The organism is Streptomyces abyssomicinicus (assembly GCF_008974245.1).
Classification (GTDB): Bacteria; Actinomycetota; Actinomycetes; order Streptomycetales; family Streptomycetaceae; genus Streptomyces; species Streptomyces abyssomicinicus.
On record NZ_BBZI01000012.1, the window covers coordinates 114545 to 227204 of the forward strand.

The 112660-nt window shown below is 73.2% G+C and carries 109 protein-coding genes and 2 pseudogenes (2 of these 111 cut by a window edge); 68 read left to right on the top strand and 43 right to left on the bottom strand.

What is annotated here, in order from left to right; all coding sequences use genetic code 11:
- Positions 1–1486 carry the 3' portion of an ABC transporter substrate-binding protein gene (locus GBN72_RS27795; protein ID WP_151774700.1) on the top strand. It extends 101 nt beyond the left edge of the window, so the window shows 1486 of its 1587 coding nt (coding positions 102–1587); its start codon lies off the left edge, out of view; the stop codon is at positions 1484–1486.
- 96 nt (positions 1487–1582) lie between these two features.
- On the opposite strand, the gene GBN72_RS27800 is transcribed toward GBN72_RS27795, so the two are convergent.
- Both GBN72_RS27800 and GBN72_RS27805 read right to left on the bottom strand, forming a co-directional pair.
- Positions 1583–2254 (bottom strand): response regulator, encoded by a 672-nt coding sequence (locus tag GBN72_RS27800; protein WP_151774701.1) that lies wholly within the window; start codon positions 2252–2254, stop codon positions 1583–1585.
- 55 nt (positions 2255–2309) lie between these two features.
- On the bottom strand, positions 2310–3275 hold the full coding sequence (locus GBN72_RS27805; RefSeq protein WP_151774702.1) for a RecB family exonuclease: 966 nt from the start codon (positions 3273–3275) through the stop codon (positions 2310–2312).
- A 1008-nt stretch (positions 3276–4283) separates the two neighbouring features.
- Here GBN72_RS27805 and GBN72_RS36215 point away from each other — a divergent pair.
- From GBN72_RS36215 to prcA, 8 genes and pseudogenes are all read left to right on the top strand, one after another.
- Positions 4284–5438 (top strand): annotated as a pseudogene (locus GBN72_RS36215) (site-2 protease family protein); the annotation flags it as partial.
- A 57-nt stretch (positions 5439–5495) separates the two neighbouring features.
- Complete coding sequence (locus tag GBN72_RS27815) at positions 5496–6395, top strand: tRNA (adenine-N1)-methyltransferase (protein WP_151774704.1); 900 nt, start codon at positions 5496–5498, stop codon at positions 6393–6395.
- Between the two features lie 306 nt (positions 6396–6701).
- Positions 6702–7292, top strand: a complete 591-nt coding sequence (locus GBN72_RS27820) for a hypothetical protein (protein WP_151774705.1) — start codon at positions 6702–6704, stop codon at positions 7290–7292.
- A 205-nt stretch (positions 7293–7497) separates the two neighbouring features.
- Positions 7498–9264: a proteasome ATPase gene (arc, locus tag GBN72_RS27825; protein WP_151774706.1), complete on the top strand. Its 1767-nt coding sequence runs from the start codon at positions 7498–7500 to the stop codon at positions 9262–9264.
- Between the two features lie 259 nt (positions 9265–9523).
- The gene (gene dop, locus GBN72_RS27830; protein ID WP_369695908.1) at positions 9524–11038 is read left to right on the top strand and encodes a depupylase/deamidase Dop; all 1515 of its coding nucleotides are present in this window, start codon (positions 9524–9526) and stop codon (positions 11036–11038) included.
- Between the two features lie 147 nt (positions 11039–11185).
- Positions 11186–11404, top strand: coding sequence for a ubiquitin-like protein Pup (locus tag GBN72_RS27835; protein ID WP_151774707.1), 219 nt, complete (start codon positions 11186–11188; stop codon positions 11402–11404).
- Between the two features lie 199 nt (positions 11405–11603).
- Positions 11604–12452, top strand: coding sequence for a proteasome subunit beta (gene prcB, locus GBN72_RS27840; protein ID WP_151774708.1), 849 nt, complete (start codon positions 11604–11606; stop codon positions 12450–12452).
- 91 nt (positions 12453–12543) lie between these two features.
- Positions 12544–13323 (top strand): proteasome subunit alpha, encoded by a 780-nt coding sequence (gene prcA / locus GBN72_RS27845; RefSeq protein ID WP_151774709.1) that lies wholly within the window; start codon positions 12544–12546, stop codon positions 13321–13323.
- A 152-nt stretch (positions 13324–13475) separates the two neighbouring features.
- Here prcA and GBN72_RS27850 read toward each other — a convergent pair whose 3' ends face one another.
- A complete protein-coding gene (locus tag GBN72_RS27850; protein ID WP_151774710.1) occupies positions 13476–14498 on the bottom strand; it encodes a LacI family DNA-binding transcriptional regulator in 1023 nt (340 codons plus the stop codon).
- An 85-nt stretch (positions 14499–14583) separates the two neighbouring features.
- On the opposite strand from GBN72_RS27850, the gene GBN72_RS27855 reads away from it, so the two are divergent.
- The 11 genes from GBN72_RS27855 (at position 14584) to GBN72_RS27905 (ending at position 26607) form a co-directional block, all read left to right on the top strand.
- Positions 14584–15846: an MFS transporter gene (locus GBN72_RS27855; protein ID WP_151774711.1), complete on the top strand. Its 1263-nt coding sequence runs from the start codon at positions 14584–14586 to the stop codon at positions 15844–15846.
- Between the two features lie 9 nt (positions 15847–15855).
- The gene (pafA, locus tag GBN72_RS27860; protein WP_151774712.1) at positions 15856–17217 is read left to right on the top strand and encodes a Pup--protein ligase; all 1362 of its coding nucleotides are present in this window, start codon (positions 15856–15858) and stop codon (positions 17215–17217) included.
- Between the two features lie 149 nt (positions 17218–17366).
- On the top strand, positions 17367–18362 hold the full coding sequence (locus tag GBN72_RS27865; protein WP_151774713.1) for an FKBP-type peptidyl-prolyl cis-trans isomerase: 996 nt from the start codon (positions 17367–17369) through the stop codon (positions 18360–18362).
- A gap of 60 nt (positions 18363–18422) precedes the next feature.
- Positions 18423–18794, top strand: coding sequence for an FKBP-type peptidyl-prolyl cis-trans isomerase (locus tag GBN72_RS27870; protein ID WP_151774714.1), 372 nt, complete (start codon positions 18423–18425; stop codon positions 18792–18794).
- Between the two features lie 162 nt (positions 18795–18956).
- Positions 18957–19910 carry a helix-turn-helix transcriptional regulator gene (locus GBN72_RS27875; RefSeq protein WP_151774715.1) on the top strand — a complete coding sequence of 318 codons (954 nt, stop codon included), beginning with the start codon at positions 18957–18959 and terminating at the stop codon, positions 19908–19910.
- A 47-nt stretch (positions 19911–19957) separates the two neighbouring features.
- The gene (locus GBN72_RS27880; protein WP_151774716.1) at positions 19958–21031 is read left to right on the top strand and encodes a helix-turn-helix transcriptional regulator; all 1074 of its coding nucleotides are present in this window, start codon (positions 19958–19960) and stop codon (positions 21029–21031) included.
- A gap of 21 nt (positions 21032–21052) precedes the next feature.
- Positions 21053–21247, top strand: coding sequence for a hypothetical protein (locus GBN72_RS27885; protein ID WP_151774958.1), 195 nt, complete (start codon positions 21053–21055; stop codon positions 21245–21247).
- A gap of 275 nt (positions 21248–21522) precedes the next feature.
- A complete protein-coding gene (gene tatA / locus GBN72_RS27890; RefSeq protein ID WP_151774717.1) occupies positions 21523–21804 on the top strand; it encodes a Sec-independent protein translocase subunit TatA in 282 nt (93 codons plus the stop codon).
- A 96-nt stretch (positions 21805–21900) separates the two neighbouring features.
- Positions 21901–22803, top strand: a complete 903-nt coding sequence (gene tatC, locus GBN72_RS27895; protein WP_151774718.1) for a twin-arginine translocase subunit TatC — start codon at positions 21901–21903, stop codon at positions 22801–22803.
- 41 nt (positions 22804–22844) lie between these two features.
- Entirely contained in the window at positions 22845–23738 is an 894-nt protein-coding gene (locus GBN72_RS27900; RefSeq protein WP_151774719.1) for a diacylglycerol kinase, read from the top strand.
- A gap of 61 nt (positions 23739–23799) precedes the next feature.
- Positions 23800–26607 carry a DEAD/DEAH box helicase gene (locus GBN72_RS27905; protein ID WP_151774720.1) on the top strand — a complete coding sequence of 936 codons (2808 nt, stop codon included), beginning with the start codon at positions 23800–23802 and terminating at the stop codon, positions 26605–26607.
- A gap of 27 nt (positions 26608–26634) precedes the next feature.
- Here GBN72_RS27905 and GBN72_RS27910 read toward each other — a convergent pair whose 3' ends face one another.
- The 4 genes from GBN72_RS27910 to GBN72_RS27920 form a co-directional block, all read right to left on the bottom strand.
- Positions 26635–27558: an RluA family pseudouridine synthase gene (locus GBN72_RS27910; RefSeq protein ID WP_151774721.1), complete on the bottom strand. Its 924-nt coding sequence runs from the start codon at positions 27556–27558 to the stop codon at positions 26635–26637.
- Entirely contained in the window at positions 27555–27719 is a 165-nt protein-coding gene (locus GBN72_RS34335; RefSeq protein WP_164540916.1) for a hypothetical protein, read from the bottom strand. The genes GBN72_RS27910 and GBN72_RS34335 overlap by 4 nt, the downstream gene beginning before the upstream one ends.
- 13 nt (positions 27720–27732) lie before the next feature.
- Entirely contained in the window at positions 27733–28629 is an 897-nt protein-coding gene (locus GBN72_RS27915) for a siderophore-interacting protein (RefSeq protein ID WP_151774722.1), read from the bottom strand.
- 139 nt (positions 28630–28768) lie between these two features.
- Entirely contained in the window at positions 28769–29674 is a 906-nt protein-coding gene (locus GBN72_RS27920; protein WP_151774959.1) for a 5'-3' exonuclease, read from the bottom strand.
- Positions 29675–29873: 199 nt separating this feature from the next.
- On the opposite strand from GBN72_RS27920, the gene GBN72_RS27925 reads away from it, so the two are divergent.
- From GBN72_RS27925 to GBN72_RS27935, 3 genes are all read left to right on the top strand, one after another.
- Complete coding sequence (locus GBN72_RS27925) at positions 29874–31052, top strand: quaternary amine ABC transporter ATP-binding protein (protein ID WP_151774723.1); 1179 nt, start codon at positions 29874–29876, stop codon at positions 31050–31052.
- A complete protein-coding gene (locus GBN72_RS27930) occupies positions 31052–33682 on the top strand; it encodes an ABC transporter permease/substrate binding protein (protein ID WP_151774724.1) in 2631 nt (876 codons plus the stop codon). Before GBN72_RS27925 ends, GBN72_RS27930 begins: the two co-directional genes overlap by 1 nt.
- 313 nt (positions 33683–33995) lie before the next feature.
- Positions 33996–34673: a helix-turn-helix domain-containing protein gene (locus GBN72_RS27935; protein ID WP_151774725.1), complete on the top strand. Its 678-nt coding sequence runs from the start codon at positions 33996–33998 to the stop codon at positions 34671–34673.
- A 16-nt stretch (positions 34674–34689) separates the two neighbouring features.
- Here GBN72_RS27935 and GBN72_RS27940 read toward each other — a convergent pair whose 3' ends face one another.
- Entirely contained in the window at positions 34690–35838 is a 1149-nt protein-coding gene (locus tag GBN72_RS27940; protein WP_151774726.1) for a TDT family transporter, read from the bottom strand.
- Between the two features lie 71 nt (positions 35839–35909).
- On the opposite strand from GBN72_RS27940, the gene GBN72_RS27945 reads away from it, so the two are divergent.
- Complete coding sequence (locus GBN72_RS27945; RefSeq protein ID WP_151774727.1) at positions 35910–36854, top strand: LysR family transcriptional regulator; 945 nt, start codon at positions 35910–35912, stop codon at positions 36852–36854.
- A 289-nt stretch (positions 36855–37143) separates the two neighbouring features.
- Here GBN72_RS27945 and GBN72_RS27950 read toward each other — a convergent pair whose 3' ends face one another.
- On the bottom strand, positions 37144–37842 hold the full coding sequence (locus GBN72_RS27950) for a gamma-glutamyl-gamma-aminobutyrate hydrolase family protein (protein WP_151774728.1): 699 nt from the start codon (positions 37840–37842) through the stop codon (positions 37144–37146).
- Positions 37843–38044: 202 nt separating this feature from the next.
- Here GBN72_RS27950 and GBN72_RS27955 point away from each other — a divergent pair, with 202 nt between their 5' ends.
- From GBN72_RS27955 to GBN72_RS27970, 4 genes are read left to right on the top strand one after another with little or no spacing between them, the layout of a single operon-like run.
- A complete protein-coding gene (locus GBN72_RS27955) occupies positions 38045–39409 on the top strand; it encodes a glutamine synthetase family protein (protein ID WP_151774729.1) in 1365 nt (454 codons plus the stop codon).
- A gap of 8 nt (positions 39410–39417) precedes the next feature.
- Positions 39418–40797: an aldehyde dehydrogenase family protein gene (locus tag GBN72_RS27960; protein WP_151774730.1), complete on the top strand. Its 1380-nt coding sequence runs from the start codon at positions 39418–39420 to the stop codon at positions 40795–40797.
- Positions 40794–41585 (top strand): 3-oxoacyl-ACP reductase, encoded by a 792-nt coding sequence (locus tag GBN72_RS27965; protein ID WP_151774731.1) that lies wholly within the window; start codon positions 40794–40796, stop codon positions 41583–41585. The genes GBN72_RS27960 and GBN72_RS27965 overlap by 4 nt, the downstream gene beginning before the upstream one ends.
- Positions 41586–41612: 27 nt before the next feature.
- Positions 41613–42968, top strand: coding sequence for an HAD family hydrolase (locus tag GBN72_RS27970; RefSeq protein ID WP_151774732.1), 1356 nt, complete (start codon positions 41613–41615; stop codon positions 42966–42968).
- A 235-nt stretch (positions 42969–43203) separates the two neighbouring features.
- On the opposite strand, the gene GBN72_RS27980 is transcribed toward GBN72_RS27970, so the two are convergent.
- A complete protein-coding gene (locus GBN72_RS27980) occupies positions 43204–44406 on the bottom strand; it encodes an amino acid deaminase/aldolase (RefSeq protein WP_151774733.1) in 1203 nt (400 codons plus the stop codon).
- A 140-nt stretch (positions 44407–44546) separates the two neighbouring features.
- On the opposite strand from GBN72_RS27980, the gene GBN72_RS27985 reads away from it, so the two are divergent.
- The 3 genes from GBN72_RS27985 (at position 44547) to GBN72_RS27995 (ending at position 47836) form a co-directional block, all read left to right on the top strand.
- Complete coding sequence (locus GBN72_RS27985; protein ID WP_151774734.1) at positions 44547–45623, top strand: hypothetical protein; 1077 nt, start codon at positions 44547–44549, stop codon at positions 45621–45623.
- A gap of 131 nt (positions 45624–45754) precedes the next feature.
- Complete coding sequence (gene mycP, locus GBN72_RS27990) at positions 45755–46912, top strand: type VII secretion-associated serine protease mycosin (protein WP_439959825.1); 1158 nt, start codon at positions 45755–45757, stop codon at positions 46910–46912.
- Positions 46913–47101: 189 nt separating this feature from the next.
- Entirely contained in the window at positions 47102–47836 is a 735-nt protein-coding gene (locus tag GBN72_RS27995) for an SseB family protein (RefSeq protein ID WP_151774735.1), read from the top strand.
- Positions 47837–47938: 102 nt separating this feature from the next.
- On the opposite strand, the gene GBN72_RS28000 is transcribed toward GBN72_RS27995, so the two are convergent.
- Positions 47939–48301 (bottom strand): DUF1844 domain-containing protein, encoded by a 363-nt coding sequence (locus GBN72_RS28000; RefSeq protein ID WP_151774736.1) that lies wholly within the window; start codon positions 48299–48301, stop codon positions 47939–47941.
- A 420-nt stretch (positions 48302–48721) separates the two neighbouring features.
- On the opposite strand from GBN72_RS28000, the gene infC reads away from it, so the two are divergent.
- The 9 genes from infC to GBN72_RS28045 all read left to right on the top strand — a co-directional run bounded on the left by infC (position 48722) and on the right by GBN72_RS28045 (position 58528).
- Positions 48722–49372: a translation initiation factor IF-3 gene (infC, locus tag GBN72_RS28005; RefSeq protein ID WP_151774737.1), complete on the top strand. Its 651-nt coding sequence runs from the start codon at positions 48722–48724 to the stop codon at positions 49370–49372.
- A 130-nt stretch (positions 49373–49502) separates the two neighbouring features.
- Positions 49503–49697, top strand: coding sequence for a 50S ribosomal protein L35 (gene rpmI / locus GBN72_RS28010; protein WP_007829094.1), 195 nt, complete (start codon positions 49503–49505; stop codon positions 49695–49697).
- A gap of 101 nt (positions 49698–49798) precedes the next feature.
- Positions 49799–50182, top strand: coding sequence for a 50S ribosomal protein L20 (rplT, locus tag GBN72_RS28015; RefSeq protein WP_151774738.1), 384 nt, complete (start codon positions 49799–49801; stop codon positions 50180–50182).
- 196 nt (positions 50183–50378) lie between these two features.
- Positions 50379–51242: a TrmH family RNA methyltransferase gene (locus GBN72_RS28020; RefSeq protein WP_151774739.1), complete on the top strand. Its 864-nt coding sequence runs from the start codon at positions 50379–50381 to the stop codon at positions 51240–51242.
- A gap of 144 nt (positions 51243–51386) precedes the next feature.
- Positions 51387–52436, top strand: coding sequence for a sensor histidine kinase (locus GBN72_RS28025; protein WP_246212962.1), 1050 nt, complete (start codon positions 51387–51389; stop codon positions 52434–52436).
- A 186-nt stretch (positions 52437–52622) separates the two neighbouring features.
- On the top strand, positions 52623–53747 hold the full coding sequence (pheS, locus tag GBN72_RS28030) for a phenylalanine--tRNA ligase subunit alpha (protein ID WP_151774741.1): 1125 nt from the start codon (positions 52623–52625) through the stop codon (positions 53745–53747).
- On the top strand, positions 53747–56257 hold the full coding sequence (gene pheT / locus GBN72_RS28035) for a phenylalanine--tRNA ligase subunit beta (RefSeq protein ID WP_151774742.1): 2511 nt from the start codon (positions 53747–53749) through the stop codon (positions 56255–56257). The genes pheS and pheT overlap by 1 nt, the downstream gene beginning before the upstream one ends.
- Before the next feature lie 256 nt (positions 56258–56513).
- Entirely contained in the window at positions 56514–57866 is a 1353-nt protein-coding gene (locus tag GBN72_RS28040; RefSeq protein ID WP_151774743.1) for an NsdA family TPR-like regulatory protein, read from the top strand.
- Between the two features lie 116 nt (positions 57867–57982).
- A complete protein-coding gene (locus GBN72_RS28045; RefSeq protein ID WP_151774744.1) occupies positions 57983–58528 on the top strand; it encodes an NUDIX hydrolase in 546 nt (181 codons plus the stop codon).
- A gap of 115 nt (positions 58529–58643) precedes the next feature.
- Here the strand turns inward: GBN72_RS28045 and GBN72_RS28050 are convergent, their stop codons facing one another.
- From GBN72_RS28050 to GBN72_RS28065, 4 genes are all read right to left on the bottom strand, one after another.
- Positions 58644–59531: a DMT family transporter gene (locus GBN72_RS28050; protein ID WP_174887220.1), complete on the bottom strand. Its 888-nt coding sequence runs from the start codon at positions 59529–59531 to the stop codon at positions 58644–58646.
- A 60-nt stretch (positions 59532–59591) separates the two neighbouring features.
- Complete coding sequence (locus GBN72_RS28055) at positions 59592–59849, bottom strand: hypothetical protein (RefSeq protein ID WP_151774746.1); 258 nt, start codon at positions 59847–59849, stop codon at positions 59592–59594.
- Positions 59850–59989: 140 nt separating this feature from the next.
- A complete protein-coding gene (locus GBN72_RS28060; RefSeq protein ID WP_151774747.1) occupies positions 59990–60451 on the bottom strand; it encodes a universal stress protein in 462 nt (153 codons plus the stop codon).
- An 86-nt stretch (positions 60452–60537) separates the two neighbouring features.
- Positions 60538–61587, bottom strand: coding sequence for a lactonase family protein (locus tag GBN72_RS28065; protein WP_151774748.1), 1050 nt, complete (start codon positions 61585–61587; stop codon positions 60538–60540).
- Between the two features lie 170 nt (positions 61588–61757).
- Here GBN72_RS28065 and GBN72_RS34345 point away from each other — a divergent pair, with 170 nt between their 5' ends.
- The 4 genes from GBN72_RS34345 to GBN72_RS28080 all read left to right on the top strand — a co-directional run bounded on the left by GBN72_RS34345 (position 61758) and on the right by GBN72_RS28080 (position 64396).
- A complete protein-coding gene (locus GBN72_RS34345) occupies positions 61758–61898 on the top strand; it encodes a hypothetical protein (protein ID WP_164540918.1) in 141 nt (46 codons plus the stop codon).
- Entirely contained in the window at positions 61895–63313 is a 1419-nt protein-coding gene (locus GBN72_RS28070) for a glucose-6-phosphate dehydrogenase (RefSeq protein ID WP_151774749.1), read from the top strand. The genes GBN72_RS34345 and GBN72_RS28070 overlap by 4 nt, the downstream gene beginning before the upstream one ends.
- A gap of 44 nt (positions 63314–63357) precedes the next feature.
- Positions 63358–63846 (top strand): gluconokinase, encoded by a 489-nt coding sequence (locus GBN72_RS28075; RefSeq protein WP_246212963.1) that lies wholly within the window; start codon positions 63358–63360, stop codon positions 63844–63846.
- A 133-nt stretch (positions 63847–63979) separates the two neighbouring features.
- On the top strand, positions 63980–64396 hold the full coding sequence (locus GBN72_RS28080) for a DUF7144 family membrane protein (RefSeq protein WP_246212964.1): 417 nt from the start codon (positions 63980–63982) through the stop codon (positions 64394–64396).
- A gap of 120 nt (positions 64397–64516) precedes the next feature.
- Here GBN72_RS28080 and GBN72_RS28085 read toward each other — a convergent pair whose 3' ends face one another.
- Entirely contained in the window at positions 64517–65956 is a 1440-nt protein-coding gene (locus GBN72_RS28085) for a DHA2 family efflux MFS transporter permease subunit (RefSeq protein ID WP_151774751.1), read from the bottom strand.
- Between the two features lie 150 nt (positions 65957–66106).
- Here GBN72_RS28085 and GBN72_RS28090 point away from each other — a divergent pair, with 150 nt between their 5' ends.
- Complete coding sequence (locus tag GBN72_RS28090; protein ID WP_246212965.1) at positions 66107–66571, top strand: MarR family winged helix-turn-helix transcriptional regulator; 465 nt, start codon at positions 66107–66109, stop codon at positions 66569–66571.
- A 139-nt stretch (positions 66572–66710) separates the two neighbouring features.
- Here GBN72_RS28090 and GBN72_RS28095 read toward each other — a convergent pair whose 3' ends face one another.
- The 5 genes from GBN72_RS28095 to GBN72_RS28115 form a co-directional block, all read right to left on the bottom strand.
- Positions 66711–67478, bottom strand: coding sequence for a hypothetical protein (locus GBN72_RS28095; RefSeq protein WP_151774753.1), 768 nt, complete (start codon positions 67476–67478; stop codon positions 66711–66713).
- A 176-nt stretch (positions 67479–67654) separates the two neighbouring features.
- Positions 67655–69007: an MFS transporter gene (locus GBN72_RS28100; RefSeq protein WP_151774754.1), complete on the bottom strand. Its 1353-nt coding sequence runs from the start codon at positions 69005–69007 to the stop codon at positions 67655–67657.
- 129 nt (positions 69008–69136) lie between these two features.
- The gene (locus GBN72_RS28105; protein WP_151774755.1) at positions 69137–71467 is read right to left on the bottom strand and encodes a cytochrome P450/oxidoreductase; all 2331 of its coding nucleotides are present in this window, start codon (positions 71465–71467) and stop codon (positions 69137–69139) included.
- Between the two features lie 1112 nt (positions 71468–72579).
- Positions 72580–73257: an IclR family transcriptional regulator gene (locus GBN72_RS28110; protein WP_151774756.1), complete on the bottom strand. Its 678-nt coding sequence runs from the start codon at positions 73255–73257 to the stop codon at positions 72580–72582.
- A gap of 87 nt (positions 73258–73344) precedes the next feature.
- On the bottom strand, positions 73345–74037 hold the full coding sequence (locus tag GBN72_RS28115; RefSeq protein ID WP_246212966.1) for an IclR family transcriptional regulator: 693 nt from the start codon (positions 74035–74037) through the stop codon (positions 73345–73347).
- Positions 74038–74311: 274 nt separating this feature from the next.
- Here GBN72_RS28115 and GBN72_RS28120 point away from each other — a divergent pair, with 274 nt between their 5' ends.
- The 5 genes from GBN72_RS28120 to GBN72_RS28140 are packed head-to-tail and all read left to right on the top strand — an operon-like array spanning position 74312 to position 79051.
- Positions 74312–75511 (top strand): homogentisate 1,2-dioxygenase, encoded by a 1200-nt coding sequence (locus tag GBN72_RS28120; RefSeq protein WP_151774757.1) that lies wholly within the window; start codon positions 74312–74314, stop codon positions 75509–75511.
- Entirely contained in the window at positions 75508–76380 is an 873-nt protein-coding gene (locus GBN72_RS28125; protein WP_151774758.1) for a hypothetical protein, read from the top strand. The genes GBN72_RS28120 and GBN72_RS28125 overlap by 4 nt, the downstream gene beginning before the upstream one ends.
- 30 nt (positions 76381–76410) lie before the next feature.
- On the top strand, positions 76411–77616 hold the full coding sequence (gene fahA / locus GBN72_RS28130) for a fumarylacetoacetase (protein ID WP_151774759.1): 1206 nt from the start codon (positions 76411–76413) through the stop codon (positions 77614–77616).
- A gap of 2 nt (positions 77617–77618) precedes the next feature.
- Positions 77619–78401 carry a CoA transferase subunit A gene (locus GBN72_RS28135; protein ID WP_151774760.1) on the top strand — a complete coding sequence of 261 codons (783 nt, stop codon included), beginning with the start codon at positions 77619–77621 and terminating at the stop codon, positions 78399–78401.
- Positions 78398–79051: a 3-oxoacid CoA-transferase subunit B gene (locus GBN72_RS28140; RefSeq protein ID WP_151774761.1), complete on the top strand. Its 654-nt coding sequence runs from the start codon at positions 78398–78400 to the stop codon at positions 79049–79051. Before GBN72_RS28135 ends, GBN72_RS28140 begins: the two co-directional genes overlap by 4 nt.
- Positions 79052–79100: 49 nt before the next feature.
- Here GBN72_RS28140 and GBN72_RS28145 read toward each other — a convergent pair whose 3' ends face one another.
- Positions 79101–79676 (bottom strand): dihydrofolate reductase family protein, encoded by a 576-nt coding sequence (locus GBN72_RS28145; RefSeq protein WP_151774762.1) that lies wholly within the window; start codon positions 79674–79676, stop codon positions 79101–79103.
- 487 nt (positions 79677–80163) lie between these two features.
- Here GBN72_RS28145 and gad point away from each other — a divergent pair, with 487 nt between their 5' ends.
- Positions 80164–81585, top strand: a complete 1422-nt coding sequence (gene gad, locus GBN72_RS28150; protein WP_151774763.1) for a glutamate decarboxylase — start codon at positions 80164–80166, stop codon at positions 81583–81585.
- A gap of 215 nt (positions 81586–81800) precedes the next feature.
- On the top strand, positions 81801–82670 hold the full coding sequence (locus GBN72_RS28155) for a class II glutamine amidotransferase (protein WP_151774764.1): 870 nt from the start codon (positions 81801–81803) through the stop codon (positions 82668–82670).
- A gap of 40 nt (positions 82671–82710) precedes the next feature.
- Here the strand turns inward: GBN72_RS28155 and GBN72_RS28160 are convergent, their stop codons facing one another.
- The 4 genes from GBN72_RS28160 to GBN72_RS28175 all read right to left on the bottom strand — a co-directional run bounded on the left by GBN72_RS28160 (position 82711) and on the right by GBN72_RS28175 (position 85787).
- Positions 82711–84207 carry a DUF4246 domain-containing protein gene (locus GBN72_RS28160; RefSeq protein ID WP_151774765.1) on the bottom strand — a complete coding sequence of 499 codons (1497 nt, stop codon included), beginning with the start codon at positions 84205–84207 and terminating at the stop codon, positions 82711–82713.
- Between the two features lie 41 nt (positions 84208–84248).
- Positions 84249–84557, bottom strand: coding sequence for a hypothetical protein (locus GBN72_RS28165; protein WP_151774766.1), 309 nt, complete (start codon positions 84555–84557; stop codon positions 84249–84251).
- Positions 84558–84596: 39 nt separating this feature from the next.
- Positions 84597–84866, bottom strand: coding sequence for a hypothetical protein (locus GBN72_RS36220; protein ID WP_439959826.1), 270 nt, complete (start codon positions 84864–84866; stop codon positions 84597–84599).
- 231 nt (positions 84867–85097) lie between these two features.
- Positions 85098–85787: a TetR/AcrR family transcriptional regulator gene (locus GBN72_RS28175; RefSeq protein ID WP_151774767.1), complete on the bottom strand. Its 690-nt coding sequence runs from the start codon at positions 85785–85787 to the stop codon at positions 85098–85100.
- A 100-nt stretch (positions 85788–85887) separates the two neighbouring features.
- Here GBN72_RS28175 and GBN72_RS34880 point away from each other — a divergent pair, with 100 nt between their 5' ends.
- The gene (locus GBN72_RS34880; RefSeq protein WP_218042093.1) at positions 85888–86466 is read left to right on the top strand and encodes an alcohol dehydrogenase catalytic domain-containing protein; all 579 of its coding nucleotides are present in this window, start codon (positions 85888–85890) and stop codon (positions 86464–86466) included.
- A 31-nt stretch (positions 86467–86497) separates the two neighbouring features.
- On the top strand, positions 86498–87352 hold the full coding sequence (locus GBN72_RS28185; protein ID WP_151774768.1) for an SDR family oxidoreductase: 855 nt from the start codon (positions 86498–86500) through the stop codon (positions 87350–87352).
- Between the two features lie 197 nt (positions 87353–87549).
- On the opposite strand, the gene GBN72_RS28190 is transcribed toward GBN72_RS28185, so the two are convergent.
- Positions 87550–88080, bottom strand: a complete 531-nt coding sequence (locus tag GBN72_RS28190) for a MarR family winged helix-turn-helix transcriptional regulator (RefSeq protein ID WP_151774769.1) — start codon at positions 88078–88080, stop codon at positions 87550–87552.
- A 141-nt stretch (positions 88081–88221) separates the two neighbouring features.
- On the opposite strand from GBN72_RS28190, the gene GBN72_RS28195 reads away from it, so the two are divergent.
- Positions 88222–88572, top strand: a complete 351-nt coding sequence (locus GBN72_RS28195) for a DoxX family protein (protein ID WP_151774770.1) — start codon at positions 88222–88224, stop codon at positions 88570–88572.
- Between the two features lie 174 nt (positions 88573–88746).
- On the opposite strand, the gene GBN72_RS28200 is transcribed toward GBN72_RS28195, so the two are convergent.
- From GBN72_RS28200 to GBN72_RS28215, 4 genes are all read right to left on the bottom strand, one after another.
- Positions 88747–89634 (bottom strand): bile acid:sodium symporter family protein, encoded by an 888-nt coding sequence (locus GBN72_RS28200; protein WP_151774771.1) that lies wholly within the window; start codon positions 89632–89634, stop codon positions 88747–88749.
- A 201-nt stretch (positions 89635–89835) separates the two neighbouring features.
- A complete protein-coding gene (locus GBN72_RS28205) occupies positions 89836–90339 on the bottom strand; it encodes a GDSL-type esterase/lipase family protein (protein WP_218042094.1) in 504 nt (167 codons plus the stop codon).
- A 537-nt stretch (positions 90340–90876) separates the two neighbouring features.
- Positions 90877–91119, bottom strand: a complete 243-nt coding sequence (locus tag GBN72_RS36225) for an MFS transporter (RefSeq protein ID WP_164540920.1) — start codon at positions 91117–91119, stop codon at positions 90877–90879.
- Positions 91119–91793 (bottom strand): MFS transporter, encoded by a 675-nt coding sequence (locus tag GBN72_RS28215; RefSeq protein WP_151774773.1) that lies wholly within the window; start codon positions 91791–91793, stop codon positions 91119–91121. The genes GBN72_RS36225 and GBN72_RS28215 overlap by 1 nt, the downstream gene beginning before the upstream one ends.
- A gap of 283 nt (positions 91794–92076) precedes the next feature.
- Between GBN72_RS28215 and GBN72_RS28220 the strand changes: the two genes are divergently transcribed.
- A complete protein-coding gene (locus GBN72_RS28220) occupies positions 92077–92568 on the top strand; it encodes a hypothetical protein (protein WP_246212967.1) in 492 nt (163 codons plus the stop codon).
- On the opposite strand, the gene GBN72_RS28225 is transcribed toward GBN72_RS28220, so the two are convergent.
- The 4 genes and pseudogenes from GBN72_RS28225 to GBN72_RS28240 all read right to left on the bottom strand — a co-directional run bounded on the left by GBN72_RS28225 (position 92534) and on the right by GBN72_RS28240 (position 96354).
- The gene (locus tag GBN72_RS28225; protein ID WP_246212968.1) at positions 92534–93841 is read right to left on the bottom strand and encodes an erythromycin esterase family protein; all 1308 of its coding nucleotides are present in this window, start codon (positions 93839–93841) and stop codon (positions 92534–92536) included. The genes GBN72_RS28220 and GBN72_RS28225 overlap by 35 nt on opposite strands.
- A 59-nt stretch (positions 93842–93900) precedes the next feature.
- Complete coding sequence (locus GBN72_RS28230) at positions 93901–94224, bottom strand: hypothetical protein (RefSeq protein WP_246212969.1); 324 nt, start codon at positions 94222–94224, stop codon at positions 93901–93903.
- A 110-nt stretch (positions 94225–94334) separates the two neighbouring features.
- Positions 94335–95497: pseudogene (locus GBN72_RS28235) on the bottom strand (lantibiotic dehydratase family protein).
- Positions 95494–96354 (bottom strand): 3-hydroxybutyryl-CoA dehydrogenase, encoded by an 861-nt coding sequence (locus tag GBN72_RS28240; protein ID WP_164540922.1) that lies wholly within the window; start codon positions 96352–96354, stop codon positions 95494–95496. The pseudogene GBN72_RS28235 and the gene GBN72_RS28240 overlap by 4 nt, the downstream one beginning before the upstream one ends.
- 225 nt (positions 96355–96579) lie before the next feature.
- Between GBN72_RS28240 and GBN72_RS28245 the strand changes: the two genes are divergently transcribed.
- Complete coding sequence (locus GBN72_RS28245; protein WP_151774776.1) at positions 96580–97920, top strand: glycoside hydrolase family 10-like protein; 1341 nt, start codon at positions 96580–96582, stop codon at positions 97918–97920.
- Between the two features lie 145 nt (positions 97921–98065).
- Here GBN72_RS28245 and GBN72_RS28250 read toward each other — a convergent pair whose 3' ends face one another.
- Complete coding sequence (locus tag GBN72_RS28250) at positions 98066–98290, bottom strand: DUF1918 domain-containing protein (RefSeq protein ID WP_151774777.1); 225 nt, start codon at positions 98288–98290, stop codon at positions 98066–98068.
- Between the two features lie 184 nt (positions 98291–98474).
- Between GBN72_RS28250 and GBN72_RS28255 the strand changes: the two genes are divergently transcribed.
- A complete protein-coding gene (locus GBN72_RS28255; protein WP_151774778.1) occupies positions 98475–98912 on the top strand; it encodes a GNAT family N-acetyltransferase in 438 nt (145 codons plus the stop codon).
- 70 nt (positions 98913–98982) lie between these two features.
- A complete protein-coding gene (locus GBN72_RS28260) occupies positions 98983–99576 on the top strand; it encodes a histidine phosphatase family protein (protein WP_151774779.1) in 594 nt (197 codons plus the stop codon).
- Here GBN72_RS28260 and GBN72_RS28265 read toward each other — a convergent pair.
- The gene (locus GBN72_RS28265) at positions 99552–100010 is read right to left on the bottom strand and encodes a DUF6314 family protein (protein WP_151774965.1); all 459 of its coding nucleotides are present in this window, start codon (positions 100008–100010) and stop codon (positions 99552–99554) included. The genes GBN72_RS28260 and GBN72_RS28265 overlap by 25 nt on opposite strands.
- Positions 100011–100160: 150 nt before the next feature.
- Between GBN72_RS28265 and GBN72_RS28270 the strand changes: the two genes are divergently transcribed.
- The 5 genes from GBN72_RS28270 to GBN72_RS28290 all read left to right on the top strand — a co-directional run bounded on the left by GBN72_RS28270 (position 100161) and on the right by GBN72_RS28290 (position 103780).
- Positions 100161–101183, top strand: coding sequence for an LLM class flavin-dependent oxidoreductase (locus tag GBN72_RS28270; RefSeq protein WP_151774780.1), 1023 nt, complete (start codon positions 100161–100163; stop codon positions 101181–101183).
- 124 nt (positions 101184–101307) lie between these two features.
- Positions 101308–102306: a GlxA family transcriptional regulator gene (locus GBN72_RS28275; RefSeq protein WP_151774781.1), complete on the top strand. Its 999-nt coding sequence runs from the start codon at positions 101308–101310 to the stop codon at positions 102304–102306.
- The gene (locus GBN72_RS28280; RefSeq protein WP_151774782.1) at positions 102303–102974 is read left to right on the top strand and encodes a DJ-1/PfpI family protein; all 672 of its coding nucleotides are present in this window, start codon (positions 102303–102305) and stop codon (positions 102972–102974) included. Before GBN72_RS28275 ends, GBN72_RS28280 begins: the two co-directional genes overlap by 4 nt.
- A 27-nt stretch (positions 102975–103001) precedes the next feature.
- A complete protein-coding gene (locus GBN72_RS28285; protein WP_151774783.1) occupies positions 103002–103460 on the top strand; it encodes a TIGR03618 family F420-dependent PPOX class oxidoreductase in 459 nt (152 codons plus the stop codon).
- Positions 103461–103591: 131 nt separating this feature from the next.
- On the top strand, positions 103592–103780 hold the full coding sequence (locus GBN72_RS28290; protein ID WP_151774784.1) for a hypothetical protein: 189 nt from the start codon (positions 103592–103594) through the stop codon (positions 103778–103780).
- Between the two features lie 28 nt (positions 103781–103808).
- Here the strand turns inward: GBN72_RS28290 and GBN72_RS28295 are convergent, their stop codons facing one another.
- Positions 103809–105755 carry a glycoside hydrolase family 15 protein gene (locus GBN72_RS28295; protein ID WP_218042095.1) on the bottom strand — a complete coding sequence of 649 codons (1947 nt, stop codon included), beginning with the start codon at positions 105753–105755 and terminating at the stop codon, positions 103809–103811.
- Entirely contained in the window at positions 105752–106693 is a 942-nt protein-coding gene (locus tag GBN72_RS28300) for a TIGR03885 family FMN-dependent LLM class oxidoreductase (RefSeq protein WP_246212970.1), read from the bottom strand. The genes GBN72_RS28295 and GBN72_RS28300 overlap by 4 nt, the downstream gene beginning before the upstream one ends.
- A 267-nt stretch (positions 106694–106960) precedes the next feature.
- Between GBN72_RS28300 and GBN72_RS28305 the strand changes: the two genes are divergently transcribed.
- Positions 106961–107512, top strand: coding sequence for an MOSC domain-containing protein (locus GBN72_RS28305; RefSeq protein ID WP_151774787.1), 552 nt, complete (start codon positions 106961–106963; stop codon positions 107510–107512).
- A 65-nt stretch (positions 107513–107577) separates the two neighbouring features.
- Complete coding sequence (locus tag GBN72_RS28310; protein ID WP_151774788.1) at positions 107578–108165, top strand: YdeI/OmpD-associated family protein; 588 nt, start codon at positions 107578–107580, stop codon at positions 108163–108165.
- A 98-nt stretch (positions 108166–108263) separates the two neighbouring features.
- Here GBN72_RS28310 and GBN72_RS28315 read toward each other — a convergent pair whose 3' ends face one another.
- The 3 genes from GBN72_RS28315 to GBN72_RS28325 all read right to left on the bottom strand — a co-directional run bounded on the left by GBN72_RS28315 (position 108264) and on the right by GBN72_RS28325 (position 110112).
- A complete protein-coding gene (locus GBN72_RS28315; protein WP_151774789.1) occupies positions 108264–109073 on the bottom strand; it encodes an 8-oxoguanine DNA glycosylase OGG fold protein in 810 nt (269 codons plus the stop codon).
- 36 nt (positions 109074–109109) lie between these two features.
- Positions 109110–109526: a hypothetical protein gene (locus GBN72_RS28320; protein ID WP_151774790.1), complete on the bottom strand. Its 417-nt coding sequence runs from the start codon at positions 109524–109526 to the stop codon at positions 109110–109112.
- Positions 109527–109812: 286 nt separating this feature from the next.
- Positions 109813–110112 (bottom strand): DUF8847 domain-containing protein, encoded by a 300-nt coding sequence (locus GBN72_RS28325; RefSeq protein WP_151774791.1) that lies wholly within the window; start codon positions 110110–110112, stop codon positions 109813–109815.
- Positions 110113–110516: 404 nt separating this feature from the next.
- Here GBN72_RS28325 and GBN72_RS35610 point away from each other — a divergent pair, with 404 nt between their 5' ends.
- Complete coding sequence (locus tag GBN72_RS35610; RefSeq protein ID WP_151774792.1) at positions 110517–111029, top strand: hypothetical protein; 513 nt, start codon at positions 110517–110519, stop codon at positions 111027–111029.
- A gap of 173 nt (positions 111030–111202) precedes the next feature.
- Positions 111203–112180: a phosphotriesterase family protein gene (locus tag GBN72_RS28340; RefSeq protein WP_151774793.1), complete on the top strand. Its 978-nt coding sequence runs from the start codon at positions 111203–111205 to the stop codon at positions 112178–112180.
- A 27-nt stretch (positions 112181–112207) separates the two neighbouring features.
- On the opposite strand, the gene GBN72_RS28345 is transcribed toward GBN72_RS28340, so the two are convergent.
- On the bottom strand, positions 112208–112660 hold the 3' portion of the coding sequence (locus GBN72_RS28345) for a TetR/AcrR family transcriptional regulator (RefSeq protein WP_151774794.1). It continues 117 nt past the right edge of the window; only the last 453 of its 570 coding nucleotides appear in the window; the start codon falls outside the window, past its right edge; the stop codon is at positions 112208–112210.

Consider the following 112660-nt stretch of genomic DNA (forward strand, 5'->3'; position numbering starts at 1 on the left):
CGACTCCACGGTCGTCGTCGGCATGACCGACGACGTGCTCGCCACCGACCCGGCCTCCGGCTACGACCCGGGTTCCTGGCTGCTGTTCAACAACGTCTTCCAGTCGCTGCTCTCCTTCCCCCGGGGCGGGATCGAGCCGAAGCCGGAGGCCGCGGAGGAGTGTCACTTCACCGACGGGCAGACCCAGGTCTTCGAGTGCACGCTCCGCGACGGCCTGGAGTTCAGCAACGGCGACCCGTTCACGTCCGAGGACGTGAAGTTCACCTTCGACCGGATGCTCAAGATCAACGACCCGTCCGGCCCGGCCGTCATGTTCGCCTCGCTCGACAAGATCGAGACGCCGGACGAGAAGACCGTCGTCTTCAAGCTGAAGTTCCCGGACGCGACCTTCCCCAGCAAGATCGCCTCGGGCGCCGGCTCGATCGTCCCGCGGGGCGAGTACCCGGCCGACAAGCTGCGTGAGGACGGCGAGGCCGTCGGCTCCGGTCCCTACCAGCTCGACTCGTTCGACGAGGAGAAGGCCGTCTTCTCCCTCAACACCGGCTACAAGGGCACCGCCGAGACGCGCAACGCGGGCGTCACCCTCCAGCTCTTCCGCGGCGACCGCGCCGCCCTCAAGACCGCGCTGACCGAGGGCGAGGTGGACGTGGCCTACCGAGGCCTGGCCGCCAGCGACATCGCCGACATCGAGGAGAACAGCACCGGCGACGAGGAGATATCGGTCCTCGAAGGCAACAGCGCCGAGGTCCAGCACCTGGTCTTCAACGTCAAGGACCCGGTCGTCGGCAACCCCGGCGTCCGCAAGGCCATCGCGTACCTGCTGGACCGCGAGGCCCTGATCGACAAGGTCTACGAGCAGACCGCCACGCCGCTGTACTCGATCGTCCCCGCGGGCATCACCGGCCACAACACGGCCTTCTTCGACACCTACGGCGGCAAGCCGTCCAAGACCGCCGCGGCGCAGGCGCTGACCGAGGCGGGCGTCACCGACAAGGTGAAGCTGACCCTGTGGTCCACCCCGGACCGCTACGGCCCGTCCACGGACGACGAGTTCGAGGCGATCGCCGAGCAGCTCAACTCCAGCGGGCTGTTCGACGCCCAGGTGAAGTCGGTGAAGTTCGACCAGTACGAGAAGGACATCGCCGACGGCAAGTACGGCGTCTACGTCAAGGGCTGGGTGCCGGACTACCCGGACCCGGAGAACTTCACCGGTCCGTTCTTCGGCGAGGGCAACGTCCTCGGCAACAACTACGAGAACGAGACCATCACCGAGGACCTCGTCCCCGCCACCGCCGCTCAGCGGGAACGTTCCGCCACGGCCAACGACTACGGCCAGCTCCAGGACATCGTGGCCGAGGAGCTGCCGATCCTGCCGGTCTGGCAGGCCAAGCAGTACGCGGTCGTCCGTGACGGCGTGTACGGCCTCGAGAAGTGCCTGGACGCCTCGACGGTGTTCCGCTTCTGGGAGATCAGCAAGAGCGGCTGACCCGGTTCGTGACGGCGGCGCCCCCACCCGGGATCCCGGGTGGGGGCGCCGCCGTCACGCGTGGCGCGCGGGCCCACCGGCCGCGCCCGCCCGGGATCACTGGCCGCCGGGACGCACCAGACCGCTCTCGTACGCGTACACCGCCGCCTGCACCCGGTCGCGCAGCCCCAGCTTGGTCAGCACGTGCCCGACGTGGGTCTTCACCGTCGTCTCGCCCACGAACAGGTCCGCCGCGATCTCCGCGTTGGACAGGCCGCGCGCGACCAGCTTCAGCACCTCGACCTCACGCTCGGTCAGCGTGCGCAGCGCGTCCGGCACCGTCTCCTCGCCCGACGGCAGGTGGGTGGCGTACTTGTCCAGCAGCCGCCGGGTGATGCTCGGCGCCAGCATCGCCTCACCGGCGCCCACCACGCGGATCGCCTGCACCAGCTCGTGCGCCGGGGCGTCCTTCAGCAGGAAGCCGCTGGCACCCGCGCGCAGCGCCTCCACGACGTACTCGTCCAGGTCGAAGGTGGTCAGCACCAGCACCTTGGCCGGGCCGTCGCGCTCCGGACCGGTGATGCGGCGGGTCGCCTCCACCCCGTCCATCCGCGGCATCCGGATGTCCATCAGGACCACGTCCGGCTGCATCGTCCGGACCTGGTCCACGGCCTGGCGGCCGTCGCCGGCCTCGCCGACGACGGCGATGTCCTGCTCGGCCTCCAGGATCATCCGGAAGCCGGTGCGCAGCAGAGGCTGGTCGTCCACCAGCAGGACGCGGATCGCCACGTGACATCTCCCTCGGTCTCCGGCCGGCGACGCAACCCCCGGCGGCCGGCCCGGTTCATTCTGCCGTGCGCGGCGCCGGCGTGGGCAGGGTGACCGGCAGCGGGTACGGCGGGGGTGTGCCGCCGAACTCCGGGCAGCGGTCCTGATGATCGCACCAGTCGCAGAGCCGGCCGCGGCGGGGACGCCACTCGCCGGTCGCCGTGGCCAGGGTGATCGCCTCCCACAGGGCGAGCAGTCTGCGCTCCACCCGCTGGAGGTCGGCGGGGACCGGGTCGTACGTCACCACGTCGCCGCTGCCCAGGTACACCAGCTGGAGGCGGCGCGGCAGCACCCGCTTCAGCCGCCACACCACCAGGGCGTAGAACTTCATCTGGAACAGGGCCTCCTCCGCGTACTGCGGGCGGGGGGCCTTGCCGGTTTTGTAGTCCACGATCCGGACCTCGCCGGTGGGAGCCACGTCGACCCGGTCGATGATCCCGCGCAGCCGCAGGCCCGACTCCAGCTCCGTCTCCACCGTGAACTCCCGCTCCACGGGCTCCAGGCGGGTCGGGTCCTCCAGCGTGAACCAGCGCTCCACCAGCCCCTCGGCCTCCTCCAGCCAGCGGGCCAGACGGGTGCCGTCGGGGTCGTCGGCGAACAGCTCCATCACCTCGGGACGGCTCTCGCGCAGGCGCTCCCACTGGCCGGGCAGCAGGTCACGGGCGCGGGGCGCGGTCCGCTCGGCGGCGGGGACGTCGAAGAGGCGCTCCAGCACCGCGTGCACCAGCGTGCCGCGGGTGGCGGCCGCGCTGGGCTTCTCGGGCAGGCGGTCGATCACCCGGAAGCGGTAGAGCAGCGGGCACCGCATGAAGTCCGCGGCACGCGAGGGAGACAGCGACCTCGGCGGAGCGGCGGCGGGCGCGACCGGGGACGGGGCGTCCGCCGGGTTCGCGGCGTCCGCCGGGGTCGCCGCCTCCGCCGGGGGCGGCGCGGCCGTCGCGGCTTGCGGTGCCGCGGTCGGGGCGGCGGGGCTGGTCTCCATGCCATCAGACCTTACGGCCCGGCGCCGACAGCCGGGGACCGTACCGGACATGGGCACGGTCACAGCGGGAAAGGCTCAGGGGGGTGCCAAGGCGTGCGATGCGGGTTCCGCCGCATAACATCGGACTCGAGCCGAATCCACCGCACGCGGGCGCGTGGAGGGCGAACGCATTCGGACGAGGGGACAACCGGCGTGGAGCAGAGCGGCGCGAGCGAGGACCCGCGACCCGAGGACGACGTCCCGCCGCCCGCCTCCTCCGACGACCCCGCCGCCCAGGACGGGACCCGGTCCCCTGAGCCGCCGGAACGATCCGACACCGCCGCGGACGGGGCCGGTGCCGCGCCCGGCGCCGGAGCCACGCCGCCCGGCGACCCGGGACGGCCCGCCGCGGGGGGCGGGGCTTCCGGCGAGGACGCGCAGCCCGATCCGCCGGAGCCGGAGCCGGAGCCGGCTCCGGATGCCGATCGGCCCGGTGGCGCCGGGGCCGGTCCGGAGGGCGCTGCCGCCGCGGACGACGATTCTGCCGCGCGGGGCGGGGAGGACGCTCCGCGTGCGGGGTCGGCCCCCGGTGCCGGCGAGGCCGGGACGGATCCGGCCGCGTCGGACCGGCCAGGGACGGACCCGGCCGGGTCCGGCGGTGGCGCGTCGGCGGAGGGTCCGAAGGCGGAGGGTCCGAAGGAGGAAGTTCCTCAGCCAGAGGGTCCCGAGGCGCAGGGTCCGAAGCCGGAAGGTCCGAAGCTGGAAGGTCCGAAGCCGCAGGGTCCGAAGCCGGAAGGACTCGAGCCGGAGGGCCCGAAGAGGGAAGGCCCCGAGGCGGCGGGTCCCGAGGCGGCAGGCCCCGCGGCGCAGGGCCCCGGATCGGGGCATGCCGAGGGGCGCGGCGAGGCCGGGGAACGCGCCGGTGGTGCGGGGGAGGAGCCGGTGCGGGGGCCCGGGGAGACCCCGTCGGGGCGCGCGCTCGCCGGCGGGCACGGGCCCGTCAGGACACGGGACACGCAGGACGAGGACCGGGAGAAGGAACCCCGCAGCGGGCTCCTGATGGGACGCCCCTTCGGGGTCCCCGTCTACGTCTCGCCCAGCTTCTTCCTGGTCGCCGCCCTGATCACCTGGGTCTTCGGCGACCGGCTCGAGCCGATCCTCCCCGACCTCGGCGCCGCCCGCTACCTGGTCTCCCTCTCCTTCGCCCTGGCCCTCTACGCCTCCGTGCTGGTCCACGAACTGGCCCACACCGTCGCCGCCCTCCGCTTCAAGCTGCCGGTGCGCCGCATCCAGCTCCAGTTCTTCGGCGGCTTCTCGGACATCGGCAAGGAGTCCGAGACCCCCGGCCGCGAGTTCGTGCTGGCCTTCGTGGGCCCGCTCCTCTCCCTCGTCCTGGCCGGCGTCTTCTACCTGACCCTCTTCGCCGTGGAGCCCGGCACCGTGCCGGGCGTGCTGCTGGGCGGCCTGATGATCTCCAACCTGATCGTCGCCGCCTTCAACCTGCTCCCCGGCCTCCCCCTGGACGGCGGCCGGATGCTCCGCGCCGTGGTCTGGAAGATCACCGGCAGGCCCATGAGCGGCACCGTCGCGGCCGCCTGGGCCGGACGGGCGCTGGCCGTCGCCGTCCTGATCGGCTTCCCGCTGCTCACCCGCTCCGGCGCCGTCGGCGAGGCCCAGACCGACGGCATGGACACGGTCCTGGACGCGCTGCTCGCCGCCATCGTCGCCGCGATCATGTGGACCGGCGCGGGCAACAGCCTCCGCATGGCCCGGCTGCGCGAGCACCTGCCCGACCTGCGCGCCCGCACCCTCACCCGTCGTGCCGTCCCCGTGCAGCCGGACACCCCCGTCTCCGAGGCGCTGCGCCGCGCCAACGCGGCCGGCGCCCGCGCCCTCGTCGTGGTGGACGCCTCGGGCCTGCCGATCTCCCTGGTCCGCGAGACCGGCATCGCCGGCGTGCCCGAGCACCGCCGTCCCTGGGTCGCGGTGAGCACCCTGGCGACCGGCCTCACCGAGGGCATGCGGGTCTCCGCCGAGCTGGAGGGCGAGGACCTGCTGGAGGCCCTGCGGGCCACCCCCGCCACGGAGTACCTGGTGGTCGAGGAGACCGGCGCGATCTACGGCGTCCTCTCCGCCGCCGACGTCGAGCACGCCTTCGTCAAGGCCATGACCCGTTCCCACTGAGCATCCCACCGGGCCCGCCAGGTCGGGACACCCCCCGCGGACCGGTAGGCTGGTCACATGTCCGAACCGACCGGTGCCGCCCGCAGGCGCGGGCCCTTCAAGGTCGGGGACCAGGTTCAGCTGACCGACCCCAAGGGCCGCCACTACACGTTCACGCTGGAAGCGGGAAAGAACTTCCACACCCACAAGGGTTCCTTCCCGCACGACGAGCTGATCGGCGCCCCCGAGGGCAGCGTTGTCCGCACCACGGGGAACGTCGCCTATCTGGCGCTGCGCCCCCTGCTCCCCGACTACGTCCTGTCCATGCCCCGCGGCGCCGCCGTGGTCTACCCCAAGGACGCGGGGCAGATCCTCGCCTTCGCCGACATCTTCCCCGGCGCGCGCGTCGTGGAGGCCGGCGTCGGCTCCGGATCGCTCAGCTCCTTCCTGCTGCGCGCCATCGGCGACCAGGGCATGCTGCACTCCTACGAGCGCCGCGAGGACTTCGCCGAGATCGCGAAGCAGAACGTGGAGCGCTACTTCGGCGGTGAGCACCCCGCCTGGCAGCTCACCGTGGGCGACCTCCAGGACAACCTGAGCGACACCGAGGTCGACCGGGTCATCCTCGACATGCTCGCTCCCTGGGAGTGCCTGGAGGCGGTCTCCAAGGCCCTCGTGCCCGGCGGCATCCTCTGCTGCTACGTGGCCACCACCACGCAGCTCGCCCGCACCGTCGAGTCCATCCGCGAGATGGGCTGCTTCAACGAGCCGACGGCCTGGGAGTCGATGATCCGCAACTGGCACATCGAGGGCCTCGCGGTCCGTCCGGACCACCGGATGATCGGCCACACCGGCTTCCTGCTCACCGCCCGCCGCCTCGCGGACGGCGTCGAGCCGCCCATGCGCCGCCGCCGCCCCGCCAAGGGCGCCTACGGCGAGGACTACGCCGGCCCCAACGCCGACGGCGGTTCCCGCTAGCCCCGGCAGCACCACACAGCCCCGCCCGGCGTGCGCACCCCGTGCGCACGCCCCGCAACTCCCCGGCGCACCGGCCGGGTTGCCGCGCACCGCACGGCAACCAGGCCGGTGCGCCTCGCTGTTGGCGGGCCTCCTCCTCGCCGTGGCCCGCGTCCTCCCCGCCGTGGACGCAGGGCTGTCGGCGTGCCGTGTCCGCCCCGTGGACGGCCTGCGCACACCGCCACCCCGCGGTTCCCGGGCACTGTGACGTGTGGCACGATGCTGAGCATCCCACCGGCACCGTCCCTCCACGGGAGACACCCACTCGTGCAGCACTCCGACGTCCCGGAACTGGCACTCCCGCACGCCTTCCCCCGCCCCGTCCACTGGCTCGCGACGGCCACCGCGATCGCCTGTGTGGTGGCCCTCTCCTCCCTGGTGCAGCCCGGCCACGCCACGGCGGTGCAGCCGAAGGACGGCAAGGCCGCGACGGCCGCCCCCGCCGAACGCCCGGCGCCGGACCCGGCCGCCGTGAGCTTCCCCCTCGACTGCGGCGACATCGCCGAGCCGGTGGTCGCCCGGCAGGCCGCGGGCGACCTCGACGGGGACGGCAGCCCCGAGACGGTCGCCGCCGTGCACTGCGACAGCGCCATGGGAACGCCCCCCGACGCCGTGTACGTCCTCACCCGTGCGGGGGACACCGGCACGGCGCGTCTGGTCGCCACCCTGGTGGAACCGGAGGAACGCCACACCGTCACCGGCCTGGCGGTGCGCGACGGGCAGGTCGAGGCCACGGTGCTCGGTTACTCCTCGGCGAAGGTGCCCAGTTGCTGCCCGGACGTGGAGGAGGACGTCAACTGGCGCTGGGCCGACGGCGCGTTCCACCGCGGCTCGCCGGACGACACCGAACAGGTCTGAGGGCCGCACCGCCTGCCGCCCGGTCACGGCCGTTGATGTTCACTGCTTTCGATCCACGATCCTTGGGTATCTCCCTGGCAGTGAGGGAGAGCGCAAGGGTGAAGATCGGACACCTTCCGACGGTCTTTGTGATCTAGGGTTTCAATCGACACCCGCCCAGGTAGGGTCTGGAAGCGTCCAGCTCCCCTTGGAGGAGGTGAGGACCGTGGCAGCCCACGACGACGACATGAACCGCGGCATCCGCCCGGGTCGAGGGTCCGAGGACCCGGCCGGGCAGATCGCCTACCTTGAGCAGGAGATCGCCGTCCTGCGACGCAAGCTCGCCGACTCTCCGCGGCACACGAGGCTTCTCGAAGAGCGGATCGTCGAGCTGCAGACCAATCTGGCCGGCGTGTCCGCGCAGAACGAGCGGCTCGCCGGCACGCTCCGGGAGGCCCGCGACCAGATCGTGGCCCTCAAGGAGGAGGTCGACCGGCTCGCCCAGCCGCCGGCCGGTTTCGGCGTGTTCCTCGCGGCGAACGAGGACGCGACGGCCGACATCTTCACCGGCGGCCGCAAGCTCCGGGTGAACGTCAGCCCCAGCATCGACCTCGACGAGCTCCGGCGCGGCCAGGAGGTGATGCTCAACGAGGCGCTCAACGTGGTCGCCGCCATGGAGTTCGAGCGCGTCGGCGAGATCGTCACCCTCAAGGAGATCCTGGAGGACGGCGAGCGCGCCCTGGTGGTCGGGCACACCGACGAGGAGAAGGTGGTCCGGCTCGCCGAACCGCTGCTCGACGTCGTCATCCGGGCCGGCGACGCCCTGCTGCTCGAACCCCGCTCCGGGTACGTCTACGAGGTCGTGCCCAAGAGCGAGGTCGAGGAGCTGGTCCTCGAAGAGGTCCCCGACATCGGGTACGACCAGATCGGCGGTCTCGGCGGCCAGATCGAGGCCATCCGGGACGCGGTCGAGCTCCCCTATCTCTACCCCGACCTCTTCAAGGAGCACGAGCTGCGCCCGCCCAAGGGCGTCCTGCTCTACGGCCCGCCCGGATGCGGCAAGACGCTCATCGCCAAGGCCGTGGCGAACTCGCTGGCCAAGAAGGTCGCCGAGGTCACCGGTCAGGCCGCGGGGAAGAGCTTCTTCCTCAACATCAAGGGCCCCGAGCTCCTGAACAAGTACGTCGGCGAGACCGAGCGGCAGATCCGCCTGGTCTTCCAGCGGGCCCGTGAGAAGGCCAGCGAGGGCACGCCCGTCATCGTCTTCTTCGACGAGATGGAGTCCCTCTTCCGCACCCGCGGCTCGGGCGTCAGCTCGGACGTCGAGAACACCATCGTCCCCCAGCTCCTCGCCGAGATCGACGGCGTCGAGGGGCTGCAGAACGTGGTCGTGATCGGCGCCTCCAACCGCGAGGACATGATCGACCCGGCGATCCTGCGGCCGGGCCGGCTCGATGTGAAGATCAAGATCGAGCGTCCGGACGCCGAGGCGGCCAAGGACATCTTCGGGAAGTACCTCACCGAGCGCCTGCCGCTCCACGGGGACGACACGGCCGAGCACGGCGGCGACAAGTCCGCCACCGTCCAGGCCATGATCCAGTCCGCGGTGGAGCACATGTACGCGGAGTCCGAGGAGAACCGCTTCCTGGAGGTCACCTACGCCAACGGCGACAAGGAGGTCCTGTACTTCAAGGACTTCAACTCCGGTGCCATGATCGAGAACATCGTGGGCCGCGCCAAGAAGATGGCGATCAAGGACTTCCTCGACCACGAGCAGAAGGGTCTGCGGGTCTCCCACCTCCTCCAGGCGTGTGTGGACGAGTTCAAGGAGAACGAGGACCTGCCCAACACGACCAACCCGGACGACTGGGCCCGGATCTCCGGCAAGAAGGGCGAGCGGATCGTGTACATCCGGACCCTGATCACCGGGAAGCAGGGCTCGGACACCGGACGGTCCATCGACACGGTGGCCAACACCGGTCAGTACCTGTAACGAGAAGGGGGCGGCCGCGGATGCCCTTCGGGGCGACCGCGGCCGCCTTCTCCCGCTCCGCCCGGCAGGAACGACCGGGTGCCGCGGGAGGGGCAAAGAGACTAATGATCTCCCCGTCGGCGCAAAGGCGTTCTAGGCTCGTCGGTACCGCCGCTCCGTCGCCGCGGGCAGACCGAAGGGGCACCGCACCCGCGCCGGAGCACGGGTGGTACTTGAGGGCCGCCCCCGACCGAGGGCGCCGCCGGGCAAGGAGGGCCGCATGACCGTACGGCGAGTGATGGGGATCGAGACGGAGTACGGGATCTCCGTCCCCGGCCACCCCAACGCCAATGCCATGCTCACCTCGTCCCAGATCGTCAACGCCTACGCGGCGGCGATGCACCGGGCCCGCCGGGCCCGCTGGGACTTCGAGGAGGAGAACCCGCTGCGGGACGCGCGCGGTTTCGACCTGGCGCGGGAGGTCGCCGACTCCAGCCAGCTCACGGACGAGGACATCGGCCTCGCCAACGTGATCCTGACCAACGGCGCGCGTCTCTACGTGGACCACGCCCATCCCGAGTACAGCGCCCCCGAGGTCACCAATCCGCGGGACGCGGTGCTGTGGGACAAGGCGGGCGAGCGGATCATGGCCGAGGCCGCCGAGCGGGCGGCCCAGCTGCCCGGCGCGCAGCCCATCCACCTCTACAAGAACAACACCGACAACAAGGGCGCCTCCTACGGGACGCACGAGAACTACCTGATGAAGCGGGAGACCGCCTTCTCGGACATCGTGCGCCACCTGACGCCCTTCTTCGTCTCCCGCCAGGTCTTCGCGGGCGCCGGCCGGGTCGGCATCGGCCAGGACGGCAACGAGCACGGCTTCCAGCTGAGCCAGCGGGCGGACTACTTCGAGGTCGAGGTGGGCCTCGAGACGACTCTGAAGCGGCCCATCATCAACACCCGCGACGAGCCCCACGCGGACGCGGAGAAGTACCGCCGCCTGCACGTGATCATCGGCGACGCGAACCTCTCCGAGATCTCGACCTATCTCAAGCTCGGCACCACCTCCCTGGTGCTCTCCATGATCGAGGACGGTTTCATCGCCGTCGACCTGGCCGTCGACCAGCCGGTGCGCACCCTGCACCAGGTCTCGCACGACCCGACGCTCAAGCGTCTGGTCGTGCTGCGCAGCGGCCGCAAGCTCACCGCGGTGCAGCTCCAGATGGAGTACTACGAGCTGGCCCGCAAGTACGTCGAGGAGCGCTTCGGGGCCGACGCCGACGACCAGACCAAGGACGTCCTGTCCCGCTGGGAGGATGTTCTCGGCCGGCTGGAGAGCGACCCGATGAGCCTGGCCGGCGAGCTGGACTGGGTGGCCAAGCGGGAGCTCATGGAGGGCTACCGCCGCCGGGACACCCTGGACTGGGACGCCCCCCGGCTCCACCTGGTCGACCTGCAGTACGCCGACGTGCGGCCCGACAAGGGCCTCTACAACCGTCTGGCGGCCCGCGGGCGGATGAAGCGGCTGCTCGACGAGCAGGACGTCCTCAAGGCCGTCACGCAGCCCCCTGAGGACACCCGGGCCTACTTCCGGGGCAGGTGCCTGGAGCAGTACGCGGACGACGTGGCCGCGGCGTCCTGGGACTCGGTGATCTTCGACCTGCCCGGCCGTGACTCTCTGCAACGTGTGCCCACCCTGGAGCCGCTGCGCGGCACCCGGGCGCACGTCAAGGAGCTCCTCGACCGGTGCCGGACGGCGGAGGAGCTGGTCAAGGTGCTGAGCGGGAACCGCTGAGCGATCTTCCACCCCGGGATCGGGGTGGGATTGGTCCCGAAGGGGAATCATCGGGATGGTTTCTCCGTGTGAGGGAACTGTGGGGTCGATGTCGGACCCTGCTAGTAGGGTCTGATCAAGAACGTCGAACCGAGCGGGGTGAGGGTTATGGCGACCAAGGACACCGACGGCGGACAGCAGAAGGCCACGCGGTCGACCGAGGAGGTCGACGAGCAGGCGCAGGACGCGCAGGCGAGCGAGGACCTGAAGGAACGGCAGGAGGCGCTCAGCGACGACGTCGACTCCGTCCTGGACGAGATCGACGACGTGCTCGAATCCAACGCCGAGGAATTCGTGCGGTCATTCGTTCAGAAGGGCGGCCAGTAGGCCCTGCGGGCCTTCGAAGCGAAGGCACAGAGCCGAGCACGGGGGCTGCCCTCGGGCAGCCCCCGTGCTTCGGCATATGAAGGTGGATCATGGCCGAGGTGCGGGTAGGGTCCGTGACATAACTGTGCTTCAGCTTGCTTCAGCCGCGCGGCGTCGACGCGGACGCAGCGCGGAAGCCGTGTTCTTCGGAAGGAAATGCGTGGAAGCCAACACTCGTGACACCGGGCGACTGCCGGCCGCCTTCCTGACCCCGGGATCCTCCTCGTTCATGGACTTCCTGGCCGGACACCAGCCGGACATGCTGCCCGGCAACCGGCAGCTGCCGCCCACGCAGGGCGTCGTCGAGGCCCCGCACGGCACCACCATCGTGGCGGTGACGTTCCCGGGCGGCGTGGTCCTGGCCGGTGACCGGCGGGCCACCATGGGCAACGTGATCGCCCAGCGCGACATCGAGAAGGTGTTCCCGGCCGACGACTACTCCGCGGTGGGCATCGCGGGCACCGCCGGTCTGGCCGTGGAGATGGTGAAGCTGTTCCAGCTGGAGCTGGAGCACTTCGAGAAGGTCGAGGGCGCCCAGCTGTCCCTCGAGGGCAAGGCCAACCGGCTGTCGACGATGATCCGCTCCAACCTCGGCATGGCCATGCAGGGCCTGGCCGTGGTGCCGCTGTTCGCGGGGTACGACCTCGACCGCCGCAAGGGCCGCATCTTCTCCTACGACGTCACGGGCGGCCGCTCCGACGAGCAGGCGGGCTTCGCGGCCACGGGCTCCGGCTCGCTGTTCGCGCGCGGCTCGATGAAGAAGCTCTACCGCGAGGACCTGACGGAGGAGCAGGCCACCACCCTGGTCGTCCAGGCCCTGTACGACGCGGCCGACGACGACTCGGCGACGGGCGGCCCGGACATGGCCCGCCGGATCTTCCCGATCGTCACCGTGATCACCGAGGACGGGTTCCGCCGGCTGACGGAGGAGGAGTCGTCGGGGATCGCCCGCGCGGTCCTCGACCGCCGGCTCCAGGAGCCCGACGGTCCGCGTGCGGCGCTCCTCTGACGGCGCGTCGCGACCTCGTGGACCCGCGAGGACGATCCCTGTGACCTCTTCAGACCCTTCGACGGAATCGACGGAAAGGGACGGATAACCGGTGTCGACGCCGTTCTATGTCTCACCCCAGCAGGCGATGGCGGACCGGGCGGAATACGCCCGCAAGGGCATCGCGCGCGGCCGCAGTCTGGTCGTGCTGCAGTACGCCGACGGCATCGTCTTCGTCGGTGAGAACCCGTCCCGCGCGCTGCACAAGTTCAGCGAGATCTACGACCGCATCGGCTTCGCCGCGGCGGGCAAGTACAACGAGTACGAGAACCTGCGCATCGGCGGCGTCCGCTACGCGGACCTGCGCGGCTACACCTACGACCGGGGCGACGTGACCGCGCGCGGCCTGGCCAACGTGTACGCGCAGACGCTGGGCACCATCTTCTCCAGCGCGGGGGAGAAGCCCTACGAGGTCGAGCTGGTGGTCGCCGAGGTCGGGGAGACCCCCGAGGGCGACCAGATCTACCGGCTGCCGCACGACGGCTCCATCGTCGACGAGCACGGCTCGGTCGCGGTCGGCGGCAACGCCGAGCAGATCAGCTCCTACCTGGACCAGCGCCACCGGGAGGGCATGACCCTCGCCGAGGCGCTCAAGCTGGCCGTGCAGGCGCTCTCCCGGGACACCAGTGGCAGCGAGCGGGAGATCCCCGCGGAGCGCCTGGAGGTGGCCGTGCTGGACCGCACCCGGCCGCAGCGGCGGAAGTTCCGCCGGATCACCGGGCCGCGCCTGGAGCGTCTCCTCACCGCGGCCGGCGAGGGCGGCGTGACGGCCTCCGACGCCAAGAAGCCGGACGACGGGCCGGACGCGGAACCGGACTCCTCCGACAGCTGACAAGCCCCGGGGCCGCGGGGCGCGGCGGGTTCCCGCCCCGCCCCGCGCCTGTGCCGCGTGCGTACGGTTCGCCGTGCTCACGCGGCACAGTCGTGTCCGGGCACGGCCGTCCGGGCCCCGGCCGGGAAGGGCGGGCCGGCAGCGGTGGTGGGTCAGGCCCGGGGCGGGGGAGCGGTGGAGCCCCGGACCACCAGCTCGACCGGGATGTCACGGGTGACCGGGGCGCGGCCGTCGATCACCGCCAGCAGCGCCTCCATGCCGCGCTCGCCGGTCAGCTCCGCGTCCAGGCGGACGGTGGTGAGCTCCGGCTCCAGCGCCTTCGCGAGGACCTGGTCGTCGACGCCGGTGACCGAGATGTCCCGAGGGACCCGCAGCCCCAGCCGGCGGGCCGCCTTGTAGGCGCCCACGGCCAGCATGTCGTCGTCGCAGACCACCGCGGTCGGCCGGGGGCCCGGCACGGACAGGGCCGCCTCCACGGCGGCGCGTCCGCCGTCCGCCGTCACCGGCGAGGCGGCCGTGACCAGCGTGCCGTCCGGCACCCGCGCCAGCCGGGCCTCCAGCGCCCGGGCCCGCTGCTCGAAGGTCCACGAGGGCACGTCGGCCCGCAGGTGGAGGAACCGGCGGTGGCCCAGGCCCAGCAGGTGGCCGACGGCCTGGCGGACGCCGTCGGCGATGTCCAGGTTGACGGTGGCGGCGGCGCCCGGCGAGGCGTTGGGCTCGCTGTCCAGCATCACCAGCGGCAGACGGTCGCCGCGCAGCACGGTCAGCGCCCGGGCCGCCATCGACGACGCCAGCACGCCGTCCAGCGCGGCCGGGGCCGAGGCGAACGGGTCGCGCGCCGGGCCGACACCGGCGGGGGAGGGGTAGAGCACGATCGAGAAGCCGTGGGCCGCGGCCACCCGCGCCGCGCCGGTGTGCACCCCGGCGAAGAAGTGCGTGGTCAGTGAGGGGACCACCAGCAGCACCGTCCGGGTGCGGCCGGTGCGCAGGTTCCGGGCCGCGAGGTTGGGCCGGTAGCCCAGGCTGCGCGCGGCCTCCCTGACCCGTTCCGCGGTGGGGGCCGAGATGCGGCCCTGCCATTTGCCGCCCATGACGAGGGAGACGGAGGCCTGCGAGACACCGGCCTCGCGGGCCACGTCCCGGCTGGTGGGGCGGGTCTTGCCTGATGAGGGCATCGTCGGCGCGCTCTCCGTCTGGACTGAGGGTCAGCGAACATGCTACGTATGACGTTCACGTTATACGTAAAACGGAGGGCGCTGCATGTTCTCGCGGTACCTGGAGATCCTCAAGGCCCGGCATGCCGCTCGTCTTCTGACGGGGACGCTCGTGGGCCGGCTGCCCAACGCCACCTCGGCCATCGCCATCGTGCTGTTCGTCAGAGCCGAGGGCGGCTCCTACAGCCTGGCCGGTGTGCTGGCCGCGGTGTACGGCGTCGCCAACGCCGTCGGCCAGCCCGTGCTGGGCCGGCTGGTCGACCTGCACGGCCAGCCGCGCGTGCAGCTGCCCGCCGCCGTGCTGGCCGCGGCCGCCATGGCCGTCTTCGCCCTCACCGGCATCGACCCGCTGCCCGTCGCCTGCCTGGCCACCGCGGCCGCCGGCCTGTTCACCCCGCCGCTGGAGGGCGGCCTGCGCGCGCTGTGGCCGTCGGTGCTGCGGCGCGAGGACCAGATTCACACCGCCTACGCCATGGACGCGGTGGCCCAGGAGGTCATGTTCACCGTCGGCCCGCTGCTGGTGTCGCTCTTCGTCGCCGTCTGGTCGCCGACGGCGGCCCTGCTGGCGCTCAACGCGATCGGGGTCCTCGGCGCCCTCTCGGTGGCCGTCTCGCCGCCGGCGAAGGCCTGGCGGTCCGCGCCCCGCGAGGCGCACTGGCTGGGCGCGCTGCGCTCCGGCGGCCTGCTGGTCCTGCTGGGCGCGCTGTTCTTCGTCGGCATAGCCCTCGGCTCCATCACCGTCGCGGCGACCGCCTACGCCGACGGCACCGGCGGCGGCGACTCCGTGTACGCCGCCCTGCTCGCCGCCCTGGGGTTCGGCGCCCTGATCGGCGGCGGGGTGTACGGGGCCCGCGAATGGGCCGGGCCGCCCGAGCGGCGCCTGAAGGCGCTGGTCGCCCTGCTGGCGCTCGGCTACGCCCCGCTGGTCACCATGCCCGGTCCCGCGCCGATGACCCTGCTGGCCGCGCTGGCGGGCGTCTTCCTGGCACCCACCATCGCCTGCGCCTTCGTCCTGGTGGACCGCCACGCCCCGCGCGGCACGGTCACCGAGGCGTTCTCCTGGCTGGTGACCACCTTCACCGTCGGCTCCTCGGTGGGCACCGGCGTCACCGGGCCGGTCCTCGAACTGCTCGGGCCCCGCGCCGGTTTCGCCGTCCCGGCCGCCGCCGGGACGGTGTCGCTGCTCGTGCTGCTCGCCTCCGGGGGAGTCCTGGCCGCCCCCCGAAATCTCGGCAGAGTCGCCGCCGGATCGGAAAATGATCCGAATCGGGCCGTCGAACCCCGTTTCAGCTCGGGTGATCGGGCGTAATGTTCAGACATGGACCGCCGCATTTTCGGGCTGGAGAACGAGTACGGCGTCACGTGCACGTTCAGGGGACAGCGCCGTCTGTCGCCTGACGAGGTGGCGCGGTACCTCTTCCGGCGTGTCGTGTCATGGGGCCGCAGCAGCAACGTGTTTCTGCGAAACGGCGCCCGCCTCTATCTCGACGTGGGTTCGCATCCGGAATACGCCACACCCGAATGCGACAACGTGACGGAGCTCGTCACCCACGACAAGGCCGGCGAGCGCATTCTCGAAGGACTTCTCGTCGACGCGGAACGCCGCCTGCACGAGGAGGGAATCGCGGGCGACGTCTATCTCTTCAAGAACAACACCGACTCGGCGGGGAACTCGTACGGCTGCCACGAGAACTACCTGGTGGCCCGGCACGGCGAGTTCTCCCGGCTGGCCGACATCCTCATCCCGTTCCTCGTCACCCGGCAGCTGCTGTGCGGGGCGGGCAAGGTCCTCCAGACCCCGCGCGGCGCGGTGTACTGCGTCAGCCAGCGGGCCGAGCACATCTGGGAGGGCGTCTCCTCGGCGACCACCCGCTCGAGACCCATCATCAACACCCGCGACGAGCCGCACGCGGACGCCGAGCGCTACCGCCGGCTCCACGTGATCGTCGGCGACTCCAACATGTCGGAGACGACCATGCTGCTCAAGGTCGGGGCCACCGACCTGGTGCTGCGCATGATCGAGGCCGGCACGGTGATGCGCGACCTCACCCTGGAGAACCCCATCCGGGCCATCCGCGAGGTCAGCCACGACATCACCGGGCGCCGCAAGGTACGCCTGGCCAGCGGCCGGGAGGCGTCGGCGCTGGAGGTCCAGCGCGAGTACTACGAGAAGGCCTGCGAGTTCGTCGACCGGCGCGGCATCCGCACCGGCGTCGTCGAGCAGGTCCTGGAGCTGTGGGGCCGCACCCTGGACGCGATCGAGGAGGAGGACCTGGACCGGGTCGCCACCGAGATCGACTGGGTGATCAAGTACAAGCTGCTGGAGCGCTACCGCGCCAAGCACAACATGACCATGTCGAACCCGCGGGTCGCCCAGATAGACCTCGCCTACCACGACATCCACCGCCGCCGCGGCCTCTACTACCTGCTGGAGCGCAGCGGCCAGGCCAAGCGGATCTGCAACGACGTCAAGATCTTCGAGGGCAAGTCGGTGCCGCCGCAGACCACGCGGGCCCGGCTGCGCGGAGACTTCATCAAGCGGGCGCAGGAGCAGCGCCGCGACTTCACGGTCGACTGGGTCCACCTGAAGCTCAACGACCAGGCCCAGCGCACGGTCCTGTGCAAGGACCCGTTCCGTTCGGTCGACGACCGGGTGGAGAAGCTCATCGCCGGCATGTAGCCGGCGCGGGGCGGCGCGCCGACGGCGCCGCGCGCGGGGGTCCGGAGCCGATCCGGGCCCCCGTCGCGCTTGTCGGGGGCGGCGGGGCGGGAAAGCCGTAGAGTGACGCGGGACGCCCACTCGAAGATCGACCGATAGAGGCCCCCATCGTGCGCCGACGCTCACTCCTTCTGGCCGTTCCCGCCGGACTGGCCACCCTCTCCGCCTGTGGATCCGACTCGCCGGACAAGGAGGCCGAGGCCACGGGCAGCCCGTCCCCCCAGTCGCCCAGCGCGCCCCCGCCGCCGAAGATCGTGGACGGACCGCTCCCCGAGATCACCGCCGGCAAGGAGTTCGGGCAGAAGCCGACGGTGGCCAAGGGCACCGGCACCCCCTCGAAGGATCTCGCGGTGCGCACGGTCATCGCCGGGAACGGCCGCACGGTCGCCGAGAACGACTTCATCCAGGCGCAGTACCTCGGCCAGAACTGGGCGAACGCCAAGGTCTTCGACAACTCCTACGACCGCAAGACCCCGATCGTCATCCAGCTCGCCCAGGGCAGCATCATCGACGGCTGGCGCTACGGCCTGTCCGGCAAGAAGGCCGGCAGCCGCGTGATGATGGCGGTCCCGCCCACCTGGGGCTACGGCGAGCAGGGCAACGCGCAGGCCGGCATCAAGGGCGACGACACCCTGGTGTTCGTGATCGACATCGAGAACACCTTCAACGCCCGCAGCTCCGCCGACGGCAAGGCGGTCGCCCAGGACTCCGCGCTGCCGAAGGTCGGCACCAACACCGACGGCAAGGCGCCTTCGCTGGAGATCCCCGAGACCGCGCCCCCGAAGGACCTCGTCTCCGAGTACGTCCTCGAGGGCGACGGCCCCACGGTCGAGCAGGACAGCACCGTGCTGGTGCAGTACAAGGGCGTGCTGTGGGCGGACGGCAAGGAGTTCGACTCCACCTACAGCCGCGGCCAGTTGACCTCGTTCTCGCTGCAGCAGGTCGTCCCGGGCTGGTCGCAGGGCCTGGCGGGCAAGAAGGTCGGCAGCCGCGTCCTGATCGTCATCCCGCCGAAGCTCGGCTACGGGGACAACCCGCCGCAGGGCAGCCCGATCAAGAAGGACTCGACGCTCGTCTTCACGGTGGACCTGCTGGCGAAGATGTGACCCCCGGGATGGGAGACTGACCCGGTTGCATCTTTTCGTCCATCAGCAGGAGACAGATTCGTGAGCAACGACAAGCCCGAGGTCGACTTCCCGGGCGGCGAGCCGCCGGCGGGCCTCGAGATCAAGGACATCTGGGAGGGCGACGGCGAGGTGGCCAAGGCCGGCGACATCGTCTCCGTCCACTACGTCGGCGTGGCCTTCTCCACCGGCGAGGAGTTCGACTCGTCGTTCAACCGCGGCACCCCCCTGCGCTTCCAGCTGGGCATCGGCCAGGTCATCAGCGGCTGGGACCAGGGCGTGCAGGGCATGAAGGTCGGCGGCCGCCGCCAGCTGATCATCCCGCCGCACCTGGCGTACGGCGACCGCGGCGCAGGCCGCGACATCGGCCCCGGCGAGACGCTGATCTTCGTCTGCGACCTGGTCTCGGTCTGACCCCGGGCCGGCCCCCGACGGCCGGCACACGGTCGGAAACGATCACCGCGGGCTCCCAGGGGTCCGTGCCCGCCCGGGCACGGACCCTCGGCTTTCCCCCCGGGCCCCCGGAGCGGTACGGTCGTCCGTCGGAAGTGACGAGGGAGAGGGCGTAGGGCGTCGATGGCGATTGCCAAGGCAGAGCGGCTGATGAACCTGGCACTGTGCCTGCTGGGCACCCGGCGGCCGCTCAGCAAGCGCGAGCTGCGCGCATCCCTGGAGGCCTACATGGAGGCCACCACCGACGAGTCGTTCAACCGCATGTTCGAGCGGGACAAGGACGACCTGCGGGAGCTCGGACTGGTCATCGAGACGGTCGAGAACCTCGACGGCGAGGTCGGCTACCTGGCCCGCCACGACTCCAACCAGCTGCCGCCCATCACCCTGGACGCCGAGGAGGCCGCCGCCCTGGGCCTGGCCGCCAGCGTCTGGCAGCAGGCCCGGCTCGCCGGGGCGGCCAGCGGCGCCCTGCAGAAGCTGCGCGCGGCCGGGCTGCCCGAGGACGTCGACCCGTACGCCACCCACGGCGCCCTCGAACCGCGCATCCCCGTCCACGAGGCCGCCTTCGAGCCGCTGATGCTCGCCTGCCGCGACCGCCGCCCGGTCGTCTTCGACTACCGCAAGGCCACCGCCGCCGCCCCCGAACCGCGCCAGGTCGAGCCCTGGGCGCTGGAGTGCTGGCGCGGCCACTGGTACCTGGCCGGCTGGGACCGCGACCGCGGCGCCGAGCGGGTCTTCCGGCTCTCCCGGATCACCGGCAAGGTCCGCACCCGCACCGGCGCCTTCACCGCCGAGGTCCCCGACGTGGTCCGGGTCCGTGAGACGGTCGCCCGCTGGGCCGGCGAGAGCGCCGAGCGCTCCGCCCTGATCCGGCTGCGCACCGGCTGCGGCTACCCGCTGCGCGCCCGCGCCACCGCCGTCCGGCCGCTCGGCGACGGCTGGGACGAGGTGGAGATCCCGTACGGCCACGGCCTCGACGCCCTGCTCGTCGAGTTCGGGCCCGACGTGGTGGCCGTGGAACCGGCCGAACTGCGGGCCGACGTGATCGACCGGCTGCGCGCCGTGGCCAAGGGCTGAGGGCTCCGGATGAGGGAAACGCCGGCAGCAGTGAGGGGAACGCCAGCATGACGACCAGCCGGGGCAACCGCCCCGCCAACGCCATCGACCAGACCCGGCGGATGCTCTCCCTGGTCACCTACCTCCGCGAGCGCCCCGGCGCCCGCGTCGCCGACGTGGCCCGGGCCTTCGGCATCACCGGGGACGAGCTGATCGCCGACCTGGAGCTGCTGCCCATGTGCGGCACCAGCTTCCGCGGCGGTGACCTGCTGGACATCGACACCGACGGCGAGCACATCTGGTGGCACAACCCCGCCGCGCTCTCCTCCGAGGCCGCCCAGCCGCTGCGCCTCGCCGCCGACGAGGCCACCGCGCTGCTGGTCGCCGCGCGTGCCGTGGCCACCCTGCCCGGCCTGCGCGAGGGCGACCGGCAGGCGCTGCTGCGCGCCACCGCCAAGGTGGAGACCGCGGCCGGTGAGACCGCCGAGGCCAGCTCCCGCCTGTCGGTGACCTTCGAGTCCGAGGGCGGCGTCTTCGCCGACGTCGACCGGGCCATCTCCGAGGGCCGCCGGCTGTGGATCCGCTACTGGTCGCCCGCCCGCGACGAGGTCAGCGAGCGGGAGATCGACCCGATCCGCCTGGTCAGCGTCGGCCACACCTACGTCGAGGCCTGGTGCCGCCGCTCCGAGGCGCGCCGCACCTTCCGCCTGGACCGGGTCGCCGAGATCCGCATCCTCGACGAGCCCTCCGAGCCGCCCCGGATCGAGCCGCGCGACCTGTCCGCCGGACTGGTGCAGCCCTCCGCCGACGACCCGGAGGTCGTGGTCGAGGTCGGCCCGGCCGGCCGCTGGGTGGCCGAGTACTACCCGCACGACGCCGCCGAGGAGCTCCCCGACGGCGGGCTGCGGATCACCATCCGCACCCCCGCCCCGGAGTCGCTGCGCCGCCTGGCGCTGCGGCTCGGCCCCGACGGGCGGATCGTCGCCCCCGCGGAACTCGCCGACAGCGCCCGCGGCGCCGCCCGCGAGGCGCTGGCCGCCTACGGGGAGGACGGTGACGGCCTGTTCGACGCCGCGGCCACCACCGGTCCCGCCGCCCCCGCGGACCCCGCCGGTGCGGGCGCCGCTCCCGCGGGCGCGTAGGCTCGCCCCATGTCCGGTGCCATGTTCTGGGCGATGCTCGCCGTCGCCCTCGGTTTCCTGGGGCTCGCCGTGCTCGGCGTGCTCGCCGTGCGGGTGTTCGTCGAGGCGCGGCGGCTGGGGATCCAGGTGGAGCGGTCGGCCCGGCGGATCGGCACCGCCGCCGCCGACCTCGAACAGGCCGCGGAGCGGACGGTTCGGGCCGCCGGGAGCCTGTGAAGCTCTCACCTGCGCGAAGTCCCCATCCGGTGAGCGCGGCAAGGCCTCGGAAGCAGGCGGAGCAAGGGTCCGGACCCTGTTCGAGCGGGCCCGGCGGCAGGTACGCTGCATCTTCGCGGGCCGGATATCGAGGCATCGGCTCGTGTGACCGGGAGTACGTCCGGGGGATGCCCATCGTTCATTCCCGGACGTTACGATCGCTGACGGAGGCCGGACCCATGTCCGCCCCGGAAGCACAACACCCCCCAGTGGCCTCGGTGAGAAGGTAAAGACTTATGGGACGGCTCGGACCTACCGAGATCATTCTGATCCTCGTCGTCATCCTGCTGCTGTTCGGCGCCAAGAAGCTTCCGGACATGGCTCGGTCCCTCGGCAAGTCCGCCCGCATCCTCAAGAGCGAGGCCAAGGCGATGAAGGAGGAGGGCAAGAAGGACGAGGCGGCTCCCGCCGGTCCGCCCGCCTCCGACGAGCCCGCGCCGCGTGTCATCCAGGCCGCCCCCGGTGACGTGACGAGCTCGCGCCCGGTCAACGAGCCGACCGACACGACCAAGCGCTGACCTCCAGGCCGGACTCCCCTCCGGCCTGCCCGCACGAGATGAGGATGTGGGTTGCTCACGTCTGCCCGCAAACAGGAGAAGGACCCTGAGGGGCGGATGCCCCTCATGGAGCACCTCCGGGAACTCCGCCGCCGGGTTTCCAAGGCGGTCGTCGCGATCGTCGTCGTGACCATCGGCGCGGTGTTCTTCAGCGAACAGCTGATGGACTTCCTCGCGGCTCCTGTGCCCATCTGCGAGGGCGGATTCGCGCAGAGCAAGGGCGGCAACTGCGCGGTGCTGTCCTTCAATACGCTCACGTCGCCCTTCACCGTGACGGTCAAGGTCAGCCTCATGGCCGGCCTGATCATCGCCAGCCCGGTCTGGCTGTACCAGTTGTGGGCCTTCGTCGCCCCGGGCCTGCACCAGCACGAGCGGAAGTACACCTACGCCTTCGTGGCCGCGGCCGTGCCGCTGTTCGTCGGCGGGGCCGCCCTCGCGTACGTGGTGCTCCCGGTGAGCGTCCAGGTGCTGCTGAGCCTCACGCCCGACGTGGCGTCCAACATGCTCACCCTGGACGACGTCCTGGACTTCACCGTCCGCATGGTGCTGATCTTCGGTCTGGCCTTCGAGCTCCCGCTGCTGCTGATCATGCTCAACATGGTGGGCGTGGTGACAGGCAAGCGGATGGCGAGCTGGTGGCGCGGCGTGGTCATGGGTGTCTTCGTCTTCGGCGCCGTCGCCACCCCCACCACCGACCCGGTCGGCATGATCGCGCTGTCCGGTCCGATCGTGGTGCTGTTCTTCCTCGCCGTGGGCTTCTCGATCCTCAACGACAAGCGGCGCGCCCGGAAGAACAAGGACACCGCCCTGTCCGACGACGAGGCGTCCGAGGTGGATCTGACGCCGGAGTCGATCGAGGAGGTCGAGCCGGTCGCCACCGCGCCGATGCTCCCCGAGCAGGCCGACGGCGGGCGCACCGACCGGCAGGGCCGGATCAACGGTTACGACGACGTGACCTGACCGGGCTCCCCTCCGGCGCGCGGACCTCGTAAGGTGCGGCCGTGACCAGCGAAATCGCGCTTTTCGTCAACCCCACCGCGGGACGCGGCCGGGGCGCCCACGCGGCGCAGCCGGCCGCGTCGGCGTTGCGGGCCGCGGGCTTCTCCGTGCGGACCGTCCTCGGCCTGGACGCCGACGACGCGCTGGCCCGGGCCCGCCAGGCCGTCGCGGACGGCACCGGGGCGCTGGTCGCGGTCGGCGGCGACGGCCTGGTGCACCTGGCGCTCCAGGCGGTGGCGGGCACCGACACCCCCCTCGGGGTGGTCGCCGTCGGCACCGGAAACGACTTCGCGGGCACGCTCGGCCTCCCGGTGCGCGACCCGGCCGCCGCGGCCGGGCGGATCGCCGCCGCGCTGAAGGAGGCGCGGCCGGCCGCGATCGACCTGGGCCGGGTGAACGGGCGCTGGTTCGGCACCGTGATCGCCACCGGGTTCGACTCCCGGGTCAACGACCGGGGCAACCGCATGAGACTGCCGGTCGGCCGGTTCCGGTACGACCTGGCGATCGTGGCGGAACTGGCGGCGTTCCGGCCCCTGAGCTACCGGCTCACCCTGGACGGTGGCGAGACCCGCGAGGTCGAGGCGACCCTGATCGCCGTCGGCAACGGGTCCTCCTACGGCGGCGGCATGCGCATCTGCCCCGGCGCGGACCTGCGGGACGGCCTGTTCGACGTGACCGTCGTCGGTGGGTGCAGCCGGGCCACGCTGCTCAAGGTCTTCCCGCGCGTCTACAAGGGCACGCACGTCGACCACCCGGTGGTGACCACCTACCGGGCGTCGCGGGTGGAGCTGGTGGCGGAGGACCTGACCGCCTACGTCGACGGGGAGCGGCTGGGCCCGCTGCCGATCACCGCGGAGTGCGTCCGCGGCGCGGTGCGGGTGGCGGGAGCCGGCTGACGGCGGGCGCCCGCAAAAGATCGTTCGGTTGTCGGCGGCGACGGGTACGCTCGAACGTACGATGACAGAGGATCTCTCTCCCGCCGAGCGGTACGCGGCAGCCCGCAGGCGCGCCGCGGAGCAGGCCACCGCGCTCGGCCCGTTCCGCGAGATGTACGACTTCGGCCTCGATCCGTTCCAGATAGAGGCGTGCAAGGCCCTGGAGGCCGGCAAGGGCGTGCTCGTGGCCGCCCCCACCGGCTCCGGCAAGACGATCGTCGGTGAGTTCGCCGTCCACCTGGCCCTGAACCAGGGCAAGAAGTGCTTCTACACCACGCCCATCAAGGCGCTCTCCAACCAGAAGTACGCCGACCTGTGCCGCCGGTACGGCGCCGACAAGGTCGGCCTGCTCACCGGTGACAACAGCGTGAACTCCGACGCCCCCGTGGTCGTGATGACCACCGAGGTGCTGCGGAACATGCTGTACGCCGGCTCGCAGACGCTGCTGGGCCTCGGCTACGTGGTGATGGACGAGGTGCACTACCTCTCCGACCGCTTCCGCGGCGCCGTCTGGGAGGAAGTGATCATCCACCTCCCGGAGTCCGTCACCCTGGTCTCCCTCTCCGCGACCGTCTCCAACGCCGAGGAGTTCGGCGACTGGCTCGACACCGTCCGCGGCGACACCGAGGTGATCGTCTCCGAGCACCGCCCGGTGCCGCTCTTCCAGCACGTGCTGGCCGGACGCCGGATGTACGACCTGTTCGAGGAGGCCGAGGGGCAGCGGAAGGCCGTCAACCCGGACCTCACCCGGATGGCCCGGCTGGAGGCCAGCCGCCCCTCCTACCAGGAGCGCCGCCGCGGCAAGATGATGCGCGAGGCCGACCGGGAGCGGGAGCGCCGCCAGCGTTCGCGGGTCTGGACGCCCAGCCGCGCCGAGGTGATCGAGCGGCTCGACGCCGAGGGCCTGCTGCCCGCGATCACCTTCATCTTCAGCAGGGCCGGCTGCGAGGCCGCCGTCCAGCAGTGCCTCTACGCCGGCCTGCGGCTCAACGACGACGCGGCCCGCCAGAGGGTGCGCGACCTCGTCGAGGAGCGCACCGCCTCCATCCCCGCGGAGGACCTGCACGTCCTCGGCTACTACGAGTGGCTGGAAGGCCTCGAGCGGGGCATCGCCGCCCACCACGCGGGCATGCTGCCGACCTTCAAGGAGGTCGTCGAGGAGCTCTTCGTCCGCGGCCTGGTCAAGGCGGTCTTCGCCACCGAGACGCTGGCGCTGGGCATCAACATGCCCGCCCGCTCCGTGGTGCTGGAGAAGCTCGTCAAGTGGAACGGCGAGACCCACGCCGACATCACCCCCGGCGAGTACACCCAGCTCACCGGCCGGGCCGGCCGCCGCGGCATCGACGTCGAGGGCCACGCGGTGGTGCTGTGGCAGCGGGCGATGAACCCCGAGCACCTGGCCGGTCTCGCGGGCACCCGCACCTATCCGCTGCGGTCCAGCTTCAAGCCGTCGTACAACATGGCGGTCAATCTGGTCGAGCAGTTCGGGCGGCACCGCTCGCGCGAGCTGCTGGAGACCTCGTTCGCCCAGTTCCAGGCCGACAAGTCGGTGGTCGGGATCTCCCGGCAGGTGCAGAAGAACGAGGAGGGTCTGGCCGGCTACAAGGAGGCCATGACCTGCCACCTGGGCGACTTCGACGAGTACGCCCGGCTGCGCCGCGAACTCAAGGACCGGGAGAACGAGCTGGCCCGGCAGGGCGCCCACGTGCGCCGCGCCGAGGCCGCCGCCTCCCTGGAGCGGCTGAAGCCCGGCGACATCATCCACGTGCCGACCGGCAAGTACGCCGGGCTCGCGCTGGTCCTCGACCCGGGCCTGTCCGCCGGGCGGACCGACGGCCACCGCGGCTTCGACCGCCACGACGGGCCCCGGCCCCTGGTGCTCACCGCCGAGCGCCAGGTGAAGCGCCTCGCCGAGATGGACTTCCCGGTGCCGGTGGAGCCGCTGGACCGCATGCGGATCCCCCGGTCGTTCAACGCGCGCTCCCCGCAGTCCCGCCGCGACCTGGCCTCCGCGCTGCGCACCAAGGCCGGCCACATCGCGCCCGAGCGGCACCGCAAGCGCCGCGCCGAGGCCGCCGACGACCGGGAGATCAAGCGGCTGCGCACCGCCCTGCGGGCCCACCCCTGCCACGGCTGCGACGACCGCGAGGACCACGCCCGGTGGGCCGAGCGGTACCACCGGCTGATGCGCGACACCTCGCAGCTGGAGCGGCGCATCGACGGGCGGACCAACACCATCGCCCGGACCTTCGACCGCATCGTGGCCCTGCTGACCGAGCTGGACTACCTGCGCGGCAACGAGGTCACCGAGCACGGCAAGCGGCTGGCCCGCCTCTACGGCGAACTGGACCTGCTGTCCAGCGAGTGCCTGCGGGCCGGCGTCTGGGAGGGGCTGAACCCCGCCGAGCTGGCGGCCTGCGTCTCGGCGCTGGTCTTCGAGTCCCGCGCCGGGGACGACGCCCTCGCGCCCAAGGTGCCCTCCGGCAAGGCCAAGGCCGCGCTGGACGAGACGGTCCGCATCTGGGGCCGGCTGGACGCGATGGAGGAGGAGTTCCGCATCCGGCAGACCGAGGGCGTGGGCCAGCGGCAGCCGGACCTCGGCTTCGCCTGGGCGGCCTACATGTGGGCCTCCGACAAGGGGCTGGACGAGGTGCTGCGGGAGGCCGAGATGCCGGCCGGTGACTTCGTCCGCTGGTGCAAGCAGGTCATCGACGTACTCGGCCAGATCGCCGCGGCGGCACCCTCCGAGGGGTCCACCGTGCCGAGGACGGCGCGCAAGGCCGTCGACGCGCTGCTGCGGGGCGTGGTCGCCTACTCCTCGGTGGGGTAGCGGCGGCGCGGTCGCGAGGGCGCGGGCCTAGGAGGGGAAGGCCTCCAGCCCGCGCCCGCTGCGGAACTCGTGCCGCCTGCCGGTCACCGGGTCGGCGAAGCGCAGGAGGCGGGCCAGCAGCTGGAGCGGCCGGGAGAAGTCGCCCGGGGCGGCGGGCGGGGCCACCTCGGGGTAGAGCGGGTCACCGAGGATCGGCACGCCCAGCGAGCACAGGTGGACGCGCAGCTGGTGCGTCTGCCCCGTCTCCGGCAGCAGCCGGTAGTGGCCCAGACCGCCGCGCCACCGGATCAGCTCGATCCGGCTCACGGCGTTGGGTTCGCCCTCGGCCTCGCGGGCGGTCAGCGACCCGCGCTCCTTCACCAGGCGGCTGCGCACCACCCGGGGCAGCTCCAGCGCGGGGTCGTGCGGGGCGACCGCCTCGTACTCCTTGGTGATGCGCCGGTCCCGGAAGAGCGTCTGGTACGCGCCGCGCTCCTCGGGACGCACCGTGAAGAGGACCAGGCCCGCGGTCAGCCGGTCGAGCCGGTGCGCCGCGGTCAGGGCGGGGATGCCGAGGTCCCGCCGCAGCCGGGCCAGCGCCGTCTCGGCGACATGGCGGCCGCGGGGGGTGGTCGCCAGGAAGTGCGGCTTGTCGGCGACCACGATGTGCTCGTCCTGGTACACGACCTCCACCGGGAACGGCACCGGCTCCTCGGCGGGCAGCTCACGGTGGAACCAGACGTGCAGTCCGGCCCGGTAGGGGGTCCGAGGGTCGACGGGGCGGCCGTCCGCGCCGACGATCGCCCCGGCGGCGAACATCGCGTCGATCACCCCGGGCCCGGCCGCCAAGCGCGCCCTCAGGTGCTCGCCCACCGTCGCCCCGGGGCCGCCGGCGGGCAGACGGACGCGCACCGGATCGACCCCGTCGCGCTGCGGCAGCGGGGAGGGCGGGGCGGAGCTTCTGCGGGTCATCGGCGCTGCGGGTGCTCGGCGCCGGTGCCGGCGTTGACGTCGGCACCGGCGGTGCGGGTGGTGCGGTCGGGGCGGACGGTGCCGGCGGCGCGGACGCCTGCGGTGCGGATGCGGCGTGCGCCGCCGGCGGTGCGCAGGGCGGGGACGGTGCGGGCGGTCACCCGGTCGGGTCCGTCACGCGGCGGCCGGGGAGAGGGCGCGCGCGGCGGGCGCCGGCGAGCCGGGGGCCGCGGGGGCCGCGCCCTCCTGCTCGGCCTCGACGGCGGCGTTCCACTCCGGCTTGGCCGCCTGCCAGCGGTCCTCGGTGTGGCCCAGACGCCAGTAGCCGGAGACCGACAGGTCCTCGCGGGGGACCTGCCGCTCCAGCCGGAGCATCCGGCGCAGCTCCCGCACGAAGGCCGCCTCGCCGTGCACGAACGCGTGCACCCGGCCCTCGGGCCACTCCAGCGACGCGACGGCCTCCACCAGCAGGGAGCCCACCGGGGCGTCACCACGGTGCAGCCAGACGATCTCCGCGTCGGTGTCGATCTTCACCTCGTCCTCGGGCCCGGAGACCTCGACGAAGGCCCGCACCTCGGCGCCCGCGGGCAGCGCCTCCAGGGCCGCCGAGATCGCCGGCAGGGCGCTCTCGTCACCGACCAGCAGGTGCCAGTCCGCCGACGGATCCGGGGCGTAGGCGCCGCCCGGGCCCAGCATCCTCAGCGTGTCGCCGGGCTGCGCGCGCAGCGCCCAGGGGCCGGCCAGGCCCTCGTCGCCGTGGACCACGAAGTCGACGGTCAGCTCGCGCAGCTCCGGGTCCCAGGTACGGACCGTGTAGGTGCGGGTGACCGGCCACTGCTCGCGGGGGAACTCCTCGCGGACGCGGGCCATGCTGAACGGCTCGGGGTACTCGACGCCCTCGGCGGGGAACACCAGCTTGACGTAGTGGTCCGTGCGGGTCCCCGCCTCGAAGCCGGCCAGACCCTCACCGCCGAAGACCACCCGCTGCATGTGCGGCGTGAGCCGCTGGGTGCGGATCACCCGTCCGAGGTGCGGCTGCGGCGGGCTCTTGCGGACCGGGCGCGCTGTCATGAGGCCTCCCTGCTAGTTAGCTTAGGCTCCCCTAAGCTAACACCGAATCGGCGGCCGTGACTTTGCTCGGGTGGCATGTCCGGTGGCATTTTGTGGCCGAGGGTCCTTGTGGCCACGGGGCCGCGCCGGCCCTCGTCCGTCAGCCCTCCAGGGTGGTCAGGAGACGCTGGAGCGAACCGCCCAGGTTCCAGCGCGCGGCCAGGGCCCGGACCGTCTCCGGGTCGCGCGGCGCCTTCGGCAGCGTGGTGCCGACCTCGGGGAGCGGCACGTCCGAGGCGACCCGCACCACCTTCGGGGCGACCGCCAGGTACGGCCGGGACTCGTCCAGCCGGCGGCGCTGCGCCGGGGTGAGGCCGGAGGCGGGGTCGTCCACCGCGGCCATGATCCCAGCCAGGTCCCCGAACCTCTCCAGCAGCTTGGCGGCCGTCTTCTCGCCGACGCCCGGCACGCCGGGCAGGCCGTCGCTCGGGTCGCCGCGCAGCAGCGCCAGGTCGGCGTACCCGCTGCCGTCCACCCCGTACTTCTCGCGCAGGGCCGCCTCGTCCATGATCTGCGGGTTGCCGACGCCCTTCACCGGATAGAGCACCCGCACCCCGCGGGCGTCGTCGACCAGCTGGAAGAGGTCGCGGTCCCCGGTCACGATGTCCACCGCGCCGGTCGCGCGGGCCGTGAAGGTGCCGATCACGTCGTCCGCCTCGTAGCCGGCCACGCCCACCCGGGCGATGCCCAGCGCGTCCAGCACGGCCTCGATCACCGGGACCTGCGGCGAGAGGGTGTCCGGGACCTCCTCGGCGTCCGGGCCCCCGGTCCGCTCCTCGGCCACCCGGTGGGCCTTGTAGGAGGGGATCAGCTCCACCCGCCAGGCCGGCCGCCAGTCCGCGTCCATGCACGCCACCAGCGCGTCGGGGCGGTGGTCCTTGACCAGGCGGTCGATGAAGTCGAGGAGGCCGCGCACGGCGTTCACCGGCATGCCGTCCGGCGCCTTCACCGATTCGGGCATGCCGAAGTAGGCACGGAAATAGAGGGAAGCGGTGTCGAGAAGCATCAGTCGTCCGGTCACGCCTCGCCATCTTGCCGTACCCGTGGTTCGGGCATGTCTCGGGCGGGACACGAATGTGAGCGTGCCGTGAAGCCGTCCCGGGCGGGCGTTTGCCCCGTGGAGGCCGGGGCAGGTGCGGCTCCTGTCCGCTTCTGTTGCATATGCCAACGGCGCGGATGTCGAACGGTAGGACGAGAGGCTGAACGTGTCATCCAGATTGCAGGCCGAGAAGGTCTACAAGGTGTTCGGTGGCAGACCCGAGCAAACGGTGGAACGACTGCGCAAAGGCGCCGATCGCGAAGAGCTGAGGGCCGACGGCGTCACCGCCGCGGTCATCGACGCCTCCTTCACGGTGGAGCCGGGCGAGATCTTCGTGGTCATGGGCCTGTCCGGCTCGGGCAAGTCCACGCTCCTGCGCATGCTCAACGGGCTGCTGGAGCCGACCGCGGGCACCGTCAGCTTCGACGGCCAGGACCTGGCCTCGCTCACCGCCGCCGAGCTGCGCACCCTGCGCTCGCGGCGCATCAGCATGGTCTTCCAGCACTTCGCGCTCTTCCCCCACCGCACCGTGCTGCAGAACGCCGCCTACGGCCTGGAGGTCCAGGGCGTGCCGCGTGCCGAGCGGGAGGAGCGGGCCGCCGAGGCGCTCGCCCTGTGCGGGCTGGAGGGCTGGGAGAAGTCCTGGCCCGACGAGCTCTCCGGCGGTATGCGCCAGCGCGTCGGACTGGCGCGCGCGCTGGCCACCGACGCCGACCTGCTGCTGATGGACGAGTCCTTCAGCGCCCTCGACCCGCTGATCCGCCGCGAGATGCAGGACCAGCTGCTGGAGCTGCAGAAGACGCTGCACAAGACCATCGTCTTCATCACCCACGACCTCAACGAGGCGATGCGCCTCGGCGACCGCATCGCCGTGATGCGGGACGGCGAGATCGTGCAGATCGGCACCGCGGAGGACATCCTGGTCCGGCCCTCGGACGAGTACGTCGCCTCCTTCACCCGGGACGTCGACCGCTCGAAGGTGCTGACCGCGGCTGCCGTGATGGACCGCTCCACCGGTGGCGGCGAGGCCGGCTGCGACTGCCCGACCGCCACCCCGGACATGCCGTTCGACGAGCTGTGCGCCCTGTGCGCCCGCACGCCGCACGCCGTGGAGGTGGTGGACGCCGAGGGCGCCAGGGTCGGCACGGTCTCCCAGGAGCGGCTGGTCGCCGTGATCGGCGACGTGGACGCCGACGACGCCGTCGCCGACACGGACGCCGTCGCCGACACGGACGCCGTCGCCGACACGGACGCCGTCGCCGACACGGACGCCGCCGACGGCGCGGCCAAGGCGCCCGCCGCCTGCGAACGGCATACCACCGGCCCCGAGGGGGTGGCCGCCTGATGCCCCGCATCACCTTCGGCGAGTGGGTCAACACCGGGGTCGAATGGCTCCGCGCACACCTGGCCTGGCTCTTCGACTTCTTCAAGACGGTCTTCGCGGGCGCCTACGACGGCCTGGACGCCGTGCTCCAGGCCCCGGAGCCGCTGCTGCTGATCGGCATCCTCTCGGTGGTCGCCTGGCGGCTGCGCGGCCTGTCGGCCGGCGTGCTGTCCTTCCTCGGCTTCGTCTTCGTCGACGCGCTCGGCCTGTGGTCCGACTCCATGTCCACGCTGGCGCTGCTGCTGGTGGCCACCGTGATCGCCCTGGCGGTGGGCGTGCCCGTCGGCATCTGGGCCGCGCGCTCCGACCGGGTGAGCGCCGCGGTGCGCCCGGTGCTGGACTTCATGCAGACGCTGCCGGCCATGGTCTACCTGATCCCGGCCATCATCTTCTTCGGCACCGGCGCCCCCGCGGGCATCGTCGCCACCCTGATCTTCGCCGTCGCGCCCGCCGTCCGGATGACCGAGCTGGGCATCCGCCAGGTCGACCCCGAGCTGGTCGAGGCGGCCGAGGCCTTCGGCACCACCCGGCGCAACACGCTGCTGCGGGTCCAGCTGCCGCTGGCGCTGCCCACCGTGATGGCCGGCGTCAACCAGGTCATCATGCTGGGCCTGTCGATGGCGGCCATCGCCGGCATGGTCGGCACCGGCGGCCTGGGCGGCGCGGTCAACGAGGCCATCGGCCAGCTCGACGTCGGCCTCGGCGCGGAGGCGGGCCTGTCCATCGTGATCCTCGCGGTCTACCTGGACCGGATGACCAACGCGCTGGGCCGCGAGCTGTCCCCGCTGGGCCGCCGCGCCGCCGCGGCCGTGCGCACCACGGGCCTCGCCCGGGTCCTGTCCTACCGGCCGCGACCGGTCGTCGCGGGCGTCGGCGTGATCGCCCTGGCGCTCACCGCCGGACTGCTGGGAGCCGTGGGCGGCGCGGGCAACGCCCCCGCCACGGCCGTCGGCGACGCGGCGGACGTCGGCAAGGGCAAGAAGGTCACCATCGGTTACGTGGCCTGGGAGGAGGCCGTCGCCTCCACCTACGTCTGGAAGAACGTCCTGGAGCAGCGCGGCTTCGACGTCGAGGTCCAGCAGTACGACGTGGCACCGCTCTACACCGCGCTGGCAGGCGGCGACATCGACTTCCAGACCGACGCCTGGCTGCCCACCACCTCCGGCCCGTTCCTGAAGAAGCACGGCGGCAAGGTGGAGAACCTGGGCGCCTGGTACGGCCCCACCTCCCTGGAGCTGGCCGTCCCGGCCTACATGGACGGCATCGACTCCATGGAGGACCTCAAGGGCCGCGCCGACGAGTTCGGCGGGAAGATCACCGGCATCGAGCCCAGCGCGGGCGAGATGGACCTGCTGAAGAACAAGGTGCTCGGGGCGTACGGCCTGGAGGACGAGTACGAGGTGGTCGACAGCTCGACCCCCGCCATGCTCGCCGAACTCAAGCGCGCCTACGCGGCCGAGGAGCCGATCGTGACGACCCTGTGGTCGCCGCACTGGGCGTACAACGACTTCGAGCTGAAGAAGCTGAAGGACCCCAAGGACGCCTGGGGCGCCGGCGACAAGATCCACACGCTGGCCCGCGACGGGTACTCCGAGGAGAACCCGGTCGTCGCCGGCTGGCTGCGCGACTTCACGATGACCGAGAAGCAGCTCACCGGCCTCGAGGCGGACATCAACGCGGCCGGCAAGGGCAACCAGGACAAGGCCGTCAAGGCCTGGCTGAAGAAGCACCCCGGACTGGTGGACGAGTGGGCCCCGCTGCCCGAGGGCGCCAAGGGCACCGAGGGCGGCGAGGAGACCGCGCGCCCGCTGGAGGTCGCCTGGTTCCCGTGGGAGGAGGACATCGCCGTCACCCACCTCTGGAAGCACGTCCTGGAGGACCGCGGCTACACGATGAACCTCAAGCAGATGGACGTCGGCCCCGTCTACACCGGCCTCGCGAGCGGTGACGTCGACCTCAACTTCGACGCCTGGCTGCCGCACGCCCAGAGCAACTTCTGGGAGAAGACCAAGGATGACCTCGTCGACCTCGGCAGCTGGTACGAACCCACCTCGCTGGAGATCGCGGTGCCCTCGTACGTCAAGGGCATCGACTCCATGGAGGACCTGAAGGGCCGCGCCGACGAGTTCGACGGCAGGATCATCGGCATCGAGCCGGGCACCGGCGAGATGAACCTGTTGAAGAAGGACGTCCTGCCGGCGTACGGGCTGCAGGACGAGTACGAGGTCGTCGACGGCTCCACACCGGCGATGCTGGCCGAACTCAAGCGTGCCTACGCGGAGAAGAAGCCGGTGGCGGTCACCCTCTGGTCCCCGCACTGGTCCTACGACCAGTACGAGCTGACCAAGCTGGCGGACCCGAAGAAGGCCTGGGGCGAGGGCAACAGGATCCACACCATCGCCTCGGAGGACTTCCCCGAGCAGTACCCGACGCTCGCCGGATGGATCAAGGGCTTCCGGATGAGCGAGGAGGAACTGGCCTCCCTGGAGGCGGAGATCGTCCGCCGCGGGCAGGGCAAGGAGTCCGAGGCCGTCGAAGCGTGGCTGAAGGAGCACCCGGACGTTCCCGGCCGGATGACTCCCGACGCGTGACGGCCGCCCGCCCGTCGCTCCGCCCCGGTCGCCGTCGCGGCCGGGGCGGAGCGCGTGCACGGCCCGGGGGGTTCCGCGTGACGCCCGCCGGGGTTCCCGGGCCCGTGTCGCGGGCCCGGGAGGGGATGCGGCCGTCCCGGACGCCGGGCTATGACGTAGGGTGACGGCTCGATGCGCGCAGTCACGCACCGCCGGAATTTGTTTGGCCGTGGGGGCCGGGGGTCAAGCAGGTTTGGGAAGGACTTCCGGCACCATGGGAGCGTGCGGCGGGTCTTCAGCGGCGCGCACACGAGTGAGGGAGGGAGCCGGAGCGATGGGTGACCACAAGGAACAGCCCCTGCGGGTGGGGGCGGCCGTCCGGCGGCGCCGTCGTGCGCTGGAGCTCACCCTCGCCGCGGTGGCCGAGCGGAGCGGCCTGTCGGTGCCTTTCCTCAGCCAGATCGAGAACGAGCGTGCGCGCCCCAGCCACCGGTCGCTGGAGAAGGTCGCGGACGCCCTGCGGACCACGGCGGTGGAACTGCTGGCGGCGGCGGACCCGGCGTGCAGCGTGGACGTGGTGCGCGGCGAGGGGTTCGGGGGCGAGGAGCCCCTCGGGGAAGCCCTCGCCCCCGAACCTCTCGCCCCCGAACTCCTCGCCGAGGGGGCCGAGGTGGCCGGGCGGGCAACCGGCTCGTCCGACGCGCCGGAGACCGCGGGACCGGCGCGGACGCGCACGCTGGTGCGCGGTCACCACCAGATGCACGCCACGGAGTTCAGCGGGGAGTACGACGCGGGGCGCGAGTTCCAGCACCGCAACGACGAGCTGATGTACGTCGCCGACGGCGCGGTGGAGGTCGAGGCCGAGGGCCGCGCCTACCGGCTGGGGCGCGGGGACACGCTGTACCTCACCGGAGGCGTCCGTCACCGGTGGCGGGCCACCGAGCCGGGGACGCGGGTGGTGGTGGTCGCGGTGGCCGAGCACATCGAGGCGACGCAGGACCGGGCACGATGACGGCCCTGCCCGCGGGTCACGCGGGCGCGGGGGTGTAGGCGGGCGCCTGCGCCTGTCCGTGCGCCCGTGCCGCGGCGGGGCCGGCGTCGGGGGCCGCCGCGGCGGGCCCGGCGAGCAGGTGGCCGCGGAGCAGGCCGCGCGCGGTGGGCAGCGCGGCGGCTGCCCAGGCGACGAGCAGCAGGGCGAACAGGGCCACCGCGAGGGCGTCGAACACGGCCAGGCCGGTGCGCCCGCCCAGGGCGCTCGCGCCGGTCACACAGGTGCCCACCGGGAAGGTGAACGCCCACCAGGTCATCGCGAAGCCCATGCCCCGGCGGGCCGCGCGCACCACCAGGGCGGCGGCCAGGGCCAGCCAGAGCAGCGCGAAGCCCGTCACCGGCACCCCGTACAGCACCGAGACCACCTCCAGCGCCCGCGCGTACGGGTCGGGGACGGTGCCCGGAGCCACCGCCGCGAAGTTGCCGGCGGCGGTCGTCGACTGGCCCAGCGGACCGAGGACCAGGAACAGCGTCGGGGTGAGGGCGAGCGGCGGCGGCCCGCCGGTGAGCAGCCGGGCGAACACCGTCGGCAGGGTCACCAGCACCGCCAGCAGGCTCAGCCCGAACAGCGCCAGGCAGAGCGCCAGCATGGTCTGCCGGGCGGCGCCCGCGGGCAGGTGGGGGATCAGCTGCGGGCCCAGCGCCGCCGAGACCATCGGCGCCACCAGCGGCAGCAGCCAGGCCGGGGCGGCGTCGCCGGGGGAGAGGCGGTGGCGCACCACCATCAGGTACGGGACGACGACGGCCACGACCAGGCCGGTCGCGGTGCCGGCGGTGAACAGCACGGCGTCCAGGGCGACGGCGGCGGGCAGACCGATCCAGTCCCGGCCGACCGCGAGCGCGCCGCCGCCGACCGCCAGCAGCGCCATCGACAGGCAGCCGTAGAACGGGGCCACCGCCGGGTCCAGCAGATGCCGCCGGGCCTGGTCGCCGTGGTGGCGCCAGTGCAGGGCGCGGGCGGCCAGCAGGGACACCAGCATCAGCAGGGAGAGCGCCCACAGGCCGGCCCAGAGCCCGCGCAGCCCCGGGAGGGGGAGCGGGAGCCCGGCGCCGGCGGTCCCGACGACGGCCGTCCCCATGACGGACGCGTACCAGTTGGGACCGAGATGACGTACTGCGCGGATCATGTCCCCCATCGTCCCGAGGGGTCCAGGGAGGCGGCAGAGGGGCCGATCCTATGAGGGCATAAGCTGAGGTTATGAGCAGCTCCTCCTCCGGTGACCAGCACGACACCGCCTCCCCCGCGGCCGGGACCCTCGCGCACCGGGTTCCGGACCTCGGAGCACTCGAGCTGCTGCTCGCGGTGGCCCGCCTGGGAAGCCTGGGCCGGGCCGCCCGCGAGCTGGGCGTCTCGCAGCCGGCCGCGAGCAGCCGGGTGCGGTCCATGGAACGGCACCTCGGGCTGGCCCTGGTGGACCGTTCACCGCGCGGGTCCCGGCTCACCGACACGGGGCAGCTCGTCGCGGACTGGGCGCGCAAGGTGGTGGAGGCCGCGGCGGCCTTCGACGCGGGGACCCAGGCGCTCAAGGACCGGCGGGACTCCCGGCTGCGGGTCGCGGCCAGCATGACGATTGCGGAGTACCTGCTGCCGGGGTGGCTGATCGCGCTGAGCGAGCGGCGGCCGGGCACGGCGGTGTCGCTGCACGCGGGGAACTCGGCGGAGGTGGCGCGGCGGGTGCGGTCCGGTGAGGCGGACCTCGGCTTCGTGGAAGGGCTGTCCGTGCCGGAGGGGCTGGACTCGGCGGTGGTCGCGCACGACCTGCTGCTCGTGGTGGTCGCGCCCGGGCACCCGTGGGCGCGCCGCCGGCGGCCGGTGGCGGGCGAGGAACTCGCGGGCACGCCGCTGATCCTCCGGGAGGAGGGTTCGGGCACCCGGCAGGTGCTGGAGGTGGCGCTGGGCGGGGTGGCCCGGCCGCTGATCGAGCTGTCCTCGACCACGGCGGTCAAGTCGGCGGCGGTCGGCGGGGCGGGGCCGGCGGTGGTCAGCGAGCTGGCGGTGGCGGAGGAGGTCGCGGCGCGGCGGCTGGTCCCGGTGGAGCTGGACGCGGGGGTGCGGCTGGGCCGCGACCTCCGGGCGGTGTGGCCCACGGGCCACCGCCCGGTGGGCCCGGCGCGGGAACTGCTCTCGCTGACCCGGGTCTGAGGGACCCCGGCCGCGCGCGGCCCGCGCGGGTGTCCTGGCCGCCCGCGGACCGCACCGGCGTCCCCGGCGCCCTGCGTGGTCGGCGTACCCGTCCGTGCCGCCGGCCGGGCCGGACGGCGTCCCGCCGGAGCGGACGCGCGGCCGCTCGGCGGCCGAGGGCCGGCGCACGCCGGGGGCCGGCGCACGCCGGGATCGCGACCCGGTCGCCGAGGGCGTCGGCGGCGATGGCCGCGTACTCGGCGAACCGCTCTGCGGTGGCGCGCTCGGGCCGGCCGCCGGCCGGGAGCGCTCAGGTGCGGACGCGGGAGGCGGAGTCGATCAGGGCGCGGACGACGCGGAGGTCGGCGCCCATCTCCGGGTGCCACTGGACGCCCAGGACCCAGTCGGGCCCGGGCCGCTCGACCGCCTCGACCGTGCCGTCGGACACCGCCCGCGCCGCGACCACCAGCCCCGCCCCCAGCCGCTCCACCGCCTGGTGGTGGAAGGTCGGCACCGACGTCACCTCCGGCACCAGCTCGGCGTACCGGGTCCCCGGAACCGGTGCCACCGGGTGCCGCCCGAACATCCCCGGCACCCCCGCGTGCCCGTCGACGTGCTGCCGCAGCGTGCCGCCCAGCGCCACGTTGAGCAGCTGCATCCCCCGGCACACCCCCAGCAGCGGCAGCCGGGCCTCCAGCGCCGCGTCGATCAGCGCCAGCTCCCACGCGTCCCGCTCGACCGCCGGCGGCCCCGTGCGCGGGTCGCGCCCGGCACCGTAGCGGGAGGGGTCCACATCGGGGCCGCCCGCGATCACGAGTCCGTCCAGCCGGGCCACCGCCCCCGCGGCACGCTCCGGCACGTCCGGCGGCAGCAGCGCCGCGAGGCCCCCCGCCCGCTGGACCAGGCGGTGGTACCCGGACGGCAGCAGCGCGGCGTCCAGCTCCCACGAGCCCCACCGCACCCCCGCCTCCAGGTAGGTGCTGACCCCGATCAGCGGTCGTCCGGACATGCGGCGCTCCTCCCACGGTCCTGCCGCACACCCTTGTGGGTCCCGTTCACGTTTTCAACCGGAGGGAACCGGAGCCCCAGTGGGCCCGGGGCGCCCCGGGAACCCCCGTCGTGCCCTCTTCCCCGGAAAACCTGCGAGCCCCTACGTTAAGGATCCCGGCAGGCCCCAGGGCCTGTGCGAGAGCCTGAAGGAGGATCATCCCGTGGCCGACCGCACACCCCCGCTCGGCGTGGACGAACTCAAGGGCCTGGTGACCGCCGGCGAGATCGACACCGTGGTCCTCGCCTTCACCGACATGCAAGGACGCCTCCAGGGAAAGCGGTTCGCCGCCCGCTTCTTCCTCGACGAGGTGCTCGACCACGGCACCGAGGGCTGCAACTACCTGCTCGCCGTCGACACCGAGATGAACACGGTCGACGGCTACGCCATGTCCTCCTGGGACCGCGGCTACGGCGACTTCGCCATGTACCCCGACGTCAGCACGCTGCGCCGGATCCCCTGGCACCCCGGAACCGCCCTGCTCACGGCCGACCTGGCATGGGCCGACGGCACCCCGGTCGCCGCCGCGCCCCGGCAGATCCTGCGCCGGCAGCTCGACCGCCTGGCGGCCCACGGGCTCACCGCAAGGGCGGGCACCGAGCTGGAGTTCATCGTCTTCAAGGACACCTACGAGCAGGCCTGGGACGCCGGATACCGCGGCCTCACACCCGCCAACCAGTACAACGTCGACTACTCCGTCCTCGGCACCGGCCGGATGGAGCCCCTGCTGCGCCGCATCCGCAACGAGATGGCCGGCGCCGGGATGGTCGTGGAGTCCGCCAAGGGCGAGTGCAACCCCGGCCAGCACGAGATCGCGTTCCGCTACGACGAGGCGCTGACCACCTGCGACCAGCACGCGCTCTACAAGACCGGCGCCAAGGAGATCGCCGCCCAGGAGGGCGTCGCGCTGACCTTCATGGCCAAGTACAACGAACGCGAGGGCAACTCCTGCCACGTCCACCTCTCGCTCTGGGACACCGACGGCCGCAGCGTCATGTCCGGCGACGGCGAGGACGGCATGTCGGACACCATGCGGCACTTCCTCGCCGGACAGCTCGCCGCCCTGCGGGAGTTCACGCTGCTGTACGCGCCCAACATCAACTCCTACAAGCGCTTCCAGCCGGGCTCGTTCGCGCCGACCGCCGTCGCCTGGGGCCGCGACAACCGCACCTGCGCGCTGCGGGTCGTCGGCCACGGGCAGTCGCTGCGGTTCGAGAACCGGCTGCCCGGCGGAGACGTCAACCCCTACCTCGCGCTGGCCGGGATGATCGCGGCCGGACTGCACGGCATCGACCGCGAGCTCGAACTCCCCGACGCCTGCCCGGGCAACGCCTACGCGGCCGGGTACGAGCGGGTGCCGGCCACCCTCCGGGACGCCGCCGACCTGTGGGAGCACAGCGACGCCGCCCGGGCCGCCTTCGGCGACGAGGTGGTCGCCCACTACCTGAACATGGCCCGCGTCGAGGTCGCCGCCTACGACGCCGCGGTCACCGACTGGGAGCTGCGCCGCTCCTTCGAACGACTCTGAGGAACGGTATGAGCGGGCACCACGACCTGGAAGTGCTGAACCCGGCCACCGAGGAGGTCGTCGCCACCGTCCCCGGGGCCGGGGAGCGGGACGTCGACGCCGCCGTGCGACGGGCCGCGGCCGCGCAGACCGGATGGGCCGCCGCGGCGCCCGGTGAACGGGCCCGGCTGCTGCGCCGGTTCGCCGCCGTCGTCGACCGGCACAACGAGGAACTCGCGCGGCTGGAGGTCCGCGAGGCCGGACACACGGTGGGCAACGCCCGCTGGGAGGCCGGCAACGTCCGCGACCTGCTCGACTACGCGGCCGGCGGCGTGGAGCGGCTGAACGGCCGGCAGATCCCGGTGCCCGGCGGCATCGACGTCACCTTCCTCGAACCGCTCGGCGTGGTCGGTGTGATCGTGCCGTGGAACTTCCCGATGCCCGTCGCCGCCTGGGGGTTCGCCCCCGCGCTCGCCGCGGGCAACGCGGTGGTCGTCAAGCCGGCCGAGACCACCCCGCTCACCGCGCTGCGGCTCGCCGAGCTGGCGCTGGAGGCGGGACTGCCCGAGCACCTGCTCCAGGTGCTCCCCGGGCGGGGGGACGTCGCGGGTGAGGCGCTGGTCCGCCACCCCGGCGTGGCCAAGATCGTCTTCACCGGCTCGACCCGGGTCGGCAAACGCGTCATGGCCCTCTGCTCCGACCAGGTGAAGCGCGTCACCCTGGAACTCGGCGGCAAGAGCCCCAACATCGTCTTCGCCGACGCCGACCTGGAGGCCGCGGCGGCGGCCGCGCCGATGGCGTTCCTCGACAACGCGGGCCAGGACTGCTGCGCCCGCACCCGCGTCCTGGTCCAGCGCCCGGTGTACGACCGGTTCCTGGAGCTGCTGGAACCGGCGGTGCGGTCCGTCCGGGTGGGCGACCCCGCCGACGAGCGGACGCAGATGGGCCCGTTGATCTCCCGCGCCCAGCTGGAGCGGGTGCGCTCCTACGCGGACGGCGCCGGTGCGGCGATCCGCGGCAAGGCGCCCGAGGGGCCCGGGTTCTGGTTCCCGCCGACCGTGCTCACCGACGTGGCACCGGACGCCCCGGCGGCCCGCGAGGAGATCTTCGGGCCGGTGGCGGTGGTACTGCCCTTCGAGGACGAGGAGGACGCCGTCCGGCTCGCCAACGACACCGAGTACGGGCTCTCCGGCTCCCTGTGGACCCGTGACGTGGGCCGCGCCCTGCGGGTCTCGCGGGCCGTACGGGCGGGCAACCTGTCGGTCAACTCGCACTCCAGCGTCCGCTACTGGACCCCGTTCGGCGGCTTCGCCGGCTCCGGCATCGGCCGGGAACTCGGCCCCGACGCGCTCACCGCCTTCACCGAGACCAAGAACGTCTTCATCAGCACGGAGGACTCCGCCCCATGAGCGACACCAGTCAGCAGCCCGTCTGCCGCCGCCTCGTCGGCCGCACCGCCGTCGTCACCGGCGCGGGCAGCGGCATCGGCCTGGCCTCCGTGCGGCGGCTCGCCGCCGAGGGCGCCCACGTGGTCTGCGGCGACATCGACGCGACCACCGGCAAGGCCGCCGCCGAGGAGGTGGGCGGGACCTTCGTCATGGTCGACGTCACCGACCCCGAGCAGGTCGAGGCGCTGTTCCGCACCGCCCACGAGACCTACGGATCGGTCGACGTCGCCTTCAACAACGCCGGCATCTCCCCGCCCGACGACGACTCCATCCTGGACACCGGCCTGGAGGCGTGGAAGCGGGTCCAGGAGGTCAACCTGACCTCCGTGTACCTCTGCTGCAAGGCCGCCATCCCCTACATGCGGCGCCAACGCAGGGGCTCCATCATCAACACCGCCTCCTTCGTCGCCCGGATGGGCGCGGCCACCTCGCAGATCTCCTACACCGCCTCCAAGGGCGGCGTGCTCGCCATGTCCAGGGAGCTCGGCGTGCAGTTCGCCCGGGAGGGCATCCGGGTCAACGCGCTGTGCCCCGGGCCGGTCAACACCCCGCTGCTGCGGGAGCTGTTCGCCAAGGACCCGGAACGCGCCGCGCGCCGTCTGGTGCACATCCCGGCGGGCCGGTTCGCCGAGGCCGAGGAGATCGCCGCCGCCGTCGCCTTCCTCGCCAGTGACGACTCCTCCTTCGTCAACGCCTCCGACTTCCTGGTGGACGGCGGCATCTCGGGCGCGTACGTCACGCCCCTGTAGCGGACGGAGGTGTACGGTCCCGGGCATATGGGACACGTGAAGTGCCGACGCCTGTTCGTCCGGGCCGCCCGGACCCTCGCCGTGGCCACCACCCTGGTGGCCACGGCGGTTCCGTCCTCCGCGGCGCCCGCGGACGGCCCGACGGACGGCTCCGCGGGGCGGCCCGCGGCCCCCGCCGCCGGGCCGCCCCCGCCCGCCGACTGCCCCCGCCTGTCCGGCAGGTGGAGCGGCGACAACCGGGAGCGGCTGCAGCGGCTGATCGACACCGTGGGGCCGTGCGCCACCGGACCCGGCCACCGCGGCGCGCGCCCGGTGGCGGTCTTCGACTGGGACAACACGGTCGTCAAGAACGACGTCACCGACGCCACCCTCTCCTGGGCCCTGCGCCACGACCGGCTGCGGCGGCCCGCCGACTGGTCCGCGACGAGCCCCTGGCTCACCCCCGCCGCCGGGGCCGCCCTGCGGACGGCGTGCGGGCGCAAGCCGGCGGGCGGGGCGATGCCGACCTCCGCGATGCCGGCCTGCGCCGACGAGATCTCGCTGATCCGCGAGACCGGACGGACGGCCGCCGGTGAGCCCGCCTTCGCCGGCGGGTGGAACCACCGCCGCACCGTCCCCCAGTACGCCTGGGTGCCCCGGCTCTTCGCCGGCCTCACCCCGCAGGAGGTCCGGCAGATCGCCGGGGCCGCCCGCGAGGAGGCGCTGGCCGCGCCCGTCGGGTCGACGGTGCGGCTGGGCACCCGGTCCGTCCCGGCGTACGTCCGCTACTACGACCAGCAGCGGGAACTCGTCGGGGCGCTGCGGCGGGCGGGATTCACGGTGTACGTGGTCTCCGCCGGGTTCGAGCCGGTCACCGAGGTCTGGTCACGGCCGGTCGGGGTGGACGCCGGCCACACCGTCGCCATCCGGGCGGTGACGGACGCCCGGGGGCGGATCACCATGGACGCCGAGGGGTGCGGGGGCACGGGCGTCAACCGGGGCGAGGTCATCCCGTACGTCGAGGGCAAGCGCTGCTGGGTCAACGAGGAGATCTACGGGGTACGCGGCGCCGCCGCCTGGGAGCGGCAGGGGCCCGCCAGGCGGCCGGCGCTCGGAGCGGGCGACGCGGACACCGACGTCACCTTCGTGGGCGACGCCACCGGGCTGCGGGTGGTGCTCGACCGGCACAAGCCGGAGATCATGTGCCGGGCGCTCGACGACGCGGACGGCAGGTGGCTGGTCCAGCCCATGTTCATCGCGCCGCTGCCCGCGCCGGAGAGCGGCTACCCGTGCTCCACGACGGCGTTCGTCCGCCCCGACGGGAGCGGGGCGCCGGTGCGGCGGGACGACGGCACGGTCGTCCCCGACCAGCCGCGGGCGCCGGGCGGTCCCGTGCGACCGTGACCGGGGTGACCGGGGTGACCGGGGTGACCGGGGTGACCGGGGTGACCGAGGCGACCGGGTCGGCCGAGGCGACCGTGGCGGCCGTGGCGGCCGAGGCGACCGTGGCGGCCGTGGCGGCCGGGCGACCCTTACGGCCGGGGCCGCAGGCCGCCCCGCCTCAGGGCCGTCACGGCGGGGCGGTCCTCACGGCAGGGGCCGCAGGCCGCCCCGCCGTCCGCGCGGGTGCCCGCACGGCTCACAGGAACGTCATGCCCTCGCCGCGGTAGGTCGGCACCGTGCCGGTGACCCGGTCGCCCTCCACCAGATGCAGGGCGGCGAAGCGCTCGCACAGCTCGCCCGCCTTCGCGTGGCGGAACCACACCCGGTCACCGACCAGCAGGTCGTCCGCCGCCGACCCCAGCAGCGGCGTCTGCACCTCGCCGGCCCCCTCCATCGGGTCGTAGCGCAGCCCCTCCGGCAGATACGGCTGCGGGAGCCGGTCCCGCCCGGGGGCGCCGGAGGCCGGGTAACCGCCGCCCAGCACCGTCACCACGCCCACACCGGGACGCCGCACCACCGGCTGGGCGAACAGGGCGGCCGGGCGGGCCCGGAAGGACGTGTAGTCGTCGAAGAGCCGCGGCGCGAACAGGCCCGAACCGGCGGCCACCTCGGTGACCGCCTCCTCCGCGGCCGTGTGCTGCACGCTGCCGGTTCCGCCGCCGTTGACGAACTCCAGGTGCGGCGCCACCTCCCGCACCGCGCGGACCGCCGCCGCCCGGCGCGTCGCCAGCTCGCGGCGGGCGGCGGCCTGCATCAGCCGCACCGCCCGGGACTTCAGCGGCTTCCCGGCCACCGCGTCGCCCACCCCGGCGACGTGGCCCTCGTACGCCATCACGCCGACCAGGCGGAACCCGGGCCGCTCCGCCACCGCGCGGGCCAGTTCGGCCATCCGCTCGGGGGAGTGCAGCGGGGAGCGGCGGGCGCCCACCCGGACCCGTCCGCCCAGCAGCCGCAGGGAGGTGTCCAGCTCGACGCAGACGCGGACCGTCTCCCGGCCGCCGCCGCGCGCATCCTCGATCAGCCGCAGCTGCGCCGGGTCGTCCACCATCACCGTCACCGCGGCGGCCCGCTTCGGATCGGCGCACAGCTCGGCGAAGGCGGCCCGGTCCGCGGACGGGTAGGCGCACAGCACGTCCTCGAAGCCGGCCCGGGCCAGCCACAGCGACTCGGCCAGCGTGTACGACATGATCCCGGCGAACCCCGGCCGGGCCAGCACCCTCTCCAGCAGGGCCCGGCAGCGCACCGACTTGCTGGCCACCCGGACGGGCTTGCCGCCGGCCCGGCGGACCAGGTCGTCGGCGTTGGCGTCGAAGGCGTCCAGGTCGACGACGGCGAGGGGTGCTTCGAGATGTGCGGTGGCCCCGTCGAGACGGGCGCGATCGGCGGCTCGGGCTGTCATGGACGCAGACTGCCAGGCATGGCCACGCCAGGGTAGGGGGACGATCCGGGCAGATGCCGCGACCGTGAGAACCGGTTCCCGTGCCGGCGGCGTCTGGCCGTAGAGTGACGCGCACACCAGGCACGGAGGCGGGGGTGGAGATGAGCACGGAAGCGCGCCGTCCGGTTCCGCCGGTCAGGCCGCCGCACGACCCCTCGGCCTCGTCCATGCCCGCCGCTGCGCACCGCCGTGACGCCGGGGACCGGGCCGACGGCGCACCGCCCCCGCCCGCCGCGTCCGCCCGCTTCCCCGACGCGCCCCCGGCCGTCGGGTCCGGACCGACGGCGCAGGAGACCACCGTCCGGCTGCGGCGCGTGCCCCCCGGCCCCCCGACGCGCGCCGGCGCCACCGCCCGGCCCCCGTGGGGCCCGCCCGGCGCCCGGACCGCCGCGATCCCGCCCGTTCCGCTCCAGGCCCCCGGCGAGGCCCCCGGCCGGGTGCGCGGGCGGCTGGGCGCGGCGCTGGCCTGCGGCCTGCTGGGCACGGGCCTGCTGGCCGCCGGAGTCACCGCGGGTGTCACCGGCGGCGCGGACGGCCAGGAGGACACCTACGCCGAGGCCCGCGACCTGTGGCGCACCACCCCCGTCGACGAGCTGTTCCCGCCCTCGGTCAAGGGCGACGGCCTCGGCCCCGGCGGCGCCGACCGCACCTGGAACCGGATCGCCGTCGCCCCCGAGAGCGGCTGCTCCGACGCCTTCGACCCCGGGCTGCGCAAGACCCTCTCCCCGGTCGGCTGCGAGCGGCTGCTGCGCGCCACCTACACCGACGCCACCGGCAGTCACGTCGTCACCGTCGGCCTGCTGTTCACCGAGGCGGACGCGGAGGAGATGCGCGCCCTGCGGTCCCGGATCTCGGAGGACGGGCTGGACCGGCGGGCCGACCAGCTGCCCCGCCCCTACGCGGCCGAGGGGACCGCGGCCGAGGCGTTCGGGGAGGAGCAACGCGCCTCCTGGGCGGTGGACGTGCTCACCGAGGCGCCCGTCGTCGTCTACGCCGTCTCCGGCTGGGTGGACGCGCGGACGGTGGAGGAGCCGGTGCCCGCGCGGGAGGCACTGGAGGGCGACACGAAGACCGCCGCCGCCCAGGCCGGACTCGGCCACGACGCTGGCCGGCTGGCCGGCCTGTTCGCCCAGGACCTGCGCAAGACCGTCGCCCCGGCCCGGGAGACCCCCTCGTGACCGACGTGACCGACGCCTGCGGACCGACGTCCGCCGCATCCGCCGCCTCCGGCGAGGTCCGCGTGTCGCGCGCCTCCGGCGGGCCCGCTTCCGGCAGGCCCGCGCGCCGGGGCGGTCGCAGGAGCGCTGCCGTGGCCGCCGTCCTGGGGGCGGTGCTGGTGCTGCAGCCCGTCGCGGTGGCCCACGCCGACCTGATCCGGGACGGGCAGTGGGCGCTGCGCGAGCTGGGCGCGGAGCAGGCCTGGCAGACCACGCGCGGCGGGGGCGTCACCGTCGCCGTGCTGGACACCGGGGTGGACCCCGACCACCCCGACCTCGAGGGCAACGTCCTGGAGGGCAAGGACCTGGTCGGCTTCGGCGCCGGCCCGGGCGACGACTCCTGGGCGGGTCACGGCACCGCGATGGCGGGCATCATCGCCGGTCACGGCCACGGCTGGGGCAACGGCGACGGGGTGATGGGGCTGGCCCCCGACGCCCGGATCCTCCCGGTCCGGGTGATCCTGGAGGAGCGCGACCCACAGCTCGCCAAGGCCCGCCGCACGCGGGCCGACGCGCTGGCCGAAGGCATCCGGTGGGCCGTCGACCACGGCGCCGACGTCATCAACCTCTCCCTCGGGGACGACTCCAAGTCCGCGCACCCCGAGCCGGAGCAGGACGAGGCGGTCCAGTACGCGCTGGCCAAGGGGGTCGTGGTGGTGGCCTCCGCCGGCAACGGCGGCGAGTCCGGCAACCGGGTGTCCTACCCGGCCGCCTATCCGGGCGTCATCGCCGTGACGGCGGTCGACCGCGACGGCGAGCGGGCCGACTTCTCCACCAGCCGGTGGTACGCGACGGTGAGCGCGCCGGGCGTGGACGTGGTGACGGCCGACCCGGACGGGCAGTACTACGAGGGGTGGGGCACCAGCGCGGCGGCCGCCTGGGTGTCGGGGGCGGCGGCGCTGCTGAAGTCGGCGTACCCGGAGCTGTCGCCCGCCCAGGTGAAGCGGCTGCTGGAGGACACGGCGCGGGACGCGCCGGACGGCGGGCGGGACGACGCCCGGGGACACGGGCTGCTGGACCCCGTCGCGGCGCTGAAGGCGGCGGCGGAGACCGGGCCGGAGGAGCGGCGGGTGGCCGCGCAGCACGCCGACCGGTACTTCGGCGGCGGTCCCGATCAGGCGCCCGGCGCGTCGGCAGGCCCCGGGTGGGCCTTCCCGGCGGCGGGGGCGGGGGTGGTGCTGCTGGTCGGCGCGGTCGCCCTCGGCCGCGGTGGACGGCGGCCGGAGGACCACCCCCGAAGCCACCCCTGAGCGGCCGCGCACGGGCCCCGGTTCCCCGCCGCGCCGGCCGCGCACGGCTCCGGCCGCGCGGGAGCGGGAACACCCGCGGCCCGAACGCCCGCGGCCCGAACGCCCGCGGCCCGAACACCCGCGGGGCGGGCGGTGCGGAGCACGGCGGCCGCCGACCGGGCGCGGGCGGGGCGGGGATAGGGTCGGAGCGTGAACAAGAACATCCCGGACCCCGGCTTCGCGGACGACGACGGCTCCGCGGACCCGCGGCTCGCCGCCGCCCTGCAGGCATGGTCGAAGGACCGGACCGCACACGGCCCGGTGCTGGAGGCGCTGAGGAACGCCCGGCTCCTGGTTCCCGTGGTCGCCGTGCTCGGCGAGGTCGAGGAGGACGAGAACGGGCTGCGCCGCGAGAAGACCAGCGACATGGCCGTGCCCACCCTGAAGGCCGGCTCGCGCACCGCGCTCCCCGCCTTCACCTCCACCGAGGCGCTGGCCCTGTGGGACCCGGCCGCCCGCCCCGTCGCCGTCCCGCTGCACCAGGCGCTCCAGGCCGCCGCGCACGAGAAGGCGGACACCGTCGTCCTGGACATGGCCGGGCCGGTGGCCTACGAGCTGAACCGCCCGGCGCTGCTCGCGCTGGCCGAGGGCCGTACCTCACCCGACCCGCTGTCCGACCCCGCGGTCGCCGCGGCGGTCCGTGAGGTGGTCGCCGCCGAGTCCGGCGTGGAGCGGGCGTACCTGGTGCCGGGGGAGCGGGACGCGATGGTGGCGCTGGTGCTGGACGACCCGCAGGCCGCGCCCGTGGTGGTCCGCTCGGTCGCGGGCCGGCTCGCGACCGACGAGACGCTGAGGGCCCGCCTGCTGCGGGGCCTGGACCTGGCGGTGGTGCCGGCCGGGACCCCGCTGCCGGGCGAGCCCCTCTACGTGCGTCGGACGGGTTGACCGCGTCCGGCGGTCGGCCCCGGCGGCGGACCGCCGGACCACTCGATCGCCGGTCCGCCCGGCCGCCGGTCCGCCCGACGGCAGGACCGGCCGGATCGTGGGTCAGCCCCAGACGGGGCCCGTGTACTTCTCGCCCGGGCCCTGACCCGGCTCGTCCGGGACGACCGAGGCCTCGCGGAAGGCGAGCTGCAGCGACTTCAGGCCGTCCTTCAGCGGGGCGGCGTGGAAGGAGCTGATCTCGGTCGCGCTCGCGTCCAGCAGGCCGGCCAGGGCGGAGATCAGCTTGCGGGCCTCGTCCAGGTCCTTGTACTTGTCGCCTTCCTCGGTGAGGCCGAGGTGGACCGCGGCGGCGCTCATCAGGTTGACGGCGACCGTCACGATGACCTCGACGGCCGGAACCTCCGCGATGTCGCGGGTCATGGCGTCGAAGTCGGGCGTCTCGGCGTGCTCAGCGTGCTCACTCATGGGTCACACGATAGGCGCAGGTCCGCCGCCGCCCGCGCGGGGGAGTCCCGCGACGCCGGTGCCGCGGGACACCGGGTTAGCGCACCGTCCCGCCAGCTGCTAATCTTGTGTCCACGACCGGCCGGACACGTGCGTCGCGAGACCGCGGACCCGGCCCACAAGTGGAGTCCTTCGAACTCCCACCTGGCTGCCCTCCGGGCGGCGGGTCACCGGTCAGGCGACGACCGCCCGCCCAGGGCGTTGGTCGCCGATGCGCGCCCCGTGACGTTTCGCGGTGGTGCTCCGGTAGCAGTTCGAGGAGCCCCGCCTGTGAAACCGTGCGGGGCATTTTTCTTGCCCCGGCGCGGTTAGGTCCCACGAACACATAGACGTCCGCGGCTGTCACACCAGGCCGCCGCGTGGTGCTACCGAGGAGGATCCATCAGCGCCGAGCCCCGCATCAACGACCGGATTCGCGTTCCCGAGGTGCGACTTGTCGGTCCCAGCGGCGAGCAGGTCGGGATTGTCCCGCTTGCCAAGGCCCTGGAGCTTGCGCAGGAGTACGACCTGGACCTGGTCGAGGTCGCGGCGAACGCCCGTCCGCCCGTGTGCAAGCTCATGGACTACGGGAAGTTCAAGTACGAGTCGGCCATGAAGGCCCGTGAGGCGCGCAAGAACCAGGCGCACACGGTCATCAAGGAGATGAAGCTCCGGCCGAAGATCGACCCGCACGACTACGACACCAAGAAGGGTCACGTCGTCCGGTTCCTCAAGCAGGGCGACAAGGTCAAGATCACGATCATGTTCCGCGGTCGTGAGCAGTCCCGCCCCGAGCTGGGCTACCGACTGCTGCAGCGTCTCGCGGAGGATGTGGCTGACCTCGGGTTCGTGGAGTCGAACCCGAAGCAGGACGGCCGCAACATGATCATGGTTCTCGGTCCGCACAAGAAGAAGACCGAGGCGATGGCCGAGGCCCGTGAGGCCCAGGCGGCCCGCAAGGCGGAAGCGAAGGCCAACCCCGGCAAGTCGCAGAACGCCGCCGAGGCCGAGGCCCCCGCCGACGGCCAGGCCGAGGCTTCGTCCGACGCCTGATCTTCCCGGATTCACGTCCGGGGGTTTGTCCACCGAAAAACAGAGCGACGCTCCACCCGTGCCCGGCCTGGCAGCCGCGAGGCAGCCGCACCGGGCACCGGAGCGCCACCGACGAGGAGAGAACGGCGCTATGCCGAAGAACAAGTCGCACAGCGGTGCCAGCAAGCGCTTCAAGGTCACCGGCTCCGGCAAGGTGCTCCGTGAGCGCGCCGGCAAGCGCCACCTGCTCGAGCACAAGTCGTCCCGTCTGACGCGTCGCCTCACCGGCAACGCCGAGATGGCCCCGGGCGACGCCAAGAAGATCAAGAAGCTTCTCGGCAAGTGACGTCCCGGCGGCCCGCGCCGCCGAACGTCAGCCAGACCGGGACCCAGTCGTTTCCGGGCCGTGTGAGCATCGACCACGGCCCCGCTACAAGGAGTTAAAAAGTGGCACGCGTCAAGCGGGCAGTCAACGCCCACAAGAAGCGCCGGGCGATCCTCGAGCAGGCCTCCGGCTACCGCGGTCAGCGTTCGCGCCTGTACCGCAAGGCCAAGGAGCAGGTCACCCACTCGCTGGTCTACAACTACAACGACCGCAAGAAGCGCAAGGGCGACTTCCGTCAGCTGTGGATCCAGCGCATCAACGCCGCTGCCCGCGCCAACGGCATGACCTACAACCGCTTCATCCAGGGTCTGAAGGCCGCCAACGTCGAGGTGGACCGCAAGATCCTCGCCGAGCTCGCCGTCAACGACGCCACCGCGTTCGCGGCGCTGATCGAGGTCGCGCAGAAGGCGCTGCCCGCGGACGTGAACGCGCCGAAGGCCGCGTGACGTCTGCCGGTGACCACCGGCTGTGACACCCCGGACCCGCAGGCCTGACGGCCTGCGGGTCCGGACGTGTGTGGGGCCCGGCCCGGCGCCGCCGGGCGCCCGCCGCCCCCGCCGACCGCGCAGCTCCCTCACTCCTGTCCCGACGCCCGCGTCGCGACGCCCGTGTCCCGACGCCACGCACCCCGAAAGTGAGTCCATGCCCTCCGCAGCCCCCGAGCTGATCTCCCCCCGTTCCCCGCGCGTGAGCGCCGCCCGACGGCTGGCGAAGCGGAACTTCCGGGGCAAGGAGCGGCTGTTCCTGGCCGAGGGCCCGCAGGCGGTCCGGGAGGCCGCGGCGCACCGCGGCGACGACGGCACGCCCACCCTCACCGAGCTGTTCACCACCCCCGAGGCCGCCGACCGCTACCCCGACATCGTCGGCGACGCCCGCGCGGCCGGCGCCCGGGTGCACCTGGCGGACGAGCAGGTGATCGCCGACATCTCCACCACGGTCACCCCGCAGGGCCTGGTCGGCGTCTGCCGCTTCCTGGACACCCCGTTCGAGGAGATCCTCCGCGCCCGCCCCCGGCTGGTCGCCGTGCTCGCCAACGTCCGCGACCCCGGCAACGCCGGCACCGTGCTGCGCTGCGCCGACGCGGCCGGCGCCGAGGCCGTGGTGCTCACCGACGCCTCCGTGGACCTCTACAACCCCAAGGCCGTCCGCGCCTCCGTCGGCTCCCACTTCCACCTGCCGGTGGCGGTGGGGGTGCCCGTGGAGGTCGCCGTCGCCGGGCTCAAGGAAGCCGGCGTGAGCGTCCTGGCCGCCGACGGCGCGGGCACCCACGACCTGGACCACGAGCTGGACACCGGCTCCATGGGCGGCCCCACCGCCTGGGTCTTCGGCAACGAGGCGTGGGGCCTGCCGGAGGAGACCCGCGCGCTCGCCGACGCCGTGGTCCGCGTCCCGATCCACGGCAAGGCGGAGAGCCTCAACCTCGCCACGGCCGCCGCCGTGTGCCTCTACGCCTCCGCCCGTGCACAGCGCGCCGCCGGAGGGTGCCGCTCCGTCACCGACAGCTAGTAGGGTGACTGCCTCGGGGGCCCTGACCAACAGGCAGAGGTGGGTACGGGGATGAGCGTCGGCACCAGTACACCAGCGGGGAAGCCGTCCGGCACCGCGCCGGGCGCGTCGCCTCCGCGCGAGAACGCGCCCGCCCCTTGCCCGATGGCCCCCGACGACCTGCCCGACGGCATGGTCGTCGCCGACGAGCGCGGCCGGGTGGTCTGCTTCAACGCCGCCGCCGAGCGGATCACCGCCACCCCGGCCGACGAGGCCCTCGGCCTCTCCCTGGAGCGCGCCCTGCCGCTGGAGGACCTGGAGGGCCGCCGCTGGTGGCGGCTGACCGACCCCTACGACGGCCTCGCCACCCGCACCCGCCAGCCCGAGCGCAACCTGCTCCTGCCCGGCGGCCGTGAGGTGCTGGTCTCCGCCCGCTACGTCCGCGAGCGGCCCACCGGCCCCGTGCGCCGGGTGGTGGTGTGCCTGCGCGACACCGAGGCCCGCCGCCGCACCGAACGCAGCCACGCCGAGCTGATCGCCACCGTCGCCCACGAACTGCGCTCGCCGCTGACCTCCGTCAAGGGGTTCACCGCCACCCTGCTCGCCAAGTGGGAGCGCTTCACCGACGACCAGAAGCGGCTGATGCTGGAGACCGTCGACGCCGACGCCGACCGGGTCACCCGCCTGATCGCCGAACTCCTCGACATCTCCCGCATCGACTCCGGCCGCCTGGAGCTGCGCCGCCAGCCCGTCGACATCGCCGCCGCCGTCGACCGCCACATCCAGGCGTACGTCGCCGCGGGCCAGAGCCCGGACCGGTTCCGGCTGCACGTGGAGCGGCCGCTGCCGGGCCTGTGGGCCGACCCCGACAAGGTCGACCAGGTCCTCGGCAACCTGCTGGAAAACGCCGTGCGCCACGGCGAGGGGACTGTCACCATCGAGATCACGGCCCAGGCACCGACCCGCGAGGGGGAGGAAGCCACCACGTCGGTCACCGTGAGCGACGAGGGCCACGGCATCCCGGAGGAGTCCATGAACCGCGTCTTCACCCGCTTCTGGCGGGGCAGCAAGCGCGGCGGCACCGGCCTCGGGCTCTACATCGTCAAGGGCATCGTCGAGGCCCACTCCGGTGTCATCACGGTCGGGCGGGCCGCCTCCGGCGGCGCCCAGTTCCGATTTACCCTGCCCGTGGGCACCCCGGCGTACCTTCTCTGAGAGGTCACCGACGCCGGACCGCGGCCCACGGGCGCGATCGCACATACCCGCCCCGTTAGACTCGGCCCTTGGCACCTTTGTGTCCCCGTTTCCGGGACACGCCGTCCCGCCACCGGGACGTCGGACCGGGACAGGCCGTCCCAGCGGGGCCACTCCAGCCAGCCAATCGGAAGAGCACGGGAAGAGATGTCGGCACCGAATAAGTCGTACGACCCGGTCGAGGTCGAGGCGTTGAAACCGGAAAACATCGAGCGCATGCGGGACGAGGCGCTCGCCGCCTTCGCCGCCGCCGACTCGCTCGAGGCCCTCCAGGAGGCGAAGACCGCCCACGCCGGCGGCACCTCGCCGCTGGCTCTCGCCAACCGCGAGATCGGCGCCCTGCCGCCGCAGGCCAAGGCCGAGGCGGGCAAGCGCGTGGGCCAGGCCCGCGGCGCGGTCAACAAGGCCCTCGCCGCCCGTCAGGCGGAGCTGGAGGCCGAGCGCGACGCCCGTGTCCTGGTCGAGGAGTCGGTGGACGTCACCCTCCCCCACGACCGCGTCCCGGCCGGCGCCCGCCACCCGCTGACCACCATGATGGAGCGCGTCGCCGACGTCTTCGTCTCCATGGGCTACGAGATCGCCGAGGGCCCCGAGGTCGAGGCGGAGTGGTTCAACTTCGACGCCCTGAACTTCGGCCCGGACCACCCGGCCCGGCAGATGCAGGACACCTTCTTCGTCAACGGCCCCGAGAGCGCCAAGGGCGAGTCCGGCGTCGTGCTGCGCACCCACACCTCCCCCGTGCAGGCGCGCGCGCTGCTCGACCGCGAGCCGCCGGTCTACGTGGTCTGTCCCGGCCGCGTCTACCGGACCGACGAGCTGGACGCCACGCACACCCCGGTCTTCCACCAGATCGAGCTCCTCGCCGTCGACGAGGGCCTGACCATGGCGGACCTCAAGGGCACCCTGGACCACATGGTGCGGGCGCTGTTCGGCGCGGACATGAAGACCCGGCTGCGGCCGAACTTCTTCCCCTTCACCGAGCCGTCCGCCGAGATGGACATGCTCTGCTACGTCTGCAAGGGCGAGTCGATCGGCAACCCCGACCGGCCCTGCCGCACCTGCTCCAGCGAGGGCTGGATCGAGCTGGGCGGCTGCGGCATGGTCAACCCGCGGGTGCTCACCGCCTGCGGCGTCGACCCGGAGAAGTACAGCGGCTTCGCCTTCGGGTTCGGCATCGAGCGGATGCTGATGTTCCGCCACAACGTCGAAGACATGCGAGACATGGTCGAGGGTGACGTCCGGTTCACCCGGCCGTTCGGGATGGAGATCTGATGCGGGTCCCGCTTTCTTGGCTGCGGGAGTACGTCGACCTGCCGGCGACTCAGACCGGGCGCGACGTCCAGGCCAAGCTCATTTCGGCCGGTCTGGAGGTCGAGACGGTCGAGCAGCTCGGCGCCGACCTCAAGGGTCCCCTGGTCGTCGGCCAGGTGCTGACCATCGAGGAGCTGGAGGGCTTCAAGAAGCCGATCCGCTTCTGCACCGTCGACGTCGGCCAGGCCAACGGCACCGGTGAGCCCCAGGAGATCGTCTGCGGCGCCCGGAACTTCTCCGTCGGCGACAAGGTCGTCGTGGTCCTGCCCGGCGCCACGCTGCCCGGCGGCTTCCAGATCGCCGCGCGCAAGACCTACGGCAAGACCTCGCACGGCATGATCTGCTCCACCGACGAGCTCGGCATGGGCGACGACGGCACCCACGGCATCATCGTCCTGCCGCCCGAGCACGAGGCGGGCACCGACGCCGTCGAGCTGCTCGAGCTGGTCGACGAGGTCCTCGACATCGCCGTCACGCCCGACCGCGGCTACTGCCTGTCGATGCGCGGTGTCGCCCGCGAGACCGCCACCGCCTACGGCCTGCCGCTGCGCGACCCGGCGCTGCTCGACGTGCCCGCGCCCAACGCGTTCGGCTACCCCGTCCAGATCACCGACCCGCACGGCTGCGACCGGTTCGCCGCCCGCACCGTCACCGGCATCGCGCCGGGCACCCGGTCCCCGATCTGGCTGCAGCGCCGCCTCCAGAAGGCGGGCATGCGCCCGATCTCGCTGGCCGTCGACATCACCAACTACGTGATGCTGGAACTCGGCCAGCCGCTGCACGCCTACGACCGCACCCGCGTCCAGGGCGCGATCGGGGTGCGCCGCGCCGAGAAGGGCGAGCAGCTCACCACGCTCGACGGCGTCACCCGCACCCTCGACCCCGAGGACCTGGTCATCGCCGACGACCGCGGCCCGATCGGCCTCGCGGGCGTCATGGGCGGCGCCGACACCGAGATCGGCGACGGTGTGGAGAGCCACACCACCGAGGTGGTCATCGAGGCCGCGCACTTCGACCCGATCGCCATCGCCCGCACCGCGCGCCGGCACAAGCTGTCCAGCGAGGCCTCCCGCCGCTTCGAGCGCGGCGTCGACCCGCTGGCCGCGGCCGCCGCCGCGCAGCGCACCGTCGACCTGCTGGTGCTGCTGGCCGGCGGCACCGCCGACGCCGGTGTCACCGAGGTCGTCGCGCCCTCCGCGCCCGCCACCATCGCCATCCCCGCCGACCACCCCGACAAGGTGGCCGGCATGGCGTACGGGCGGGAGACCGTGGTGCGCCGCCTCCAGGAGATCGGCTGCGACGTCTACGGCCAGGACGAGCTGGTCGTCACGGTGCCGTCGTGGCGGCCCGACCTGACCGACCCGAACGACCTCGCCGAGGAGGTCATCCGGCTGGAGGGCTACGAGAACCTGCCCTCCACGCTGCCGAAGCCGCCGGCCGGCCGCGGGCTCACCGACCGCCAGCGGCTGCACCGCCGGATCGGCCGCGCGCTGGCCGCCGCCGGCTACGTCGAGGCGCCGAACTACCCGTTCATGGGCACCCACGTCCTCGACCAGCTCAACGTCCCCGCCGACGACCCGCGGCGCACCCTCGTCACCCTGGCGAACCCGCTCTCCGACGAGGAGCCGGCGCTGCGCACCACGCTGCTGCCGGGCCTGCTGGGCGCGCTGCGGCGCAACGACGGCCGCGGCTCGCACGACCTCGCGCTCTTCGAGACGGGCCTGGTCTTCCACCCGAAGGCCGAGCGGAGCGTCGCCGGCATCCTGCCGGTGGACCGCCGTCCCGCCGACGAGGACATCGCCGGCCTCCAGGCCGCGCTCCCCGACCAGCCCAAGCACGCCGCGGTCGTCCTTGCCGGCGCCCGCGAGCAGGCCGGCTGGTGGGGCAAGGGCCGTCCGTCCGACTGGGCCGACGCCGTCGAGGCGGCCCGGATCCTCGCCCGTGAGGCGGGGACCGAGCTGATCGTCCGCAACGGCCGGTACGAGCCGTGGCACCCGGGCCGCTGCGCCGAGCTGGTGGTGGCGGCCGGCGGCGAGGAGCGCGTGATCGGCCACGCCGGCGAGCTGCACCCCGGTGTGCTGAAGACGCTGGGCCTGCCCGCCCGGACCTGCGCCATGGAGATCGACCTGGACGCGCTGGAGCGCGCCTCGGCCGGCCCGGTGACCTCGCCGCGGATCTCGGCGATGCCGGTCGCCACGCAGGACGTCGCGCTCGTCGTCGACCAGGCGGTCCCGGCCGCCGAGGTCGAGGCCGCGCTGCGTGAGGGCGCCGGCGAACTGCTGGAGGCCATCCGGCTGTTCGACGTCTACCGCAACGAGGAGCAGCTGGGCGACGGCCGCAAGTCCCTCGCCTACGCGCTGCGCTTCCGCGCCGCCGACCGCACGCTGACCGCGGACGAGGCCTCGGCCGCCCGCGACGCCGCGGTGGCCACGGCTGCGGAGCGCTTCGGCGCCGTGCTGCGCGGGGCGTAGTACCCCTCCGCACACCGAACGCGGGCCCGTCCTCCTCACCGGAGGGCGGGCCCGCGGGCGTCCCAGGGAAGGGAGACGGCGGGCCGGCGTCGGTGGCGTGAGGGGGGAAGACGGCGGCCCGCCGAGGGACCAGGGAACCGTCCGGCCCCGGCGTGGCGGAAGGGTGTGCGCCGGGCGGGCAGGGGCGTTCGCTTCGCACCCCGTGTGAAGCCGGACCCACTACCCTGGCGTGACCGAGGCACCGGAGGGCACCCACATGACCCCGAGACAGCCCAACACCCTGCTGGACGCGCTCCTCGACGAGGCGGGCGTCTCGCACGCCGGTCTGGCGGCCCGCGTGAACGCCGCCGGGCAGGCCCGCGGACTCCGGCTCCGCTACGAGCACACCGCGGTGGCCCGCTGGCTCAAGGGCCAGCGCCCCCGCGGCCAGGTCCCCGACCTGATCTGCGAGGTGCTCTCGGTCCGCCTGCGCCGCCAGGTCACCCTGGACGACATCGGCCTCGGTGTCCCCGGCGCGCCCGCCTCCCCGCACACCGGCTCCCTGTCCGGCTTCGTGGACCGCGCCACCGCGCTGTGGCGCTCCGACGAACTCCAGCGGCCGCACGTCCTCGGCGCCCCCGCCGTCACCGGGACGCCCGCCGTGATGCCCGTGTGGGAGTGGGAGAACCCGCCCGAGGACACCGACGTCTCCCGCGGCGGACAGCACCGCGTCTCGCCGGACGACATCGAGATGCTGCGCGCCGCCCGCACCCACTACGAGCACATGTACCGCAAAGCCGGCGGGGTGGCCACCCGCGCCCGGGTGGTCGGCTTCCTCAACAACGAGGCCGCGCCCCTGCTGCGGGGCAGCTACCCCGACGCCACCGGGCGCCAACTGCACCGTGCCACGGGCGCGTTGGTGGCCGTCGCGGGGATCTGCGCCTACGACTCGGACGCCCAGGGGCTCGCCCAGCGCTACTTCCACCAGGCGCTGCGGCTGGCCAAGTCCAGCGGCGACCGGGGCCTGGGCGCCTACGTCATCGCCCTGCTCGTCAACCAGGCGCTGTTCATGCGGGAGTTCCGTCAGGCCGTGGCGTTCGCGGAGGCCGCGTTACGCACGGCCGGGCGGCACATCACCCCGGCCCTCGCCTCCGACCTGTACGCCATGCAGGCCAAGGCGTACGCGCACCTCGGTGACGGAACCGGTGCGCTCTCCTGCATCCGGCGGGCCGAGGAGGCCGCGGAACGCATCCACCGCGTCCAGGAACCGGACGAGACCGGCTATGTCCAGCCCGGCCTGGTCAACGTCCAGGTGGCGGAGGCACTGCTCAGCCTGGGCGACCTGACCGCCGCCGGGGAGCACGCCGAGGCGGCCGTCGGCACCCCCGCGCACGACCGCGGCCGGGTGCACCGGCTGGCCATGCTCAGCCAGATCGAACTCCGCCGCGGCGACGCCGACAAGGCCGTGGCCACCGCCGCGGCGATGGCGCGGCTGGCCCGCGGCATGGAGTCCCAGCGGCTGCGGGACCGGCTCCGCACCGTCCGCGAACACCTGCTGCGCAGCGACTGCGCGGGAACCGGCGAGGCGGCCGAGCTCATCGACCTCGCCCTGCGGGTGCCGCTCCCGTAGCCGGCCGCGCCGCTCCGCGCACGCCCTCCCGCGCCCCTCGGGCCACTGCTGCCGCTCCCCGTGCTGCTGCGATATTGCCACTCATTCGTCGAACACCGTCGAAAGGTGGCAGAAAGATGCAGTGGGCGAAACTGAGCGAACAGCCGGTGTACGGAAACCGCTGGTTCGACGTCAACCTGGCCGATGTCCGGCTGCCCGACGGCCGGCACCTGGACCACTACCTGATCCGGATGCGGCCCGTCGCCGTGGCCACCATCGTCAACGACGCCGACGAGGCGCTGCTGCTGTGGCGGCACCGCTTCATCACCGACAGCTGGGGCTGGGAACTGGCCGCCGGGGTGGTCGAGGACGGTGAGGACCTGGCCGTCGCCGCGGCACGGGAACTGGAGGAGGAGACCGGCTGGCGGCCCGGACGGCTGCGCCACCTGATGAGCGTGGAGCCCAGCAACGGGCTCACCGACGCCCGGCACCACATCTACTGGTCGGACACCGGCGAGTTCGCCGGCCACCCCGTGGACGACTTCGAGTCGGACCGCCGCGAGTGGGTCCCGCTCAAGGTCGTCCCGGACCTGATCGCCCGGGGCGAGGTCCCGGCTGCCAACATGGCGGCCGCCCTCCTGCTCCTCCACCACCTGCGCCTGGCCCACGACACCGCGGACTGACGTCCACCGCCCCGCCGCCCCGCCGCCCCGCCGCCCCGCCGCCCCGTGCCGCCTTCGGCCCGGGACACGGGACGGCGGGTGCGCGCCCTTGGCCGCGCGAGGCGGCGGAACGCGGTCACTCGGGCTCCGTGCCGGCCGCCGCCCCGCCCGCGGGTTCGCGTTCCCCCGCCGCCAGCGGGGAGCGGGCGAGCACCACGCAGCCGACGGCGATCAGGGAGAGCCCCGCCAGCTGCGGCAGCAGCCACCAGCCGGTGCGCACGTGCTCCCCGAAGAGGGTCACCCCGTAGCAGACGCTGATCAGCGCGTCGCCGAGGGTGAGCATCGGCTGCACCGCCACCAGCGAGCCCGCCTGGAGCGCGTTCTGCAGCAGGAACAGCGCGCCCACCCCCACCACGGCGGTGGCGTAGACCTGCCACGACGTCAGCAGCGCCGCCACGCCCCCGCTGTCCAGCCGTGCCATCGCGTCCTTCATCAGCGCGGCGGTCAGCGAGTACCCGCAGGCGGCGGCGAGGCCCAGCAGGGCCGCCCGGAGGTCGCCCCGGGCGGTCCGCGCGGCGGTGAGCAGGGCGGCCTCGAACGCCGCGGTCGCCACCAGCGCGGCGACCCAGGTCCCGCCGTCCACGCCGCCGTGCCCGCCGACCGGGTCGGCGGCGGCCAGGCCGACGGCCAGCCCGCACGTCACCGCGGCCACGCCCGCCCACAGGCGGGGCCGCACCGCGGTGCGGGTGAGCAGCCCGGCGATCAGCAGGGTCGCCGGCAGCTCCAGCACGAAGATGGGCTGGACCAGCGCGATGGGCCCGGTGGACAGGGCCACCGCCTGGCAGACGGCGGCCACGATCACCAGGCCGATGCCCGCCAGCCACACCTTCTGGCGCAGCAGCCGCCCGAAGAGCGACAGCCGCATCGCCTGCTCGTCGGGGATCGTCCGGGCCGCCTGCCGCTGGAACACCGTCGCCGTCGCGTTGCTCAGCGCGGTGAGGACGGCGAAGAGAACACTGATCACCCGCACCATCATCGGGGCGGTCGGCTCCGCGCGCGTGGTGCGGCGGGCAGTCGGGGGGCGTCAGCGGGCCAGCGCCTGCCAGAGCGCCAGTGCCAGCGCGCCGACGGACGCCAGGGTCGCCACCGCGCGCAGCGGCCAGCGGTTGCGCTCCAGCGCGGTCACCCGGGCGGCGAGCGCGTCCAGTTCCTTCGCCGTCTCCTCGGCGCGATGGCCGAGCAGGGCCAGCCCGCCGTCGACGCGGGCCTGCGCCACGTCGCAGCTGCGCCGCAGCTCGGCCACCTCCTTGTGCACCACCGGCGGTTCGGGGGTGGTGTTCACCGTGTGCTCCCTTCCCTCGCAGACGTCCGGCCTCCGCCGGCCGATCGTCGTACCGGCAGTCAACAGCGCCGGGCCGGGGAGCGGGAGAGTGTGCGGGTGGCATATGCGCACCCCCGGCTCACACGGAGTGTGAAACGCGGTCACTCCGTGTCACTGTGACGGATCACCAGCACCGGGCAGGCGGCGTGCTGGACGCAGTGCTGCGACACCGACCCCAGCAGCAGCCCGGAGAAACCGCCGAGCCCCCGGTTGCCGACCACCAGCAGGTCCGCGCCCCGGGAGGCGGCGATCAGCGCGCCGGCCGCGGTGTCGTGCCGCACCTCGGCGCGGACCTCGACCGGCGGCCGGGTGCCCAGGACCTCGCCGACGGTCCTCTCCAGCTCCGCCCGGGCACGTTCCTCCAGGGCCGCCGCGTCGCCGGTCGGCGGGGGCAGCCAGCCCAGGCTGCCGTAGTAGTTCGGGACGTCCCAGGCGCTCACCGCCACGACCACGCCCGCGGTGAGCCGCGCCTGCCGCGCCGCCCACCGCAGGGCCTCCCTCGACGGCTCCGAACCGTCGACCCCGACCACGATGCGGCCCGGTTGCTCCCGCTGATCAGCCATCGCTCCTCCTCGCCCCGGCGGACGACCGCCGGACGACGTGTCATGAGGTGGCAAACAGTACATTTCCGGCCCGTGGCCGGCTCACCTCACACGAACAGGACGCTGGAGGCCGCGGGGACGTCGAGGGCCCCGGCCCGCCGCGGCACCCCCTCCTCGTCGAGGTCGAACCAGGTCACGTCACCCGAGCGCTCGTTGGCCGCGTAGAGCCGCTCACCGGACGGGTGCAGCACCAGATCGCGCGGCCAGGAACCGCCGCACGGGACCGACGTGAGGACCTCCAGCCGCTCGCCGTCCTCGGCCACCGCGAGCACCACGATGGTGTCCGTGCCGCGCACCGCCGCCCACAGGCGGCGGCCGTCGAGGGAGATGACGGGGGCGGACGGCTGCGCGTGGTCCTCGGCGCCGTCCGGGCCGAGCGGGAACTCGCCCACCGGCCGCAGTTCCCCGCCCGCCGAGTCCCACCGGCACACGGTGACCACCGGCCGCAGCTCGCCGAGCACGTACACGTGGGTCCCGCGCGGGTGCACCACCAGGTGGCGCGGACCGGTACCGGGCGGCAGCGCGACGTCGGCGTGGAGGCGGAGCCCGCCGGTGGCCGGGTCCAGCTCGCAGACCCGCACCGAGTCGGTGCCGAGGTCGACGTTCAGCACCCAGCGGCCCGACGGATCGGGCACCACCACCTGATGGGCGTGCGGGCCCTCCTGGCGCTCCGCGTCCGGCCCCGACCCCGCGTTGCGCAGCACGCCGCTCGGCGACCCGGGGGAGCCGTCGGCGGCCAGCGGCAGCGCGGTGACGCTTCCGGAGCTGTAGTTGGCCGTCACCAGGTGGTCCCCGAGCACGGCGAGGTGCGTGGGATCCGCGCCGCCCACCGGCGCCGGCTCGCCGACCGGCACCGGGGACGCCCCCGCGACGTCGTACGCGGCCACCGCCCCCTGCGCCGTCTCCGACACGCAGTACAGCACCGGCCCGCCGCCGCTGCGGCCGACCGCCAGGTAGGAGGGGTTGGGCACGGTGGCGACGGCGGCCGTCGGGGTCAGGGCGCCGGTGGCGGGATCCACGGCGGCCTGGACGATCCCCCGCCCGCCGCTCGTCGTGAACGAACCGATGAAAGCCCTCTGGGCGCCTGTGCTCGTCATGACGGTCAGCCTAGGAGCCGCGCCGACGGACCGCCCGGGGGATCCAGCCCCCGAGATGCCCCGGACGCACCAACCGTCACGGGGACCGTTTGCGGCCGGATCCGCCCTCGGTGAGGGTGAGGAGGACACGCTCGCGCACCCGCGGGCAGGGACGTGAGGGAGGAGACGGCATGAGCGACGCCCACCCGTCCGGCACCGGCCTCCGGGACGGCACGCCGCAGGACCCGCTCCCCGCACGCACCGCGCCGACGGCCGGAGCCCCGACGGGTGACCTTGCCGCCGCCGGGTGGACGGAGGGCCGTCCCCGATGACGATCCGACGACTCGCCGTCTTCGGCGGAACCGGTGACCTGACCGGCCGTTACCTCCTGCCGGCCCTGGCCGCCCTGCACGCCGCCGGCCACCTCGACGACCGGTTCACCATGACCGCCGCCAGCCGGGAGGACCAGGACGGCGCCCAGTACCGGGAATGGGCCGCCGCCCAGTTGCGGCGCCACGCGGCGCACCTGCCCGACCGCTCCGTCCGGGCCGTCACCGCCGCCTGCGACTACCGCAAGGCCGACGTCACCGACCCCGCCGAGGTGGCCGCCGTCGTCGCGGGCGACGACCCCGTCGCCGTCTACCTCGCCCTGCCGCCCTCGCTCTTCGCCGCCACGGTGACCGCCCTGCACGACGCCGGACTGCCCGAGGGCAGCCGGATCGTGATGGAGAAACCGTTCGGCGAGAGCCTCGCCGACGCCGAGGAACTCAACCGGCTGCTCGCCGACGTGCTGCCCGAGCAGGCAGTCTTCCGCGTCGACCACTTCCTCGCCATGACCACCGTGCAGAACCTGCTCGGCAGCAGGCTCGCCAACCGGGTCCTGGAACCGATCTGGAACGGCACGCACATCGCCGAGGTCGACATCGTCTGGGACGAGACCCTCGCCCTGGAGGGCCGCGCCGGCTACTACGACCACGTCGGCGCGCTCAAGGACATGATCCAGAACCACCTCCTCCAGATCCTGTGCCTGGTCGCCATGGAGCCGCCGCTCACCCTCGGGGAACGCGACCTGCGCGACCGGAAGGTGGACGTGCTGCGCTCGGTGCGGCGCCTGACCGACGCCGACGTGGTGCACCGCACCCGCCGCGCCCGCTACGCGGCCGGCCGCGGCGGCGACCACGACGTGCCCGCCTACACCGACGAGGAGGGCGTGGACCCGTCGCGCCGCACCGAGACCTTCGCGGAGGTCGAACTCGAGCTGGACAGCTGGCGCTGGGCCGGCACCAGGTTCCGGCTGCGCACCGGCAAGGCGCTCGGCCGGGACCTCATGGAGGTCGCGGTGCGGTTCCGTCCCGTCCCGCACCTGCCGTTCGGGCAGGACGAGGACGTCCGGCCCAACGTGTTGAGGTTCGGGCTGGACCCGGAGAGTCTGAGCCTGGACATGAACGTCGTCGGCTCGCAGGTGGGCAGTCTCACGCAGGTCGCGCTGAGCGCCCGGATGGACCCGCCCGACCTGCCCGCCTACGGCAGCCTGCTGCTGGACGTACTGCGCGGCGACCCCGCGCTCTCCCTCCGCGGCGACGAGGCCGAGGAGGCGTGGCGGGTCGTCGAGCCGGTCCTGTCCGCCTGGGAGCGGGGGCTGGTTCCGCTGGAGGAGTACCCGGCCGGCTCCGACGGGCCGCTGCGCCGGGACACGCCCGAGCGGCGGGACGACCTGCTCCACCAGGACGCGGTGCTGCCGCCGTGACGCCGGGTCCCGCGCACGCGTCCGGCCCCGGTGCGCCGTGCGTCGTGGTGATCGGGGTCTCCGGCGTGGGCAAGACCACCGTCGCCCGTCTCCTGGCCGAGCGGCTCGGCCTGCCGTTCGCCGAGGCGGACGACTTCCACCCGCCCGGGAACATCCGCAAGATGTCCTCCGGCGTGCCCCTGGACGACGAGGACCGGGTGTCCTGGCTGGAGTCCGTCGGCCACTGGCTGAAGACCCACGAGACCTCGGGCACCGGCGGATCGGTCGCCTGCTCCGCCCTGCGGCGGCGTTACCGCGACGCCCTGCGCTCCGCCTGCCCCTCCGCCCTGTTCCTCCACCTCACCGCCGACCGCGACCTCCTCGCCGCCCGGCTCCACGACCGCACCGGCCACTTCATGCCGGAGACCCTGCTCGACTCCCAGCTCGCGGTGCTGGAACCCCTCGAGCCCGACGAACGCGGCGCCACCCTGGACGCGGCGCGGCCCCCCGAGGCGATCGTCCACGAGGCCGCGGAACTGATCAGGCGCGCCTGACGGCGGAAGCCGCGTGAGGGGGCGTCACCCGGACGGTCCTCGTACGGTCGCCCGGCCCTGGCCCGGGGCCCACGCTGTGACCGTGGCGGAAAACGCAGCCGCTGGTTCCGCACCAGAACGAAAGGTGACAGCCATGGCGGGCATCCCCGGTGAGGTGCGACACGACAGGAACGGGTCCGGCGACGGCAGACGGCCGTCCACACCAGGACAGTTCGCGGGCATCGGCATGGTGCTCAGCGGTGTGCTGAGCATCCTCCAGGGTGTCGCCGGCATCGCCCGCGATCGCCTCTTCGGCACGCCGCTGCACTACGAGTACCGTTTCGACCTCACGTCCTGGGGCTGGATCCACCTGGTGCTGGGCGTCGCCCTGCTGGTGGGCGGAGTCGCCCTCCTCGGCCGCGTCTCCTGGGCCCGCCCCGCGGGCCTGGCGCTCGCCGCGATCAGCCTGGTCAGTCAGTTCATGTTCATCCCGTACTACCCCATCTGGTGCATCGCCGTGATGATCCTGGACCTCATGGTCCTGTGGACGCTGGCCCGGCTCGCCGACTGACCCGGGGCGGGGAGCCCTGCCGCCGCGCGCGGGCGGGGGCCGGACGCACGCCACGACACCCGCGCCGCGCACGCGCGCCCACCCCCCCCCGCCCCCCGCACCGCGGCCGGGGGCGGTCCCTCAGGCGTCGACCGGCTCGCGCCGGGCGGAGGTCCGGCCGGACGCGGCGATCCGCGCGGCCCGGTCCGGCATCGTGAAGGCGAACACCGCCGCGAGGGCGGCGACCACCGCGAGCACCAGGTAGGCGTCCTGGAAGGCGGAGACCGGCGGGTGGGCGTCGGCGCCCGTGCCGACCGCGGCGACCGAGGCCAGGACCGCGATGGCCACCGCGGGGGCGGCCGCGCCGGAGGCCTGCCGGACCACCGTGTTGAGGGTCGCCGCATGGGAGACGTCCGCCTGGGCGATCCCGGTGAACGACGCGACCGTGGTGGGCATGAACACCCCGCCCATCGCCGCCCCGAGCAGGAACATCAGCCCCCGGAACGTCCACAGTGAGGAGTCCGCGTCCAGCCGTGAGAAGGCGACCAGCACCAGGGCGACGCCGACCAGACCGAAACCGGCGAGACGGCGCGGGCCGATCCGGGCGTAGAGCGGGGAGACGACCTGCATGGTGAGCAGCACGCCGAGCGCCTCGGCGAAGGTGCTGGAACCGGACTCCCAGGCGCTCAGCCCCAGACCCTGCTGGAGGAAGAGCGGACCGAGGAACATCGCGCCCATGAAGGCGAGGAAGCCGAGGAAGGCCGTGATGTTGGTGTCGCGGAAGAGCCGGTCGGTGAACAGCCGGACCCGCAGCGCCGGTTCGGGCACCCGGAGCTCCACGGCCACGGCGGCGGCCAGCAGGACCGCGCCGCCGACCAGGCCGGCCAGCACCGGCAGGCTGCCCCAGCCCATCTCGGCGCCCTCGCTGACGCCGAACATCAGCCCCGCGGTGCCGAAGGCGGTGAGCACCAGACCGGGGACGTCCAGCCGGCCGGGGACGTGGTCGCGGTGCTGCTGGAGGAAGAGGAGACCGAAGACGAGCACGGCGATGCCGATCGGCACGTTGGCGTAGAAGACCCAGCGCCAGTTCATGTGGTCGACGAGCCAGCCCGCCCCCATCGGGGCCAGGGCGGGCGCCACCTGCTGCGGGATGATCATGTAGCGGGAGACCTTGACCTGTTCGGACAGGCTGAAGGTCCGGTAGAGCAGGGCGCCGCTGACGGGCAGCAGGATGCCGGCGGCCAGGCCCTGGAGGGCCCGCCAGACGACGAGTTCGCCGAGCGATCCGGCGAAGCCGCAGAGTCCTGACGCGGCGGTGAAGACGGCGAACGAGACGAGGATGGTGCGGCGTCCGCCGAAGCGGTCGCCGAGCCAGGCCGAAAGGGGCACGGCGAGGCCGACGCAGACCGGGTACACCACCACGACGGCGTCGAGGCCGGAGGTGGCGAGACCGAAGTCGCGTCCGATGGAAGGCAGGGCCACGGTGGTGCCGGCTCCGTCCACGATGGACATGAACGCGGTGACCACACAGACGACGGGGACGACTATGCGCTGGTCGAGGCGCAGCGGGCGAACTGGCATGTGCTGAGCATACTCAGTATGTGTACGCTCAGCATATTCGTTTCCCGTACCGGAGCCGCTTCGGGCCATGACCGCGGCAGCCGGCCGCCGCGTGCGGTAGGAACGGACCTACAGAGCCGCAGCAGCAGTCACGAGCACAGGAGCACCAAGGTGAGGCAGGTACCGGGCAGCAGTGATCCCCTGGTCGACGAGTTGTTCGCGACCACCCACCGCCTGCGGCTCTTCGTCGACGGCAGACTGGCCGAGAAGGGCACCACGGTCGCCCAGCTCCGCGCCCTGCGGTTCCTCGCCCACGCCGCCGAGCCGATGCGGATGCGCGACCTCAGCGACATGCTCGGCGTCGCCGCCCGCACGGCCACCGGTCTGGTGGACGCCCTGGAGCGGGACGGCCTGGTGGTCCGGCTGCCGCACCCGACGGACCGCCGCGCCCACCTGCTCGCGCTCACCGACGCCGGGCGCACCTGTCACCAGGAGGCCGAGGACATGGACCGTGAGGCCCTCCGCACCGCCACCGGCGCCCTCGACGACGAGGACCGCGCCGTCCTCCGCGGGCTCCTCGCCCGCGTCCGGGACACCGTCGCGGCCGCGGAGCAGGAGGGGGCGCGGGTCTCCTAGTCCGGCAACGCGGCGCGGACGCGCGGGCCGTTCACCGCCGTGGAGACGGTGCCGGGCCGGAAACCCGGCGCGGCACCTTCTCCACGGCTTCCTCCGCGCCGGCCCACCGGTCCGCGTCGGGGTCGTCCCCGGCGACGGGTCATCGAGGAAGGACAAGGCCCCCCGGCGACGGCGTCGGGGACGCGTCGGTGAGTCCCGTCCAACGGTGCAGGACGCCGCGATGGGAGCCGTCCGCGGTGGCGCGGCCGACCTCGGCCGCCGCCTGCTCGGTGCGGGGGAGGCCGTCACGGGTCAGCAACTCCAGGGGCCACGCGGGGACGCGTCCGGCCTCCTCGGGGTCGAAGGCGTGCCAGTCCCACGGTCCGTCGAACCGCCAGGCCCGTCCCGCGGCGTCGGCGACCTCGTCGCCGGGTTCGAGGAACGCGTAGGGCCGGTGGATCAGGTCGATCGCGTAGGGAATGCCGTCGTCCGGGTCGATGCCGTGGCCCTCGCCGTTGAGGTGGGTGTGGTCCGGATACTCGCGGTAGGAGCGCCCCCGGGGCAGCAGGGAGACGCACGCCCGTTCGCGGGGGAGGTAGCCGGTCTCCCGGGGCGGGTCGTAGACCTCCACCGCGGTGACGTGAACGACGGTGGGCGGGACACCGACCCGGCAGAGGTCACCCGCCCGAAGGTGCTCCGGCGCCGGATCGGTACGGAACATCCCCCACTCCGGAGCGGTGCCACTGTGGTCGGCGCCCAGGCCCACCACACCGTTCCAGTGGATGAACTCGCATCCGGGGTCGGGCCGCCACCACGGCCATGCGAGGTGCACCTCGTGGAACGTCAGGCCCCGTTCCACCCGGCACTCGGTGAAGGGGACGGCAATGGACAGGACATCGCCCGGGCGGAACCGGAGAGCAGTCGTCATGGACGCAGGGTAGGAGCGGCCTCGGGCCTCCCGGGCCCGGGGCGTGCCCCGAGACGCGACCCCGTCCCGTCCCGTCGGACGGATGGGCCGGGGTGGGGCGGGGCGGGCCGCCACGCGCCGCGTCCCCCTCCGGGCTCGTGGCGCGGAGGGGGACGCGGGGTGCGGCGGACGGGTGGTCAGGACTCGACGGCCTCGAGGTCGGTGCCGCGTGTTTCGCGGCTGGTCGCCACCGCGACGATGGTGACCAGCATGGTGACGACGAGGTACGCGATCACCGTGCCGACCCCGTACGAGGTGACCAGCCACACCGCGATGAGCGGAGCGGGGGCGCCGGCGATGATGGACGAGCCCTGGAAGACGAGCGACGAGCCGGCGAAACGGTACCTGGTCGGGAAGAGCTCGGTGATCCAGGCGGCCTCGGCGCCCGCGAGGACACCGTGGAGGAACGCGCCGACGCACACGCCGGTCCACAGCAGCGGCAGGCTCTCGCGCTGCACCATCCAGAAGAAGACCGGCGCCCACACCACCAGCAGCACCGCGGGCGTCAGCATCGCCTTCTTGCGGCCCACCACGTCCGACCAGTGGCCGCCGCCGATCATGCCGAGGAACTGAGCCGCGGAGCCGAACGCCACGGCCAGGACGACGTCCTCGCGCGCGTAGTCGAAGGAGGTCGTCGCGTACGCGATGACGAAGACCGTGTAGATGTAGAAGGCGATGTTCTCGCCGAGCCGCATGCCCAGGCCGTGCAGGACGGCGCGGGGCCGGGCGAGGGCCTGCAGGACGCTCGAGCGTCCGGAGGCGGCGGCGGTGCCGGAGACGGCGGTGCGCTCCTCGGCCCGCTCCTGGGCCTGCCGGAAGACCGGGGACTCCTCGACGCCGCGGCGGATCCAGAAACCGATCGCCAGCAGCGGCAGGGCCGCCAGGAAGAGCAGGCGCCAGCCCCAGGTGTCGAAGGCGCCGTCGGGGAGCAGCGCCCCGACGACCGAGGCGAGGACGGTGGCCAGGACGGTGCCGAGCGGCGCCCCGGCCTGCGGCCAGGAGGCCCAGAAACCGCGCCGCCGGGGCTCGCCGTACTCGCTGACCATGAGGACGGCGGCGCCGAACTCACCGCCCAGCGCGAAGCCCTGGACCATGCGGAGCAGCACCAGCAGCGCGGTCGCCCACACCCCGATCTGCTCGTAGGTCGGCAGCAGCCCGATCGCCGCGGTCGAGACGCCCAGCAGCAGGAAGGTGATGACGAGCATGGGCTGGCGGCCGAGGCGGTCGCCGAGGTGGCCGAAGACGATGCCACCCAGGGGGCGGGCGACGAAGCCGAGCCCCATGGTCGCGAAGGAGAGGAGAAGGCCGACGATGCCGTCGCCCGAGGGGAAGAACAGCGGTCCGAGCACCGTCGCGGCCAGGATGCCGTAGACGGCGAAGTCGTACCACTCGAGCACGGAGCCGGCCATGCTGCCGATCAGGACCCGCCGGAAGGCCGAGGCCTGCGGCGGAGCGGGGGGAGTGGCGGTTCGGTCCACCAGTGACGTCATTGTCGGTACCTTTCGGGCGGCCGGGTCCGCGCGGAGGCAGGGCGCGGTGGCGGGTTCGGGGTGGCCGGGAGCGGCCGGCGGAAGCGGCGGGGCGGGAGCCGCCGGCGGACGCGGAGTGGGCCGGGGTTCTCAGAGGGCCAGGCGGAGGCGGTCGCCGGTGGCGCGGGAGCAGCAGGTCATCATCCGGTCGCAGGCGGCGCGTTCGGTCCTGGTGAGGACGCTGTCCCGGTGGTCGACCGCGCCGTCGAGGACCGGGACCTCGCAGGAGCCGCAGAGTCCTTCCTCGCAGTCGCTCTGCACGTCCACGCCCGCGGCGCGCAGCGCGGCGAGGACGGTCCGGTCCGGGGCGACGCGGACGGTGAGGCCGGAGTCGGCGAGTTCGACGTCGAAGGCGTGCTCCCGCTGCGGGTCCAGGCTCCGGTGCTCAGCCGTGAAGTGCTCGACGTGCAGGGCGTCCTCGGGCCAGTGGGCGGTGTGCTCCGCCAGGGCGTCGAGGAGCCGCCGGGGTCCGCAGGCGTAGATCTGGACGCCGTCCTCCGGCTCGGCGAGCAGGGCGGGGACGTCGAGCCGGGTGCCGTCGGAGCCGCAGTGCACGCTCAGGCGCGCGCCGTGGTCGCGGCGGGCCCGCTCGAGCAGCGGCATGGCCTCCGGGGAACGCCCGCAGTAGTGCAGCCGGTAGTCGGCGCCCGCCGCGCGCAGACGGTCGGCCATCGCGATGACGGGGGTGATGCCGATCCCCCCGGCGACCAGGACGTAGCGCCGAGCCGTCGGGTCGAGGCGGAAGTGGTTGCGGGGGCCCCGCAGGGCCAGGGTGTCGCCCGGGGCGAGCCGCTCGTGGACGTGGCGGGAGCCGCCGCGGCCGTCGGGTTCGCGCAGCACGGCGATCCGGTAGCGGTGCCGGTCCTCCGGATCGCCGCACAGGGAGTACTGGCGGGAGAGGCCGCCGAGGTCCAGGTCGACGTGGGCGCCGGGCGTCCAGGCGGGCAGCGCCTTCCCCGTGCCCTCGGCCAGCGTCACGACGACGACGTCGTCCGTGTCCCGATCGATCGCCTCCACCGTGACGGTGCGGGTGATCCGGCGGGCCGCGGGCTCACCGATCCGCACGGGCCGGTGGCGGTCCACCACCGACGGGTCGCCGCGCTCGGGGTTGGCCGCCGGGTCCCACCGCACCCACAGGTGCTCCGGGCCGCGGAAGGAGGTGTTGGGCACGTACGTGAACCGCTGCTCCGGGACGAGCTCCATGTGCGGCAGCCGCGTCGTCAACTCCTCCAGGAAGACCTGGAGTTCCATGCGGGCGAGGTTCTTGCCCATGCACTGGTGGCTGCCGTAGCCGAACGTGAGGTGGTCGCCCGCGTTCTCGCGCCGGATGTCGAAGGCGTCGGCGTCCTCGAAGTGCCGGTCGTCGCGGTTGGCGGAGGAGTTGACGATGAGCAGCTTGGCGCCCGCGGGGACCGCCACGCCGCCGATGGTCGTGTCCGCCGTGACCAGGCGGCGCCACGCGGCGACGGAACCGGAGTGGCGCAGGCACTCCTCGACGGCGTTCGGGATCAGCGACGGGTCGGCGCAGATCTCCTCCCAGACCGAGCGGTTCTCCAGGAGCAGCTTGACCGCGTTGGCCGCGGCGTTGGCCGTCGTCTCGTGGGCGGCGACGATTCCGGCCATCATGATCGAGTGCAGGTAGGAGTCGGTGATGACGTCCGGCTGCTCCCGCTGGGCGCGGATGCTGTACGGCATCCAGCCCGGTCCGTCGGGGTCCTTGCGCAGCTTCTCCAGGACGGTGCCGGCGAACTGCCAGAACTTGCCGACCGATTCGGCGACGGCGACCTGCTCCTCGGGTGAGGGCCTTCCCCAGGTGTTGACGGTGTGGGCGATGGAGTACTCGCGCAGGGTCGCCATGTCCTCCTCGGGGACCCCGAGGAAGTGCAGGGCGACGGTCAGCGGCACCTCCCACAGCATCTCCTCGACCAGGTCCGCCTTCCCGGAGTCGACGACCCGGTCGACGTACTCCCGGGCCAGCCGCCGCACCATCGGTTCGTGGTGGGCGAGTTCGGCGGGCGTGAACGGGTCCATCAGCAGCCGCCGGCGCGGCATGTGCTCGGGCTCGTCCTCGTTCACGAGGGTCCGCCTCATCCCGTAGCCGTAGCGGGCGAGGGTGGCGGTCGCCTCGTCGGAGACCGGGGTGATCTTCTCCAGCGCGATGGACGGCGAGAAGAGGATGTTGTCGCGGAAGACGGCCTTGACGTCGTCGTACCGCGTCACGACCCAGTAGCCGAGGGCCGGGCTGTAGAAGACCGGCTCCTCCTGTCGCGACCAGCGCACGGCCTCCGGCGGATCCTGCTGGTAGGCGTCGCCGAACGGGTCGAACGCGGCGGCGCGGGCGGAGACGGGGCAGCCGCCGGGGCCGGTGGCCGTGCTGGTGGCCGTGGGTTCCGTGTCGGCGCGCGACACCAGGCCTGTCATCGGACACGACTCTGCGTTCATGGAATCGCCTCAACATTCACGACCTGGGCTTTTACCAATACTGAACAGGTCGTCTCGGTTATGGAACGCAGCGCACAGTATGAGGCGGCCCGGACGGCGTCAAGGGTCGCGCGGGAGGACGTGTGTGCGGGGGGTGTCCCTCACCCGGGGTAAAGCCCCAGGTGGGGCGCGGTGCCGTCACCGCCGAGCGGCTGGGCCCGGGCGGGCGGGGCGCTCCGGCCCCGGCCCGGTCGGCGCGGGCCCCGACCCGGTCGGCGGAGGTCCGGCCGGCAGCGCGCCGGGCGGGCGGAACCGGGCCCGGGCCGGACGGGGCGAGGAGGTGCCCCGGGCCGGTCCCGCCCGTCAAGGACCGGCCTGGCGCGGGGCGGCCCGGCACAGGCAGCCCGTCGCGAACCGCCTCGTCGAAGACCGGTCCGTCGAAGACCGGTCCGTCGAAGACCGGTCCGGCGAAGACCGGTCCGGCGAGGGCAGGCCCGGCAGGCGGTGGCCCGGCAGAGGCGCGTCCGTCGAGGACCGGTCTGTCAGGTCCGGGTGGAGCGGCGCCGGGTCCCGGGCGGTGGGCGGCGGGCCGGGCGCGGGGTCCGACCGGCGGTGCGTGGGGTGGGGCGGAGCCGGGTCGGAGAGCGGTGAGGGGCGGGGTGCCGGGGCGGATCTGCTCGTCAGGGCGGTCCTGGCGGGGGGTCGGGCCGGCCCGGCGAGGGGCGGCGCGGCGCGCGCAGGCCCGTTGAGGCACGGTTCGCCGGGTGCGGGCGGGGCGGCGATGGGTTCGCACCGGTGGACGACGGCCGGGCGCCGAGGGCCGGGCGGCGGTGGGCTGCGCGGGGGGAACCGGGTCGGAGGGCGGTGAGGGGCGGGGTGCCGGGGCGGAGCCGCGCGGGTGCGTCGACGGCCGACCTGGCAGGGCGAGGCCGGCGAGGATCGGTCCGGCGACCGGCGACCGGCGACCGGCGACCGGCGACCGGCGACCCGGGGCCGGGCCCGGCGACCCGGGCCCGGCCGGGAGCGGCTGGGGACCGGGGGGCCCGGCGGGGAGCGGCCGGGGGCGGCGGGGCCGGCGAGGGTGGTCCGGTGGAAGGCGGGGGCCTGGTCGGTCAGGCGGAGAGGACGCGCTCCAGGTGGCCGGCCGTGCGGATGACGGCGCGGGAGGCGGCCTCGATGTCGAGACCGTCGAGGGCCACCACGCCCACACTGCGCTCGGTGGTCCCGAACCGGTTCCGGCAGGGAATGCCGGCGGCGAGGCCGACCGCGCCACGCTCGAGCTCGCCCCGGGTGAGCGCGTAGCCGTTCACGCGCGCCTGCCGCACCGCCTCGGAATCCGACGGCGACTCGGGCCGGGCGGCGAGAATGGCGACCCCCGCCGCGCCCCGGTCCAGCGGATGGCGGCTGCCTATGCGGTATCCGACCGTGAGCAGCGCGTGTTCGGGCTCGGCGACGAGAACGGCCACGCAGTCCTGGCCCTCGGCCGCGGAGACGAACGCGGTGGCGCCGGTCTCGTTCGCCAGCGCGGCCAGCACCGGGCGTGCCTCGACCGCGAAGCCCTGCTCGAAGCGCGAGGCCAGGACGCCGATGCCCACGGCGAGCCGGAGCCTGCCCTCCTCCGAGCGGGTGACCAGGAGGTGTTCCTGCAGCGTCGCCACGATCCGGTAGCAGATGGCCCGGTGGACGTCGAGTTCCTTCGCCAGGTCGGCCACCGTGACGCCGTTCGGCGCACGGGAGATCACCTCGAGCGCGCGCAGTCCCCGGTCCAAGGTCTGCAGCGTGTTGCTCATGTCTCCGCGTCTCTTCCTGCCGTCCGGCGTCTGGTCAGACAGTAGCCCGCGACGCCCCGCGAACCCCGTACCGGGGGGCCCGCCGGGTCAGCGGTCCCGCGGCCCCGGGGCGGCCAGCGCCCGGGTCAGGCGTTCGGCGGCCGCCAGGACGGCCGGGACGGCCCGCTCGGCGAGGTCCTCGCGGTGGGTGAGCGTCGTGACGGCGGCGGGCTGCTCGTGCGGCCGGCGGACGACCGGGGAGGCCACGCCGAAGACGCCCGGGATGAGTTCCTCACGGGTGAGGGCGTACCCCTGAGTCCGCGCCTCGGCCACCCGCTCGGCCTCGCCGGGCCGCTGCGGCAGCGCGGCCAGCAGGGCGAGGCCGCCGGCGCCGCGGTCCAGCGGGTCGCGGTTGCCGACGCGGTAGGACAGCCGCGCGCCCGAACCGGGCGGCTCGACCACGGCGACGGCCACCGCGTCGTCCCCCTCCGGCACCACCAGGCAGGCGGTGACGCCGAGTTCGGCCGCCAGGTCCCGCAGCACGGGCCGCGCCGCGTCCAGCAGCGGCGGCCGGGTCAGCTCGGCCAGGGTGAAGAACGCGAGCCCCACCCGGTAGCGGTTCGCGGCGTCCTTGGCCGCGAATCCCTGCCGCACCAGCGCGCCCAGCAGCCGGTAGGCGACCGAGCGGTGCACGCCGAGCCGGGCCCCGACCTCGCTGGCGGTCAGGCCCGCGGGCTCCTCGGCGATCATGCGCAGCACCATGAGACCCCGCTCCAGCGTCTGCGACCCCTCCGCGGCCACTTCCCACCTCTCCCACCGGGTGTGACGACTCGGGAAAACGGGACGATCTCCCGCTGCCCCCTTGACGGGACGACCCTACCGCTCGCATCGTGTCTCAACATGCACAACGACGTGTTTCGGTATTTGCAACACCACCGCTCGGGTCGCGCCGTGGCCGTCCTCCGCGCGGGCGGGACGGAGGACCTCGGCGCGGACGCCGGTGAGCCGTCCGCCGGGCACGCCCCCACCGACGCACGCTGAACCACGGAGCACCGATCCGAAAGGAGGCCGGGACATGGCCCACTACCGCAGCCTCGGCGCCGTCCCCGCGAAGCGGCACACCCAGTTCCGTCCCGAAGGCGACGCCCTCGCCTTCGAGGAGCTGATGGGGGAGGAGGGTTTCTCCTCCGACTCCTCGCTGCTGTACCACCGCCACATCCCGTCCGCGATGACCGGATCCGAGGTGTGGGAGCTGCCGGACACCCGGACGGTGCCGAACCACCCGATGAAGCCGCGCCACCTGAAGCTGCACGACCTCTTCCAGGGCGACGCCTGGCGGGACACCGACGTGGTCGAGGGCCGGCGCCTGGTCCTCGGCAACGGCGACGTGCGGATCTCCTACGTCGTCGCCGGAAAGGCCTCGAAGCTGTACCGCAACGGCGTCGGCGACGAGTGCGTGTACGTCGAGTCCGGCGCCGCCCGGGTGGAGACCGTCTTCGGTGTGCTCACCGTCCGCGCCGGCGACTACGTGATCATCCCCCGCGCCACTACCCACCGGTGGGTCCCGCAGGGCGAGGAGCCGCTGCGCGCCTACTGCGTCGAGGCCAACAGCCACATCGCCCCGCCCAGGCGCTACCTCTCCCGGTACGGCCAGCTCCTCGAGCACGCCCCGTACTGCGAGCGCGACCTGCACGGCCCCACCGAGCTGATCCGCGAGGACGGCACGGACGTCGAGGTCCTGGTCAAGCACCGCGGCTCGGGCGGGGAGATCGTCGGCACCCGCTTCGTGCAGGCGCACCACCCGTTCGACGTGGTCGGCTGGGACGGCTGCCTCTACCCGTACACCTTCAACATCGCGGACTTCGAGCCGATCACCGGCCGGATCCACCAGCCGCCGCCGGTCCACCAGGTGTTCGAGGGCGACAACTTCGTCATCTGCAACTTCGTCCCCCGCAAGGTGGACTACCACCCGCTGGCCATCCCGGTGCCGTACTACCACTCCAACGTCGACTCCGACGAGGTCATGTTCTACTGCGGCGGCGACTACGAGGCCCGCAAGGGCTCCGGCATTGGCCAGGGCTCCATCTCCCTGCACCCGGGCGGCCACGCCCACGGGCCGCAGCCGGGAGCGTACGAGCGGTCCATCGGCGCCGAGTTCTTCGACGAACTCGCGGTCATGGTCGACACCTTCCGGCCGCTGGAGCTCGGCGAGGGCGGCCAGGCCTGCGACGACGGCGTCTACGCCTGGAGCTGGGCGGGAGGCCGCCGCGTATGACCGCCCCCGCCGCGCTCCTGGACCGGCTCGTCGACGACGCCGGCCTCTTCCCGCCCACCGCGCTCCCCATGGACCGGGCCGTCGCCCGCCACCGCGCCGACGCGGCGGCCGGTGGGGCGATGCACACCCACCGCTTCCTGGTCCCCGCCTCCCGCGTCGGCGAGCTGCGCGAACTGCTGCGCGAGGACGAGGTGTTCGAGCTCGGCCTGATCGCCGACCGCGGCCCCGAGGGCCTGGCGGCGGCGTGCGCGGAGACCGCCGCCGACCCGCGGCTGCGGCTCGCGCTCCTCGAAGTGCCGCTCGCCGCCTTCGGCGAGGACGAGGCGTCCGCCCTGGACGCCGTGTCGGCCGAGCTGACGGACGTGCCCGCCGACGTCCCGCTGTACGCGGAGCCGGTGGCGCAGGCCCGCCCCGAGCCGCTGCTCACCGCGCTCACCCGGCACGCCGGTGTCCGCCCGCTCGGCGCCAAGCTCCGCTGCGGCGGCGTGCGGGCCGAGCTGTTCCCGAGCACGGAGCAGGTGGCCTCGTTCATCACCGCCTGCGTCGCGGCGGGCGTGCCGTTCAAGGCGACCGCCGGCCTCCACCAGGCGGTCCGCCACACCTCACCCGAGACCGGCTTCACCCACCACGGGTACCTCAACCTGCTGCTCGCCACGGCCACGGCCACGGCGACCGCCGCGAACGGCGGCGACCAGGACGCGGTGCGGCGCGTCCTGGAGACGGAGGACGCCGGCGAACTCGCCGCCCTGGCGCGGAAGACGACCGGAGCGGAGGCCGCGGCGGCGCGCCGCGCGCTGGTCTCCTACGGCTCCTGCTCGACCGCGGCCCCCGTCCGCGAGGCCGAACTCCTCCTCGGCTCCCCCTCCTGACCCGGATCGACCCGCTGTGAAGGACCACCGATGACCACCACCTGGGTCCCCGTCCCCGACGGCTCCCCGTTCCCGATCCAGAACCTCCCCTACGGCGTCTTCACGCCGAAGGCCGGCGGCGCCGCCCGCGTCGGCGTCGCCATCGGCGCGCAGGTCCTCGACCTCGCGGCCGCCCTGGGCGACGACACCTTCGCCCACGCCTCGCTCAACGCCTTCATGGCGCAGGGCCGCCCCCGCTGGCAGGAGGTGCGCGCGGAGATCACCCGCCTGCTCGCCGACGAGGCCCACCGCGCCGCCGTCGAGCCGCACCTGTTCGCACAGGCGGACGTCACCCTCGGCATGCCCTTCGAGGCCGCCGACTACGTCGACTTCTACGCCTCCGAGCACCACGCCTCCAACATCGGCCGCATGTTCCGGCCCGACAGCGACCCGCTCACCCCGCAGTGGAAGCACCTGCCGATCGGCTACCACGGCCGGGCCGGCACCCTCGTGCCCTCCGGGACCCCGGTGGTCCGCCCCCGCGGCCAGCAGCGGCCCGCCGAGGCCGGGGCCCTGCCCGGCTTCGGCCCGTCCGCCCGCCTGGACATCGAGGCCGAGGTCGGCTTCGTCGTCGGCACCCCCTCCGCACTGGGCCGCCCGGTGGCCGCCGACGACTTCCGCGAGCACGTCTTCGGCGTCACCCTCGTCAACGACTGGTCGGCGCGCGACATCCAGAACTGGGAGTACGTCCCGCTCGGCCCGTTCCTCGGCAAGTCCTTCGCCACCTCCGTCAGCCCCTGGGTCGTCCCGCTGGACGCCCTGGAGGCCGCCCGCGTCGCACCGCCCGCCCGCGAGCACGAGGTGCGCCCCTACCTGGCGGAGAAGGAGGACTGGGGCCTCGACCTCACCCTCGAGGTCCGCCTCAACGGACACCTGGTCGCCACCCCGCCGTTCGCCACCATGTACTGGACCCCCGCCCAGATGCTGGCCCACATGACGGTCAACGGTGCCTCCCTGCGCACCGGCGACTTCTACGCCTCCGGCACCGTCTCCGGCCCGGAGGCGGACCAGCGCGGCTCCTTCATGGAGCTGAGCTGGGGCGGCGCCGAGCCCTTCGCGCTGCCCGACGGGACCGAGCGCACCTTCCTCGAGGACGGCGACGAGGTCACCATCACCGCCACCGCCCCCGGCGCGGACGGCGCGACCATCGGCTTCGGCGAGGTCAGCGGCCGCGTCCTGCCCGCCGTGGAGGCGTGAACATGGACAAGACGGTGGCGACGGCGGCCGAGGCGGTCGCCGACATACCCGCCGGCGCCCGCCTCGCCGTCGGCGGCTTCGGTGTCTGCGGCGTGCCGCAGGAACTGATCGACGCGCTCTACGACCAGGGCGCCGACGCCCTGCAGGTGGTCTCCAACAACTGCGGCACCGACGACCACGGCCTCGGCATCCTGCTCCGCGCGGGCCGGATCGCGCGGGTGACCGGGTCGTACGTCGGGGAGAACAAGGAGTTCGCCCGTCAGTACCTGGCCGGTGAACTGGAACTGGAACTCGTCCCGCAGGGCACCCTCGCCGAACGGCTGCGGGCCGGCGGGGCGGGCATCCCCGCCTTCTACACCCCCGCCGGGGTCGGCACCGCCGTCGCCGAGGGCGGCGTGCCCTGGCGGTACGCGGCCGACGGCTCGGTGGCGGTCGAGTCCCCGGCGAAGGAGGTCCGCGCGTTCGGCGGACGGAGCTACGTCCTGGAGGAGGCGGTCACCACCGACTACGCGCTGGTCCGCGCCTCCCGGGGCGACCGCCACGGCAACCTCGTGTTCGACAAGACCACCGCCAACTTCAACCCGCTGTGCGCCATGGCCGGCCGGATCACCGTCGCCGAGGTCGAGGAACTCGTCGAGCCCGGCGAGATCGACCCCGCCGAGGTCCACCTGCCCGGCATCTACGTCCAGCGCGTGGTCGCCGTACGCCGCCGGAACGCCAAGCCGGTCGAGAAGCGCACCGTGCGCGAGGCCGCCGACGCGGCCGAAGGGAGCGCCGCCCGATGACCTGGACCCGTACCGCGATGGCCGCCCGCGCAGCCCGCGAACTGCCCGACGGCGCCTACGTGAACCTCGGCATCGGCCTGCCCACGCTGATCCCCGACCACCTCCCCGACGGCGTCCACGTCGTGCTCCACTCGGAGAACGGCATCCTCGGCACCGGCCCCTACCCCACGCCGGACGCCGTCGACGCGGACCTCATCAACGCCGGCAAGGAGACCGTCACCGTCCTCCCCGGCGCCTCCTACTTCGACTCGGCGCTCAGCTTCGGCATGATCCGGGGCCGCCACCTGGACGTCGCCGTCCTCGGCGGCATGCAGGTCTCCGCCCGCGGCGACCTGGCCAACTGGGCCGTTCCCGGGAAGATGATCAAGGGCATGGGGGGAGCCATGGACCTGGTCCACGGCGCCCGCCGGGTGATCGTCCTCATGGAGCACACCGCCAGGGACGGCGGGGCCAAGCTCGTGGAGTCCTGCGCCCTGCCGCTCACCGGCCGGGCCTGCGTGGACCGCGTGATCACCGACCTCGGCGTCCTCGACGTCACCGAGGAGGGCTTCCGCCTGGTCGAGCTCGCCCCCGGCGTCACCGAGCGGGAACTCCGCGACCGCACGGCCGCGCCGGTCCTCGCCCCGGTGACCGGCCCGGCCACCGTCTGACGCCGACCCCGCCCTGCCGCGACGTGGTGGGGCGGGGCGGCGGACGGGGTCAGTGGAGGACGGGCCGGTAGACCAGCTCCTGGACGCGGCCGTCGAGGGTACGGCTCTCGATCAGCTCCAGGTCGAAGTCCTCCGCGCCACGGAAGACCGGATCCAGGCCGGTCCGGCCGGTGATCACCGGGAAGACCGTCACCTGGAGGCGGTCGACCAGACCGGCCGCCATCAGCGCCCGGTTCATCGACAGGCTGCCGTGCGAGCGCAACGGCAGCTCGGACTCCTCCTTGAGCCGGGCCACCACGTCGACGGCGTCACCGCTCACGACCGTCGCGTCCCGCCAGTCGAGGGGAGCCTCCAGCGTCGTCGACACCACCGTCGCCGGCAGGTTCCGCAGCCGGGTGACCCACGCGTCGTGCACCCCCGGCTCCTCGGTGTCCGAGGAGAGCAACCGCGCGAAGGCCCGGTAGGTGTTCGCCCCCATGACGAACCGCTGCTCCACGCTGTACTGGGCGTGGCGGTGATGGAGCAGCTCCGGGCCCTGCTTGCCCCAGTAGCCGGTCCAGTCACCGCCGGCGGCGCCGTAGCCGTCGAGACTGGAGAAGACGTCGAACGTGTACAGGGCGGGCATGGCTCTCCTCGGGCGTGATCGGCCGGTCGGTGCACGGGGGCACGGTGCGGGGCGCGGGGAGGCGCCGGGGCGGGGGCGTGGGGCGGGGCCGGGCTTCGCCCACCGTCGCACCCCGCGCCTGCGGCACGCCGGTACAACCCGGCGCCGCACCCGGCACGCGTGTCCCCGACCACCCGGATGGCAGGCCGCCGACGGGCATCGCGGTGCCCGTGGACGTCCGGGGCGGGACGGGACCCGCGCCCGACGGGGCATCGGCCGTACGGGTGAAAAAAGTCGCCGTCCGTGCCGACAGGTGATCCAGGCCGGAGGAACGCGACCGCCGCTCGCCCCCTGCCGGGACGCCGCCGTCCGGCGCGCGGAAGGGCCGCGCGGGCGGACGGCGTTCCGCAAGCGGAAGCCGCCGGCGCGGCCCGGCCAGGTTCACGACGGGCACCACAGGGGACTCCCGCCGCAGGCATACCCATCCCCGCGGAGAGGGCGAGTGCGCATGGCGGTCCGGCACGATGCCCACGGCGAGAGCCGTGACCTGCAGATCAACCCCGTGTTCAGCCGTGAACCCGTACGCGTGCCCCGGTTCGCGATGCCGGACGGGGAGATGGAGCCGGACACCGCCTACCAGGTGGTTCACGACGAGCTGATGCTCGACGGCAACGCCCGGCAGAACCTGGCGACGTTCCTCTCCAGCTGGGCCGAACCCCAGGCGATGCGGCTGATGACCGAGTGCGCCGAGAAGAACATGATCGACAAGGACGAGTACCCGCAGACCGCGGAACTCGAAGCCCGCTGCGTGCGCATGCTCGCCCGGCTCTGGCACGCCGACGACCCCCATCGGGCGATGGGCTGCTCGACCACCGGATCGAGTGAGGCGGCCATGCTGGGCGGGCTGGCGCTCAAGCGGCGCTGGCAGCACCGCCGCCGTGCCGAGGGCAGGGCGACCGACCGGCCCAACCTGGTCATGGGCGGCAACGTGCAGATCTGCTGGGAGAAGTTCGCCGACTACTTCGAGGTCGAACCCCGCTACGTGCCCATGGAGGGCGACCGCTACCACCTCACGCCCGACACGGCGGTCGCGCGGTGCGACGAGAACACCATCGGCGTCGTCACCGTCCTCGGATCCACCTTCGACGGGAGCTACGAGCCCGTCGAGGCCATCGCCGCGGCCCTGGACGACCTCCAGGCCCGTACCGGACACGACGTCCCGATCCACGTCGACGGCGCGTCCGGCGCGATGATCGCCCCCTTCCTCGACCCGGACCTGCGGTGGGACTTCCGGCTGCCGCGGGTCGCCTCGATCAACACCTCCGGCCACAAGTACGGCCTCGTCATGCCCGGGGTCGGCTGGGCCCTGTGGCGGGACGCCGACGCCCTGCCTGACGACCTGGTCTTCCACGTCAACTACCTCGGCGGCGACATGCCGACCTTCGCGCTGAACTTCTCCCGGCCGGGCGCCCAGGTCGTCGCCCAGTACTACAACTTCCTGCGCCTGGGCTTCGACGGCTACCGGCGGGTCCAGCAGACCTGCCGCGACGTCGCCACCCGGCTGGCCGGGGAGATCGCCCGGCTCGGCCCCTTCACGCTGATCACCGACGGCAGCGACATCCCCGTGTTCGCCTTCCGGGTGCGCGAGGGCATCGACCACTTCAGCGTCTTCGACGTCTCCGCCGCCCTGCGGGAACGCGGCTGGCTGGTGCCCGCGTACACCTTCCCCGCCGACCGCACCGACCTCGCCGCCCTGCGCATCGTGGTCCGCAACGGCTTCAGCCACGACCTGGCCGACCTCCTCCTGGCGGACCTGCGCCGCCTCCTGCCCCGGTTGGACACCCAGCACCACCCCCACCGGGACGAGGAGGCCGGCGGCTTCGCCCACGGCGCGGAGACCCGCAACCCCCGCCGCCCCGGCCGTCATTGACGACCGATCCCGTCCGTCATCGACCACGGACCCAGGCCGTCATCGACCCCAGGCCGTCATCGACCCCAGGCCGTCATCGACCCCGGGCCGTCATGGACGACGGACCCAGGCGTCATGGACGACGGACCCCGAACCGCTCGGCGGCGGACCCCGAACCGCCGGCCCCACGCGGCGTGCACCGCGAAGGGCCGGCCGACCCCACGGAGGTGAAGGCCGTGTGCCGTCTTCTCGGCCTCAGCAGCGCCCCACAGCGTACGCACGCCACCTTCTGGCTCCTCGACGCCCCCGACAGCCTCAGCCGGCAGAGCCACCGGGACCCCGACGGCACCGGCCTCGGCCACTTCACCGCGGACGGCGCCCCACGCGTCGACAAGGCGCCCATCGCGGCCTACCGCGACCGCGCCTTCGCCCAGGAGGCCCGGGAGGAGGAGTCGTCCACCTTCATCGCCCACATCCGCTTCGCGTCCACCGGCAGCCTCGACGCGCGCAACACCCACCCCTTCGAGCAGGACGGGCGCCTCTTCGCGCACAACGGCGTCATCGAGGGACTCGACATGCTCGACGGCCACCTCGGCGAGGACCGCTCGCGGGTGCGGGGCGACACCGACTCCGAGCGGTTCTTCGCCCTGATCACCCGGGAGACCCGGCGGCACGACGGCGACGTCACCGAGGGCATCCGGCAGGCCGCCCGCTGGATCGCCGCCCACCTGCCCGTCTACGCCCTGAACCTGATCCTCGTCGGCCCGCGGGAACTGTGGGCGCTGCGCTACCCCGACACCCACGAGCTGTACGTCCTCGAGCGCCGGGCCGGCGGCGTGCACGGCGACCGGCACCTCGACCACAGCGGCAGCAACGGCCGCATGCGCGTCCACTCCTCGGCCCTCGCCGAGCACCCGGCCGTCGTCGTGGCCAGCGAGCGCATGGACGACGACGCCCACTGGCGCGCGATGGAACCGGGCGAACTGCTCCGTGTGGACCCCGGTCTCCGCGTCACCAGCCAGGTCGCCCTGCCCGATCCCCCCGCCCACCGGCTGACCCTCGACGACCTGCGCCCCGCCGCGGCCGCGTCCCAGCAGGCGGCCTGAAGGCCGCCGTCGTGGGCACGCGGACGCGGCGACGGGGGGTCTAGTGCTCGCAGAGGGAGAACTCCCGCTCGTAGAGCTGCTCGTTGTGCTCGTCGACGAAGAACTTGCGCTCCTTCATCAGCTGTTCGCGGTACTCCTTGGCCTGCTCCAGCGTCATGGTCGACGTGTCGGACCAGGGCTGCTGCGGCGGCACGTCGGAGGTCGAGACGATCGTCGCCGTCGGGTCGACGAGGAAGAACGCGAGGATCTTGCGGTACCCCGGCCGGGTGGGGTCCTCCAGGCGGAACGGGCCGACCTGGTGCTGCAGGACGTTCGGGAACGCGAGGCAGCGGCCCGCCGGGGTCGCCGCCGAACCCAGCACCTGGTTCAGCGGGCCGTCGTTCTCCAGACCGTAGACCTCGCGGATTCCGCGGTCGTCGCTCTGCTCGTAGTCCGGCTCGTGGACCGCCGTCCGGAAACTCAGCCGGCTCTCGGTGATGTTCCGGCTGTCCCAGTAGAAGATGCCGGTCGAGACGATCCGTTCGTTCATCATCCCTTCGACGTGCCAGGAGCCGCCGGCGTACTCGGGCCTGTCCGGGTCGAGGTGAATCGTGGCGAGCTTGACGATGACCTGGAGACGACGACCGCGCAGGTCGACCCGGGCGGAGTCGTCGGGCAGGGCGGGCGGGACGAAGGCCGGGGCGTCCGGGACGATCAGACGGCGGTTCCTCCACCATGCGTCCCAGACGTCCTCCCACGCCTCGTGGGCCTCGTCGTCGGCGTCGTCGTCCGGCTCCTCGGGCTCGTCCGTCTCGTCGTACCAGGAGTAGGGATCGGCCTCGATCCGCAGGGGCCGCTGGTGGCGCAGATCGGTGAGCACCTTCTCCAGCAGCGGTCGCATGCGCCCGAACAGGACGGGGAGGACGGAGGCGAGTTCACGATGAGCGACGGGGTGGACGTTGTTGACGTACGAACGGAAGACGACGTCGCCCTCGCCGTCGACCTCGAGGTCCGTCGGCAGCCACTGGAACTGCTCGGAGTACTCGTAGCGGGAAGGGCTGGTCGCCGGGCCCGGCCACGCCTCGTCGGGTACGCCGCTCACCCGGCGCACCAGGCAGAAGAGCGACGGATGGACCAGGTCCAGTACCTGTCCGTCGGATCCGGGATGCCAGTCCTTCTCCGCCTCGGGGACTTCCTCCAGGACCCGGACCGCCTCGCGCAGCCGGGAGGTGAGCTCGTCGTCGACCAGCGTGTCGGACTGCCACACCCCGTCGACGGCGGACACCTCGATGCCGGTGTGTTCGTCCCGCAACCCGGCGTAATGCGCCAGCTCGTCCAGCACGTACCGCATCTGCGCCTCGGTCAGACCCTGGGCGAGCGCTTCCCGCGTCCAGCGGGCGACGATCGCGGCGTCGTTCCTCTTGGTGAACCACTCCGGCTTCGCCCGTATCTGCGCGCTGCACCGCATGATCTGAAGTTCCCGCAGTGTTCGCGGTCCCGTGGACGCACTGGTGCGGGAGCCGGCAAAGGGCAGCGGGAAAGGGGGCAGGTCGGTCAACTCGTCGTTCCTTCCATCCGTTCGGCGGCGGGAACGATACTTCACAGGTCGGACACCTCACGCGGACCCACCGCCGGCGACGGGGCCGGCCGGTGGCCGAGCCTGCCGCGGGTGGCGATCAGGACGACGAGGGCCACGGCGACGGAGGCGAACAGGAAGGCACGCCCGGTGTCCTGATGGGTCAGTCCGGGGAACAGCCCCGCCGCGGCGATCGAGAAGTAGTTGTTGACGCCGGCGTGCAGCAGCATCGCCAGCGGCAGGCTCTCCCCGGTGCGGTTGAACACCCACGTCATCACGAAGCTGAAGGCGATCGCGGTGAGCACGAACTCCAGCGGCTGCTGCCACGTCACCCGAGGGAAGCCCCACTCGGTGAGGAACAGCGGGAGGTGTCAGAGCCCCCATAGGGGCCGACGATCAGGGTGCCGGACAGCGGGCCGTAACGGCCCCTGCACGATGGGCATGACGAAGTCGCGCCAGCCGGGCTCCTCGGCGATGCCGGTGGTGACCATCTGCAGGACCCGGGTGCGAGGCAGGCACACGACGCGGTCCGAGCCGATGACCACGGTGTGGAACTGACCTTGACGGACTGCCAGGTCGTCCGGCCTGTCGTCGGGCAGCAGACGGCTCAGCAGAGCGCGATACGTCGTACGGATACTCACGAGTGACCTCTGAACCTTTCGATGGACGAGGCGATGTGCGCGACGTGCTGTCAGGCCGCGTCGGCGCAGATGTGCGTGCAGGGCCCGGGTTCTGCACCGCGTCAGGGACATGCCCCTGCGTAAGAGGGGCAATGCGGCATCGCAGGGGCAGAGCCCGGGATGTCGGTGGCTCACTGCTTCGATCGTCGCCCGCGTGACGGGCGGGGCAACCGACTGTCCCCGGCGACTGGTTCAGCCCGGGCTGTGCGTGAGGCGCACCATCGCGCGGTAGAGGGCGCTGGGGGCGGGGGCCTCGGGCAGCGGCGGGATCGGGGCGTCCGGGGTGGCGTAGGAGCGGATCATGTGGGCGACCAGGCGGCGCCAGGCGTCGGGGGCGGCGTCGCCGGCCGCGTTGAGGACGCCGGCGTTGGCCATGAGCAGGATCGGCATGTCGCGATCGGTGAAGTCCTCGCGCAGGTTGCCGGTGGCCTTGGCGCGGTCGATGAGTTCGAGGAGGCCCTCGTGCGCCTCGGCGCGGCGGGCCTCCAGGGCCTTGGCGGCGGGGAAGGTCATGGTGAGGACGTCGGCGAAGCCTCGGTCGGCGGCCTGCATGGCGCAGACGGCGTGGATGTAGCCGATGAAGCCGTGCCAAGGATCGGGGTCGGCGAGGGCTTCGCGGGTCGCGGTGGCGTAGGCGTCCATGCGGTCGGCGAAGACCGCGTTGATCAGCTCGCCGCGCGTGGCGAAGCGGCGCGAGAGCGTGGCCTTGCCGACGCCGGCCTCCCGGGCGACGGAGGCCATGGAGGCGCCGAGCCCTTCCTCGGCGAACAGACGGCGGGCAGCAGCCAGGATGCGGTCGCGGTTGCGTTCGGCGTCCGCGCGCAGCCCGGCTCCGGGCTGCTGGTTCGGGTCGTCGCCTGGGGCTGCCGCTGGGGTTGTCATGCCTTCATTCTACCTAAGTGGAACAACCGGCCCACTTCCGTTGTTACCCTTGGCGACGTGGAAACGGGAAGGGTGTTCCACTTGTTCGAGGAGTTGTGTCATGCGCGCGGTCACGCTGCACGAGGTGCCCGCCGAGCCGTCCGTGGCCGAGGTCGACACCCCCCGTCCCGCGGAGGGCCAGCTGCTGGTGGAGTTGGCGGCCTCGTCGGTGAACGGCTTCGACCTGTCGGTGCTCGGCGGCAACCGGCAGGGAATGATGGAGCACCGGTTCCCGCTGGTCGTGGGCATGGACTCCGCCGGCGCCGTCGAGGCCCTCGGCGAGGGTGTGGCGCCACGGCGTGCGCCGCTACGTCGGCCACGCAGCCCCGGCGATCCTCGACCCGCAGGAGAAGCCGACCCCCGTCACCCGGCTGATCCGGTTCATGCCGCGCACCTTCATGCCGCGCGCCTACGAGGAGATCACCGGCATGTGCGGCCAGATCATGGCCTCCGGCCCGGACCGGACGATCGTGCGGTGCATCGCCCCGAAGGGCAGGCCGAAGCAGCCGCGGGTCCGGGTCGTTTTCTCGGCACGGACAAGCTCGGCTTCCCCGTCAGCCGCGCCGACATCGCCGCGTTCGCGGCCCAACAGGTCCAGGACGGGACGCATGCCGGCCGCGCGCCAGCCATCAGCAAATGAACCCCGCACCACAGGAAAGAGAGAAGAACTCGTGACCATCGCGATCATCGGCGCCACCGGCAAGCTCGGCGCCCTCACCGTCGACTTCCTCCTCGAGCGCGGCGTCGCCGCGGGTGACGTCCTCGCCCTCGGCCGTGACGCCGGGCGTCTGGCCGCCTTCGGCGAGCGCGGGCTGCGCACCGCCGTCATCGACCTGGACGACGTCGACGGCACCGCCAAGACGCTCGACGGCGTCGAGAAGCTGCTCCTCGTCTCCTTCGGCGACCTCGGCACGCGCGTCGCGCGGCACGGCAACGCGATCGAGGCCGCCCGCGAGGCCGGCGTCGGCCACCTGGTCTACACGTCCGGTCTGGAGGCGCCGACGACGATCCTGCGGCTGGCCGCCGACCACAAGGCGACCGAGGAACTGGTGACCGCCTCCGGCATCCCGGCGACGTTCCTGCGCAACGGCTGGTACACCGAGAACCACCTGCAGGACTTCAACACCGCCCGCGAGCACGGTGTCGTCGCCAACAGCATCGGTGACGGCCGGATCGCCACCGCCCCGCGCAAGGACTTCGCCGAGGCCGCCGCCGTGGTGCTCACCACGCCGGGGCACGAGGGCAAGGTGTACGAGCTGTCCGGCGACACCGCCTGGAACTACGCCGAGTTCGCCGCCACCGCGCAGGAGATCCTCGGCAAGCCGGTCAGCTACCAGGCGCTCACCGACGAGCAGGAGCTCGAGCAGCTCCTCGGCTTGGGTCTCGACGAGGGCGCCGCCGGTTTCATGGTGACCCTCAACGCCGACCTGCGCGACGGTGCCATGGCCCCCACCTCCGGAGACCTGGCCCGTCTCATCGGTCACCCGACCGAGTCGCTGGCCGAGACCCTGCGTACCTGGGTCTGACCCGCAGGTGACGAGGGGCGGGCGGCCGAACGGCGGCCCGCCCCTCGTCACTCCGCCCGCCCGGGTCCGCTCCGGCCCGTACACCTCTGCCCTGACGTGCTGCGCTCGGGGCCGGACCGCCACCCGCGGGTTCCTGCCCCGGGTGCGGCCCGCTGTTACTTCACCGTGAAGGGCGAGCCGGACCGGGCGGGCACGCGTTAGTCGTCCTCGTCCTCCACGTCATCGCAGGCACCGCCGTTGGTGGTGCGGACGCGGGCCAGGAGCGAATGCAGGGTGTCGCGCTCCTGCGGGGTGAGATCCCCGAACAGCTCGCCCTCGACGTGGCCGATGGCGGCGTCGAGCTTGGTGACGGCGGTCGCACCCGCTTCGGTGATCTCCACGATGTGACGGCGGCGATCGGCCGGATCCCGGCGCCGTCGTACCAGGTCGCGGTCCTCGAGCGCGTTGAGCAGAGCGACCAGGACGCTGGGGTCCACACCCAGCCGCGTGCCGAGGTCTCGCTGGCCGAGCGGACCGCCGGCGAGATGCATCAGCACGATGGCGTGGCGAGGGGTGACGCCCGAGGCGGTGAGTGCCGCACGGAGCCGGGCGTCGATGGAACCCCCGTGACGCGCCAGGAGCAGTGAGAGACGGGACTCCGGGCCCACGGACCCGGCGGCCTCGTCGCAGCTGGAGGAGCTGACGGGCGTGCTGGTGGGGGAGGCGGCAGCGCCGGATCGTTGGGCCATGGCTCGACCATAGCAAGCCAGGGATAGTTGGTTGCTATTAATCATTGATGCACTTACATTATTTGCCGAGGCGCATTGCTTGCCGCGCCGTCTTCCCGGGCCCGATCGGCGGCCCCTCACCGTTCTGTTCTGGAGCTCTCCGTGTTCATCGCCTACGTCGTCCTGGCTGTCCTGCTGTCCCTGGTGCTGTTCGTGTCTGCCCGTGGCGACATCACCCGTGATCCGAAGGTCACGGAGCAGCTCAAGGCGGTCGGGGTGCCCGACGGCTGGTTCGTGCCCCTCGGCCTCGTCAAGATCGCGGGCGCGCTGGGGCTGCTCGTCGGCATCGCCTACCGCCCGCTGGGCGTCGCGGCGGCGATCGGCCTCGTCCTCTACTTCGTGGGCGCCGTGATCACGCATCTCCGCGCGGGCGACAAGAAGGGTGTCGGTGCGCCGGCCGTCATCACGCTCGTTTCCGCGGTTCCGCTGGTGCTGGGCCTCGCGACGGTCTGAGAAGGCGGTCCGTGCGGGCCGTGACCCGTGACCGCGGCACCCGCAGCCGGCCCGCTCCCGGGCGGCGTACTCCGGCATCACGTCGGTGTCCGCCGCCCGGTCGGCGTCCGCCGCGAGGCTGTGAGAGGACCGGGCGGCGCGGGACTCGGCGCCTGTCTCGCGGGGTCGGAACGGTCATCCGGCCGGTTGAGCCGCATTCCTCTCGGTGTCCGAGTGCCGCCGGGCCATCACGTAACCGAAGGCGGTCGCGAGGATGTACATGAGGACCGAGTAGACGGCGCTGGGGATCGCGACCTCGGTGCTGTCCAGGACGCTGAGCGCGATGGTGAGTGCCACGGTCGTGTTGTGGATCCCGACCTCCATGGAACTTGCTATCGCCTGGCCCTTGTCGAGACGGAGCAGCCGTGCACCGCCGTAACCGAGGGTGAGGCTCGCGAGGCAGAAGATGCCGGTCACCCATCCGACCTGCTGCAAATAGTCGGCCAGATTCTCCCGCTCACCCAGCAGGGCGCTGACCGAGACGAGTACCAGCACGGCGATGGAGAAGATCCGGACCGGGCGGTCGGCGCGTGCGGCGAAGCCGGCGGAGCGCCGACGGATCGCCATGCCGAGTCCGACCGGGATGAGCACGATCGCGATCACCTGCACCACCTTGCCGAACTGCAGGCCGAGGTCGCCCTGGGCGTCGAAATGGCCGATGGCGAGGTTGGTGATGACCGGGATGGTGATGGCGGCGAGCACCGAGTTGATCGCGGTCAGTGTGATGTTGAGGGCCACGTCTCCGCGGAAGAGGTGACTGAAGAGGTTGGCGGTGGTCCCGCCCGGGGAAGCGGCCAGCAGCATCACGCCGACGGCGAGCAAGGGGGAGAGATCGAACATCTCGACCAGCCCGAACGCCACGAGCGGGAGCACCAGCACCTGCAGCGCCAGCGCGACGACCACCGCCTTCGGTGTCCGGGTGACCCTCCTGAAGTCGTCGGTGGTCAGGGACAGCCCGAGGCCGAACATGATGATCGCCAGTGCGATCGGCAGGCCGGTGGTGATGAGTGCTGAGTCGTTCATCGGTGTCTCTCAGGTTGGGAGGGGTGAGGACGGCGAGCGCGTTCCGGCCCGTGTGACGGGCCTCGAGCGGCGGGCGCTGTTCCATCGCGTCCGTGGCGATGGCCTTGGAGTCTGACCCACCGCCGAGCTGATGGCGAGGGGAGGCGTCAACGGCGCCCCCTTCGCCGCAGGATGTGCCTGCTCAGCTCAGGGCGCGTGGACTCAACCGGTGCGAGTGGCGGAGAGGACCGCGGAGGCGAGGGCGTCGCCGATGGCCTGGGAACCGCTCGCGTTGGGGTGCAGCGGGGTGGCGGCGTGGGCGGGGACGAGGCCCTCGATGTACCGGTCGGCGGGCGCCGCGCACACATCGTGGCCGATGCCGAGGGAGCAGGTGTCCACGAACGTCGCGCCCTGTTGCCGCGCCGTCGTCCTGAGCGTCGCGCCGAGGTGGTCGGTGGCGCCCTGGATGTAGGTGGCGTCGACGTCCCGGATCGGCTGGGTGGGGAAGCAGCCGCCGGGGCGGATGCAGTTGCCGTACCCGATGACGAACACCTCGGCATGCGGCGCTCGTTGCCGGACCTGCTCGAGGGCGGCGGCGAACTTCGGCACCCAGGCGTCGATGCCGGCCTTCACGGTGTCGACGCCGCCCTTGGCGTTCTCGGCGGCGCCCTCGGCGGTCGCGATGCAGGCGGTGTCGCCGCACCACCGCGTGTTCAGCCTGCTCAACGGAGCGACATCACGGGCCACGAGGTCGGGCCGGCGGCCGGCCCTGGGGTCGGGGACGGTGGCGCGGTCGTGCCGGTGGCGGCAGCGGCCGGTGAGGCCGGCTCCACCTGGCCACCGTCATCGATGTCGCTTCCCGCGGAGTCGTCGGCTGGGCAACCGCTGATCACCTGCGAACGCTCTCCAGGGCGCGGCCGGCGAGGTAGGCGGCGGCCTCCGGCCGACACGCGTCGTGCGTCTCGCGCAGTCCGACGGGGGGCGCCGGCGGCGACCCGGTACGGGGAGGTTCACGGGGCGTACGAAGACGCCTACGACTGTGACCAGGGCGCGTCGGGCGTGGCCAACGGCGTCGTCGGCCGCCCTCAGCGACGACGCGGTGAAGGTGAGCACCTTGCTCCGCGCGCCGGGGGCCACGGTGATCAGGAGATCGGGTGACGGCGAGGGCCGGCACGGCAGCCGCCCTTCGGCGGCATCGTGGGCAAGGTCCGGCTCGGCAGGCTGAGGATCACTGTCTGCCGAGCCGGACGCGGAGTGGGCTGGTCAGCCCTTGACGAATTCAGGAGCCGGGCTGGGCTGGTCCGCCGCAGCGGAGCCTTCCACGCGGCGGGTCCGGGGCAGGGCGATCGAGACCACGGCGGCTACAACGCCGACGGCGCAGCCGATCGTCAGTCCCACACGGAAGCCTCCCTCGGAGATGAGGGCGTGGCCGTGGGTCGTGGCCGTCATCTGGGCGAGGACGACACCGATCACCGCGGCCCCGACCGAGCTGCCGAGGGAGCGCATCAGGGAGTTGAAGCTGTTGGCCGCGGACGTCTGGCTACGCGGGACGACTCCCATGATGAGGGCCGGCATGGCGCCGTAGGCGATCCCCACACCCGCCTGGTGATCATGTGGGCGGTCATCAGGCCGGGGGCGGTGCCCATCAGGAACAGGGCGGCGACATGGCCGAGGGCTATGACCGTGGCGCCCACCGCCAGGGTGAACTTGGCACCGCGGGAGTCGATGAGCTTGCCGCCGACGGGGGAGAGGAAGACCTGGATCAGGCCGCCGGGCAGCATCCACAGGCCGGCGGCGAGCATCGACTGGCCCAGACCGTAACCGGTCTGGGTGGGCAGCATGAGGATCTGCGGGGTGATCAGCATGGTGGCGTACATGCCGATGCCCGTGAAGATCGACGCCACGTTGGTGAGGAGCACCTGCGGACGGACCGTGGTCCGCAGGTCGGCCAGCGGATCGGGGGTGCGCAGCTCCCACCAGCCCCAGGCGCCCAGCGTCACCACGGCGACGACGAAGCAGCCGAGGGTCGAGGCGGCGGTCCAGCCCCAGGTGGCTCCCTTGGAGACGGCGAGCAGGAAGCAGAGCAGTCCGACGCTGAGCGCGAAGGTGCTTCTGCGCCGCCGAGCCCACCTAGGCCCTGACCGTCGCGGGCCGAGGCACGGGGGAGGAGCAGGGGCCACGGTGCCGGGAGCCTTCCGCGGTATGCGCGTCGACGCCGAGGCGTCCACTCCGTTCCTGTCGCCGGGAAGACGAGGCACCACCCCGCGCTGCCGGCGCAGTCGAGACGCGGCGCCCGATCTCGGTTGCGCGGCACGGAAACTCGCGTAGGGGCGTCCCGGAGACTCTCCGCGGACCCGGCCCGCCTGTAGCGCGTCCTTGAGAGGGTTCGCCATCCGCGGATAGGGTGGCGGACAACCTTGACCGAACGAGGAGTTGAGTGACGGCAAGGCTGAACACGGGTACGTGCAGGATCCGATTTTCGGCGCCTTCGCCGTCTGCCTGGACGATGCCACGGGCGAGCTGAGACTCGTGGGCGAGGCGCTCCCCGAGGTCGTCGTGCGTCGGGCGCAGGGAACGCAGCTTGAGGTGCACGTTCCCATCGGCTCCCGCGACGCCGACCGGCTCACCATGACGATCGGCGGATCCGCCGCCCGGCTGGCGCCGGCCAAGGGCTTTCTCACCCGGACCTCCTACCGTGTGGACGTCCACCATGACAAGGTGCACTACCGGTTGATCCCCGTCACCCTCGGGGAGAGCCGACTGCTCAGGGACGGCGTGGCCCTCGGGGTGTTCACCTCCACCGGCGACGGGGCGGTGACTGCCGAGTGGCAGGATGCGGCCGGGCAGGAACCGCAGGATGCCGCCGTGGGGTACAGCCTCGCCGCGTCCTTCGGGACGGGCGCTGAGCCCATGTGGAAGCTCACACTGGACGCGGCTCTCGCCCTGTTCTCCTGAAGGATGGCAGCGGGCGCGAACAGGTCGACCTGGCCACGAACGCGATCCCGTCGTACTCCTGCGCGGGCACCAGCGGTGCCACGTGGAACCGGTAGGTCAGCCGCGGGACGTTGGACCCGAAACTGCGCTGATACCGGGGGGCGCGTAGCCAGCGTCCGGCATCGGAGCCGGGATCCGCGGCACGCAGATCGGCGAGATAGTCGCCGCGGACGGCGGCCGCGAGCCGTGACTCCACAGTCCTGCGGCTGAGCCCGACGCGGTGGGCGATCGCGTCCCCTTCCAGATCGTTCCCCTGGCGTGCGCGAAAGGACCCCTTGCCGAACAGCAGCCCGAGCGCGTAATAGGCTTCGCCGTGTCGCCGTCTCAGCCGACTGCCGAGTGACAGAACTCCGTTCGCGTAGGTCCCCGTACCGACATGTCCGTTGTGCCCCCACACGGCGACCCGCCCGTCGGTGGCGTCCACGAGCGAGGTGACCGCCTCCGCCATGTGACGGTCGCGGACGGCCAGAGCGCTCTGTTCCGCATCCTCCGTCAGCACCGACCGCGTGACGAGGTCGGCGGCCCGGGCGAGGGCACCCGCATGCCATGCCGCCTCGTCGGCCGCGTCGGCGGTGGTGCGTTCGGCGAACTCCTCGCGGTGGCCCACCAGGAACGCGGCGAGCTCGTCGGCCGCGGCCCGTAGACGTTGTCCGGGATCCGGCAGCGATCCAGGTCGCGCCTCGGACAGTACGTCGAGCAGATCCGGTGCCTCTCGCTCCGGGGCCACCTTCCGGAGGAATTCCCGCACCACGGCGGCCGAGTCCGCGCAGCGCTGCGGGTCGATGCCGACGAAGCTCACCTGTTCGGCCGCGGAGCGGTTGTGCTCCCGCATCCACTCGACCATGTGGAGAATCTCCTCGGTCCGCCAGGTCCAGAAGCCCAGACGGTCGACGAGCAACGCGGCGTCCCCCGGGCCACCGTGCACATAGGCGTCGATGGCGCGTGCCGCCGACTCGCTGGCCTCCATGGCCAGAGCCGTGCATCCCATCCGCAGGACGAGGAAGCGCAGCAGCCGGTGCTTCAACCGGAAGAACTCCCGGGTCCCGTGGGTGGATTCGCCCATGCCCAGGATGCGCACCTTACCGAACCACTGTCGCAGCGGCTCCAGTTCGTCCAGCGGCCCGTCCGCGGAGAGCGTCGTCAGAGGGACGGCGTTCGCGGACAGCCAGGCCCCGAGTCCGTCAGGCAGGTTTCCCTCCTCGGTCGTACGGCCGTCCATGCCTGCGCTTTCCATATCGGCTCCCTCCCCGCCCCGGAGACGGAGCATGCCGACGGGCTCCGTTCAGCTCCCGGTCATCGCGCGAGGATCTCGGCCAGATCCCGCGCCGCCGCGGCGTATCCGTGCTCGGCGGCCACCCCGGCCGGATTCAGGACGACCTCGTCGACACCCGCACGACCGTATTCGAGCAGCCCTTCCGCCACCTCCGCGGCCGTGCCGTAAAGGAACGTGCCGGAGTTGACCAAGGCGCGTGCGCCGAGGTTGGGTTGGGCCGGATGCACCCGCAGACCCGCCCTGCGCAGCATGTCCGTGTAGTGCTGGGTGCCGAGATGGGCGCCCGCGCCGGTGAACGCCAGGCGGTACGGGTTGCGGTCCGGCCGCTTCAGTGCCGCGTGCACACCGTCACCAGGCGCGGCACGGCTCGCCCGCCTCGGCCGCCCCTTTGCCCAGAGCGGGCACGAGGACGTCGCGGACATAGCCTGGTGGAGTCATCCAACTGATCGCGACATCAGCGACCCGGCCCGCCGCACGCGCCAGCGCGGGCCGCAGCACACCCAGGCCGATCAAGCAGCAGCCGCTGGTCCGACTCGGCCATGTAGACGTGCCGGGGAACGCCGAAGCGTGCCCGCCAGGCGAGCAGGTCGGTGGCCTCCTCGGCGGTCAGCCGCCATTGGGCGGGTCGCAGAGTCACCCGCCCCCGGGTTACCCGGGGCAGGAGGGGCGCGGACTCGAGCGGCCCCCAATGGAAGCCGGTGGGCATGACGTACCCGTCGTGCGAGACCTAGAGCATGAAGCGGGCGACGTTCGGGGCGAGCGACGGGTTGAGCATGTGGTGCTGCTCGACGACGATCTCGCGGTCGAGCCGCCTGGACCGCAGGTAGACGCGGCTGTCCGTGGCACCCACCAGGTTGTCGTCCAGCGCGATCACCCGGTGCTCGGGAACCGATGCAGGGGTGTGGACGGGGATTTCGTACGGCCGGATCGCCGGGCGCACAGCGACGTTGGCCGCCCTGCCGTAGGGCGGAAGGTGGGCGAGTTCGGCGTAGACCGCGTCGGGGTACAGGCGCTCCTCCTGCCGGGCGTAGGCTCGCAGTCGGTCCACCGACGTCTCGCCGAGCAGGTCGGAGAAGCGCCCGAAGGTCCGGCCGCTGTGGGCGAGGCCGTCGGGGCGGATCACCGCTCGCCACTCGCCCCGGTCGATCGCCTGCCGGTCGGCTGCGGCTATCTGCAGGGCATGGTCGGCGGCCAGTCGGTGGTGTCCGCGAGCGGGGCGATCCGGTCGACCCAGGTGTCGGTCAGCTCGACCTCACGCGAGTGGTTCCACCATGCCTGCCGGGCGAGTTCGACGAGGGCCTGGTCCATTCGCCGTGTGTCCGGCTGGGGTTGCGCGAGCAGCTCCACGTTGCGGGCCGGCTTGGTGTACGTGGGCGGGGCGTCGAGTCCCGCGTCGGCACTGAGCAGAGTCAGGATCGGTACACGCGTCCCAGCCCCGTAAAAACGCCCACACTCCGAGGCGAAGCCGTTCTCCGTCAGAGCCGGCTGCCTGTGAGGGAGTGTCCGGCACCACGCGAGAGGCGACGACGGCGTGCCGGACTGCAGGACTGCGGGGAAAGATCGGGCTGTGGGCTCTGGGCTGAACTTCGCGCTCAGAGCCCACAGTTGAGGCGTCAGCCGTAGGTGTAGAACCCCGACCCCGACTTCCGGCCGAGCCGGCCCGCGTCGACCATCCGCTGCAGCAGCGGGGGAGCGGCGTACAAGGGCTCCTTGTACTCCTCGTACATCGAGTACGCGACCGAGGCCACCGTGTCGAGACCGATCAGGTCGGCGAGCTTGAGCGGGCCCATCGGGTGGGCGCAGCCCATCTCCATGCCGTTGTCGATGTCCTCACGGCTGGCGATGCCCGACTCGAACATCCGGATCGCCGACAGCAGGTACGGGATCAGCAGCGCGTTGACGACGAAGCCGGAGCGGTCCTGGGCGCGGATGGAGTGCTTGCCGAGGGCCTTCTCGGCGAACAGCTGCGCCCGGCCGAGGGTGCCCTCGGAGGTGGTCAGCGCGGGGATCAGCTCGACGAGCTGCTGCACGGGCGCCGGGTTGAAGAAGTGGATGCCCACCACCTGGTCCGGACGCGAGGTGGCGACGGCCAGCTTCACGAGCGGGATGGAGGAGGTGTTGGAGGCGAGGATGGCGTCCGGGCGGGTGACCACCTGGTCCAGGACCTGGAAGATCTCCGTCTTGACCTGCTCGTTCTCGACGACGGCCTCGATCACCAGGTCACGGTCGTGGAACTCGCCGAGGTCGGTGGTGAAGTCCAGGCGCGCCTCGGTGGCCGCGCGCTCCTCCTCGGTGAGCTTGCCGCGCTCCACCGCCCGCTGGAGCGACGTGAAGACGCGGGTACGCCCGATCTCCAGGGCTTCGCCGGTGGCCTCGGCGACCTTCACGTCCAGACCGGCGCGGGCGCAGACCTCGGCGATGCCGGCTCCCATCTGGCCGGAGCCCACCACTCCCACGCGTTCGATGTCGCTCACATCGTCCCTTTCGTGATCATCATCGGGTCGGACAGGGTGCCGTCGGTCGGCGCCTGCTCCGATCGAGCACGTTACCTTCGCGGCTCCGACGATCGATCATTCGGGTGGGGCATGCTGGGTGACCGATGTCTCAGCGGTACTGCCCGTGCCCGGGCGGCCGCGAAACGTGAGGGTCCGTGATCCGTCTCCACGCGGGGCCGGGGTGACCCGATGGAGGTACGGCTGATGGCAGGGCTCACCCGCAGGACGTTCGCCGCCAGCGCGCTGGCCGCTCTTCCGGCGCTGTTCGCCACCGGAGCCGAAGCCGCCGGCGCCGAGACCGCGAGGGTCGGAGCGGCGAGGGCCGGACAGGCAGGGACCGGAGCTGGGGCCGGAGCCTCAGGGACCGGAGCCGCGGCGGCCGCCGTGCCGACGGCGGGTACCGGGGCCGCGCCCGCCGGCGGTCGCGCGGCGCCCGCCGGTGCGACGCGCGGGATGTGGCTGGCGACCGTGGCCAACCGCGACTGGCCGTCCGCGCCGGGGCTGAGCGCGGCACGTCAGCGCGACGAGCTGCTGTGGTACCTGGACGCGGCGGTGAAGCGGCGGCTGAACACCGTGATCTTCCAGGTGCGGCCCACCGCGGACGCCCTGTGGCCCTCCCCGCACGAGCCCTGGTCGGCCTGCCTCACCGGGACCCAGGGCCGCAACCCCGGCTGGGACCCGCTGGGCACCGCCGTCGCCGAGGCGCACGCCCGGGGGCTGGAACTGCACGCCTGGTTCAATCCGTACCGGGTGGCCACGCACACCGACCCGTCCCGCCTGGTGGCCGGGCACCCCGCGCGCAGGAACCCGGACTGGGTGGTGCCGTACGGCGGCAAGCTGCACTACAACCCGGGCCTGCCCGAGGTGCGCGCCTTCGTCGAGGACGCGATCCTCGACGCGGTGGAGCGGTACCCGGTGGACGCCGTCCACTTCGACGACTACTTCTACCCGTACCCGGTCGCCGGGCAGACCTTCGACGACAAGGCCGCCCACAAGGCGCACGGTGACGCGTTCTCCACCCGCGCCGCGTGGCGACGCAACAACATCGACCTGCTGGTGAGGGAGACCTCCGCGCGGGTCCACGCCGCCCGCCCGGGCACCCGGTTCGGGATCAGCCCGTTCGGCGTCTGGCGCAACGCGAGCACCGACCCGCGCGGCTCGCAGACCCGTGCCGGGGTGCAGACCTACGACGACCTGCACGCGGACACCCGTACCTGGGTGCGGGAGGGCTGGATCGACTACGTCGTGCCGCAGCTGTACTGGCACATCGGACAGAGCGCCGCCGACTACGCCGTGCTCGCCGAATGGTGGGCGGACACGGCGCGCGGCACGCCGACGGCCCTCTACCTCGGAGAGGCGCTCTACAAGGCCGGCGACCCGGCGCAGGCCGCGGCCTGGCAGGACCCGCGCGAACTCTCCCGCCACCTCGAGCTCGCGGCGGCACTGCCCGAGGTGGGGGGCCACGTCTTCTTCTCGGCGAAGGAGGTCGTGGCGGACCGGAACGGCGCGCTGGCCCGCGTCGTCGCGGACCACTACGCCGGCTGACCGCCCCGTCGGCTGACCGACCCGTCGGCGGGGCCGGCCGGCCCCGCCAAGTCCGCCGACCGTGACCGCCGCGTGTCAGGTCCACGGGCGGTCAGGTCCGCAGACGGCCAGCACTTCAGATGGCCAGGTCTACGAACGGCCAGGTCTACAAACGGTGGCTGCCGGCGGCGGTGACGCCGGGGCCCGTGGTCAGGTGCTTGACCTCGGTGTCCGGGCCGGGCCACAGCATCGCCTCGCTGCCGTCCTCGAAGCGGACGCGGTAGGGCGGGGCGCCGTCGGGACCGAGGACCTCGGTCACCTCGGCGGTCCGGTCGCCCGCACCGACCACCCTGCCGTGCGTCACCAGCATGTCACCCACTTGCGCGTACATGGCGGGCCTCCTCGTCTCGTCGTCCAGCGATCCGTTCCAGGAGCTCCCCCCTCGTTCCGAGTCTACGAGCGGGTCCCGGGTCCGGCAGGGGCAGCGGCCGGCGGCCGTGCACGGTGGGGGCCCGCCCGTGACGGGCGGCCGAAATCGCGTTGCGGGACCGCGCCGGCGCTGGAAGCCTCCCGCCATGAGCGATCTGCCGCCCCTCCCCGAGGGGTACGAGTTCTCCGCCGACCCCGCCCGCGTGGACGCCGACCGGGTCCACCACTGGCTCTCCACCGACGCCTACTGGGCGCTCGGCCGCACCCGCGCCAAGCACGACGCCGCGATGGCCGGGTCGCTGAACTTCGGGGTGTACGACGCCGTCACCGGCGTCCAGGCCGCCTACGCCCGCGCGATCACCGACCGGGCCACCTTCGGCTGGCTCTGCGACGTCTACGTCGATCCGGAGGTTCGCGGCAAGGGTATCGGCGCCGCCATGGTGGCCCGGGTCCGCGAGGAACTGCGGGCCTTCGGTCTGCGGCGGATCCTGCTCGCCACGCACGACGCCCACGGGGTCTACGCCCGCCTGGGCTTCGAGCCCCTCGCGCGCCCCGACCACTGGATGGCGCTCCAGCTCGGCTGACCGCCCGGGCGCCGGACCCGGCGGTGCCCGCCCTCTTGACCCGCCCATCGCGCGGGTCGAACATCACCGCATGCATGTTCGGGTCACCTTCGTTGCAGCCGCGAGCAGCACCCGCCCGATCGCCGAGCGATTCGACGACGACAGCCCCCTGGACCGGGAGGCCTGGGAGGGGATCCAACGTGCCGTGCCGGGCCTCGCACCGCTGGCCGCCGCCGACCTGCGCTACTGCTCGCCCACCCCGCGCAGCCGGGCCACCGGCGAGCTGCTGGGCTACGTCCCGCTGGTGCAGCCCGCGCTTCGCGACTGCGACATGGGCCGGTGGCGCGGCATGACGCTGGGCGAGGCGATGGCCCGCGAACCGCAGGCCGTGGACGCCTGGCTCGCCGACCCGCGCTCCGCGCCGCACGGCGGGGAGTCGCTGCACGGCTTCATCACCCGCGTCGGCGGCTGGCTCGACACCCGCCCCTCGGACGACGGGGCCACCATCACCGCCGTGGCGGAGCCGGGCGTGATCCGGGCGGCGCTCACCTACGCCCTCAAGGCGCCGCCGTCCGTCTACTGGAACGTCGACGTCCGCCCGCTCGCCGCCGTCACCGTCCTCGGCCGCCCCGGTCGCTGGAGCGTGCGGCTGGATGTGCCCTACGCGCCGCCGGTACGGGCGTAGCGGGTGGTCAGCACCAGGTCCTTCGCCGGACCGCGCACCCGCCACACGGTGCGCCACCGGTCCGCGTCCAGCACCGTGAACTCACCCTCGTAGAGGTCCGCGGCGCAGGGGTGCGTGGCGGTGAACCGTCCCTCCGCCAGGTCGAGCGTGTGGAACTCCCGCCCGTCGGCGAACCGCACGTCCGCCGAGGAGGGGGTGGCCCCCGGCAGCAGCCGCAGCGTCCGGCCGGCGGGGCGTGACACGCCCTGCCACACGAAGTCGCCGTCCTCCCGCTGCACCAGCCCTTCCTCCGGCGCCGTCGCCGGCCCGAACACGGTGACGCCGCTGAACCGGCCCTCCTCCCCGGAGGCGAGGTCGCGCGCCGTGCGCTCGGTGTGCCAGGTCCCGGGCAGATAGGCCCAGAGGTCCGGCACCGGACGCAACTCCTCCGGCATCGCCACGTTCACTTCCTCTTCCCTCTCCCGCCGCGTCTCCCGCTCCCGCGCTCCCGTGTGCCGGGCCACCGCCGTCGGCCCGCCGCCGTGGGGCCGCCGCCGTAGGGCCGCCGAGCGGAATGCAGCCAGCCGGTATGTGTTGAAGACAGTATGAAGAAGATCGGTTTTCTCTCCTTCGGCCACTGGTCGGACACCCCGCACTCGCGGACCCGGACCGCGTCCGACGCGCTGCTCCAGGCGATCGACCTCGCCGTCGCCGCGGAGGAGCTGGGCGTGGACGGCGCCTACTTCCGCGTGCACCACTTCGCCCAGCAGTACGCCTCGCCGTTCCCGCTGCTCTCGGCGATCGGCGCGCGCACCAGCAGCATCGAGATCGGCACCGGCGTCATCGACATGAGATACGAGAATCCCATGTACTTCGCCGAGGACGCCGGAGCCGCCGACCTGATCTCCGGCGGCCGCCTCCAGCTCGGCATCAGCCGTGGCTCACCGGAACAGGTGATCGACGGCTGGCGCTACTTCGGCTACCAACCTCCGGAGGGCGGCAGCGACGCCGACATGGCGCGCACCCACACCGAGGTGCTGCTCGAGGTGCTCAAGGGCGGGGGCTTCGCCAAGCCGAACCCGCGCCCCATGTTCCCCAACCCGCCCGGGCTGCTGCGCGTCGAACCGCACTCCGAGGGCCTGAGGGAGCGCGTCTGGTGGGGTTCCGGCTCCAACGCCACCGCCGTCTGGGCCGCCGAGCTGGGCATGAACCTGCAGAGTTCCACGCTCAAGGACGACGAGAGCGGCGAGCCCCTCCACGTCCAGCAGCGCAAGCAGATCGAGGCATACCGCGAGGCATGGCGGGCGGCCGGCCACGCACGCGAGCCGCGGGTCTCCGTCAGCCGTTCCGTGTTCGCCCTGGTCGACGACCGGGACCGCGCCTACTTCGGCCGGGAACGGGACTCCGAGGACCACTTCGGGAACATCGACGCCAGGACGCGGGCCGTCTTCGGCCGCTCCTACGCCGCCGAACCGGACGTCCTCGTCGAGGAGCTCGCCAAGGACGAGGCGATCGCCGCCGCCGACACCCTGCTGCTCACCGTGCCGAACCAGCTGGGCGTCGACTACAACGCGCACGTCCTGGAGGCCGTCCTCACCCACGTCGCCCCGGCGCTGGGCTGGCGCTGAGCCGCGGCCCGGCGGCGGCCGACGCGCCGCCGGGCCGACGCGCCGTCGTCCCGCCGTCCCGTGGCAGGAAAGGTGGGAAACCCGTCGTTGCGGCCATGACGCGACCGCTGCCAGGCTCGTCGGCATGAGAGACCGCAGCGTGCTCGTCGTCCTCTACGACGGGGTGCAGAGCCTCGACGTCACCGGCCCCCTGGAGGTGTTCCACGGAGCCGGTGAGGTCGCCGGACGGCCGGACGCGTACCGGGTGAGCACCGCGGGGCCCGGAGGCGGGCCGGTGCGGACGTCGAGCGGGCTGCGGATGCTGCCCGACGCGGACCTGGGCTCCGTGGCGCCGCCGCACACGCTGGTGGTGCCCGGCGGCGCGGGCACCGTCGAACCCGACCCGGCGGTGGTGCCGCGGATCCGGGAGCTGGCGGCCGGGGCCGAGCGGATCGTGTCCGTCTGCACCGGCGCGTTCCTGCTGGCCGAGGCCGGACTGCTGGCCGGGCGTCGCGCCACCACCCACTGGGCGTACTGCGACACGCTCGCGCGCCGCTTCCCCGACACCGAGGTGGTGACGGACCCGATTCACGTCCGGGACGGCGCCATCGCGACATCGGCCGGGGTCACCGCCGGGATCGACCTCGCCCTGGCGCTGGTCGAGGAGGACCTCGGGCGCCAGGTCGCGCTGCGGGTGGCCCGCCACCTGGTGGTCTTCCTGCGGCGGCCGGGCGGCCAGGCCCAGTTCAGCACCCAGCTCGCCGCACAGCTCGCGCAACGCGACCCGCTGCGGGAGGTGCAGAGCTGGATCGCCGAGCACCCCGACGCCGACCTGTCGGTCGAGGCGCTGGCCCGCCGGGCCTCGCTGTCGCCCCGTCACTTCGCCCGCGCCTTCGCCGCCGAGGTGGGGGCGACGCCCGGACGGTACGTGGACGGGGTCCGGCTCGAAGCGGCGCGCCGGCGTCTGGAGGACACCGGGGACGGCGTCGCCGAGGTCGCCCGCGCCTGCGGTTACGGCACGCCCGAGGCCATGCGGCGGGCCTTCCTGCGCGCGCTGTCCGTGTCACCCGCGGAGTACCGGCGCCGATTCCGGCCGTCGGTGCCCGCCCGCCTGTCCCACACACCCGACGGAGGCAACCGATGACCACGAAGATCGCCGTCCTGCTGTACGACGGCTTCACCGCGCTGGACGCGGTCGGGCCCTACGAGGTCCTTTCCCGGATCCCCGGCGCGGAGGTCGTCTTCACCGCCGCCCGCCCCGGACCCGTCCGCACCGACATGGGCAGCCTCGCCCTCACGGCGGACGTGCCGTTCTCCGAGGTGCCCGACCCGGACGTCCTGCTGGTGCCCGGCGGCCCCGGCTGCGCGGCCCTCCTCGACGACCGGCCGACGCTGGACTGGATCCGCACGGCCGACGCCGCCACCACCTGGACCACCTCCGTCTGCTCGGGCTCCCTCCTGCTGGCCGCCGCCGGCCTCCTCACCGGCCGCCGGGCCACCTCGCACTGGATCTGTCTCGACATGCTGGAGGCCTACGGCGCGACCCCGGTCGGGGGAGAGCGGATCGTCGTCGACGGCAAGTACGGCACGTCGGCCGGGGTCTCGGCCGGCATCGACTTCGCGCTCCACATGACCGGCCGGATGTGCGGTGCGCAGGTCGCCGAGGCGATCCAGCTGGTCATCGAGTACGCCCCCGAGCCGCCCTACTCCACCGGATCCACCGCCTCGGCGCCGCCCGGGCTGGTGGAGGCGCTGCGGGCGAGCAATCTGGTGGTCGGTCGGAACAACCAGGCGGCTCCGCACGGGAACTGATGTGCCGTCACACGCGTTCCATCAGACATGACCCAGGGACCCGCGCCTCGCCCACTGTCCGACGAAGCCCTCTCCAGCCTGCTCGGCGCCCAGCAGTTCGGCACGCTGGCCACCGTCAAGCGCAGTGGCCACCCCCACCTGACGACCATGCTCTACAGCTGGGACCCCGAAGCCCGCGTCGTGCGGTTCTCGACGACGGCCGAGCGGGTCAAGGTCGCGCACCTGCGCCGCAACACCCGTGCCGCGCTGCACGTGCAGGGCGCCGACGTGTGGTCGTTCGCCGTGGCCGAGGGGGACGCCGAGGTCTCCGACGTCACGACGGCGCCCGGCGACGCGGTGGGGCGGGAACTGCTGGGGATGGTCCCCGAGGCGGCGAAGCCCGAGGACGAGGAGGCCTTCCTCCGGCAGCTCGTCGACGAGCGCCGCGTGGTCCTCCGCCTCAAGGTCGACCGGCTGTACGGAACGGCGCTCGACGTCGCCGGCTAGATCCGGTCCGGCACGCGCACCATCACACGGGTCACTGCACGGACCGAGTCACGGACCGAGTCACGGACCGAGGCAGGGACCGAGGTAGGGATCGAGGCAAGGACCCATACGCGGGGAAGGGGTGGGGCGGCGTGTTCGTGCTCGTACTGGGGGGTCTCCTCCTGCTCGTCCTCGGCGGCTGCGGGTGCGTCTACTGGGCGGCCCGGGGCGACGCCCCCCGCTGGGCGCGTGGTGTGGCCAGGGCGACGCTGCTCGGCAGCGAGCTGGCCGGAAGCGCGAGCCGGGCCTCCCGCTCACGCCGCGACGGCGGGGACGAGTAGCCCGGCGCGGGTCCGGGGCCCCGCCTTTTCAGCGTCCGTCGCGGCGTCCGTCGCGGGCGGCCCAGGCGCGCAGGGCCTCCTCGTGCCCGGCGGCGTCCAGGTTCATCGCGGCGTTGATCAGGGCGAGGTGGGTGAACGCCTGCGGGTAGTTGCCGAGCATGACGCCGTCGGCGGTCATCTCCTCCGAGAAGAGCCCGAACCGTCCGGTGCGGGAGCAGAGTTCCTCCCAGCGGCGGCGCGCCTCGTCCACGCGTCCGGCCAGCACCAGCGCGGAGACCATGGCGAAGGAACAGAGCAGGAAGCCGCCCTCGGGGCCGCCGACGCCGTCGTCGGTGGCCGCCGGGTCGTAGCGGTGGACCAGCCAGCCGTCCTCGCCGAGCTGTTCGTCGACGCGTTCCAGCGTCGACACCACCCGCGGGTCGGTGCCGTCCAGGAAGCCGAGCAGCGGGACCGCCAGCAGCGAGGCGTCGAGGTTCGCAGAGCCGTAGCTCTGGGTGAAGGCGCCGACGGACTCGTTCCACCCCCGGGTGAGGACCTCCTCGCGGACCTCGTCCCGCTGCCGGCGCCAGTGGTCCAGGGCGGGACGGCCGTCGCCGGTCAGCTCGGCGAGGCGCACACCCCGGTCGAAGCAGACCCAGGCGTACAGCTTGGAGACGGTCCAGTGCCGCCGGCCCGTCCGCACCTCCCAGAGGCCCTCGTCCGGTTCCCGCCAGCGGCGGGCGGCCTCGTCCACCACCGCGTACACGGCGCTCAGCTCACCGGCGGTCAGCTCCTCGGCGGTGCCCAGGACGGCCTGCTGGTAGACGAACGCCGCATCGAGCACCTGGCCGTACACGTCGAGCTGGTGCTGGGCGAAGGCGCTGTTCCCCACGCGCACCGGCCGCGACTCCCGGTACCCGCCCAGGTGCCCGAGCACGGTCTCCTCGCCCTCGGCGCGCCCGTCGACGTCGAGCATCGGGTGCAGCGCGCCGGAGCCCCGGGCGCTGTGGTCCAGCAGGATGCGCAGGTATACCCCCGCCTCCGCCCGGTGTCCCAGGCGCATCAGCGAGAGCACGACCAGCGCGGCGTCGCGGTGCCACAGGTAGCGGTAGTCCCAGTTTCGCCCGCCGCCGGCCCACTCCGGCAGCGAGGTGGTGGCGGCGGCGAGCAGCGCGCCGGTGTCGGCGGTCATCAGACCGCGCAGGGTGAGCGCGCTGCGCCGGACGTGCTCGGCCCCGAACCCCTCGTAGCTGTTGCGGGCGTCCCAGGCGCGCCAGGCGTCCTGCGTCTCGTCCCGCATCCGGTCGACCAGTTCCACGGTCAGCGGGCCGTGCGGCGCGCCGTCGTAACCGAGAACGAGGGCCAGCGCCTCGCCCTCGCGGAGCGTCGCCGCGACGGTCACCGGTCCGTCCCCGTCCCCTTCCAGGCGCGGCGCGGGACCGTGGTCACGGACGGCGCCCAGCCACAGCCCGGCGGCCCGCTCCTCCCGGGCGCCCTCCTCGCCGGCGTCGGACCAGCGCGGCCGGGCGCGCGCGTAGTCCGGTCGCACGTCGACACGGTGACGGACCGTCGCCTGCCCGCCCGTGCAGCGCAGGAGACGGACCAGGACGCCGCGCGAGGCGACACCGCAGGCCTCCTCGCCCTCCGCGGGGCGGTGTACGGCGAGGAAGTCCTCGCCGAGCAGGGTGCCACCGGGCGGGGACCAGCGGCTCTCGACCAGCAGGGTGGCGTCACGGTAACGCTGCTCGGGCGGCGGGGCGCCGTCCACCCGGAGTTCCCAGGCGCCGCCCGAGCGCCGGTCCAGCAGCCGCGCGAAGACCGACGGACCGTCGAACCGGGGGGCGCACAGCCACTCGACGGCCGCGTCGGGACCGATCAGCGCGGCCACGTGGCAGTCGGAGAGGAACGCCAGCGAGCCGATGGGCGGCCACCCGCCCGTGGCCTCCCCGGCCTCCCCGGATACTCCGGACACTCCGGACCCGGACGGGGCGGTCACGCGTTCAGCTCCGGCAGCACCTCGGAGCCGAAGGTCTCCACGAAGCGCAGCTGCTGCTCCTTGCCCACCTGGTGGAGCATCACCTCGTCGAACCCGAGCGAGCCCTGCCGTGCCAGCCACTCCGTGTGGTGGCCGAGGTCGTCGGAGACCACCACCGGTCCCTCCATGCGGTGCGGCTCTAGCACGGCCGCGGCCTGCTCGAAGTGCTCGGGCAGCGGGAGCTCCCAGCCGACGTCGCTGCCGAGCGCGGCCTCCCGCCACTGGTCGTGCGCGGCGTCCAGCGCCTCCCGCCGGGTCGGCGCCCACGACAGGTGGGCCTGCAGCACCGCGGGGCCCCGGCCGCCCGCGTCCCGGTAGGCGGCGAGCGTCTCCCGGTGGGCGTCACCGGGCTGGTTGACGGTGACCAGACCGTCGGCCCAGGCGGCGACGCGCCGGGCGGTCGCGGGGGTGACGGCCGCGCCCAGGAGGATCGGCGGCCGCTCCGGCAGCGACCACAGCCGGGCCCGGTCGACGCGCACCAGACCGTCGTGGGACACCTCCTCGCCGGCCAGGAGCGCCCGCATCACGCCCACGCACTCCTCCAGGCGCCGGGTGCGTTCCTCCTTGGACGGCCAGCGCTCTGCGGTGACGTGCTCGTTGAGCGCCTGCCCCGTTCCGAGCGCCACCCACAGGCGCCCGGGATACATCTGGGCGAGCGTCGCCGCCGCCTGGGCCAGCACCGCCGGGTGGTAGCGCTGACCGGGGGCGGTGACCACGCCCATGGCCAGCCCGGTGGAGGCGAGGGCGGCTCCCAGCCAGGCCCAGGCGTGGCCCGAGTGGCCCTGCCGGGCCGACCACGGGGCGAAGTGGTCGGAGCACATCCCGGTCGCGAAACCGGCGTCCTGGGCCGCCTGGAGCAGTTGCAGGGCTTCCGCCGGGGGGAACTGCTCGTGCGACACGTGATAGCCGTACGCGGTCATGGCGGAGGCGCTCGCTTCCTGCTCGCTTCCTGCTCGGTTCCGCCGGGCAGTACGCCCGGGCCGGGGCACCTGGCGGGAGGATCCGCCGCCGTGCCCCCTCCAGCCTGCCGCGCGGGACGGCTCCCCGCCGGGAACCGTTGCCCCGATCGGCGTCCGCGGGCACCCGGACGGGGCTCCGGCCGGGGCTCCGGCCGTGCGCCGCGCCCCTAGACTCGGCTGTCGCAGACCGAAGGCAGGGGGAGCGCGATGACGACCGGTGGCCAGGTCGCGGCGGTGAGCCGCCACGAGGCGTACGGGTTCAGCAAGCCCAACCATGCCTCCGTCACCCTGCTCGCGGGTCTCGGGGTGGAGGGCGACGTCCACGCGGGCGAGACGATCCGCCACCAGTTCCGCATGACCTACGAGCCGGACCTGCCCAACCTCCGTCAGGTCCACCTGATGCACGAGGAACTCTTCGACGAGCTCGCGCACAAGGGCTACGCGGTCTCCGCGGGGCAGCTCGGCGAGAACATCACCACTCGCGGCGTGGACCTGCTCCGCCTGCCCACCGGCACCCTGCTCCACCTGGGCGAGGAGGCGGTGCTCGAGGTGACGGGACTGCGCAATCCGTGCGCGAAGATCAACGACTTCCGGGACGGGCTGCTCGGCGAGATGTTCGCCATCGATCCCGGGACCGGGGAGTTCACCTTCAAGGCCGGCGTCATGGCCGTGGTCCGCCGGGGAGGGACGGTCCGCCCCGGTGACGCCGTCGAGGTCGAACTCCCGGCCCCGCCCCACCGGCCGCTGGAACGGGTCTGAGACGCAGGTGACCTGCGCGTGGCAGGCTTCCGTTCCTCCGGACGGGCCGGGCTAGCCTGGCCCTCATGGAGGACTTCAACGGGGTGGAGGTCGTCGCGTTCCCGGATGCGGCGGCCTTCGAGGACTGGCTCGCCGAGCACCACACCCGCCGCGAGGGCGTGTGGGTCAAGGTGGCGAAGAAGGCCTCGGGGATCGCGTCGGTCACGGACGGCGAACTGGTCGACGTGGGGCTGTGCTGGGGCTGGATCTCCGGGCAGCGCCGGGGCCTGGACGACCGGTACTACCTGCAGAAGTACGGGCCACGACGGCCGAGGAGCCTGTGGTCGCGGGTGAACGTCGAGAAGGTCGCGGCGCTGGCGGCGGAGGGCCGGATGCGGGAGCCGGGCCTCGCCGAGGTCCGGCGGGCCCAGGAGGACGGCCGCTGGGACCGCGCGTACGCGTCCCAGGCGACGGCCGCCGTCCCGGACGACCTCGCCGCGGCGCTCGCCGCCGACCCGGTGGCGGGCGCGGCCTTCGACGCGCTCGACCGCACCGCCCGCTACCTCGTGCTGCTCCCACTGCTCCAGGCCGCGACGCCGGAGACCCGGCGGACGCGGCTGGAGCGGGCCGTACGGGACCTGGCGGTGGGGCGGCCGCGGCCGGACGAAGGCTGAGCGGAACCGTCCCGGCGGACCGCACCGCACGCCGTGACGTCCACCCGTACTGGGAGAAGGGCGCCGGCGCCGCCGAAGCCGCGGCGTTCATGGCGGGATCAGTCCGTGGTGGGGTCCCAGGCGTGGTGAAAGAAAGCAAGTTCGAGGAGCTCGGGCATGGTGTCGGCGGTGCCCAGGCCCGCTTGGACGCAGGTGTCGGCGGCGGCGTGCATCCACTGCAGGTAGACGTCGTAGCGGTGCTGGGTCCAGCCGCCTTTGGACCAGATCCACGCGGCTGTCTCCGGGGCCCACTCCATCCCGGCCGCCAGGCCGACGCGGGTGGCGTGCTCGCGGAGGACGCCTGCGAGGACGGAATCGAGAATCAGGGGGTAGGGGCGGGGGCGGGGTTCCATGGCGCGGCCGAGGAAGTGGAGGAACTTGCTGTAGAAGGCGGGGCCCAGGCCCTTCACCGCGTTCCGCAGCAGCGCGTACGCCTGGACAGGGGCATCGGCCTGCAGTTCCTTGGCAGCACTGTCGAGTGACGAGCGCAGGTTGGGCCTGCGGAGGATCTCCTCGAGACGGGAGGGGTAGTAGCCGGTCTCTCTGGATCCCCATACGTACGACGCCACCAGAGCTTCGGTCCATGCCTTGTCGGCGAGGGCGGTGCGGAAGACGTCGGTGACCGCGCCGCGGCTTATGGACGCGTTCTGCTGTCCGCCGGCCCGCTCGGCCAGTTGCGTCGGCCAAGGAGCGATCGCCGCCCAGCGGGATGGTGTGTAGGTGATGGTGTGGCCGTCGACCCCCGCCGCGTACGGAGCGCCTGGCCCGGAGAGCCAGCGCTCCACGGCTCGCAGCGCTGTCTCGGGCAGCCCTTGCGCGAGCATCTCCTTGTCGAGGGTGTTGGCTCGCCGCTGCTTGTCGTCGCTCATCGAATCCCCCCGGATCGGTGACGGTGACCGCCCATGCTAGGAGCGTGGCAGCCAGCGGTGTATCGCCTCGAGGGTGTTCTCGGGAGCGGTGTTGAAGCACAGCCGGATACCCGGGGTCGCGGCTGTGAGGACGTTGACGAGGCGCTCGAACAGGAGGGTGTACTGCGGCAGCATCCGAACCGCGCCGCCGATCATCGCCAGGCCGAAGGGGCCGTCGGCGAGGTGGGTGCGGACGGCGGCCTCGGCGCTGTCGGGGTCCGCGTCCACCAGGCAGGGGACGATGTTCGGTTCCGCCTCGCGCAGCGCGGCGTTGGCGGCCTCGATGCGGGCGGTGAGGGTGGCCTCGTTGATGCCGTCGGGGACGTCGCTGTAGTCGAGAGAGCGGGGGTGCAGTCCGATGGAGAGCACCTTGGTGTCGGAGGGAGGGACGTTCGGGGACACGGGTGAGGGCACGGGCGGCGTCCTTTCACGATCGGCGTCCCCCGTGACCAGTCGGCCGAGCACCTGAACGACGGTCGCTGGAGCGGGAGTTGTGTTGATCCTAGGCAGGTTGCCGGCCGCAGTTCCCGGTCCGCAGCGGATGAGGTCTGCCGTTCTCGGGTGGTGGGGCAGCTGTTGGTGCGTGGAGTTCGGCCCAGTTGACCTTGCCGGGCCGGGGCCGGGGCCGGGGCCGGGGCCGGGGGTGAGGGGGCCCTATGGGTTTGGGCAAGTCTCTGCGGGACGGCGGAGGCTCGGCGGGTCAGTCTCCCGTGGTGGTGTCGGCCTCGGTGTATTCGTAGATCCAGCCCGCAGTTGTGTCAGCGGCTTGAACTGCCAGGTAGGTGTGTCTGGCGGTGGGGTTCCAGGGGCCTGGTGCTTGACCGGGGCGGCCTCGGAAGCCGGCGGGCGGCACTCCTGCCTGGTCGAGGTGGACGATTTTGGTCCGCCCGTTGAACGGGCCGCCGACGATTTCGATACCGACGGTGTTGTTGACGGTTTCGCCCGCGAGCCAGCGACGGATGAGTGCCAGGTGCTCGGAATTTTCGTCTTCGTCCCCCACGCTCGAAGCTGACCATGGGCTTGGGCGGAGGGCAAGCAGGTCTCAAGCCGCCCGGACAGGTCGGGGTTCGAAGGAAGTGCCGTCGCGGAGCATGCGGCCTGACTGCGCGTCCGGGGCTCCGGTAACGCAGTTCTCGCTGCTCGGCAGCCTGGAGAGGAGACAGGGGAAGACCGGGCGCAGGATCAGGGTCCCGCTGTACTCCTCCCAGGCCACCGACACCCACACCGACGCCGCGACCGACCCCACCGAGGCGGCGCTCCGCATGACGTACTACGTTCTTGCCACCCGCGCCCGTGAGGAGCTTCACCTCCGTCACGACGGCGACGCGGAGCCGCCGCACCTGGCCCAGGTGCCGCCCCGGCTGCTTCGCCGGGCTGAGACCGTCACCCCCGAGGAGGCGTCGTATGAGCAGTGCCCAGCCGGCCGGCAGTCTCTGGCGGATGGACGAGGACGACGGCGGTCACCTGGCCGGCCGGTGGTGGAAGTGGGCGCTCTCCGCCCCCGAACACCGCAACCCCGTCCGGGACACCACCGGTGAGCACGGCGCGTGGGACCAGCCGGCGGACGTGTGGTTCCTCGCCGGCACCTACGGCGGCCGCGTGGAACGCCGTTGCGCGATACCCGCGGGGCGGCCGGTGTTCTTCCCGGTGCTCAACGTCCAGCACACCTGGGAGTACTCGCAGGAGCACCTCGTGATGCGCTTCGAACGCGCCGACGCCGCGCTGAACGGTGTGCGCCTGTCCCTGCGCGAGTTCCGCGGCGGCTTCCGGCTCGACGGCGAACGGCGCCTGACCTGGGGCGTCTGGGGCGGTCTGGAGCCGCTGGCCCCCGGTCACTACGTGCTCGAGATCAACGGCAGGGCCGGTAACTTCGTGGTCGACACGACGTACCACCTCGCCGTCACGGCGGGGCTCTGAGAGCGCTCCGGCGGTCGCCGCGCCGGTGGGGGAGTGAAGGGCGGGGATGAGTGATGGGGGGCAACTGACGCCTCCTCGGCTCCCTCCGGCCGGCGCCCGGACCGATTGATCCCCGGCCGGGCAGCCGGTACGGTGCGCCGACCTGCCCGCGGTGACCCAGGGAGTCGTGAAGCATGGGCCTCGTCCCGACTGTTCGCGGAGAGATCGACGCCGGTGAGCTCGGCCGCACGTACATGCACGAGCACCTCTTCATCCGCACGGCCGACGTGCAGCGCAGCCGCCCCGAGGAGTGGGGTGACGACGAGACGCGGATCGCCGACGCGGTGAGCAGGATGCGGGCGCTCGCGGCGCAGGGCGTGCGGACGATCGTGGACCCGACGGTGCTCGGGATGGGCCGGGACGTCGCGCTGGTGGGGCGCGTCGCGGAGCAGGTGCCGGAGCTCAACATCGTGGTGGCGACCGGGATCTACACCTACGACAGCGTGCCGTTCTACTTCCGGCACCGCGGCCCCGGTCTCGCGCCCGGGACGCCGGACCCGATGGACGAACTGTTCGTCGACGAGATCACCCGCGGCATCCCCGGCAGCGGCGGAGTGCGGGCCGGGATGCTCAAGTGCGCCATCGACGCCGAGGGGCTGACGCCCGGCGTGGAGCGCGTGATGCGGGCCGTCGCCCGGGCGCACCACCGCACCGGGGCGCCGGTCACCGTCCACACCCACCCCGGCAACCGCACCGCGGGCGAGGTGAAGCGGGTGCTGTGCGACGAGGAGCAGGTGGACCCCTCACGGGTCGTCCTCGGGCACAGCGGCGACTCGACGGACTGCGACTACCTCGCCGAACTCGCCGACGACGGCTTCGTGCTGGGCATGGACCGGTTCGGTCTCCACCTGGACGTCACCTTCAAGCAGCGGGCCGCGACGCTGGTCGAGATGTGCCGGCGGGGCTACGCCGGGAGCATGGTGCTCTCGCAGGACGCCGCCTGCTACATCGACTGGATCGACCCGGAGGCCCTGCCGCTGCTGCCGCAGTGGAACCACCTGCACCTGGGAGAGGAAGTCCTGCCCCACGTCCGCGAGTTCGGGGTGACCGACCAGCAGATCAGAACCATGCTGGAGGACGTGCCGCGCCGCCTGCTCGACGGCACGGCGTGAGGGGGACGGAGCAGGCGAGACCCCGCGTCAGGACGCTCCCAGCAGGGCCGCGGCGGCCGTCCGGGCGTGACGGGCGGACGACGGGTCGCCGCTGATGCCCGCGGTCACGATGGCTCCCTCGGCGAGCAGGAAGACCGGCTCGACGGCGGCCGGCGCGCCGGCGGCGCGGACCCACCGGGCGATCTGGTCGCGGAAGGCCGCCTTGTGGGAACGCACCTCGGTCAGGACCGCCTCGGAGGAGGAGCCGAGTTCCCCGAAGGCGTTGATCCAGGCGCACCCGCGGAAGCCGGGTTCGGCGAACCACTCGGCCAGCCAGTCGAAGACCGTGAGGACGCGTTCCCGCGCGTCCGCGACCTCGTTCACCCGGGCGGTCAGACCGCCCCGCCACCGCCGGTCGCGACGCCTGAGCACCGCCACCACGAGGTCCTCCTTGGTCACGAAGAGCCGGTAGATCCGCTTCAGGGGAAGGCCGGACGCCAC

Bases quoted from the DNA above. Each gene is read 5' to 3' on its own strand.
- GBN72_RS27985 (WP_151774734.1), top strand. From the start codon at position 44,547: ATGAGCACGGAAGCGCGCCGTCCGGTTCCGCCGGTCAGGCCGCCGCAC.
- GBN72_RS27880 (WP_151774716.1), top strand. From the start codon at position 19,958: ATGACGACCAGCCGGGGCAACCGCCCCGCCAACGCCATCGACCAGACC.
- dop (WP_369695908.1), top strand. From the start codon at position 9,524: ATGACCGTACGGCGAGTGATGGGGATCGAGACGGAGTACGGGATCTCC.
- GBN72_RS27855 (WP_151774711.1), top strand. From the start codon at position 14,584: ATGTTCTCGCGGTACCTGGAGATCCTCAAGGCCCGGCATGCCGCTCGT.
- GBN72_RS28045 (WP_151774744.1), top strand. From the start codon at position 57,983: ATGCAGTGGGCGAAACTGAGCGAACAGCCGGTGTACGGAAACCGCTGG.
- pafA (WP_151774712.1), top strand. From the start codon at position 15,856: ATGGACCGCCGCATTTTCGGGCTGGAGAACGAGTACGGCGTCACGTGC.
- GBN72_RS27965 (WP_151774731.1), top strand. From the start codon at position 40,794: ATGAGCGACACCAGTCAGCAGCCCGTCTGCCGCCGCCTCGTCGGCCGC.
- GBN72_RS28145 (WP_151774762.1), bottom strand. From the start codon at position 79,676: ATGCCCGCCCTGTACACGTTCGACGTCTTCTCCAGTCTCGACGGCTAC.
- tatA (WP_151774717.1), top strand. From the start codon at position 21,523: ATGGGACGGCTCGGACCTACCGAGATCATTCTGATCCTCGTCGTCATC.
- GBN72_RS27850 (WP_151774710.1), bottom strand. From the start codon at position 14,498: ATGCCCTCATCAGGCAAGACCCGCCCCACCAGCCGGGACGTGGCCCGC.
- GBN72_RS28260 (WP_151774779.1), top strand. From the start codon at position 98,983: ATGCATGTTCGGGTCACCTTCGTTGCAGCCGCGAGCAGCACCCGCCCG.
- GBN72_RS28275 (WP_151774781.1), top strand. From the start codon at position 101,308: ATGAGAGACCGCAGCGTGCTCGTCGTCCTCTACGACGGGGTGCAGAGC.
- GBN72_RS28125 (WP_151774758.1), top strand. From the start codon at position 75,508: ATGACCGCCCCCGCCGCGCTCCTGGACCGGCTCGTCGACGACGCCGGC.
- GBN72_RS34880 (WP_218042093.1), top strand. From the start codon at position 85,888: ATGCGCGCGGTCACGCTGCACGAGGTGCCCGCCGAGCCGTCCGTGGCC.
- rpmI (WP_007829094.1), top strand. From the start codon at position 49,503: ATGCCGAAGAACAAGTCGCACAGCGGTGCCAGCAAGCGCTTCAAGGTC.
- fahA (WP_151774759.1), top strand. From the start codon at position 76,411: ATGACCACCACCTGGGTCCCCGTCCCCGACGGCTCCCCGTTCCCGATC.
- GBN72_RS28100 (WP_151774754.1), bottom strand. From the start codon at position 69,007: ATGACGTCACTGGTGGACCGAACCGCCACTCCCCCCGCTCCGCCGCAG.
- GBN72_RS28065 (WP_151774748.1), bottom strand. From the start codon at position 61,587: ATGACGAGCACAGGCGCCCAGAGGGCTTTCATCGGTTCGTTCACGACG.
- pheT (WP_151774742.1), top strand. From the start codon at position 53,747: ATGCGGGTCCCGCTTTCTTGGCTGCGGGAGTACGTCGACCTGCCGGCG.
- GBN72_RS28095 (WP_151774753.1), bottom strand. From the start codon at position 67,478: ATGACGACTGCTCTCCGGTTCCGCCCGGGCGATGTCCTGTCCATTGCC.
- GBN72_RS28285 (WP_151774783.1), top strand. From the start codon at position 103,002: ATGACCCAGGGACCCGCGCCTCGCCCACTGTCCGACGAAGCCCTCTCC.
- GBN72_RS27920 (WP_151774959.1), bottom strand. From the start codon at position 29,674: ATGCTTCTCGACACCGCTTCCCTCTATTTCCGTGCCTACTTCGGCATG.
- GBN72_RS34345 (WP_164540918.1), top strand. From the start codon at position 61,758: ATGAGCGACGCCCACCCGTCCGGCACCGGCCTCCGGGACGGCACGCCG.
- GBN72_RS35610 (WP_151774792.1), top strand. From the start codon at position 110,517: ATGAGCAGTGCCCAGCCGGCCGGCAGTCTCTGGCGGATGGACGAGGAC.
- GBN72_RS28340 (WP_151774793.1), top strand. From the start codon at position 111,203: ATGGGCCTCGTCCCGACTGTTCGCGGAGAGATCGACGCCGGTGAGCTC.
- GBN72_RS28110 (WP_151774756.1), bottom strand. From the start codon at position 73,257: ATGAGCAACACGCTGCAGACCTTGGACCGGGGACTGCGCGCGCTCGAG.
- GBN72_RS28000 (WP_151774736.1), bottom strand. From the start codon at position 48,301: ATGAGTGAGCACGCTGAGCACGCCGAGACGCCCGACTTCGACGCCATG.
- GBN72_RS27875 (WP_151774715.1), top strand. From the start codon at position 18,957: ATGGCGATTGCCAAGGCAGAGCGGCTGATGAACCTGGCACTGTGCCTG.
- GBN72_RS28255 (WP_151774778.1), top strand. From the start codon at position 98,475: ATGAGCGATCTGCCGCCCCTCCCCGAGGGGTACGAGTTCTCCGCCGAC.
- GBN72_RS27950 (WP_151774728.1), bottom strand. From the start codon at position 37,842: ATGTCCGGACGACCGCTGATCGGGGTCAGCACCTACCTGGAGGCGGGG.
- GBN72_RS28175 (WP_151774767.1), bottom strand. From the start codon at position 85,787: ATGACAACCCCAGCGGCAGCCCCAGGCGACGACCCGAACCAGCAGCCC.
- GBN72_RS28070 (WP_151774749.1), top strand. From the start codon at position 61,895: ATGACGATCCGACGACTCGCCGTCTTCGGCGGAACCGGTGACCTGACC.
- GBN72_RS28315 (WP_151774789.1), bottom strand. From the start codon at position 109,073: ATGAGCGACGACAAGCAGCGGCGAGCCAACACCCTCGACAAGGAGATG.
- GBN72_RS27930 (WP_151774724.1), top strand. From the start codon at position 31,052: ATGCCCCGCATCACCTTCGGCGAGTGGGTCAACACCGGGGTCGAATGG.
- GBN72_RS28020 (WP_151774739.1), top strand. From the start codon at position 50,379: ATGCCCTCCGCAGCCCCCGAGCTGATCTCCCCCCGTTCCCCGCGCGTG.
- GBN72_RS27885 (WP_151774958.1), top strand. From the start codon at position 21,053: ATGTTCTGGGCGATGCTCGCCGTCGCCCTCGGTTTCCTGGGGCTCGCC.
- pheS (WP_151774741.1), top strand. From the start codon at position 52,623: ATGTCGGCACCGAATAAGTCGTACGACCCGGTCGAGGTCGAGGCGTTG.
- GBN72_RS28190 (WP_151774769.1), bottom strand. From the start codon at position 88,080: ATGGCCCAACGATCCGGCGCTGCCGCCTCCCCCACCAGCACGCCCGTC.
- tatC (WP_151774718.1), top strand. From the start codon at position 21,901: ATGCCCCTCATGGAGCACCTCCGGGAACTCCGCCGCCGGGTTTCCAAG.
- GBN72_RS28245 (WP_151774776.1), top strand. From the start codon at position 96,580: ATGGCAGGGCTCACCCGCAGGACGTTCGCCGCCAGCGCGCTGGCCGCT.
- GBN72_RS27805 (WP_151774702.1), bottom strand. From the start codon at position 3,275: ATGGAGACCAGCCCCGCCGCCCCGACCGCGGCACCGCAAGCCGCGACG.
- GBN72_RS28270 (WP_151774780.1), top strand. From the start codon at position 100,161: ATGAAGAAGATCGGTTTTCTCTCCTTCGGCCACTGGTCGGACACCCCG.
- GBN72_RS27945 (WP_151774727.1), top strand. From the start codon at position 35,910: ATGAGCAGCTCCTCCTCCGGTGACCAGCACGACACCGCCTCCCCCGCG.
- GBN72_RS28225 (WP_246212968.1), bottom strand. From the start codon at position 93,841: ATGGAAAGCGCAGGCATGGACGGCCGTACGACCGAGGAGGGAAACCTG.
- GBN72_RS27815 (WP_151774704.1), top strand. From the start codon at position 5,496: ATGTCCGAACCGACCGGTGCCGCCCGCAGGCGCGGGCCCTTCAAGGTC.
- GBN72_RS28085 (WP_151774751.1), bottom strand. From the start codon at position 65,956: ATGCCAGTTCGCCCGCTGCGCCTCGACCAGCGCATAGTCGTCCCCGTC.
- gad (WP_151774763.1), top strand. From the start codon at position 80,164: ATGGCGGTCCGGCACGATGCCCACGGCGAGAGCCGTGACCTGCAGATC.
- GBN72_RS36225 (WP_164540920.1), bottom strand. From the start codon at position 91,119: ATGCGCTCCCTCGGCAGCTCGGTCGGGGCCGCGGTGATCGGTGTCGTC.
- GBN72_RS28120 (WP_151774757.1), top strand. From the start codon at position 74,312: ATGGCCCACTACCGCAGCCTCGGCGCCGTCCCCGCGAAGCGGCACACC.
- GBN72_RS28280 (WP_151774782.1), top strand. From the start codon at position 102,303: ATGACCACGAAGATCGCCGTCCTGCTGTACGACGGCTTCACCGCGCTG.
- GBN72_RS28250 (WP_151774777.1), bottom strand. From the start codon at position 98,290: ATGTACGCGCAAGTGGGTGACATGCTGGTGACGCACGGCAGGGTGGTC.
- GBN72_RS27915 (WP_151774722.1), bottom strand. From the start codon at position 28,629: ATGACAGCGCGCCCGGTCCGCAAGAGCCCGCCGCAGCCGCACCTCGGA.
- GBN72_RS27960 (WP_151774730.1), top strand. From the start codon at position 39,418: ATGAGCGGGCACCACGACCTGGAAGTGCTGAACCCGGCCACCGAGGAG.
- GBN72_RS27970 (WP_151774732.1), top strand. From the start codon at position 41,613: ATGGGACACGTGAAGTGCCGACGCCTGTTCGTCCGGGCCGCCCGGACC.
- GBN72_RS28135 (WP_151774760.1), top strand. From the start codon at position 77,619: ATGGACAAGACGGTGGCGACGGCGGCCGAGGCGGTCGCCGACATACCC.
- GBN72_RS28200 (WP_151774771.1), bottom strand. From the start codon at position 89,634: ATGAACGACTCAGCACTCATCACCACCGGCCTGCCGATCGCACTGGCG.
- GBN72_RS27905 (WP_151774720.1), top strand. From the start codon at position 23,800: ATGACAGAGGATCTCTCTCCCGCCGAGCGGTACGCGGCAGCCCGCAGG.
- GBN72_RS28140 (WP_151774761.1), top strand. From the start codon at position 78,398: ATGACCTGGACCCGTACCGCGATGGCCGCCCGCGCAGCCCGCGAACTG.
- GBN72_RS27835 (WP_151774707.1), top strand. From the start codon at position 11,186: ATGGCGACCAAGGACACCGACGGCGGACAGCAGAAGGCCACGCGGTCG.
- GBN72_RS27940 (WP_151774726.1), bottom strand. From the start codon at position 35,838: ATGATCCGCGCAGTACGTCATCTCGGTCCCAACTGGTACGCGTCCGTC.
- GBN72_RS28105 (WP_151774755.1), bottom strand. From the start codon at position 71,467: ATGACAGGCCTGGTGTCGCGCGCCGACACGGAACCCACGGCCACCAGC.
- GBN72_RS27980 (WP_151774733.1), bottom strand. From the start codon at position 44,406: ATGACAGCCCGAGCCGCCGATCGCGCCCGTCTCGACGGGGCCACCGCA.
- GBN72_RS28310 (WP_151774788.1), top strand. From the start codon at position 107,578: ATGGAGGACTTCAACGGGGTGGAGGTCGTCGCGTTCCCGGATGCGGCG.
- GBN72_RS28305 (WP_151774787.1), top strand. From the start codon at position 106,961: ATGACGACCGGTGGCCAGGTCGCGGCGGTGAGCCGCCACGAGGCGTAC.
- GBN72_RS28040 (WP_151774743.1), top strand. From the start codon at position 56,514: ATGACCCCGAGACAGCCCAACACCCTGCTGGACGCGCTCCTCGACGAG.
- GBN72_RS27910 (WP_151774721.1), bottom strand. From the start codon at position 27,558: ATGACCCGCAGAAGCTCCGCCCCGCCCTCCCCGCTGCCGCAGCGCGAC.
- GBN72_RS28025 (WP_246212962.1), top strand. From the start codon at position 51,387: ATGGCCCCCGACGACCTGCCCGACGGCATGGTCGTCGCCGACGAGCGC.
- GBN72_RS28060 (WP_151774747.1), bottom strand. From the start codon at position 60,451: ATGGCTGATCAGCGGGAGCAACCGGGCCGCATCGTGGTCGGGGTCGAC.
- GBN72_RS27935 (WP_151774725.1), top strand. From the start codon at position 33,996: ATGGGTGACCACAAGGAACAGCCCCTGCGGGTGGGGGCGGCCGTCCGG.
- GBN72_RS28080 (WP_246212964.1), top strand. From the start codon at position 63,980: ATGGCGGGCATCCCCGGTGAGGTGCGACACGACAGGAACGGGTCCGGC.
- GBN72_RS28265 (WP_151774965.1), bottom strand. From the start codon at position 100,010: ATGCCGGAGGAGTTGCGTCCGGTGCCGGACCTCTGGGCCTATCTGCCC.